The sequence below is a fragment of the Amorphus coralli DSM 19760 genome (genome assembly GCF_000374525.1).
GTDB lineage: Bacteria > Pseudomonadota > Alphaproteobacteria > Rhizobiales > Amorphaceae > Amorphus > Amorphus coralli.
This window is the reverse complement of sequence record NZ_KB894576.1, coordinates 112259-226177: the sequence shown is the minus strand read 5'-3', so window position 1 is coordinate 226177 and position 113919 is coordinate 112259. Positions and strand designations below refer to the sequence as shown.

Genomic DNA, 113919 nt, shown 5'->3' with positions numbered 1-113919 from the left:
GATTCATGCTGCATCGCTCAACCCCTCCCGTTGGGCCGGAATGATCATGCGAACCAGCGCGCCGCCCAGATCGCTGCGCTCGATCTCGATGCGGCCGCCGAGGCCGTCGATGTGGCGGCGGACGATCCACAGTCCGAGGCCGCCGCCCGTGCCGGCGCCCGGGCTGCCCACCAGCTGCTCGCGGGCCTCGGCGGGCATGCCGGGGCCCGAATCGCCCACCTCGATCATCAGGTTGCCGGCCTCGACCCAGGCCGCCGCCTCGATCCGGCCGGTCTCGCCGGCCGCGTTGCAGGCGTTGATCAGCACGTTCAGCACCAGTTGCCGCACCGGGGCGCCGGGCACGGCGAAGGCACCACCGACCGTGTTCGTCCAGTGGAAGTCGAGTCGCTTGCGGCGCACCTCCGGTCGGATCAGGAGGGCGAGGTCCTCCAGGTCGCCGGGGGCGAGCGGCCGCGTCGTCAGGCCGGGCCGATAGGTCGCCAGCGCAGCGCGCACCACGTCGCGGATGCCCACCAGTCCGCGCTCGACGATGGAGATGGCGGTGGTCCGCGCCGATGGCGTGTCGCCGTGCTGCTTGAGCGTGTCGAGCGCATTGAACAGGCCGCCGAGCGGGTTGTTGATCTCGTGGGCCATGCCGGAGGCCAGCCGCCCCAGCGCGGCGAGCCGCTCTTCCTCGGCCATGTGCATGGCCAGGGACCGGCGTTCGGTCTCCGCCTCGACCAGCGAGTTGTAGCTCTCGAAGAGCTGCCGGAAGTCGTTGCCCTGGGAAGGAAACCGCGAGCGCGGGATCGGCCGGACCTCGCCGGCACTGCCTTCCCTGAGATGATCGGAGAGGATGCGCACCGGACGCACCATCCGCCGCACCAGGAGATAGCCGGCCCCGGCGAGGATCAGCGTCAGCAGGGCATTCGACAGGATCAGCGTCGCGGTCACGTCCCGGCGCTCGGCGAGCAGGTGCGAGATGTCGAGCTTGGCGGTGATCGAACCGATCGTGCGGCCTTGATAGGTCAGCGTCCGGCGGACCAGCGCCCTGCCGCTGTCGGCCGCGATCGCCATGTCGCCGGGGGTGAGGCCGGCAAACTCGTCGGGCAGCGGCTTGCGCGAGGGCGCCGACCTCGGGTCGCTCGCCGCCAGCACGAGATCGTCGGCATCGCCGACCACGGTCAACAGCGGATGAAGCGCATCGTAGCGGTCGCGGGCGCGGTCGAGAACATCGAAGACCTCCCAGATGTCGCCGCGCAGCACGTGCGGCAGCAGCGAGGACGACAGACCGTCGAGATAGGCAGCCGCCAGCGAGCGCAGGTGGCGCTCCTGGGTGTCGATGAGCCGGGTAACGACCCGTTCCGAGGTGACCACGCTGACGGCGATCATCAGCAGCACGACCAGCGCCGGGACGCGCAGGGTGATCGGGATTCGCGACATGCGCTGCCAGATCATCATCCCTGCCGCTCCAGGGTTTCGACCTTGGCCAGGATCGAGGCGAACAGGGCGGGGCTGCCCTCGGTGAAGCCGTCGAGGCGAAGCAGGCGCAGCACCTCCCGGCCGGTCGGATCGGCGGCCATGTCGGCGAACGTCTGCCGCAGGACCGTCAGCCGCTCCGGCGTCATGCCGCGCAGCGGTGCGGCGATCGGCGGAAAGCCGAGCCATTCCGACCGGCGGACCACCTTGGTCTGGGCGGCCAGCTCCGGCTCGACCTCGCGCACCACCTCCCAAACATAGCCGTCGACGCTGCCGCTGTCGGCGAGGCCGGACCCCACCGCCCGGATCACGTTGCGGTGCCCGTAGGTGAAGAAGCTCTCGCGGAAAAAGCTGGCGGGCGTTTCGCCCCACTCCGCGAGCAGGGCGGACGTGACCAGGAAGCCGGAGTTGGAATCCGGGTCGGAGAAGGCATGGACCTCGTTGCGCAGCGCTCGCGCTTCGGTGACCGGCCGACCTGCGCCGACGATCAGATAGGACTGATAGAGCGGGCGGCCGCGCCAGAGCGGCACGCTGACGAGGCGCAGCTGGTCGGCAAACTTCACGAACGGGTAGCCGCAGATCCACGCCGCATCGAGCTGGCCGGAAATCAGCAGCGCCGTGATCTCCTGGTAGGTCCGCCGGGTGACCAGATCGACCGGCCGGCCCGTCGCCTTCCGCAGGTAGGCGCCGAGATGATCGCGCAGTTCCAGGTCGTTGTTGAGAAAGACCGGGGTCAGCCCGAAGCGCAGCGGCGGCGCGGCCACGGCGCGCGCGCGCCCGCTCAGCGCCAATGACGCTGCACCGGCCAGCACGTCCCGGCGGGAAGGCCGCCAGGCCTGCCGTCTCGGCGGCTTCTTTCGACCGCGCTCCAGCATTTCACTCCCCTTGGGGGGCCATACTAGGAGCACTCAGCGGTCCAGGAAAGAACCGTTCTAAACCTGTGGAGGCAACCGGCTCGCCGGTTGGTCCGACGCGTCAGAACCGCACCGACAGGCCGTAGGCAAAGAACGCGTAGAAGGCCGACACCGTGACCACCGAAACGAGGGCGTGGATGCCGAGCTCGCGCAGCGTCCAGGGCGTGTGACGGGCCAGGGCGCCTGCCGCCAGGAAGCCGAACACGCTCGCCGGATAGAAGCCGGCAAATCGGACCAGCAGCATCCAGCAGGCGACGACGGCGATCAGCCCGGCCGTGCGCCAGTTGGCCCGCGTCAGCGAGCGGATCGCGCTTGCCGGCACCTTCCGGATTGCCGTGCGCACGAGCAGCGCGGCGGCCAGGGCCAGCATGGCGAACGCGACCGCCCGCGGAAACACCGATCCGAAGAGGGAGAAGCCTGCGCTTTCCCGCAGAACGTAGAGGGCGAGCAGCGCGGAGGCGACGGCTACCAGCGCGCCTGGCCAGTCGTAGCGTTGGATCGGCGCTTCAGAGGGCTGCATTGGAGACGCTCCGGCTGGTGTTCGGCTTGCGCTTCTTGAAGGACAGGTAGACCGGCCAGAGGAGCCCCAGAACGATCAGCACGATGATGCCGATGGAGATCGGCCGGCCGAAGAAGACGGCGGGAATGTTGCCGGCCGCGTTGCCGATCAGCCAGGACTGGACGAAGCCCTGTTCGGCGATGGGGCCCAGAACCACGCCGAGCACGATCGGCGCGATGGCGAAGCCGGCCTTGGTCAGCACCCAGGCGACGAAGCCGAGCGACAGCATCATCAGCACGTCGGCGAAGCTGGCGTGGATCGCGTAGGTGCCGAGGATGGTCATCAGCAGGATGCCGGGGATCAGCGCGGTCTTCTGGATGTTGGCGATCAGGCGGAACGCGTAGCGCCCGACCAGAAGGCCGACCGGCAGCATGAGGATGGTGGCGATCAGCAGGCCGAAGATGAAGGTGTAGACGATGTCGCCGTGCTCGGCGAACAGGTTGGGTCCGATGCGCACGCCGTGGACCATCAGGGCCCCCAGGATGATCGCATCCGGCGGCGTGCCGGGAATGCCCAGCACGAGGGTCGGGATGAAGCCGCCACCGACGGTGCCGTTATTGGCGGCTTCGGAAGCCACGATGCCGCCCGGCTCGCCCTTGCCGTAGTCTTCCGGGTTCCGGGCGTTGCGCCGTGCCTCGGAATAGGCGAGCAGCGAACCGATGGCGCCTCCGGCGGCCGGCAGCGCACCGACCAGCGTCCCGATGCTGGCGCTGCGCACCAGGTTGACCTTCTGGCTGGCGAGGATCCCCACCGCCGCGCCGAGCTCCTCGCGGGCGCTCGCCGGCTCTTCGGGGACGTGCAGGTGATGGTCGCGCCGGGTGATCAGGTCCAGCACGACGGGAATGCAGAACAGGCCGATCAGCGCCACCACGACGTTGACGCCGCCGACCAGGGCCGGCTGGTCGAAGGTGAAGCGCATGTCGCCGCCGATCACTGCCGAGCCGACGAACGCGACAAGCAGTCCGAGGCAGGCGCCCAGCAGCCCCTTCAGCAACTGCCCCTCCGACAGCGAGGCGACGAGCGCCAGCCCGAGCACTGCCAGCCAGAAATATTCAGGCGGACCGAAGGCCAGCGCCACGCGCGCCAGCGGCGGCGACAGCAGCAGGAGGACGATGACGGAGAACACCCCGCCGAACACCGAGGCCAGGGTGGCGATGTTGACGGCCAACTGCCCCTGGCCGCGCTTGGCCATTGGAAAGCCGTCGAACGTGGTCGCGATGGACGACGGCGTGCCGGGGGTGTTGACCAGGATGGCCGCGAAGCAGCCGCCGTAGATGGCGCCCATGTAGATGCCGGCCAGCGTGATGAGCGCCGCCTCGGGAGCCATGGTGAAGGTGAAGGGCGTGAGGACCGCGATGGCCATGGTCGCGGTCAGCCCGGGGATGGCGCCGATGACGACACCGGCCACCACGCTCACGATCGCCAGGAAGAGATTCAGCGGCGTGAGCGCACTGAGAACGAAATCCAACATCTGCAGCGTTTCCCCGGGCCATTCCCCTTCTTGTTGTCGGCTGAGCCTACTGGTTCAGACCCAGCAGTTCGGCCACGTGCTCGTAGTTCTCCGACAGGCCGGCCAGATAAGCGTCCATCTCGGAATAGGGCACGTTGAGAAGGACATAGCCGGCCTCCTCCATCATCTTCTGCATCTCCGGATCGCGGTTGATCTCCGCAAACACGTCGGACATCTGCTGACGGGTCTCTTCCGGCGTGTCGGCCGGAACGATCACGCCGCGGCGGGCGCCGTCGACCAGATCGATGCCCTTTTCCTTGAAGGTCGGCACGTCGGGGAACAGCGGGTGGCGCTCGTCCATCGCGACGGCCAGCATCCGCACCTCGTCGCCCTGGTTCACGCCCACCGTGGTGAAGCCCCACTGGGCCTGGACCTGGTTGCCGAGAAGCGCCGCGCTCACCGCCGAGGTGCCGGAGAAGGGGATGTAGGTGGTGGTGATGCCGGCGGCGGCGTCGAACGCCACCTGGGCGACGTTGGGGGCGGAGTTGGTACCGGTGCCGCCCACGGTGATGGCGCCCGGCTGAGCCTTCGCCTTGGCGATGTAGTCCTCGAGGGTTTCGATCGGGCTGTCGGCCGGCACGATAAGCGCGAACGGCGTGATCTGGTAGATGTAGACAACGTTGATGTCGTCGGTCTCGTAGCCGACATTGCCGCCCTGCGGCTGCAGGAAGATGTGCGGCGTGTTCACGCCCATGATCGTCGAGCCGTCAGCCGGCAACGAATTGATCTGGGACCAGCCAGCGGCGCCGCCGGCGCCGACGATGTAGTCGAACATGAACTTCTTGCCGGTGATCTTGGCGAAGAAGGGTTCCTGCATGCGTGCCGTGACATCCGATTCGCCGCCCGGATTGAACGGAATGATGTAGGTCACGTCCTGGTCGGGCCAGTCGGCCGCCATGGCGGGCCCGGAAAAGGCAGCCGCCAGACCGAAGGCTGCAGCGCACGTCATTTTCGTCAGCGTTTTCATGAAGTTCCTCCCTTGCGTCTTGACGCGGTTTACTTGGTTTTCTGCGCCAGAAGATCGAAATCGAGCTTGATGTAGTCGCCCCGGTAGACGATCTCGGCGAAGTAGATTGCGCGGCCGCTGTCATCGGCCATCACGCGTTTGACCACGGCCACGGGCGCACCGATCTCGATGCCCAGATGATCGGCGTTCTCGATGTCGCAGCGGGTGATCACGAGGCTCTGGCGAGCCGACCCGACGGACGTCTTTCCCTCGTCCCAGAGACGCGGAATCACCTGCATGGCCAGCTTGGTGTCGAAGTCCTCCGGCGCGGCGGCGTAGAGGTCGTCGGCGATGTGCAGGCTGATGACGCAGAACGGCCGGTCGCTGTGGGAATGCACCCGCTTCAAATGGCGATAGCGCCCGGCCAGCCGGCCGTCGCTTTCGGCGACCGCGGGCGGGCTCCTCACATATCCCTTCTCCAGGATCTCGATCGTTGTCCCTTCAAGGGTGGACATCAGGCTCGCCCAGTCGGTTCCGACGCGCAGCCAGCGCTGGTCGGGCACCGTGGTCGCCACGAACGTTCCTTTCCCCTGTTTGCCCCAGACCAGGCCCTCGTCCTTCAAGAGCGCGATGGCCTGGCGCGCGGTCACCCGGGCGATACCAAACTCGGCCTGCAGCGCTTCGAGATTGGGCAGGCGGTCTCCGGGGCCCCATTCGCCGGACGAGATCCGCTCCTTCAGGAGCGACGCCACCTGAGCGTAGATCGGCGCCTTGCTGCGGGAGAACGTGGTGAGGGGATCCATGCTCGCGGCCTGCGATCGGTTGCCATTGTCTAACTAAGGTCCTAATGTTAGGACGTTATGAAGTTAGGGTCAACACGAGGAAGAAATCAAACCGATGTCCAGCTTCATGGAGGACGGACTGGTCGCGAGCGATCCCTTGCTTCCGCATGCGGAAGGCCCCGGTCCAGGCACGCCGCTGGCGATTGCGCGCGTCGAAACCTTCGTCTTCCGCTATCCGCTCGCTTCACCAGTGGTCACGTCGTTCGGCATCATGCGCGATCGGCCCGCCGTCCTCGTCAGGGTGGAAGACCGCGACGGGGCCTTCGGATGGGGCGAGGTCTGGTGCAATTTCCCGTCCTGCGGCGCCGAGCATCGCGCTCGGCTCGTTGAATCGGAAATCGCACCGCGACTCCTGGCGCAATCGTTCGACGGGCCGGCTGCCGCCAGCCGCGCGCTGGAAGCCGGACTCCGGGTCCTGACGCTGCAGACGGGTGAGTGGGGCAGCTTCGCGCAGTGCCTGGCCGGCATCGACATCGCGCTGTGGGATCTGGCGGCGCGGAAGCAGGGCGTGGTCCTGGCCGACCTGCTGGCCGGCGGCCGCGCCGCCCGATCGGTCCCCGCCTACGCCAGCGGCATCAACCGGAAGGATGCCGACAGCCTCGTTCCGGCCATGCGCGAGAAGGGCTACGGGGCGTTCAAGGTCAAGATCGGACTGGGCGTCGACGGTGACGTGGCGGTGCTCGCCTCCGTGGCCGACGGCCTTCGGGCCGGCGAGGCGATGATGGCCGATGCGAACCAGGCCTGGGACCTGGCCTCGGCACTCGCGTTTGCCGAGCGCGCCGCGGGGCTGCCGCTGACATGGCTGGAAGAGCCGCTCGCCGCAGACAGGCCCGTTGGCGAGTGGGCCAGGCTGGCGGAGGCCGCATCCGTCCCGATTGCTGCCGGCGAGAATCTTCGCGGGCTCGAGGCCTTCGAGGCCGCGGCCGGATGCGGCGCCTTTGCCGTGCTGCAGCCGGACCTGTGCAAGTGGGGCGGCTTTTCGGGGACCCTGCCGGTGGCTCGGGCCATCCTGGCTGCGGGCCGCCGCTACTGCCCCCACTTCCTCGGCGCCGGGCTCGGCCTGATGGCCTCCGCTCACCTGCTGGCCGCCGTCGGCGGCGACGGCATGCTGGAAATCGACGTCAACGCCAATCCCCTGCGTGACCGCCTCGCGGAACCGCTTCCCGCCGTGGGCGCGGATGGCACATTCGCCCTCTCAGACGCGCCCGGGCTGCAGGTCGTTCCGAACCTGGCGGAAACCGGCACCTGGCTGGTGGCGCATAGCGACAGCCGGTAGGCGGCGGGGCTCCAACCTTTGTGGCGCGCACCACCGGGCTCATGGCGCGGCGGCGGGGAACAGGCCTGAGAAGAGGCCGCCAAACACGACCAGGATAAGACCGGCCGCTGGCCAGACCTCGCCCAAAGCGGCCAACCTGTCGCCCCAGCCGTGACGTGCGCCCCCCGGCATCCGGTCGGGCGCGCTTATCCAGGCGGCCATGACAACTGCCCGCTACGACGGCCGCGCCAGCACGAAGTCGTGCTCGACCTCCCAGAACCAGCCCTCGTCGAAACCGTAGCCGGCGGCGCGGTCCGCATCCTCGACCCGCTTGAACTCGGCCAGCAGGCTTTCCTTCACGCCGAACACGGCGTCGGATTCGATGTAGCGGTCGTCCGGATCGAAGATGTGGGTGGTCAGCGTCTCGAAGCCGGACGCGGAGATGATGTAGTGCAGGTGTGCCGGCCGGTAGGGATGGCGACCCAGCGCTGCGAGAAGCTGGCCGACCGGCCCGTCATCCGGGATCGGGTAGAATTTCGGCTTCACCGCCTTGAACCAGTAGCTGCCATCACCGCCCGTGCGGAACACGCCGCGCAGGTTGAAGTCGGGCTGCAATCCCTTCTGCTGCACGTCATAGAAGCCCTCGTCGTTGGCCTGCCAGACATCGATCTTGGCATCGGCGATGGGCCTGCCCTCGGTATCGAGGATCCGGCCGGAGACGACCATGTCCTCGCCCTTGGCGTCGAGGCAGATGTTGGCGCCCATCTCGAGTTCCGGCGCGCCGTCCACGTGGAAGGGCCCGAGAACGGTGCTTTCCGACGCGCCCGACGGTTTCCGGTTGTTGATGGCGTCCACCAGCATGGACACGCCCAGCACGTCGGACAGGAGGATGAACTCCTGGCGCCATTCGTTGCAGGTGTGGCCGGTGCGGGTGAGAAACTGGATCGCCTCGAACCACTCCTGCTGGGTCGGCTCGATCTCCTTCACAGCCTCGTGCAGCTTGCGAGTGACGACCTCCATGATCTCCTTGAGCCGCTCGTCGGCGGCCGTCCTGTTGCGGCCGGTGACGACGTCCACCGAATTCTCCTCGGTGAAGAAGCCCTTCTCGTGCGCTTCCATCGGTGGTCTCCTCACTTGTCCAGAACGGCGCGAAGCACGCGCTCGAGTGCGCCGGCGGGATCGTCGGCCAGACGCTCCGAGCGCCAGGCTACATGGTGGTCGGGCCTGACCAGGAGGACGCCGCTGTCGGAAATCTCGCGGGCGCGGGCCCAGTCGCCGTAGTGATCCTGCCAGGCGCAGCGCGGGCCGATGACGTGGCAGACGATCTCGATGCCGAGCGCGCGACCGACCCGCTCGGCCGCCTCGCACCACGCCTCGCCACCGATGCCGGTGAGCAGCGTCAGCCTCCCGTGCCCGCAGAGATCGAGGGTCGAGGCCTTGGCCCCGGCCTCGTCGAAGACCCAGGCATGGGGAAGCCGCGCGCCGGGCCAGGTGGTCTGCTCGAAATGGAGCTCTGGATCGCCCGAGAAGGCCGGCTCCTCCTGACCGTCGGTGACGGCGGCGGTTGAGCGGTAGCGGTGGTTCATCTCCACGCCGTGGGCGTCGAACTCGTAGACCTTGGCGGCGATCGCCTCGCGCAGAGCGCGGCGCTGATCCTCCGCCTCCGGAGAGCCCTCGCAGCGCCGGTCCATGTTCTCCTGCATTTTCACCGGGTCGACGGAATCCAGCAGACCGAGCGACTGGAAGATCGGACCGAACTCGTCGATGGACTTGTTGGCCCGGGTGACGATCTGCTTCGCGATCGGTGCGCGCTCGGCGTCGTAGCTCTCGAGAAGACCGGGCCCGGCCCAGCCCTTCAGGACGAAGGCGAGCTTCCAGGCAAGATTGAAGCCGTCCTGGATGGAAGTGTTGGAGCCCAGACCGTTGGAGGGCGGATGCCGGTGGGTGGCGTCCCCCATGCAGAAGACACGGCCCTTCGACATCTCGGTGGCGTACATGTTGTTGACGGTCCAGGTGCTGGCATCGACCAGTTCGATCTCAAGCTCGGGATCGCCGACCAGGCTGCGCGCCACCTGGGTGGCGAAGGCCTCGTCCACCACCGGCGGCGGCTGCGTGATGTCGTAGCCCCAGTTGATCAGCCACTGGCTCCACGGCCGGATCATCCGCACCAGTCCCATGCCGATGCCGCCGACTTCGGCGCCCGGCTGCAGCACCCAGTAGAGCACCGAGGGACGGTGGGCGACATAGCGCGACAGGTCGGCGTTGAAGATGATGTTCATCGAGCCGGCGACGCCCATCCGGCCTTCCATCTTCAGGCCGAGATCCTCGGCGACCTTGGAGTTGCCGCCGTCGGCGCCGACCAGATATTTCGAGCGGACGGTGAACTCCCGACCGCTGAGCCGGTCGCGACAGGTGGTCGTGACCCCCTCTTCATCCTGCTCGTGAGAGAGATATTCCGTCGACATGCGCGCCTGGGTGCCGCGCGAGCAGGCGGTCTTGAACAGGACCGGCTCCATGAAGGTCTGCGGGCAGTCGTTCATGTGCGCCGGAGAGGTCAACGTGTGCTCGGCGCGGGAGGTCGGGTGCGTGCCCCAGGTCCTGAGCCGGCCAAGTTCCTCGCCGACAAGCGATTCACAGAAGACGTTCTCGCCCATCAGGTCCTGCTCGGTGGCGAACAGATAGGCCTCGGCCTCCACCTCGCGGCCGAGATCGCGCAGCACTTCCATGGTGCGCTGATTGGTAATGTGGGCGCGCGGCGTGTTGGCGAGCCAGCGGTAGCGGTTGATCGCCATGTTCTCCACGCCGTAGCTCGACAGGAGCGCGGCGGTGGCCGATCCGGCGGGTCCGGTGCCAACGATCAGGACGTCGGTGGTGATGTCAGCCATCGGGGCCTCCTCCTTCTTGTACGCGCGGGCGGTCGAGCCACCCGCTTGATGGGGTCCGGCCTGGCAGCCGGATCAGTCCGTGTCCGGCGTTTGCGGATCGTCGTCGATCACCAGGCGGCGACGGATCGGGAACAGTTCGATCCCAGTCCGGTCGCTGATGAACCCCCAGATGCCGCGCGGCGCGAACAGCATCACGACGATGCCGATCAGCCCGAGGACGAGCAGGTACCAGCTGCCGTAGTCGGCCAGCGCGTTCTGCAACAGGAAGAACACCAGGACCCCGATGATGGGCCCTTCCAGGGTGCCGATGCCGCCGATGACGACGATGAAAATGACGTAGGCCGTCCAGTCGATGACGGAGAAGGCGGCGTCGGGCGAGATGCGGGCCGTCTGAACGTAGATGAGCGCGCCGCACAGCCCGGTGCCAAAGGCCGCGACCAGGTAGACAAGGTGCTTCATGCGGTTGCCGTCGACACCCACCGCCCCCGCGGCGGAGGCATCGTCGCGCACGGCCGCCAGCCCAAGACCGCGCCGCGAGCGCAGCAGGCGGTAAATGAAGGCGATGGTCGCGACCGCCAGCGCAAGCGCAAGCCAGTAGGTTACCACGTCGCCGGCGGCAGACGACTTGAGCCCGAGCCAGTCCTTCAGTTGCTCCACGCCGATCATGTCGCGGGTGGCGCTGCGCGGCAGCGAGGTGCCGGTCCCCCCGCCGAGCGTCTGCCACTGGGCAACCACCAGGCGGACCACCTCGGCGATGACCCAGGTGCCGATGGCGAAATAGGCCCCCTCCAGGCGGAACACGAAGAAGGCGGTGGGGATGGCGAGCAGCACCGCCGCGATGCCGCCGACGAGGATCGCCACCACCGGATCCAGCCCGGCCAGCGAAACGGCAGCGAACATGGCGTAGGCACCGAAGCCCACGAACGCCTGCTGACCGACGGAGACGAGGCCGGCATAGCCGGCGAGCAGGTTCCAGAACTGCGCGAGCACCAGCATCGTCAGGATGAAGAAGAGATCCTGCACCGTGCCGCGAGAGACGAACAACGGCGCGGCGGCGGCGGCAACGACGAGCAAAAGGGCGATGACGAGCGAGACGCGCGAGGCAGTGGTCTGGGTGGTTACCCGGTAGCGCGGTGAGACCGGCATTTTCGACGTCTCCCGGCTTTAGCCGACGGTCCGCGGGAACAGGCCCCGCGGCCGCACGAGCAGCACGATGAGAAAGGCGATATGGCCGGCGAGGATCTGCCATTCCGGATTGATGGCGGCGCCCACTGCCTGGCTCACACCGATGATGATGCCGCCGATCAGGGTGCCCCAGAACGAGCCGAGCCCGCCGATGATCACCGCCTCGAAGGCATAGATCAGCCGGGCCGGGCCGATGGTCGGGTCGAAGTTGGCGCGGGTGCCCAGATAGAGGGCGGCGATGGTGACGACGACCATGGCAATGCCCGTGGCCTTGGCGAAGAGGCGCTCGGCGCGGATCCCCATCAGGCCGGCCGTCACCGGATCGTCGGACGTGGCGCGAAAGGCCCGGCCCAGCGCCGTGCGATAGAAGAGCTGGTTGAGGGCGACGATGACGGCGATCGCCGACACGAAGGTCAGCACCGGCATGACGCCGACATTGATGCCGCCGAGCGCGATCGACTGAGTCTCCAGCGCGCCGGCGGGGATCTTGCGGCTGTCGGCGGAGAAGCCTTCCAGAAGCGCGTTCTGGATGACGATCGACAGGCCGAAGGTAACAAGCAGTGGCGGCAGGATGTCGTCACCGAGCGTCCGGTTCAGAACGACATACTGCAGCGCCCAGCCAACGGCGAACATCACCGGGGCGGCGATCAGCGCGGCGGTGAAGGGATCGATGCCGAGTGCGGAGACCAGGATCAGGATTAGATAAGCCGCCAGCACGATGAGGTCGCCGTGGGCGAGGTTCACCAGCCGCATGATGCCGAAAACCAGGCTGAGGCCCGTTGCGAACAGGGCGTAGAGTCCCCCCAGCAGGAGCCCCTGGAGGATGGTGTCGATCCACTGCATCAGGCGACCCCGAAATAGGCATCGTGAATGGCGTCGCGCGACAGCTCGGCGGGAGTGCCGGAGAGAGTGATGCGGCCCTCCATCATGCAGTAGACCCGGTCGGCCACCTTGAGCGCCTGCTCGATGTCCTGCTCGACCAGCACGATGGCGGCACCCGAGGCCCGCAGTCTCGGCATGACGGCATAGATGTCGCGGATGGTGACGGGCGCGAGGCCGAGGCTGAGCTCGTCGCACAACAGCACCCGGGGATTGGACATGAGCGCGCGGCCGATGGCGACCATCTGCTGCTGGCCGCCGGAGAGCGCGGTGCTGGGGTTGTTGCGGCGCTCCTTGAGGATCGGGAAAAGCGCATGCACGCTTTCCAGCGACCACGGTCCGTCGGCCTTGCGGCCGTAGGTGCCGATCTGCAGGTTCTCCTGCACGGACAGCGAGGGAAACAGCTTGCGCCCCTCCGGCACCATGGCGATGCCGCGGGCCATCACGTCGGGCGCGGGCAGGCTGCCGATGGCGGCCCCGTCGAACCGGATCGCGTCGGCCTCGTTGGCGAGCACCCCGGAAAGCGAACGCAGGAGCGTTGTCTTGCCGGCGCCGTTGGCGCCGATGATGGCGATGATCTCGCCTTCATCCACGACGACGTCGACGCCGAAGAGCGCCTGGAAGTCACCGTAGAAAGCGGTGAGGCCTCGGGTTTCCAGAAGCGCCATCAGACCTCGATCCCCAGATAGATCTCGCGAACCTCGCGCGAGGCCATGACGGCATCGGGCTTCCCGTCGGCGATGATGCGACCGAAATCGAGCACCACGAGCCGGTCGACCACCGAGGTCAGGGCATGCAGCACATGCTCGATCCAGACGATCGTGGTGCCGCCGGCGTGGATGGCGCGGATCGTCTCGACCAGCGAACGGCACTCGCTTTCGGTCAGGCCGCCGGCGATCTCGTCGAGAAGCAGAAGCTTCGGATCGGTGGCCAGCGCCCGGGCCAGCTCCAACCGCTTGCGCTGAAGCAGCGGCAACTGGCCGGCCGGCGTGTTGGCCCGCTCCAGAAGACCGGTCTGGCGCAGGATCTCCGCACAGCGCCCGGTGACGTCGCTTTCGCTGCGGCCGGCCCCGAAAGCGGCGCCGACGACCAGGTTCTCGAACACGGTCAGCCGGCCGAACGGGCGCGGGATCTGAAAGGACCGGCCGAGCCCCATGCGGCAGCGCTCGGTGGCCGGGCGCGTGGTCACGTCGGCCCCCGCGAAGGCGATGGTGCCCGAGCCGACGGCGACGCGACCTGTGATGAGGTCGAACAGGGTCGACTTGCCGGCACCGTTGGGGCCGATGATGCCGAGCGCCTCGCCCTCGGCCACCTCAAGCGTCACGTGATCGGTGACCTTCAGGGTGCCGTAGGACTTGCACACATCGTCGAGACGCAGAAGCGACACAGGCGTCATCCTTGAGGCCATCGGGGCACGGGTGAACGGCGCGCCGGCACATGTCTGTCGCCGGCGCGCAGTTCAGAGGATCAGCCGATCAGCTGATCGGCTCCATCTTGCCGGCGGTCGGGATTTCCGGCGCGGTCTGGTTGTCGACGATGACCAGATCGTAGCCGCCGCCGTCCTGCAGCCGCCACTGGCCGCCGACAAGCGGCGTCTTGGCGACGTTCTTGGCCGCGAAGGGCGGCACGCCCTCGCCGTTCCAGGCGATGGGTCCGACCAGCGTGGTCATGTCGGTGGCGGCAATCGCGTCGGCCACCGCATCGGCGTCGGAGGGATCGTCGACGCGCTTCATGGTATCGAGCGCGATCTCGAACAGGGCATGGACAAAGCCGATCGGCTGGGTCCAGGGCCGGCCGGATGCCGCCTCGTAGTCGTCGGCGAGTTGGCGCGAGGTCTCGCCGGTGAGCGACGACTTGAACGGGTGGTTCGGCGACCACCAGACTTCCGAGGACAGGTTGTTGCCCTGGTCGCCGAGCGCCTCGACGGCCTGCGGGAACAGGATCGCCTTGCCGATGGACGCCACCTTCGGCGTGAAGCCTTGCTGCTTGGCCTGGTTCCAGAAGGTGGTGAAGTCCGGCGGGATCATCACGCCGGTGACGATCCCCACCTGATCGCCCTTGAAGGCGTTGATCTGGGCGGAGAAATCGTCGTTCAGGTTCTGGTAGCGGCCAGGGTCGACGAGGCTGTAGCCCTTTTCTTTCAGAACTGGCGGAAAGCCGACATTCGCGTCACCCCAGGCGTTGCCGTCGGCGTCGTTGGGAAACAGGCCGCCGACCTTCTTGTTGGTGTCGAGCTGTCCCCACATGTTGGTGAAGACGGCGATGACATCCTCCAGCCCCCAGAAGAAGTGGTAGGCGTAGCGGAACGGCTCCCAGGAGCTCGGATCGGTCGGGTTCGCCTGCTGGCCGATGAACCAGGGCTGCCACGGCGCGACGGTGGAGAGGCAGGGAATTTCCTCCATTTCGCAGGTGGTGGTGACCGGGTTGGTGGTTTCCGGCGTCGAGGCGACCAGCATCAGGCTGATCTCGTCGTCGACGATCAATTCGTTGGCCACCTCCGCCGCCCGGTTCGGATTGGACTGGCTGTCCTTGACGATGACCTCATAGTCGAGGCCGGCGTCCTTAACCTGCTGCATGAAGCGGTCGATGATGAAGCCATCGGCTTCCGCAAAGGCGGCGAGCGGCCCGGTCTGCGGGCTCACATAGCCGAGTCTGATCTTGCGGCCCTGGGCGATGGCCGGCATCGGGAATCCGGCGGTGCCGGCGACCGCAGCGGCAGCCGCGGCGGTCCCCATAAAGCGGCGGCGGGAAATCGACTTGGAATGCATTCTGTCCTCCCGGTCTTGTCTTGTCGTGTTTCAGCGCGCGGGGCGCCGTCCCTCCCAGGCGTCCTGCAGGAGCGCGCGGATGCCGGCGTGCTCGATGGGGCGCGGGTTCCAGTAGGCGTTCTGCGTTGAGAGCTCGGCGGCGCGGTCGAGGTCGGCCTCGGAGAGGCCGAGATCCTTCAGGGCGCGCGAGGCGCCGACATGGCCAGCGAAGTCGAACAGGCCGGTGCCCGGCGTGCCGCCGAAGATGTCGGCGACGGGCTGGAGCAGCTCCGGCACGGCCTCGGCGTTGAAGCCGATCGTGTGCGGCAACATGATCGCGTGGGTTTCGGCGTGCGGCGTATCGAAGGAGCCGCCGAGCGTGTGGCAAATCTTGTGGTGAAGCGCCATGCCGACCGTGCCGAGCACCATGCCGCAGAGCCAGGCGCCGTAGAGCGCCTCGCCGCGCGCGGCGCGGTCGTCGGGGGCGTCCACGATCACCGGCAGCGCCGACCGCATGGCCCGCAGGCCCTCCGCGGCCATGATCGAGACGATCGGATTGCGATCCTGGGCGTAAAGCCCCTCGGCGGCGTGAGCCATGGCATTGAGGGCGCTGGTCACGCTCATGGAAACCGGCAGGCCGAGCGTGAGCGCGGGATCGTAGATCACCACCTCCGGAAGCACCTTCGGGTCCTTCAGGGTGGTCTTCCTGCCGTGCTCCGTCTGCCCGAGAATGGGGGTCACCTCCGACCCGGCATAGGTGGTGGGAACGACGATCTGCGGCAGGTCGGTGCGGTAGGCGATGGCCTTGCCGAGCCCGGTGGTGGAGCCACCGCCGAGCGCCACCAGGCAGTCGGCGCCGGTTTCGGCAACGTGCTCCATGGCCTGCTCGGTGACCGAGACCGGGGTGTGCATGGCGGCTTCGGAGAACAGGCCGGCAGAGCGGTCGCCGAGGGTTCGGGCAAGGGCCCACCCGTCATCGGCCTGGTGCGGCGTGGTCAGCACGAGGGCACGGCTGCAGCCAAGTGCGTCGATGCGCTCGCCGATACCGGCGCTGGCCCCGTCGCCGAAAACGACCTCGTGCGGCATGCCGCGATAGGTGAAGCTGCGCGTCACGGTCTCTCTCTCCCGGGCCTGGCGCGGGCCAGCACGAAGGTCACAACCAGCGTCCAGGCCCGGCCACCTGCCACATCGCACACCGGCACGAAGTCGCCGATCAGCTCCGGCCGCACCCCGAACAGGGCATCGCCGGCAAGATCGGGATCGCCACCGTCGAAGACATGGGTGGACAGCGTCTCGAAGGCCTCGGCCCGGACGATGAAGTGCAGGTGGGCGGGCCGACGCATCGGGCAGCCGATCTGGCGAAACAGGGCGCCGACCGGGCCGTCGCCCGGCAGCGCGTAGCCGGCCGGCTTGACGCTTCGATAGTGGAAGCCGCCGTCCGCTCCCGTGGTGAAGACGCCGCGGAGATTGTGCTCGGGCTGGGCTTCCGGCACCTGGTTCTCGTAGAGCCCGGCGGCGTTGGCCTGCCAGGTCTCCACCGTCGCGCCGGCCACCGGATGGCCGTCGAGATCGGTGACCCGGCCGTGCACGGTCAGCGGCTCGCCCTTGCCGTCGAGACAGATGTCGGCGCCCAGCGGATAGCGCGGCGCGTCTGGCCGATAGAAGACACCGCGCACGGTATTGGGCGTGGCGCCCTCCGGCCGCGGCGTGTTGAGCGCCTCCACCAGCGCCGAGACGCCCAGTACGTCGGAGAGCAGGACCCACTCCTGGCGCTTGTCGTCGCAGGCGTGGCCGGTGGCTGTCAGGAAATCGATCGCGGCGCGCCAGTCGGCAGGGCTCGGACGGGTCTCGCGAACGAAGGCATGGAGATGGCGCACCGCGGCCGCGAGAACGGGCGCGAGCGGCGCGTCGGCCTGCCCGAAGCGGTCTGCGGCGGCCTTGGACGCGGCCTCGGCGCGAACTGTCGGCATCGTTGATGCCGGCATGGCGATCCTCCCGGTGGATCCTGTTTCTTTGTTGGGAGAAAGAGTAACAGTCTGCGCCTGCAGGTTGATGATTTCTGAAGCGTTTAATATAACAGTTTGTTATGAAGCTCGACGAGCGCCACCTGATCCAACTCGCGGCCGTGGTCCAGGCCGGCGGCGTGACCGAAGGCGCCGCCCTGCTCGGCCTGTCGCAGCCGGCGGTTTCGCGAACCCTGACGATGTTGGAGAAGCGCCTCGGCGAGCCGCTGTTCGTACGGGGAAGGCGCCCGCTGCAGCCGACGCCGTTCGGGCGGGCGCTCGCCACGCACGGCCAGACGATGCTGACGGCGTCGCGCAAGGCGTCCGAGTTGCTGGACACCTTCCGCGAAGGCGGATCGGGCGTGGTGCGGGTCGGCGGCACGCAGTTCTTCACCGACGGGCTGGTCACAGCGATGGTGGCAGAATTCCAGAACGCCCATCCTGATGTTCGGGTGGACCAGAGCTATGGCTATTTCGCGGACCTGAGAGCGGCGCTCACCACCGACCGGATCGATCTCGCGATCTGCCCCATCGACCTCCTCGATGAAGGATCGGAGCTCGCCTTCGAGGAGTTGCTTCCAGGCCGCAACGTGGTGGCCTGCGCGCCGACCCATCCGCTGCTGCTGCAGCGTCGGCCGCCGATCGGGGCTCTGCTCGACTATCCCTGGGTCGCGCCGCCGCCGAACAGCCCGCTGATGGCCGACCTGAGGAGCCTGCTCCTGTCGCTGGGAGAGATGGAGCCGAAGATCCGCTATGCCGGCGGCTCGCTGATCAGTACCCTCACCTACGTGCAGGCGACCAACGCCCTGACAATCCTGCCGCACGGCGTGGTGTTCGGGCTTCGTCACGTCGGCACCATCGCCGCGCTGCCGTTCAAGGTCCCGCACCCAGAACGGGCGCTCGGCCTCCTGCGCGTCAAGGGCTCCAGCCTGTCGCCGGCGGTGGAAGCCTTCGCCCGGCACGTGACGGAAAGCTTCGCGGCGCTGCGCCACCTCATCAAGCGCCACGAAGAGCGCGTCGTCTGGGGAGTGTGAGGCCTGTTTCCGGCTGGATTGGTGGTCTTACGGCAGGCCGGACTGCGCCAGGAGAATGGTGCCGGACAGGAGCAGAAGCACCAGGACGATCTTCTCGAACACCGCGGGCGACAACCCGATATAAGCGCGCGCGCCGATCCAGGCGGACGCGATGGCAACCGGTATGCAGACCAACGCGGTGCGCAGGATCTCCGCATTGATCTGGCCGCCCACGGCCATCGCCGTGCTGGCAAGGGCCAGCACCACGAGATTGAAGGGCTGGTAGACGGCGCGCTGCGCGTCGACCGGCAGGCCCTTGAGTTGAACCCAGATCAACGGAAGCGGGCCGGAGAGCCCGGAGAACCCTCCGAGGAAGCCGCCGCCGACGCCGATCAGGCCATCGCTCGCCCGTCCCCGGCGGGCCACCCAGGGCGCCGGTCGCGACCGCCACAGCCGAAACAGCGCATAGGCCACAAGGAAGGCGCCGATGGAGGTGCGCAGCAGGGCGGGAGAGGCCATGGAAAGCGCCCAGACCCCAAGCGGCACGCCGACCGCACCGCCCACCAGATAGGGCCAGGCGGGCCGCCAGTCGATCGACCGACGCAGCGTCAGTAGCCCGACGACATGGCCGGCGATCGCCACCAACGCGACCAGCGGCGGCACATATCCCGCAGGCAGCGCATAGAACCAGAGCCCGCACGCGACGAGCCCCGTTCCGAATCCTGCGAAGCCTGTCGTAAAGCCGGCAAGAACCGCTCCGACCAGAACGATGGCGAGCGACAGATCCATGAACAGCGACACTTTCCTGGAATGATCTTTACAGAGAGCGCCCGATCGCGCCGACGAAAGCAACCCGCCGGGCGCTCAACCCTGCTCTGCAGGACCGGCCGGGACGGCGGCAATATCACGCGTTTGCGGCGAACAATGACCGCCGGTTCGACGTCTCGGTCGGCGCGTCGGAAATCGGCCAAGCGAGAGGCACTCCAAAGTTTCACAGTGTAACAATTGTGTCGCACACCGTCGGTAGCAGAGCACGTGAGCCTCTACCCACGGAGACGACCATGAAAGCCCTTGCAGCCCTCGCCACCCTGACGGCGCTTGCCGTCGCCGTTCCCGCCCATGCCGAATTCCAGCTTGGCTCCCGCTACCAGGACAATGACGGTGACCTCGTCGCCGATATCCCGTCCGATGCGGCCGAGCAGATCGATCCCGACACCCTGATCTTCGCCTACACCCCGGTCGAGGACCCGGCGGTCTACCGCGAGGTCTGGTCGGAATTCCTCGATCACATGGCCGAGACCACCGGCAAGACGGTCCAGTTCTTCCCGGTCCAGTCGAACGCCGCCCAGATCGAAGCGATGCGCGCCGGCCGCCTGCACGTCGCCGGCTTCAACACCGGCTCCAACCCGATCGCGGTTGCCTGCGCCGGCTTCCGGCCCTTCGCCATGATGGCCGGCAAGGATGGCTCCTTCGGCTACGAGATGGAGATCATCACCTATCCCGACTCCGGCATCGACGAAGTCGCCGACATCAAGGGCAAGACCCTGACCCACACCTCGCAGACCTCCAACTCGGGCTTCAAGGCGCCGACCGCGCTGATGAAGGCGGAGTTCGGCATGATCTCCGGCGAGGACTACGACACGCAGTTCTCCGGCAAGCACGACAACTCGATCCTCGGCGTCGCCAACAAGGACTACGAGGTCGCCACGGTGGCCAACTCGGTCAAGAAGCGGATGATCGAGCGCGGCGTCGTGTCCGACGACCAGTTCAACGTGCTCTACACCTCGCAGACCTTCCCCACGACCGGTTACGGCACCGTCTACAACCTGACGCCGGAGCTGCAGGAGAAGATCCACGACGCGTTCTTCAGCTTCGACTGGGCCGGCAGCGGCCTGGAAGAGGAGTTCGGCAAGAACGGCGAGGCGCAGTTCATCGAGATCACGTTCAAGAAGGACTGGGACGTGATCCGCAAGATCGACGACGCCAACGGCGTCACCTACGACTGCCAGTAGGCCGTCGTTTACAATCCGGGCGCGGGCCACACGGTCCGCGCCCTTTTTCCGTCCGGGATGCAGCCGCGCATGCTCACCGTCGAGAACCTGACCAAGACCTACCGCTCTGGCGACAAGGCGCTGCACGGCGTCAGCTTCTCGCTGCCGAAGGGCCAGGTTGTCGGCCTGATCGGTCCCTCCGGCGCGGGCAAGTCGACGCTGATCCGCTGCGTAAACCGGCTGGTGGAGCCGACTTCGGGCCGGGTGCTTCTGAACGACATCGACCTGACGACGCTGAACAGGCCGGCGCTGCGCCGCGCCCGCCGACGCATCGGCATGATCTTTCAGGAATACGCGCTGGTGGAGCGCCTGACGGTGATGGAAAATGTCCTGTCCGGCCGGCTCGGCTACGTGTCCTTCTGGCGCAGCTGGATGCGCCGCTTCCCCGGCACCGACATCGCCAACGCCTTCCGGCTGCTCGACAGGGTCGGCCTGGAGGGGCGCGCCGACAGCCGCGCCGACGAGCTCTCCGGCGGCCAGCGCCAGCGCGTCGGCATCGCCCGGGCGCTGGCCCAGGAGCCGGAACTGCTTCTGGTCGACGAACCCACCGCCTCGCTGGATCCGAAGACCTCGCGGCAGATCCTGCGTCTGCTGACCGAGGTCTGCGCGGAACGCGGGCTGCCGGCGATCATCAACATCCACGACGTGGTTCTGGCCCAGCAGTTCAGCCAGCGCATCATCGGCCTGCGCGCCGGCGAGGTGGTGTTCGACGGACCGCCGTCGGACCTCGACAACGCCGCGCTGACGCGGATCTACGGCGAGGAGGACTGGTCGGCCATGCGCAAGTCCGCGGCCGAGGACGCCGAGGCCGAGCTCGAGCAGAGCCACCGGATGGCCGGGCTTGCATGAGCGACTATCCCACCCACTGGCGCCGGCCGCCGCAGATCCTGAAGCACCCGGTCTGGCGACCGATTATCCAGATTGGCATCGTCGCCTACCTGATCCTTGCGCTCAGCACACTGGAGGTCGACTGGTTGCGCGTCTGGGACGGGCTCGATCGCGGCTGGCGCTTCGTCGAAGGCTTTCTCACGCCTGACTTCACGTCGCGCTGGCGCGACATCAGCGAGGGGCTGGTGGAGAGCCTGACCATGACGGTCACCTCGACCGTCGTCGGCATTGCCCTGTCGATCCCGTTCGGCGTCGGAGCCGCCGGCAACATCGCGCCGGCGCCGGTCTACTTCGTGTGCCGCGCGGTGATCGCCGTGAGCCGTTCGCTGCAGGAGGTGATCATCGCGATCTTCTTCGTGGCGATGTTCGGCTTCGGCCCGTTCGCCGGCTTCGTGACGTTGGCCTTCGCCACCATCGGTTTCCTGGCAAAGCTCCTGGCGGAAGCCATCGAGGAAATCGACATGGCCCAGGTGGAGGCCGTGCGGGCGTCCGGCGGGTCATGGCTGCAGGTGGTAAACTACGCGGTGGAGCCGCAGGTGACCCCCCGCCTGATCGGGCTGTCGCTCTATCGCCTCGACATCAATTTCCGCGAAAGCGCGGTGATCGGCATCGTAGGAGCCGGCGGGATCGGCGCGACGCTGAACACCGCCATCGACCGCTACGAGCATGACAGCGCCGGAGCGATCCTGCTGATCATCATCGCCATCGTCATGCTGGCGGAATATCTGTCCGGCCACGTTCGCAAGTGGGTGCAGTGATGGCGGTCCGGCAAACCCCGTCCGGCCCGGATTGGCGCGCACGCACGCCGCGCGGAGCGCTCCTGCTATGGCTCGGCTGGCTGGCAGCGGTGGCGCTGACGGCCTGGTGCTGGTTCGTCATGACCGAAACCACCATCTGGGCGTTCGTCTACGACGCGCCGCGCCAGGCGGCCGACATCGGCTCCCGCATGGTGCCGCCGCGCCTCGACTACCTGCCCGAGCTGTGGCGTCCTCTGTGGGACACGATCAACATCGCCACGCTCGGCACGGCGGCCGGTGTCGTGATCGCCACACCGATCGCCTTCCTGGCCGCGCGCAACACGACCCCCAGCCTGCTCGTCCTGCGGCCGATCGCGCTGTTCATCATCGTGGCTTCGCGCTCGATCAACTCGCTCATCTGGGCCCTGCTGCTGGTCTCCATCGTGGGGCCGGGGCTGCTGGCCGGCGTCATTGCCATCGCGCTGCGCTCCATCGGCTTCGTCGGCAAGCTGCTCTACGAGGCCATCGAGGAAACCGACGTCTCGCAGGTCGAGGCGATCGAAGCGACGGGCGCGAGCAGCCGCCAGGTGCTGGCGTTCGGCATCTGGCCGCAGGTGGCGCCCGCCTTCTGGGCCATCTCCGTGTTCCGCTGGGACATCAACATCCGCGAGAGCACGGTGCTCGGACTGGTCGGGGCCGGCGGCATCGGGCTGCAGCTGCAGAACTCGCTCAACACGCTGGCCTGGCCGCAGGTCACGGTGATCCTGCTCCTGATCCTCGCCACCGTGCTGGTGAGCGAGTGGATCTCCGCCAAGGTCCGCCGCGCCATCATCTAAGGCCCAGGGCCGGCTCACCGGCTCCGTCCGGGCCGACCGCGCTTGACAAGCCCGATGGGGAAGTCGAGCATGATTGCCATGTTCAAGATGAAGCAAGATCTCCTTTTCCGGCCCTTTCCCATCGCGGAATAGTGGCCCCGGTCCCGGCAACAGGGGCCGGGGAGCCGTTTGCTTCAACCCTTCCCAGCATGAACGCCCGTCGCGCCCGATCAGTGGCGCCGGTTGCCCGTTCGGGCCGCCGGCGTTCGGCTCGCCCGGGCGAGCGGTCTTGAACAGAAGTTGCCTGACATCATGGAACCGTCCGTCACTGTCCTGAAAGAGGATCACGAGCGGCTTGTGCGTATGGCAAGCGGGCTGCTTTCCAAGAACCCCGACCTTGCCGAGGACCTTCTCGGCGAACTCGAACGCGCCCGCATCGTCGCCACCAGCGAAGAGGCCGGTGTGACCGTGCAGATGGGCTCCACCGTCACCTTCAGCACCGAGGACGGGGGCTCGCGCGTGGTGAGGCTGGTCTATCCGGACGAGGCGGACATTGCCCGCGGCTGCATCTCGATCCTGACGCCGATCGGAACCGCCCTGCTCGGACTGCCGATCGGCGGCCAGATCGACTTCGTCGCCAACGACGGACGCCTGCGGAAGCTCACCGTTACCTTGGTCGAGCAGTCCCGCGAGCCTGTCTGACCATGAGCCAGGCGGGGTCGCCGTCGCCCCCGTGGCCGTTCTCAATGACAGGCACGTTCGGACGACCTGCGCAGGCGCGGCCCGGGCACTCGTCCGCATGGTTCAAGGAAGGGTCTGCCATGTCAGGTTTCAGCGTCGGTTTCGCCACCAGAACCAGAACTTCCGGCTGCAGAATGAGCGAAGACGACCACGCGGTCCTGCAACGCCTGGCCAGCGGCGGAAGAGCCTTCTCGGAGGGCTACAGGGACATGCTGGGCGAAAAGCTGCGAAGCTGCATCGTCTACCCGTCGGGGGGGCTTCCGGGCGACGTCGTGCGGCTCAACGCGTGCTTCACCTATGCCGTCGACGGCTCCCTGAAGGACGCGGCGATCCTGGTTCCCTATCCGCCGAGCGACCTGCCGCCCTTCGCACTGTCGCTTCACACCATCCGGGGGCTGGCCCTGATTGGGCTTGCCGCTGGGGAAACGGTAACGACGCCGGCGGCCGGCGGCCGGACCGAGACGGTCGAGGTCGTGCGGGTACTGCCCTAGCCCGCCGCGCCGGACGCCCGCTAGGCCCTGGGCCTCCGGTGGGGAGGGCTGCCGACTGGATGGCGGCGCTGGCGTGCCCTACCCGTCGGGAAAGCAGTGGGGATAGGTGGCGTGCAGCGACGCCAGCATCATCATGTGCAGGCTGGAATTGAAGTAGTTGTCCATCTTGAGGTCCACCGATTCCCAGGGGACCTTCCGACCGGCGGTCTCGCAGATCATGATGTCGTGCATCAGCTCGTAGGAGTTGCCCCAGAACCGGTCGTCCGCCTCGCCGGTGTAGACGTCGAACGGGAAGGTATAGCCGCTGCCGTCCTGCCCCCAGATCGAAAGGATGACCTGCGTCACTCTTGCGTGGTCCACGTCGGCCTGCAGGAGATAGAGCGGGATGCGGACCGCGTCGTAGCTGAACTTCGGCTCCCATCCGCGGGCGGGATTGGGCTCTCCGTGCTTGTTCACGTCTGTCCAGTCGGAGGGCGGATGGATCAGTTCATTCATGAGCCGCATGTTGTCGGCGTAGACGCCTTCCCAGTCATGGCGCGGCGCCAGCACCTGCATCACCCGCAGCGTGAGCGGAATGAAGTAGCTGAGATTCACCGTCATCGACCGCTTGCGGCCGCCGGGTTCGGCCCAGTTGCCCGGCATCAGCAGGGTGTAGCCGCCAAAGCGCCGGATCATGTGCTGGCCGGTCGCCTCGGCGATGGCGACGGCCTCGGCGATGTAGCTCCTGTCGCCCCAGCGCTCGCCGGCCAACGCGAGCGCGGTGGCGATCAGCAGTTCGCCATCGGTGGCGTTGTTCCAGTCGGTCACGCCCTTGCCCGGCACATATTTCCAGCCGAACAGCTTGTCGGGCTTCTGCATGGTGTTGCGGGCAAACAGCCAGATCCGGTCGAACGTGGCCCGGTCGTTGCCGAGCAGGGCCAGCATCATGCCGTAACCCTGGCTCTCGGAATGGGTGATGCCGCCGTTCTGCGGATCGAAGACGCGGCCGTCCGGCTTGATGAAGGCCTGCTTGTACTGGGCGAGCATGGCGCTGTACCAGCGCTGCAGGTCCTCGTCGAACTCGCCGAGATAGGGAGCAAAGGCCGACTGCGCCGCCGTTGCCGGCACGACCGTGGACGCGCAGAAGAGCACTATGAAAATGAACCTGCGGATCATGGGCGAAGCGTTCCCGGAGACGCTGCGTAATGAAACGTAAGACGAAAGCGACACATCGTTGCGCTCTTAAGGCTGCGACGCGTTCGAGAGGATCTGCTTGATGCGCATCTCGGCCTCAGCCATGGCGCTTGCCGCATCCTGGTCCCCGCTGAGCACCGAATGGACGGCCTCCCGGAAGAGGTCGGCACTTTCGGCGTAGCCCCGGCCCACAAGACGGGAAGGCCGCATCCTGATGTTCGCCTCGATCAGCTCGTAGGTATCGACCATGGGAAAATGATCAGACACTTCCAAGTCGGAGAAGAGCACGACCTGGCTCGGAAAGAAGTCTGCTTCCAGCGCGCGCGACCGCTGTTGCGCAACCGACGTCAGAAAGTCGGCGAGGAAGGACGCTTCCACCGGATGCTGGCTCCGGTCTGCGACCGCGAGGGCCCAGCCGTCCAGAAGCGAGACCGGCGGGTTGCCATATGCCCCCGGCATGAAGGTCGCACCCACCTTGCCGCTGACGGCGCTGATCGGCGATTCCAGAAGCGGGTAGACATAGGGCAGGTTGCGCATGAAGGCAGCGTTGCCCTGCTGAAACACGCCTCTTGCATCTTCCTCGTCGAACGAGAGCACCTCAGGAGGCGAGATCGTGCCGACCCATCCGGCCGCCATCTCCAGCGCCTCGACGTAGCGCGGGTGATTGAGAACGACCCCGTCCTCGCCCACGATCGGCTTGCCCCGGTGGCTCACCATCCATTCCGTGGCATTCGCCCCCAGTTCTTCGCCAATCTCTCCCTGGAAGAGGTAACCCCAGAAGCGCGGGTTTCCTTCGGCCCGCTCCCCGTCCTGGATGGTTCGGGCCGCGTCCTCGAGCGCCGCCCAGGTTTCCGGAACCTCGATGCCGTACTTCTCCAAGAGATCCGAGCGGTAATAGAGGCCGCCCATCTCCTGGTAGAAGGGAAGCCCCTTGAGCGCTCCATCGACCGTGAGCTGCCGGATCATCGCCTCGCTCTGGCCGTAGGCAGCATATGGCAGGTAGCTGTCGAGGGAGAGGAGCTCGTCGGCCAGCGCAGTGGCCCATGTCACCTGGACATTGATGACATCGAATTTCGGCGCGTCTGCCGCCAGCACGGCAGTGAACAGATCCAGCCGCTCCGTCATATCATCCGGCACCGGGTAGGTGAGGACGGTGTTGCCGGTCCTTCTTGCCCAGAGGTCAGCAGCCTGCTTGCACAGTTCGTGGTCCCGCCCTTCGAAGCCACAGGCAAGGCCCAGAACCACGGCATTGGCCGCAGCGGTCTGCGCCACCAGGGCGATGGCACATGTCCCGGCCAGGGCAAGTCCTTTGCCGACGCTCGACGTCCAAACACTCTGCACCTGGGGGGCTCCTCGCAATACGGGTCTAACGGGACCGAAGTGTCGTCTATTAGCAGGTTAGGCTGGCCCGGAGCTTGACAAAAGCCGTCAGTTTCACGGGGAGCGGAGAGACGCAGGCGGCGCGATCGAGCCACCGGAGATTGAGCCGGATCAAGGCTGCGATCGCGACACTGGGATTATCTGCCTCCATCCGGAAGGAGGGTGGCAATGACCCAGCAGACGCACCAGGACACCGTCCGCGAGGCTGTCGGCGTGTTCGAGACGATCGATACGCTTCAGGCAGTCATCGACGATCTTCTCAGTGCAGGCTTTGACCGAGCGGCGCTGAGCCTTTTGGCCACCGACAGCGCGGTGGAGGAGAAGCTCGGCCACAAATATGAGCGCATCCGTGCATTCGAGGACGATCCCAGCGTTCCGCGCTGCTGCTACATCTCCACGGAATCGCTTGGCGACGCCGAGGGCGGCCTGATTGCCGGGCTGATGTATGTCGGGGCCGTCGCGACTGCCGGAGCGGTGGTCGCAAGCGGCGGCGCCCTTGCGCTGGTTCTTGCCTCGGCCGCCATCGCCGGAGGGGCCGGCGGCCTGTTCGGGGCGCTGCTGGCCGAACGCCTGGGCGCTCACTGGGCGCGCCATCTCCAGGAGCAGCTCGACCAGGGCGGATTGCTTCTCTGGGTCCGGACCTGGACACCGGACGAGGAAAGACGCGCCACGGAGATCCTGCAGCGCCATTCAGGCACGGACGTGCACACCCATTCGCTTCCAGTCCCGGCATAGCGGGTCCTTCGGACAGGCAGACAGGAGAGAGTGCAATGACCACCTGGCGGATCCGGGCCACCTGGCGGGAGGACGAGACCGAGGCGACGGAGGAGTGGCAGGTCGAGGCCGCAAGCGTTCAGGACGCGGTCGCCAGCGTGTGCGGGCACGTGCGGTTTCCGCCGCATCACGTGGAAGCGCGGCAGCTGGACGGCGAGCCCTCCGGCGCGGCGGCGGAGGAGGTCCGGCACGTTCCGCAGACCTAGACTTCACCCGCCACACGTCGATCAGGGGAAATGCGAGAATGAGCAAGGACTTTCGGCAGATCGCGTCAGACGTGGACGCCAGCCTTGGGCTGCTGGCGGACGCCGCTCCTGAGGCCATGGCGGGCTTCATGGCGCTCGGTTCGGCCGCCCATGAAGCGGGGGCGCTATCGCCGATGACCAAGGAGCTCATCGCGCTCGGCATTGCCATCGCCGTGCATTGCGACGGCTGCATCGGCTACCACGCGAAGGCCGTGCACGAAGCCGGCGCCAGCCGCGCCGAGGTGGCCGAAATGATCGCCGTTGCCATCCAGATGGGCGGCGGCCCGTCGGTGGTCTACGGAGGCGAGGCGCTGAAGGCGTTCGATGCCTTTTCCGGCGGCTGAAGCCGGCGGAAGTCTGGCCCCCCGGAACCGACCGGCACGCACCGGGGCTAGCCGCCGTTCGCCCTCGATGACGAGGCCGGCGAACCGCCCGTCTCCTCGATTGACTTTATCAGGATTCCTGTTATCGAACGATCCATGACCGTTTCAGGGAGACTGATATATGTCCAGCGTCGATAGCACCCCGAAAGATGCCCCTGCCTGGGGCGAAAACGCGCTTCTGGAAATCGTCGACGGCATCGCCTGGGTGACCCTGAACCGTCCCGACAAGCGCAACGCGATCAGCCCCGGAATCGTCTGGGAGATGAACGCGATCATGGACGAGGTCGAGGCCAACGACGCGGCCAAGGTGATGATCGTCACCGGCGCCGGCGAGGCGTTCTGCGCAGGTCAGGACCTGAAGGAATATTTCCGCATTCCCGACACCTGGCCGGCGATCGAGCGCGAGCGGCTCTACCGCGCCAACTCGCAGTGGCAGTGGCGGCGGATGATGTATTTCCCGAAGCCCACGATCGCCATGGTCAACGGCTGGTGCTTCGGCGGCGCCTTCCAGTTCATGATCGCCTGCGACATCGCGCTTGCCGCCGATGACGCGACCTTCGGCCTGTCGGAGATCAACTGGGGCATCATCCCGGCCGGCATCGTCACCAAGTCGGTGTCCATGGTGATGAACCAGCGCGACAGCCTCTACTACATCATGACCGGCGACCCCTTCGACGGCGCCAAGGCTGCCGAGATGGGCCTGGTGAACTTCTCCGTTCCCCGGGAAGAGCTGCGCGAGCGCACCATGGCCATCGCGGCCAAGCTGATGGAAAAGAACCCGACCGTCCTGCGCTCCGCCAAGGCGGCCTACCACCATGTCCGCTCGATGAACTGGGATACGGCGAACGAGTACCTGATGGCCAAGCACGCCCAGACCAACGCCAACGACCCGGAGCGCGGTTCGCAGAAGGGCATGAGCCAGTTCCTCGACGAGAAGAGCTACCGGCCGGGCCTCGGCGCCTACCGTCGGGAGGACTGAGGTTCATGGCAGACAGTCCCGCCCGGACATCCGGGGTCGCGCGGCTTCTCAATCCGGGCTCGGTGGCGATCGTGGGAGCGTCGCCGAAACCGTTCTCGCTCGGCGGCAACCTGCTGCAGAATTTCCTGACCTTCGGGTTCGAGGGCGATCTGCACCTGGTGAACCCGTCGCACAGGGAGATTTCGGGGCACCCGTGCGTCGCCACCATCGACGAACTTCCGGAAGGCATCGACCTGGTGTGCCTGATCGTGCCGGCGGTACACGTTCCCGATGCCGTGGAGGCGTGCGCGCGCCGCAAGGTCGGCGCGGTGATCCTCTACTCGGCCGGCTTCGCGGAAACCGGCGAGGAGGGGCGCGCCATCCAGGACCGCGTGGCGCGGACCGCGCGCGAGGCGGGCATCGCCATGCTCGGCCCGAACTGCATGGGCTACGCGAACTTCCTGCGCAACGTGCCGGCCACCTTCGAGCAGTTGCCGCACACGCCCGCCGATGGTCCCGGAACGGCCGTGGTCACCCAGAGCGGCGCGATGATGGGCAACTTGCGCATCGCGCTCCTGGCGCGCGGCGTGCCTGTCAGCTACGCGGTGTCGGCGGGCAACGAGGCGGTGACCTCGGTCGAGGAAATCATCGGCTACCTGGTCGAGGATCCGCAGGTCTCGCAGCTCGCGGTCTTCGTGGAGCAGCTGAAAAAGCCCGCCCTCTTCCTCAAGGCCGCACTGAGGGCCCGGGAACTGGGCAAGCCCATCGTCATGGCCCATCCCGGCCGCAGCGAGCGCTCGCGCGAGGCGGCCCTGTCGCACACCGGCGCTATCGCCGGCGACCATGCGGTGATGGAGCTGTTCGTTCGCCAGGCCGGCGTCGTGCTGGCGAACGGCTTCGACGAACTGTTCGACATCGCCGCCATCACCGACCGTTTCCCGACGGCGCCGGTCTCCAACGTGGCGCTGATGACCAACTCGGGGGCCGTTCGGGGCTTCGCCCTGGACTTCTGTGAAGAGGTCGGTCTGCCGGTGGCGCCGCTGCAGCCGGAGACCCTGGACGGGCTCGCGGCGATCCTCCCGAGCTTCGCAACCATCGACAACCCGCTCGACATCACCGCGCAGGGGATGAAGGAGCCGAACCTGTTTGGCGACACGACGGAGATCCTTCTTGCCGATCCCGGCGTGGACGCCGTGGTTGTCGCCGTCATGGGCGGCTCGCCCGCCCAGATCATGAACAAGTGGAATTCCCTGCGGCCGCGTTTCGAGAGCTCGGACAAGCCGGCGGTCTACGTGGTGCTCGGCGACGGACATCCGATGCCGCAGAATTTTCTCGACGAGCTCTCGGACAGCCGCACGCCTTTCTTCCGGTCGCCGGAACGCGCGCTTCGGGCCTTCGCCAGGCTGGCCGAGACGCGGGCTGCCTCGGAGCCGGACGTCGTCATCGCCGAGCCCGGCGCCACGCGTCCGACCCGCACGATCTCCGAGGCGAAGGGAAAGGCGATCCTGCGCGAGGCCGGCATTGCCGTTGCCGATTTCGCGCTGGCCGAAAACTGCGACGCCGCGCTCAAGGCCGCGGAAAGCATCGGCTATCCGGTGGTTCTGAAGGCCCAAGCCGATGCGCTCGCCCACAAGAGCGACGTCGGCGGCGTTCGGATCGGCATCGACGGACCCGAGGCGCTCGCTGCGGCCTGGGACGAGATGCAGTCTGCGCTTGCCACCAAGGCCCCGGGACTCGCGCTCGACGGGTTGCTTGTGGAACGCCAGGCAACGCGGCCGGAGGCAGAGCTCATCATCGCCAGCCGTCGCGATCCGCACTGGGGCATCGTGCACGTCGTCGGCATGGGCGGCGTCTGGGCCGAAACGCTGAAGGACGTCCGGCTCATTCCGGGCAACGCCACGGCGGTGCGGATCGAGGCAGAAATGCGCCGCCTGCGCTCGGCCGGCATGCTGACTGGCGGTCGCAACCAGCCACCGCTGGACATCGCAGCCGCGGCAGCCTTCGTGGCCCGGCTCGGCGACCTGATGCAGGCGCGGCCCGATATCACCGAGATCGAGGTGAACCCGCTGGCACTCTATCGCGACGGGATCGGCGTTCTCGACTGCCTGATCACCGTCGACAGCTGACGGGCGCTGGCGGCGCACGCCACGCCGCCACCTCTTGAGAACGACGAAGGGCCGGCTGTTCAGGACAGCCGGCCCTTTTCGTTTCGCAGACGTCGGAGCGAAGCGTGTCCCGTCAGGCGGGGCTCTTCACCGCATCCTGCCGCATCTCCGGGGCGTGGCGCGCCGGGATCAGCCAGCAAGCCGCGATGGCCACCAGCCCCGCCGCCCCGGCGTACCAGGACTCCGGCCCCAGCCAGATCGGGCTTGAGCCGAATGCGAAGGCCAGCGCCACCAGGCCGAGGCCGATGGCGACCTCCTTGCGATCTTCGGGCTCCTGCAGCGTCACGAAACCTCGGGAGATGAGGAAGATCGCCGCCGTGGTGGTCGCAATGACCACGCCGATGGCGATCGGCGTGCCGTCGAGCAGAAGGGCGGGATCGAAGGCCCAGACGAAGGGAAGCAGCATGGCGATGGATGACAGCCGCATGCCGATCCAGCCCGTGCGCCACATGCTGGCCTTGGCCAGGCCTGCGGCGACGTAGCTGGAGACCGCCACCGGCGGCGTGAGGAACGACATGACGCCGAAATAGAAGATGAAGAGATGGGCCGCCATCTGCGTCATGCCCATCTTGGTGAGCGCCGGCGCCAGAACCGTGGCCAGGATCACGTAGATGGCGGTGGTCGGCATGCCCATGCCGAGAATGATGCAGAGCACCGCGGTGATGGCCAGCATCGGCAGAAGGCCCCAGGAGCCGCCCGCATCCACCAGAATGAAGGACAGGGACTGGCCCAGGCCGCTGGCATTCATCACGCCGACGACCACGCCGGCAGCCGCGCCGATCATCACCAGCGGGATCATGCCCGAGCCGCCACCGAAGACGAACCGGGCCCACTCGTCCCGGGTCCGCATCTTGCCGCCCACCAGGGCGAAGACGAGCAGGACGAGGGCCGCCGAGAGCGCTGCAAAGGCCGGCGTCGAATTCTGCCAGAACAGGAGGTAGATCAGCACGGCCAGCGGCAGGATGAAGGCCCAGCCAGAGCGCAGCACCGGCCAGAAACGCGGGAGTTCCGACTTGGGCACCCCTTTGAGGCCTTCGCGCACGGCCACCGCGTCCACCTGCATGAACAGGCAGAGATAATAGAAGAGCGCCGGCAGGACGGCCGCAACGACGACGTCGAAATAGTCGATCTGCAGGAACTCGGCCATCAGGAAGGCCGTGGCGCCCATCACCGGCGGCGCGATCTGGCCGCCCGTGGAGGCCACCGCCTCGATGGCCGCCGCATAGTGCGGCTTGAAGCCGGTGCGCTTCATCAGCGGAATGGTGACGACGCCGGTGGACATGATGTTGCCGACCGGGGAGGAGCTGATCGATCCGAACAGGCTGGAGCCGACGACCGCGACCTTGGCCGGCCCGCCCCGCTTGTGTCCCATGAAGGACATGGCGAGCTCGGTGAAGAAGTTGGTCGCGCCGCTCACCTCCATCAGCTTGCCGAAGACGATGAAGGCGAGAACCATCCCGGCGATGATCACCAGCACCAGGCCCGGCACCGCGTTGGTGTCGGAGTAGATGTACATGAGGAAGTCGACCGGGCGCTGGTAGTGCGCCTGGAGCGGCCCGGGGATCATGTGGCCGAACAGGCCGTACAGGATGAGGACCCAGACCAGGATGGCGATCGGCAGGCCGCTCGCCTTCCGGAGGCCCTCCATCATCAACAGGATGGCGATGCCGGCCGGCACGAACTTGGCCGGCGTCGCACCCTCGAAATCGACCAGCCAGTCCTGGAAGTTGAAGGCCATCCAGCCCCAGCACGCCATGGCGACGAAGCCGAGGAGTATGTCGATTGCCCCCGCCTTCTCGCCATAGGGACCGTGCAGGAAGGCGCCGGCGACGGCGACCCCGAGATAGATGCCGAGCCACTCGGCATCTATCAGCTGGACATCGAGCCACAGCATCAGATCGGAAGCCCAGACCACGCCTCCCACCAACAGGAAGCCGGTATAGAGTCGGTACAGGAACGAGGTCAGGGCCAACATGATCGGTCGCGCTCGAGGAACAGGGGGTCGGCAGGGGATCCGGAAATCCCCTACTGCTGGGCTCCGCTGAGAAGCTCAGCCTGGCGCTCGGCATGCTCGGGTGTCCAGAGCCCGACCTCCTCGAAGTAGCGCACCGCGCCATCGTGGTAGGGATGACCGAAGTTCAGGGGCACGAGCTGGTCGGCCTTCACCGACTTCAGAGCGCGCACCTGCTCGCCCATTCCGTCCCAGTTCGAGTGGACCGCCTTGACGATGGCGTAGACGTCGTCGTCGCTCATGTTGGAGCTGGTGTTCAGGAACACGCTGAACCGCGGCGCGCGCATGGGCTCCTTGACGCCCACGAAGGCCGGTCCCGGCTTGATTTCCGCCACGTCGAAGCCCGGCAGATCGTTGATCGGCTGCTCGTTTTCGCCGAGCTTGAGCACAAGCAGGCCACCGGAGACCGAGGCATCGGCCTCGCGCAGAGCCGGGAAACCGGTGATGGTGCCGCCAGCGACCGAGCGTCCATCGACAATGTCGCGCACGGTCTCGGGAATGCCGGTCACGGTCTGCGCCTTGACGTCATCCACGGTGAGGCCGGCCGTCGCGATGACCGCCTCGTTGACCTTGTCGAAGGAGGCCACCGCCCGGTAGGCCATGACCACAGGCTTGTCACGCAGCTCCGCGACCGTGGTCAGGCCCGAGCTCGCCTTCGCGTACATGCCGTAATAGGCATAGAAGACCATGATGGCGCCGCGCACCTTGTCGTGCGGCTGCTTGTACTCGTCCTTGCCGGCGAACGCCGTGGCGGAGTCGAGACCGGAGTTCAGGCCGAGCTCCACCTCGCCGCGCTGCAGCTTCGGCAAGTAGACCGAGGTGCCGGCAAAGGGCTGGGCCGCGGCCGACACGCCCAGCTCGTCCTGCAGCGTCTTGGCGACCGCGGTTCCGATCTGGTTGTAGAGCGTGCCGGTGGCGTTGGTGCCAACGGTCACCCGATCCATGTCGGCAAGGGCGGGGCTCGCGATCCCCGCCATGGCGGTGGCCGCGATCAGCATACCGGCCAGACGGGCGCGGCTCGTGCGAAGATTGGTGACGCTCACGTTGTCCTCCCTGGTGAGGTCGATGTCATTTTTCTGGTTTTCGACAGTCCGCCCTTCTGCGGGGCATTTGGATGCGAAGACCTTTCGCACCGGTGGTCAGGTGTCCGGGGAAGGCTCCCCCCGAAACGCAGCAGCGACGTCGCGTCAGGCGAAGGCCGGCACGAGCGGCACCCGCATCGCGTCATATTCGAACAGCCAGTCGTAGCGGCTTCGCACCTTATCCGGCTGCCATTCCCGCTCGACATAGTCGACCGCGCCCACCGGATCGGCCAGCGCCGCGTTGTGAAAGCGGTCGAGATTGGCGGTCGAACCATTGACGATGGCTGTTGTGCGCTCGATCCGCATGGACTGGTAGGTCTGGAGCGCCCCTGCCGGATCGTCCGGGGTCGCCTCCAGGCACCGCGCCAGAACGACCCCGTCCTCGATCGCCATGATCGCGCCCTGGGCAAGGAAGGGCAGCGTGGGGTGACACGCGTCACCCAAAAGCGTCACCCGGTCGATGGTCCAGTTGGGCAGCGGATCGCGCCCGACCAAAGCCCAGCGATAGGGCTGGTCGAGATTGGCGATGGTTTCCAGCACCAGCGGATGCCAGCCCTGGAAATCGGCAAGACACTCCTCCACCGAGCCGACCGTGGACCAACTTTCGTCGGTCCAGTCGACATTCTCCACCAGGCCGACGAGGTTCAGATACGCGCCGTTGCAGATCGGGTAGGTGATGACGTGGCCGCCCGGGCCGACCCAGTTGGTGCCAACCGGCCGCCGCAGCTCTTCGGAGAGGCTGGCCATCGGCGCCAGGCCCCGCCAGGCCATCAGGCCGGTGAAGGTGGCCTTCGGACTGGCGAACATGCGATTGCGCAACGTGGAGTGAACGCCGTCGGCGCCGATCAGGACATCGCCGCGCACCGAGCCTCCGCCGGCCAGCTTGAGCGTCGCGCCGCTGGCATCCTGCTCGTAACCCTCGGCAGTGGCTCCGAGATGGATCGCATCGGGCTTCAGCGCGCGGACCGCCTCGATCAGCACCGTGTGAAGCTGGCCGCGGTGTACAAGCCAGTAGGGCGCTCCGAAGCGCTCGATGGAGTCCTGGCCGAGATCGAAAAGCTTCCAGGTCTGCCCCGTGTTCCAGATCCTGACTTCCTTGCCGGCGGCCTCGCAGACCACGTCGCGCAGCCGCTCCTCAAGGCCGAGCTCGATCATCAAGCGTGTGCCGTTCGCCGCCATCTGGATGCCGGCACCGAGCTCGGCAAGCTCCGGCGCCTGCTCGTAAACGTCGACGTCAAAGCCCTTCTGCAGCAAGGCAAGAGCAGCCGTCAGGCCACCGATCCCGCCTCCTGCGATCACCACATGCGGCTTCAAGTCGTCCTCCCGTTGGCCGACCGCGGTCGCGGCCTGTCCGGTCCATTGCAGCACCGGTTGTTTTGTTCAATATTTAAGAATTATATTCAGCACTGTCAAACGCCATATAAGCGATCCTGCGATCGGCGCGCGCGTGCCCGGACAACCGTGAAAGGCTGTAAGGCACTTTCAGCAATATACAATTTTCGACGAACATGCTAAACAAGACGCTTGCGGAGGTTGTGACTTGGCGGACCGTGCACCACTGGACATCAGCTCGCTGGGCTACGTCGCCGTCGGCACCGATCGGCTTGCCGAGTGGACCGACTACGCCACCGGCCTGATCGGCCTTCAGCGCGTCGACGGCTCGCGCGTTCAGACCGCGTTCCGGATGGACGACCGAAAGCAGCGCCTGGTCGTCAGTACAGAGGTGTCCGACGACATCGCCTTCATCGGCTGGGAAGTCCCCTCGCCGGATGCACTGGAGCGTGTTGCGGCCCGGCTGGATGACGCCGGTATCGCCGTGCATGCCGCGCCGAGAGCGGTGTGCGGGCAGCGCTTCGTGGGTCGGATGATCTGGTGCCACGACCCCGAGGGCAACCGGCTGGAATTTTTCTGCGAGCCGGAGATCACGGACGATCCCTTCGTTCCCGGCCGTGCGATCTCGGGGTTCAAGACGGGCCCGTTCGGGATGGGCCACGCCGTCCTCAAGACGCCGAACGTCGAGGCGCTGGTCCCCTTCTACCGCGACATTCTCGGCTTTCGCGTCTCCGACTACGCGCTGTCACCGATCCCGCTGTTCTTCTTTCACGTGAACGAGCGACACCATTCGTTCGCCATGGTCGGAACCGACGTGCGCGGCCTGCATCACCTGATGCTGGAATATTGCTCGCTCGACGACGTGGGCCAGGGTTACGACCTCGCCCAGCTCGAGGAGGGGCGGATTTCCCAGACACTCGGCCGGCACACCAACGACTACATGACGTCCTACTACACCCATACGCCGTCCGGCTTCTTCATCGAGTCGGGTCACGGCGGGCGGCTGATCGACATGGACGCCTGGGAACCGCACGAGACCGATTGCGGTCCGAGCTTCTGGGGCCACGAGCGCCTCTACCTGACCGACGAGCAGCGCGACGCCTTCCGGGACATGCGGCTGGCGCTGGCCCGCGACGGCAAGCGGGCGCCGGACTGTCCGTGGCTGCGCTCCGTGACCGGATCGCGCTGACGGCGCCCGATCAGCACGCAACGATCCAGAGGGAGCAACCACATGACGACCAAGCCGGCCCTGCCCACCATCAAGGGCCTCTACCATTATTCCTTCCCCTGCCGTGACGGCGAGGAGACACGCCACTTCTACGAGGACATCCTCGGCCTGCCGCTGGTCGCCTGCATGCAGGCCGACCGGGTGCCGAGCACCGGAGAATACGGCCCCTACTCGCACTTCTTCTTCGAGATGGGAGACGGGTCGTACTTCGCCTTCTTCGATCTCGGCCGAAACGAGATGCCGCTGCCGTCGCCCAACACGCCCGACTGGGTCATGCATTTCGCGGTGGAGGTGGACACGGTAGACGATGTGCTCGTCTACAAGGCGCGCCTCAACGAAGCCGGGGTGGAGACCACCGATATCGTCGACCACGGCTTCATCCATTCCATCTACTTCTTCGACCCGAACGGGCTCCGCCTGGAAATCACCGCCCGGGTCGACGAACCCGGCGAGCTGAAGGCCATGGCCGAGGAGGCTCATGCCGGCCTGAAGGCGTGGACGTCTAAGAAGGCCGCCCTGCTGGCCAAGGCCTGACACGGTCGGGTCACAGGCCGGCAACGCCGGTCGGTCCCGCAATCGGCCGTGCGGATCAGCCGGTGCGGGCGCCGAGGTCACGACTGATCAGGCCCGCGGTCTCCCGGACAACCGTCGCCACTCGTCCGGTCTCGCTGAGATCGGTCGCCTGGCTGAGACCGAGCGCGGTGACCACCGCGCAGATCGTGTTGTCGCTGTCGAAGATCGGACCGGCCGCGCCGAAGAAGCCCGAATGGGTCATGTTCTGGGTGATGGCGATGCCGGCCTCGCGAATATGGGCCAGCTGCCCGCGGGTCTGTTCCAGGAGATCGGGACGCGAGCGCGCCTCGGCCTCCGCCAGGTCGCTCCACTCCCGCTCCTGCAGGTGCGCCATGAACATGCGCCCCGTGCCGGTGGTCATCAGAGGCTGCACGTACCCGACCCGCACGGACAGCGGCACCGGAAGCTCGCTATCGAGCCGGAAAACGATCGTCGGCCCCCGGTTGCCCCAGACAGAGAGGCTGGCGGAGGCTTCGGTCTGCTCCAGGATGCGCGGCATGTGATCGCGCGCCACGTCCAGCACGTCGAGCTGATCGATGGCCGAAATGCCGAGATGCAGCGCGGCCGGACCCAGCCCATAGCGCGACGTAACGGGATCCTGGGCGACGATTCCGAGCCGCTGGAAGCTGACGAGATAAAGGTGTGCCTTGCTCGGGCTCATGCCGGCGCGGTCGGCCAGCGTCTTCAGCGGAAGCTTGCCCCGCGCGGCCGCGAGAGCATTGACCAGCTGAAATCCGATCTCGACGGACTGGATCCCGCGGCGCGCATCTTTCCGGGGGGCTGCAGCATCCTCGTCAGCCATTTCGCCACCTTCGGGAGTTCTTGACTCGGCCATCCTGTTTTATCATCCTACAATTCAATTTTATAAAAGTGAATGGCCGGGGCGAATCCCGGGGAGGAACCATGCCATACGCCGGTCCAGCAGGAGAACGCTCCGTCGGGTCTCATGCCGATCTGCGCCGTTTTCCCCCCGGGATGCAAACGCCCGGCGATCAGGCGCCGCGTCCGGAGGCCTCCGCACGGGTCCTTCTCTTCACCGAACACGCCATGCGACGCAGCCGGAAGGGCGACAACGCCAGTCACTGGATGCTGACGCCTGAGAGGATCGACGCCTGACATGAAGCGCGAGAACAGCGCGGAAGGAGAGTCGAGAACTCCCTTCATCGGCCGCGCCCTGCCCCGGTTCGAGGACCTCCGGCTGGTGGTCGGCAAGGGACGTTACACCGACGATTTCCGCCTCGAGCGCGAAGCGGCCGCCGCCTTCGTCCGCTCGCCGTATGCAGCCGCGCGCATCGTTGGCATCGACGTCGGCCCGGCCCTGGATATGCCTGGCGTCCTGGCCGTCATAACCGGACAGGATTATGTCGAGGCCGGTGGACAGCCGCTGCGCCATATCGCCGATCCGGCCGACAATTGCGACCACACCATCCGCGCCTTCGCCGGTTACGCGCGCAACACCTCCATCGATATCGACCGCCTGCCCATGCCGCTTGAGGCGGTCCGCTATGTCGGCGAGCCGGTTGCCATGGTCGTCGCCGAAACGGCGAACCTCGCCAACGATGCCGCGGAAGCCGTGCTGGTGGACTACGAGGAGACCGGCTTCGTCATCACCGCCGAGGAAGCGCTGGCCGATGGTGCGCCGCAGGTCGATCCGGATATTCCGGGGAACCGGGCGGTGGAGGCCGTCTTCGGGGAGCCGGAGGCGGCGGAGGCCGCCATCGCGGCCGCCCCGTGCGTCATCGAACAGCGATTCGTGAACCAGCGTACCGCCAACGCGCAGATGGAGCCGCGCTCGGTCATCGTCGAGTATGATCCGGAAACCGGCCGATACCACATGATCGCCGGCAGCCAGGGCGCCGTGCGCCAGCGTGACACCATGGCCGAGGCGCTCGGTATCGACCGCGACGCCATCGACGTCACATGCCCGGATACCGGCGGCGCGTTCGGTGCGCGCACCAACGTCTCTCCGGAGCAGCCGATCCTCGCGGTGGCGGCGAAGCGCCTCGGGCGGCCGGTCCGCTGGACCTCGACGCGCTCGGAAGCCTTCCTCACCGATTACCAGGGCCGCGACATTGTCTACCGCGCCCGAATGGGGCTCGACGCGGACGGCCGCATTCTCGGCTACGCCTGCGAGATGTTCGGCAATGTCGGCGCCTACACGGTGTCGTTCGTGCCCATGGCCAACTCCTACCGAGTGATGACCAACGCCTACGCCATCCCGGCTGCCTCGGTGCACATTCTCGGCGCCATGACCAACACCGTACCCACCGCGCCCTATCGCGGCGCCGGACGGCCCGAGGCCACCTACACGATCGAGCGGATGCTCGACATCGCCGCCCGCAGGCTCGGCCTCGACCGGCGCGAGATCCGACGCCGCAATCTCGTCCCGCACGATGCGCTGCCGTTCACCTCGCCAATGGGGCTGACCTACGACAGCGGCGATTTCGCGGGGAACATGCAGCGGGTTCTGGACTTCGCCGACTGGGACGGTTTCGATAAGCGACGGAAGGCCGCTGAAGCGCGTGGCAAACTTGCCGGCATTTCGCTGGCTAACTATGTCGAGAGCCCGGTCGGCATCCCGCACGAGCGCATCGACGTGACCGTCGACCCGGCCGGGCGCATCGAGGTGGTCACCGGCACCCAGTCCAGCGGTCAGGGACACGAGACGAGCTTCGCCCAGGTCATGGCCGACCGGCTCGGCGTGACGCCGGACGAGGTCGACCTGGTGTCCGGCGACACCCGCCGTGTGGTCTCCGGCGGCGGCTCGCACTCAGATCGCTCGATGCGCCTCGGCGGCGCGCTGATGGTCGAAGCCTCGACCAAGATCGTGGCGTCCGCCCGCGCCGCACTCGCCGCGCATCTCGGGATCGCGGTGGACGCCATCACCTACGCTGACGGACTGTTCGGCTCGGGCGCCACGAACCGGACCTTCAGCCTCTACGACGTGGCCGGACTGATGCAGGGCGACGGCCTGCCCGAAGCGCATCGCGGTTCCCTGACCGCCACGGCGAGCTTCCGCGGCCGCATCCCCGCCTTTCCCACCGGCGCGGCCGTCTGCGAGCTGGAGGTGGATCCGGACACGGGGCAGATCGCGATCACCCGCTACACGTCCATCGACGACGTCGGCCAGCCGATCAATCCGCTGATCCTGCACGGCCAGGTGCATGGCGGCATCGTCCAGGGCGTCGGCCAGGCGTTGGGCGAGGCGATGACCACCGAGGCCAGCTCCGGCCAGATCCAGACCGGCAGCTTCATGGACTACGCCATGGTCCGCGCCGGCGACATGCCGAGCTTCGACGTCGATCTTGTCGAAGACCCGACCCAAGGTAACCTTCTGCGGGTAAAGGGCGGTGGCGAAAGCGGCATTACCCCGGCTCTCGCGACGGTCATGAACGCTCTCTTGGATGCGCTTGCCCCGTTCGGCATCGAACACATGGACATGCCGGCAACTCCGGGCCGGGTCTGGACCGCCATTCACGAAGCGAGGAAGGACGCCCGATGAGCGACGACGGCAGCATCGCAACGCGGCTGGCCGATGACGGCTGCTTCGAGGTCACCCTCGACCGGCCGGACGAGGGCAATATCCTTACCCACGCCATGACCGATGCCCTGGCGGCTGCCTTCGCCGCACCACCGGCGAGTGCCCGCTTCGTGCTCCTCACCGGCGCGGGCGACGATTTCTGTGCCGGGCGCGTGTCGCCGATGCCTAAGCCCGGCGCAACCATGACGCCGGAGGGGCTGCGCGCCCGCGTCGCCGATCCGGTGCTCTCCTTCTACGAGACGCTCCGGCGGACGCCGCTCCCCGTCATCGTTGCCGTGCGCGGCCGGGCGCACGGCGTCGGCTGCGCGCTCGCCGGGCTTGGCGACGTCATTCTTGCCGATGCCACGGCCGACTTCCGGATTCCGGAGATGAACCGGGACATCCCGCCGCTGCTGGTCGGCACGGCGCTTGCCGACCGGGTCAGCCGGGCCGGGCTCGCCCGGATGATCCTCGGGCGTGAAACCGTCGACGCGGCCGGGGCAGTCGCCATCGGCCTTGCCTCGGAAGCCTGCCCGGCCGGCGAACTGGAGGGCCGCATCGGCGTCTATCGGGAAGCCCTGGCGCAGAACAGCGCCACGGTACTTGCGACGGTGAAGCGGTTCCTCACCATGGCACCGGATGCCGGGTTCGCCACGCTTCGCGAATACGCGGCCACGGCCAATTCAGCCGCTTCCGCCGAACGCTTTATCCCGAAGCCGGATCCCGAAGAGTCATGACCGGGGCCGCCCGCGCGGCGCTGTGGCGGCGGCAGCCGCAGATCGTCTCCTTTCCCGACGGCGCGAGAGCGACCGAGGTCTACGGCTTCGCAGGCAATTCCGGCCGCGTGAACCTGGAGGGCCAACTCCTCGCAGGCGAGGGGGAGAGCGAAACGGTCTTCCTCTTCATGCACCCGACCTCGACCCTGCAGCTTCTGCCGATGCCCATGGCGCTGGCCGATGCCGGGTTTCACGTGCTGTGCGCGGCGAGCCGCTACGCAAAGAACGACGTGGCGCTTATCATGGAAAAGGTCGCAATCGACCTTGGCCAGTGGGTGCGCCACGCGCGGGACACCCTGGGCTATAGGAAGGTGGTGCTGGTCGGCTGGTCGGGCGGCGGCTCGCTGTCGCTCTTCTACCAGGCCCAGGCGGAAGCCCCGACCATCACCCGGACGCCAGCCGGCGACCCGGTTGACCTGGTGGCAGCCGGCTTGAGCCCGGCAGATGCCGTGATCTTCATCGCCGCGCATCTCAGCCGCGCGGAAACGCTGACGGAATGGCTCGACCCGTCGGTCCTCGACGAAACCAACCCTGACGCCCGCGACCCCGCCGTCGACATCTACAGCCCGGATTGCCCGCACACCCCTCCCTTCGACGCCGGCTTCGTGGCGGCGTTCCGCGAGGCGCAGCGCGCCCGCAACCGCCGCATCACCGCGTGGTGCCAGGAGATGCTCGCAGAGCTCTCCAGTCGCGACGGACCGGAAATCGAGCGCGGCTTCGTCACCCATCGCACCATGTGCGACGTGCGCTGGCTGGATCCGTCGATCGATCCGAACGGCCGCAAACCCGGCTGGTGTTACATGGGAGACCCCCGCACGGTGAACGTGGGGCCCGTCGGGCTGGCGCGCTTCTCCACCCTGCGTTCCTGGCTCAGCCAGTGGAGCCTGGACCTGTCCAACGCGAAGGGGCCGATGAACGCCGCCAGGATCCGGCGCACCCCGGTCTTGCAGATCGTCAACGGTGCGGACGATGCCGTTCCCGCGACCCACAACCCGGCCATCCGTGCCGCGCTTGCCACGCCTGACGTCCGGTACCACGAGATTTCTGGTGCAACGCATTATTATCTCGGCCAGCCGGACCTTCTCGCCGAGTGCATCGCCACCATCGACGCCTGGGCCCGGGAGCGGCGCTTGCTGACCTGACGCATCCGTCGACAGATCAGGCTCCGGAAGCCGAATAAGACTTGGGCAACCGCGTCTCTCCACCCATATGGCTCGTGAGCAAAGAGCAGACGGGTAGAGGTGGATCGATGTTCGACACGCGCAAGCTGCTGGACCAGTTTCTCGGAGCAGGCGGCCTTCAGGGCATGGCCGGCTCGAACCAGCTTCCGCAGTCAGGCCACGGTGGCCAGACGCCCGCCCGGCAGGGTTCCCCATCGCTGGAGGGAGTGCCTGGCGGCGACATGCTCGGGCGCGTGTTGAATTCCGGTGCTTTCGGCGGTGCCGCGGCCGGCGGCCTCGTCACCCTGCTCCTCACCAACAAGAAAAGCCGCAAGATGGCGGGCAGCCTGGTCAAGTACGGCGCCCTGGCGGCCGTGGGCGGGCTTGCCTACAAGGCCTATTCCGACTGGCAGTCCGGCAAGAGCGCCGGCCAGACCCAGGCGGAGGCCGCCGCCGGCACACTTCCGCCGCCCCAGAACACCGGGTTCGAGGGTGGCGCCACGCCCGAAGCCCAGAGCGAACTGAGCCTTGCCCTGCTGCGCGCGATGATCGCCGCGGCCAAGGCCGACGGGCACATCGATGCCGATGAACAGCAGCGGATCTTCGGCTTCCTCGATCAGGTCGACCTCGACGCCGAGGCCAAGGCATTCGTCATGGACGAACTGCGGGCGCCGCTTGACGTAGACGCCGTGGCCAAGGCCGCGACCAGTCCCGAGATCGCCGCGGAACTCTACGCGGCCTCGCTCCTCGTCATCGACGAGCAAAACCAGGCCGAGAAGGGCTATCTGGCCATGCTGGCCGCCCGGCTGAATCTGCCGGAGGACCTGGTCGCCCATCTCCACGCCTCAGTGGCAGGCGCAACGGGGCCGGCCGGCGCGGACGCCTGACCCGAGCCTGTCCGGCCCTTAGTCGAAATAGTCGACGGGCAGCTTCAGGTAGGCGCGCCCGTCGCTCTCCGCCTCCGGCAGGCGGCCACCGCGCAGGTTGACCTGAAGCGCGGCCAGCATCCGGTCGGGCAAGGGCAGCGTGTCGTCGCGCGCCTCGCGGGTGGCGATCCACTCCTCGCGCACCGTGCCGTCCTTGACGTGGACGTTTGACGCCTTGTGCTCGGCCACCGTCGATTCCCACATGGGTTCGACGCGGTCGCCCTTGCCGTAGTCGTGGCCGACGAACAGGCGCGTCTCGTCCGGCAGCGACAGGATCGCCTGGATTGAATCCCAGAGTTCCGCCGCTGATCCGCCTGGGAAGTCGCAGCGCGAGGTGCCGGAGTCGGGATACATCAGCGTGTCGTGCACGAAGGCCGCATCGCCGACCACATAGGTGATGGAGCCGAGCGTGTGCCCGGTGGACAGCATCACCCGGACGTCCAACTCTCCGATAGTGAAGGTGTCGCCATCCGCGAACAGCCGGTCGAAGTCACGGTCGGCATCGAACGCGCCCTCCACGTGATAGATTTCCGACCAGAGCCCGGCGATGGTGCGTACACGCTCGCCGATGGCGTTTGGCGCGCCGGTACGCTCCTTCAGATGGGCCGACGCTATCCAGTGATCGGCATGGGGATGGGTATCGAGGACCCATTCCACGCTCAGCCCTTCCCGCGCCACCAGGTCCATCACCTGGTCCATGCTGACGGTGTCGGTGGCATAGGATTTCGGCGAGAAGTTCCAGACCACGTCGATCAGTGCCGCCTTCTTCGTGGCCGGATCCGCCACAACGTACTGGACCGAGCCGGTGTCCGGCTCGTAGACGCCCCAGACATCGGGGCTACCGGCACCCTGTGAAGGGGAATGGCGAACGACGCGTTCGTTGAGTTTGTCGGACAAGGACCGCCTCCAATCGTGTGCGAATGCGCGGGGTCGGGCGGGCAACGCCCGCGCCGGACCGGTTCTACCTATATATTAGGGATTACTAATATCCATCAAGCCGGTTGCTGCCCGTGGCTCCCATCCCTGTCGGGAACCCAGTTCAAGACCAGGCGTTCCTCCCCCAGACGACCATTGCGGCCGAGACAGGACACGATGCAGGCGAAGACCCAAATTGCCATTCTGATCGGGCTCATGGCGAACGCGGTGATCTTCGGGTTCGGCGCCATCGTGGTGCTGTCGGTGCCGCCGCTCGCCGCCAACGCGATGGTGGCGTTGCCGGTCGTCGTGGCGGTCAGCTTTGCGCTCTCGCCACTTGTCGGCTGGTATCTCGCGCCGCGAGCCATGGCTCGCAACTGGCGGGAGGGAGCCTACCGTCCCATCCGAACGCGTCGCTGACCGAACGTCGCACGCATTTTTCGATCCAACCTCCCCCCTTGAAGCGCCCGGCTCATCGCCGGGCGCCTTTTTTTTCGGGAAACCGGCCTCAGACGAACTGGACCGCGACGGCCCCCAGCGGGCCGAAATCAGCGTGGAGGGTGTCGCCCTTCTCAGCCCAGACGGGCCGGGTGAACGAACCGGAAAGCATCAGATGACCGGGCTCGAGCGTCACGTCGAACGGGGCGAGCTTGTTGGCCAGCCACGCCACCGCCATCGCCGGATGACCGAGCACGCCGGCGGCGATGCCCGTCTCCTCGATCTCGGAATTGCGATAGAAAATCGCGCCCACCCAGCGCAGATCAACCTCGTCGACCTTGACCGGGCGGCCACCCAGCACGATGCCGGCACCCGCGCCGTTGTCGGACACGGTGTCGAAGATCTTGCGCGGGTTCTGGACGCGTGCATCGATGATCTCGATGGAGGGCACCACATACTCGGTGGCCCGCAGCACGTCGACCAGACCGATCCCGGGGCCCTTCAGCGGCTTGTCGAGAATGAAGGTCAGCTCGGGCTCGACGCGCGGCACGCAGAAGTCCTCAAAGCGAACCTTGGCACCATCGCTCATCACCTGGTCGGAGAAGATGTAGCCGTAGTCCGGCTCATCGATCTGCGAGGACGCCTGCATCGCTTTCGACGTCAGACCGATCTTGTGACCGACGATGGTGGAGCCCTGCTTGACCTTGTCATCGGCCAGGGCGGACGAGATCGAGTAGGCGTCATCGATGGTGATGTGCGGGAACATCACCGACGGCTGCGTGGCCTGCTTCTTGGTGCGATGAGCCTCGCGGATGGCATCGATCGCCTGTTGGCGCTCACTGTCGGTCAGCATGTCGGGCGTATCCATTCTTGTGTTGGTAAAGGTCCAGCACGAGACATTGCGCAAAATATCGAGAATTTCTACCCACTCGAGCTTCGATGCGCGATCTGAAGCCTTCGCATGCCCGATCGGCGGCGCTTTTGCGCGATACCAGCCCCAGATTGCACAAAAAGTCGGCTGCCCGCTCGATGGGCACTCGGCGGACTCACTCAGTCTCCCCTGAAAAACTGCTGGTTGAGCCGGGGCGGTACCGGCTTGGCATTCCAGTTGCAATGCCCCTCCTGCTTCGCCGCGGCGAGCCAACCCAATCGCACACCTCAGGAGGGATCATGATCGGCATTCTACGCAGAACCGCAAAACCGATCGCACTGGCTGCCTGCATCGCGGGGGCGTCCATCGGCAACGCCTTCGCGCAGGACGACAGCGACACCATCAAGGTCGGCATCCTGCATTCGCTCTCGGGCACGATGGCCATTTCCGAGACGACGCTCAAAGACGTCATGCTGATGCTGATCGAGGAGCAGAACGAGAAGGGCGGACTTCTGGGCAAGAAGCTCGAGGCCGTCGTGGTCGACCCGGCCTCCGACTGGCCGCTGTTCGCGGAGAAGGCGCGCCAGCTCATCTCTCAGGACAAGGTGGCCGCGGTCTTCGGCTGCTGGACCTCGGTGTCGCGCAAGTCCGTGCTGCCGGTGTTCGAGGAACTCAATGGCCTCCTCTTCTACCCGGTCCAGTATGAGGGCGAGGAGTCTTCCAAAAACATCTTCTATACCGGTGCCGCGCCGAACCAGCAGGCCATCCCGGCCGTGGACTACCTGGCCGATCAGGGTGTCGAGCGCTGGGTGCTGGCCGGCACCGACTACGTCTACCCGCGCACGACCAACAAGATCCTTGAGCAGTACCTCAAGGACAACGGCGTCGCCGAAGAAGACATCATGATCAACTACACGCCGTTCGGTCACTCCGACTGGCAGTCGATCGTGTCCGAGATCAAGGCGTTCGGCTCGGCCGGCAAGAAGACGGCGGTGGTCTCCACCATCAACGGTGACGCCAACGTGCCGTTCTACAAGGAGCTCGCGAACCAGGGCATCGAGGCCACCGACATCCCGGTGGTGGCGTTCTCCGTGGGTGAGGAGGAACTCGCCGGCATCGATACCGCACCGCTGGTCGGCCACCTCGCCGCATGGAACTACTTCATGTCGCTGGACACGCCGGAGAACGACGACTTCATCGATTCCTGGCTGGAGTTCATCGGCGACGACGACCGCGTCTCCAACGACCCGATGGAAGCCCACTATATCGGCTTCAACATGTGGGTTAAGGCGGTCGAGAAGGCCGGCACGACCGACCCGGACGCGGTCATCGACGCGATGATCGGCGTGGCTGTCCCGAACCTCTCGGGCGGCTATTCGGCAATGATGCCGAACCACCACATCACCAAGCCCGTGCTGATCGGCGAGATCCAGGACGACGGCCAGTTCGGCATCGTGTGGGAAACGCCGGGCCTGGTGCCGGGCGATGCATGGTCCGACTACCTGCCGGACTCCAAGCCGCTGATCTCCGACTGGCGCGAGCCGCTGGGCTGCGGAAACTTCAACACCGAGACCGGTCAGTGCGGCGGCGCCTCCTGATCGCGATCTGACGCAAGGGCGGCGCGGGGAGCTCTTTCCCGCGCCGTCTTCGCCGCGGCCCCGCACAGCCGCCCGCCGGCGCCGCTTCCGGCCAACAGCAACCCAGCCCACGGAAACGCCATGTCGGTCCGCCCGCCGGATGCACCCAACCGGTCGCGAGCCTTTCTCGCAGCGCTCGCGTGTCTCGCGCTCGTCCTATTCCTTCTCGCTCCCGCCGCGGTTCACGCCCAATCGGAGCATGGCGCCGAGGACCTCCGGCCCCTCCTGTCTGGCCTCAACAATGGCCGCGACTTCGACAAGACCGCCGAAGGCATCCGTGCCATCGCAGCCACCGGCAACCCGGCCGCCGCGGCCCTGCTTCAGTCGTTTCGGGCAGGCAACCTCGAAGTCCGGAAGTCCGACGACCGGATCGTGCGCGTTGAAAAACGCGGCGGCGAGACCGTCGCCATCGACCCGCTGACCGGCGAAGTGCTCGGCGAGCTCCGCCGGCGCGACACCCGGCGCATCTCGATCAACAACAATCTGCGCAACCTGGTGGACGAGGTCGTTGCGGGAATGACCTTGCGCGCCGACGACCCGGCCATCCGGCAGACGGCCGCACGCGAGATGCTGGCCGCGGCCTCCGCCGACAACATCGAGCCGCTGCGCGCGGCCCTCGCCGAAGAGACCGACGCCAGCGTGCGGCAGACCATGGAGCGCGCGCTCGCCGCCTCCCTCCTGCGCTCCGACGCCTCCCTCGAAGACAAGCGCGCAGCCATGGAAACGGTGGCCGCGCTGGGAGATCGGCAAGCGCTTCAGCTGCTCACCCTGGCCGCATCCGATCCGGAGCTTTCCGAGCGCGCCAACCGGCTGATCGCCGGTGTCGAGCGCCAGCTCGCCTTCTGGGAAGTGGCCCAGAATGTCTGGTTCGGCATCTCGCTGGGCTCTGTGCTGCTGCTCGCGGCAATCGGGCTCGCCATCACCTTCGGCGTGATGGGCGTCATCAACATGGCCCACGGCGAGATGGTGATGCTGGGCGCCTACACGACCTTCGTCGTGCAGGAGACGATCCGCATCCACTATCCCGGGTTGTTCGAGGCCTCACTGGCCATCGCCCTGCCACTGGCCTTCTGCGTCTCCGGCCTGATCGGCATCCTGATCGAGCGTTCGGTGATCCGCTGGCTCTACGGACGGCCGCTGGAGACGCTCTTGGCCACCTGGGGCATTTCGCTGATTCTGCAGCAGGCGGTCCGCGTCCTCTTCGGCGCCTCCAACCGCGAGGTCGGCAATCCGGACTGGATGTCCGGCGCCTTCCAGCTGGGCGGCATGTCGATCACCTACTCGCGGCTGTCGATCGTGATCTTCTCGCTGATCGTCTTCGGCCTGCTGGTGCTGCTCCTGCAGCGCACCGCTTTCGGCCTGCAGATCCGGGCTGTCACCCAGAACCGGCGGATGGCCTCGACCATGGGCATCCGCACGCCATGGACCGACGCGCTGACCTTCGGGCTGGGCTCCGGCGTGGCCGGCATCGCCGGTGTCGCGCTATCCCAGATCGACAACGTCTCCCCGAACCTCGGCCAGGGCTACATCATCGACTCGTTCCTGGTCGTGGTGTTCGGCGGTGTCGGCAATCTGTGGGGCACCTTTGTCGGGGCGCTGTCGCTCGGCATCCTCAACAAGTTCCTGGAGCCCTATGCCGGCGCCGTGCTCGGCAAGATCCTGGTTCTCGTCCTGATCATCCTGTTCATCCAGAAACGGCCGCGCGGGCTCTTCCCGCAAAAGGGCCGCGCGGCGGAGGGTTGATGACCACAATCTCCCCCACACTCCTGACGCGCTTCGCCGTCGGCGCGATCGCCATCCTGCTGGTCGGCTCGCTCGTGGTGATCTACCTGAACCTGGGCCTGCCGGCCGACCACGCCTGGCATGTCCCCACCTACGTCATGAGCCTGATGGGGAAGTACCTGGCGTTCGCGCTTCTGGCGCTGTCCATCGACCTCGTCTGGGGTTTCGGCGGGATCCTCACGCTCGGCCACGGCGCCTTCTTCGCGCTCGGCGGCTACGCCATGGGCATGTACCTGATGCGCCAGATCGGCGACCGCGGCGTCTACGCCAACCCGCTGCTGCCCGACTTCATGGTGTTCCTGAACTGGGACAGCCTGCCCTGGTACTGGCTGGGCTTCGACAGTTTCTGGTTCGCCGCGGCGATGGTGATCCTGGTTCCCGGCCTGCTCGCCTTCGTGTTCGGCTGGCTCGCATTCCGGTCCCGGGTCACCGGCGTCTATCTCTCCATCATCACCCAGGCGATGACCTTCGCGCTGATGCTGGCCTTCTTCCGCAACGAGATGGGCTTCGGCGGCAACAACGGCCTGACCGACTTCAAGGACATCCTCGGCTTCAATATCCAGAGTGCGGAGACGCGGGCCGCGTTGTTCTTCGCCACTGCGCTGGCCGTTTCGCTGGGGCTTCTCCTGTGCATCTGGATGGTGCGCTCGCGCTTCGGACAGGCGCTGGTGGCGGTACGCGACGCGGAAGCACGCGCCCGCTTCATCGGCTACCGGGTGGAGCACTACAAGCTCATCGTCTGGACGGTGTCGGCGGCGATGGCCGGCGTGGCGGGCGCGCTCTACGTGCCGCAGGTCGGCATCATCAATCCCAGCGAGTTCGCGCCGGGCAACTCCATCGAGGCGGTGATCTGGGTGGCCGTCGGCGGCCGCGGCACGCTGGTGGGATCCATCGTCGGCGCGGTTCTGGTCAATTTCGGCAAGACCTATTTCACCGGCGCGTTTCCGGAGCTCTGGCTGTTTGTCCTTGGCGCGCTCTTCGTCGTCGTCACCATCTTCCTGCCGCGGGGCATCATGGGCCCCTTCTTCGGGATGATCGACCGCCGGCGGCAGCGTCGTCTCGCGGCGGAGCAGAGCGAGAGCGCGGCGCGCGCGTCCGCCAGGCGGGAAGCCGGCATCGAGCCGGACGATGCGGCAACCGCCGGCCAGGGAGCCGCGCAATGAGCATGACCTCCTCGCTTCTCTATCTCGACGGCGTCAGCGTTTCGTTCGATGGCTTCAAGGCCCTCAACAATCTGTCCATGGTTCTGGAGCAGGGCGAGATGCGGGCCATCATCGGACCGAACGGAGCCGGCAAGACCACGATGATGGACTGCATCACCGGCAAGACCCGGCCCGATGAAGGCACCATCCTGTTCGACGGCTCCGTCGACCTGACCGAGCTCGACGAGGCGGCCATCGCCAACCGGGGCATCGGTCGCAAATTTCAGAAGCCCACCGTGTTCGAGAAACACACCGTGCGCACCAACATCGCGCTGGCGCTCAAGGAAAGCCGATCACCTTTCCACCTTTTGCTGGCCCGGCTCGATCGCGAGCAGAACGCCCGCATCGACGAGGTGCTGGACACCATCCGGCTCGGTCACCTGCAGAAGGAGACCGCGGCCAACCTCTCGCACGGCCAGAAGCAGTGGCTGGAGATCGGCATGCTGCTGGCCCAGGACCCGCGCCTGCTGCTGGTGGACGAACCGGTGGCGGGCATGACGGATTCGGAAACCGCCGAGACAGCCAAGCTCCTTGTCGATATCGCGAAGAGCCACACTGTCATCGTCGTCGAGCACGACATGGCGTTCGTCCGCGATCTCGACGTGAAGGTGACGGTGCTGCACGAGGGCTCGGTGCTGGCCGAGGGCGCCCTCGACCACGTCAGCGCCGACAAGCGCGTCATCGACGTCTATCTGGGGCGCTGATCATGCTGGAAGTTCAGGACGTTCACCTCCACTACGGCGCCGCCCACGCGCTCCGCGGCGTCAGCCTCGCCTGCCAGCCGGGCCAGGTCACCTGCCTGATGGGCCGCAACGGCGTCGGCAAGACCTCGCTGTTGCGCGCCATCATGGGACAGCACGCCATCTCCGGCGGCGCCATCGTCTGGGACGGCAAGCCGCTCGGCTCCAGCCCGCCTTACGACCGCGCCCGCAAGGGCCTCGCCATGGTGCCCCAGGGCCGCGAGATCTTTCCGCTGCTGACCGTCGGCGAAAACCTGCAGACTGGGTTCGCCGGCCTGCCGTCCTCGGAACGCACCATTCCCGACGACGTGTTCGAGCTGTTCCCGATCCTGAAGCAGATGCTGGGCCGGCGCGGCGGCGACCTCTCCGGCGGCCAGCAGCAGCAGCTCGCCATCGGCCGCGCCATGGTGCGCCGGCCGAAACTTCTCCTCCTCGACGAGCCGACGGAAGGCATCCAGCCCTCGATCATCATCCAGATCGGCCACGCCATCGAGTATCTCAGGAAGCGCGGCGACATGGCGATCCTGCTGGTGGAACAGTATTTCGAGTTCGCCCGCGACCTCGCCGACACCTTCGCGGTGATGGAGCGCGGCGAGATCGTCATGGCCGGCAACCGCGCCGACATGGACGAGGACCGCATCCGCGCCAACATGAGCGTGTGAACAGGGCGCCCACCTGGGCCTTCGCGATCGAGGTGCAGCCAACCCGAGCGCGCAGTCTCTGCGACTGCATGCCGCATCAAAACCGTCATAACTGATGTTTGAAACATCACTCTAGCTAGATAGAGTAGCCTTTCAGATATGTGAGAGGCTGCCCTCCGTGATCACATCAGCCCAGCTTCGCGCCGCCCGGGCCCTGCTCGGCATCGACCAGAAGGCCCTGGCCGAGAAGGCTGGCGTGTCGCTTCCGACCATCCAGCGCATGGAAGCGAGCCAGGGCAACGTGCGCGGCGTGGTGGAAAGCCTGACCCGGGTCGTGGAAGCGCTGGACGCGCTCGGCATCGACCTGATCGGCGACAACGCGACCAGCTCCGCCGGTGGACGCGGCGTCCGCCTCAAGGAGCCGGCTCCACCGCGCCAGGGGTGATCATGGCCACCATCACCGCACAGCCGGCAGGACCAAGTTTCGCCGAGCTGTTCACCCCAAAGCTCGTGACCGTCCTGCGGGAAGGCTACGGCCTTCCCCAGCTGCGGGCCGACGCGGTCGCCGGGCTGACGGTTGCCATCGTCGCCCTGCCGCTGTCCATGGCGATCGCCATCGCCTCGGGCGCCACGCCCGCCCAGGGCCTCTACACGGCCATTGTCGGCGGCTTCTTCGTCTCGCTGCTCGGCGGCAGCCGCTTCCAGATCGGCGGGCCGGCCGGAGCGTTCATCGTGCTGGTGGCGGCGACCGTGCAAGCGCACGGCATCGAGGGCCTGTTCCTCGCGACGATCCTGTCGGGGCTCATCCTGGCGACCATCGGCCTCCTGCGCCTCGGCACCTACATCAAGTTCATTCCCTATCCGGTCACCGTCGGCTTCACCGCCGGCATCGCCGTGATCATCTTCGCCAGCCAGCTCAAAGACCTGTTCGGGCTGACGCTCGCCGGCGCCGAACCCGGCCCGCTCCTCGACAAGATCCCCGTCCTGTGGGCTGCCGCACCAACAGCCGATCCAGCCACCGTCGGGCTCGCGCTGGCCACGATCGCCGTGATCGTCGTCCTCAAACGGCTGCGGCCCCACTGGCCCGGCCTGCTGATCGCGGTGACGGGAGCCACGTTGGCGGCTGCACTGGCGGGCCTTCCTGTCGCGACGGTCGGCACCGAGTTCGGTGGCATCCCGAGCGCGCTGCCGGCACCGTCGCTGCCGGACGTCACGGCAGAAAAAATGGCTGCCGTTCTGCCCAGCGCCATCGCCTTCGCCCTTCTCGGTTCCATCGAATCGCTGCTGTCGGCGGTTGTTGCCGATGGCATGACCGGCCGGCGCCACCGCTCCAATTGCGAGCTCGTCGCCCAGGGCATCGCCAACGTCGCGTCTGGTCTGTTCGGCGGCATCTGCGTCACCGGCACCATCGCGCGCACCGCCACCAACGTGCGCTCCGGGGCGCACGGACCGATGGCCGGCATCCTGCACTCAGCATTCCTGCTCCTGTTCATTCTCGTCGCAGCGCCGCTGGCGAGCTACATCCCGCTGGCCAGCCTCGCCGGCGTGCTCGCCGTGGTCGCCTGGAACATGATCGAGAAGCACGCCTTTGCGACGCTTCTGCGCGTTTCGCGCGGCGACGCCGTGGTGCTCCTGGCAACCTTCCTGCTGACCATCTTCCGCGATCTGACGGAGGGCATCGTGGTCGGTTTCGCCATCGGCTCGGTGCTGTTCATCCACCGCATGTCGAAGACCACGGCCATCGAGACCGCGCAGCCCTTCGTTGCGGAAGACCAGGCCGACGAGAGCGGCGAACGGATGGCCTATGCGGAAGGCGGCGCCGATCCCGAAGTGGTGGTGTACCGGATCAACGGGGCGTTCTTCTTCGGGGCGGCCGCGTCCATCGGTTCGGTGCTGGATCGGATCGCCGACACCCACCGCGCCCTGGTCATCGACTTTTCCGCCGTCCCGTTCCTCGATTCCACCGCCGCAAACACCATCGCCGGCATGGTCGCCAAGGCGCGCCGCCGCGGCGTACGGGTCTGCCTTGCCGGCACCCGGCGGGAGGCGCGTCGCATGCTGTTCGGCCACGGGATCAGACCGCCCGACGTCACCTACGAGCCGTCCGTGCCCATGGCCGTGTCGAAGGCACGAAGCGCGATAGCGGGTTCCTGACCAAGGCAGCCGGACGGCTCTGTGTGAGGCGCAAGTCGGTCTGGACGGCTTCCGCCCTCATCGGCCACACTCGCGGGACCGGTCCGACGAGACCCGCCCTCCCCGGAGATGACCCGCAGATGTCAGAAGAGGCCACCGACAAGCCCAGGCCTGGGCCAGGGCACCGCGGTGACTACCGGGCGTTCCGCACCATCGGGACCCGGTGGATGGACAACGACGTCTACGGACACATGAACAACGTGGTCCACTATTCGCTGTTCGACACAGCCGTGAACGGCTGGCTGATCGAGGCCGGCGTCCTGGACATCCGCTCCGGAACGCAGGTGGGACTGGTGGTGGAGACGGGCTGTCGCTACTTCGCTGAGATGGCGTTTCCCGACGTGGTCACCGCCGGCCTGCGCGTGGCGCGGCTCGGCAAATCGTCGGTGCGTTACGACGTGGGGCTCTTCCGCAACGACGAGGAGCGCGCCGCCGCGGAAGGCTTCTTCGTTCACGTCTATGTGGACCGGGAGACGCGACGGCCGATGCCGCTGGCCCCGGCGCTGCGCGCCGCACTGGCGGCTCTGACCACCGGCTGATCTATCCGCCGACCGGCGCGGCCGACGTGTCGAACTTCGGCACGGCCTTTTCCGAGGCCGCTTCGTTCTCGATGCCGCTCCAGTTCGTATCCGCCGTCTGGATGTTGCCGGGGATGTCTTCCTCCCAGAAGGTCACGACATTCGGCGTGATGTTCAGATAGAGGGTGCCGTCAACGATGCGCCAGAGATCGGGATTGCCCGGCACCTTGCCGCCCTTGGCGACACCGTAGGCGCAGTGTCCGTCGAAGGCCGGCGCATACTTCGCCGGATCGGCCTCGAACCTCTCCCGGTTGGCCTCGCTGGAAAAGGCGAAGGTGGCGCCGTTGTAGGTCGCCGTAATGTCCTTGCGGCCGGGCACAGCCGCCGGCTGCCTTTCGCCCACGGGCGCCTGCTCCAGATCAAAATAGGCCACCACGTCATAGCCCGACGCCGCGAATCCGGTCTTGTCGACATATTGCTCGCCAGCCCAGGCGGCCGTTGACAGCCCGATGGCAAAGGCGGCCACAGCGGCCAAGCGCAAAGGTCTCATGGTTCAGTCTCCCCGTTTCGGCCCCGTCTGCCGGGCCGCGGGCAGAGTGCCGCCGGAGCCCTCGTCGGGGAAATGAAGTCCGCTCAACAGCCCGTGTCGCGGCCGCGATCCGAAGTGAACGCGCGTGCCCCGCGCTTGCAGCCCGGATGGATCGACGCTACCTCCGGGGATGACGGCCACGCTGGCAGGGATCGCGAAGCCGTTCTCGACGTTTCCTTCAGGATGGCTCGGTTCCTGCACCGGCCCTTTTTGACGGGGCCATCGCCTTCCTTACGGCCGGCGCGCCCAGACGCAAGGACGACCCCTTATGCTCAAGGCCATCCGCGAGTGGCTCCAGTTCGACGACGCCGACCACGATGATCGCGCGTTTGGCCCCGACGACCACCGCGTGGCCGTGGCCGCACTCCTGGTGCATCTCGTCGCCATCGACGGCGAGATCACGGAGGACGAGCGCCGCGTGTTGCGCGAAGTCCTGACCAACCACTATGATCTGACGCCGGACGACACCGAAGCTCTCGTCAAGCTGGCAAAGCAGCGCGACGAAGAAGCTGTCGACCTGTACGGCTTCACCTCCGTCCTGAAACGTGTCCTTGACGAGGACGGGCGCAAGCAGGTCGTCGAGATGATGTGGGAAATGGGTTTTGCCGACGGCCGGATCTCGGAATTCGAGGACAACACCGTCTGGCGCGTCGCCGAGCTTCTCGGCGTCACGTCCCGTGAGCGCATCGAAATCAAGAAGCGCGTCGAAGCCCGCATGGACAGGAATGCCGACTGAGGCTGGTGCTGCGGGTTCGGTCCCCTGCGGGACCGACCTGGGACGCCGGCTGGCTGGAGATCGATGACCCGATGACGATACCGCTGCCGAGGATGGCCGAACCGTCCGGTGAGATCCTCATCGTGCTGCATCAGGAACGCTCCTCTCCGGGCCGCGTCGGCCTGATGCTGCGCGAGCGCGGATACCGGCTGGACATCCGCCGTCCGCCGCTCGGCGACACGCTGCCCGACACGCTCGAGGGCTATTCCGGCTGCGTGATCTTCGGCGGCCCGATGAGCAGCAACGACACCGATGCCTTCGTGAAGCAGGAGATCGACTTCATCGAAGTGCCGCTCAAGGAAAACGTGCCATTCCTCGGAATCTGTCTGGGTGCGCAGATGCTGTGCCGAAAGATCGGCGGCCAGGTCGGTTTCCATCCAAACGAGCTCGTCGAGATCGGCTATTACGACCTTCACCCGACCCCGGAAGGCGAAGGCCTGATGGACTGGCCGGGCAAGGTCTATCAGTGGCACCGCGAAGGAATGGCCATCCCCGACAGCGGCGCGACGCTTCTGGCCCGCGGTGAGCACTTCGAGCACCAGGCCTTCCGCGTCGGCGAGACTGCCTACGGCATCCAGTTTCACCCTGAACTGACGCTTGCCATGATGCACCGCTGGACCACCAAGGCCTCCGCGCGCATGCAGTTGCCCGGGGCGCGCCAGCGGCGCGACCATTTCGCCGGGCGGGCCGTATTCGATCCTCCGGTGCGCGCGTGGCTTTGCAACTTCCTTGATGTCTGGCTGGCGGGCGCGCCCTCCACCGCCGGGACCTCGCGAACCACCGTCCCGCTCTGACACCGTTGCCGCTTCGGACGCGGTTGGCCCGCCATCCGGGCAACCTGCCAGACTCAGGCGCTGGTCCGCGATGCTCCGCGGAAGCCGTCCAGCGCGGCGCGCTCGCGATCGCGCAGATCACCGATGGCCATCCGGGCGGCGTCCTGCGGCAGGCCGAGACCGCGCAGCATCACCTCGCCGAGATGCAACGATGCCTCGACGGTTTCCGGGATCACCTCGTCGGCGCCGAGCGCGAACAGCCGTTCGGCGTGCGCCCGGTCCCGCGCCCGCGCAATGATCGGCACCTTGTGGCCGTCGCGACGCACCGCGCGCACGATGTTCTCTGCCGCTTTGGGGTCGTCCATGGTGACCACCACCGCCGACGCGTTCTCTATGCCGGCGCGTTTCAGCACGTCCACCCGGCTCGTGTCGCCGAAATAGACCGGTAGTCCGGACCGCCGCAGCGAGGCCACCGCGGGGCCGTTCACGTCGAGGGCGACATAGGGGGCCTTCTGGTGGTCGAGGACCTCGCCGAGAAGCTGGCCGACCCGCCCGAAGCCGGCAATGATGACGTGGTCCTCGATCTCGGCACCCTCGTCCAGGCGGCCGAGCTGACCCTTGAGACTGCGCGCATCGAGCCGCTTGCCGAGATCTTCGGCGAAGGGCACGAGCATCGGCGTGACCGCCATGCTGGCACCCGCAACCACGACAAGAAGGGCCGAGATGTCGCGTGGAATGACGCCCAGCACGGTCGCCGCGCCGAGCCCGACGAGGGCGAACTCGCCCACCTGTCCCAGAAGCAGGCCGGTCTCCACCGCGATCGGAACCGGCTGGCGGGTCGCCAGACCGATACCGATGAGCAACACGGCCTTGAGCACGAAGATTCCAACGGTGAGCGCAAGGATCGTCAGCGGGTTCGCCGCGACGAAGGCCGGATCGATCGTCATGCCGACCGAAACGAAAAAGAGGCCGAGAAACAGACCCTTGAAGGGTTCGATGTCCGCTTCGATCTGATGCCGGAATTCCGTATCGGAAAAGACCAGGCCGGCCAGGAAGGCACCCAGCGCCATGGACAGTCCGGCAAAGGAGGTGGCGGTGGCCGTGCCGAGGATGATCAGCAGCGCGGCTGCAGTGAAGACCTCCCGGTTGCGGCTGGCGCCGACGAAGCGCAGGAAGGGCCGCACCACGATCCGTCCCGCGCCGAGGATCACCGCGATGGCGGCGGCAGCCTCCAGCATGGCAATCAGAAGGTCGAGCAGCAGGCCGTCCTGATCGCGCGCGCCGAGCGCACCGATCACGAACAAGATTGGCACCACGGCCAGATCCTGAAATAGAAGCACGGAGAAGGCGGCGCGCCCAGGCGGCGATGCGAGCCGCCGCCGCTCCACGAGCAGTTCGGTGACAATGGCTGTGGAGGACAACGCCAGGCAGGCACCGATGGCAATCGAGGCCGGACCGCCCAGACCGATGGCGCGGGAGAGCGCCCAGACCACCGCGCCCGTGACGACGACCTGAAGCGCGCCGAAGCCGAATACCATGCGCCGCATCGCCCACAGCCGCTGCAGCGACAGCTCGAGGCCGATCATGAAGAGCAGGAAAACGACGCCGAGTTCGGCGAGATGGGCTACCCCTTCCACGTCCGGGATCGTCGCGTACTGCAGCCAGGGCACGGCGTCGGCGAAGCGGCCGATGCCGAACGGCCCGATAAGGATGCCGGCAACCAGGAAGCCGAGGATCGGGCTGATCTTGAGCCGCTGGAAGAGCGGAACCACCACGCCCGCGGTCACGAGGAAAACGACCACTTCCCGCAGGAACGGGACCTCGCTTCCATGCTCCATCGCTTCTCGCCCTCCTTCATTCGCCACCCAACCTAGCAATACGCGCGCCATGCCGTCAGGGGCAGAGGCCCACTCCTCGCACATCTTCGCGACGCCTGCGCGGCGAACCTGCGGGTCCATCGCGGCGGTTGTCCCTTACCCGGCGATCCGCTAATGCTGGCGGCGACGAATGCCGCAGCGCCGCAATCAGCGATCCGGCGGCGTCCGCCGGCCGCGCGCGGCCAGATCCCGCCTGGCCCGGACCCGTGTCCGGGCGGGCCTCAGTGACGGCCGAGGGCCGATGCAGGCGCTCCAGTACCTTCGTCCCAGTCTCTATATCGCGAGCTTTTTCGCCCTTCACGTCGCCGTGGCGATGTTGATACCGGCGTTCGTCGACATCGCGGATGGCAACGACGACTGGGTCGTGTTCATGGGATCTAGCATCGGCGTGTTCGCCGTGTCGCTGTTGGGCATCGTGTCGATGCGCCAGCCACTGCCGACCTTCTCCCCGCGTTTCGGCTTCCTGCTCACCACAATTCTCTGGTCGGTGACGGCGGTCGTCGCCGCATTGCCTTTCTGGCTCTCGCCACTGCAGATCACGCCGGCGGAAGGCTTCTTCGAGGCCATGTCTGGCCTGACCAGTACCGGTTCGACCGTGCTGACAGGCCTGGACACCATGCCGCGCGGGATCCTGATCTGGCGCTCCATGCTGCAATGGCTCGGCGGCATCGGTATCGTCGCGATCGGACTGTTCCTCTTTCCGTTCCTGCGGGTCGGCGGGATGCAGTTCTTCCGTACCGAATCCTCAGACCGCTCCGACAAGGCGGTGCCCCGGATGGTCAATCTCACGGCTGCTCTGGTGGCCTTTTATGCGGTGCTGACCGCCGCCTGCGCGCTGGTCTACGCGGCCCTGGGCATGGATCCGTTCGACGCCGTCAACCACGCGATGACCACCGTCGCAACGGGCGGCTTCTCCACTCACGATTCGTCGTTCGGCTACTACGGGGACAATCTCGGGCTGATCTGGGCGGCGATCGTCTTCATGCTCGCGGGCGCCCTGCCCTTCGTCCTCTACGTGGAATTCGTGCTGCGTGGCCGACTGTCGCTGCTGCGCGACGTCCAGGTCCGCTACTACACCATGGGCATCGCCGTCGTTTCGATGCTCCTGGCCGTCTGGGTCTTCGCGAACTCCGAACTCAGCTTCCTGCAGTCGCTGTCGCGAGCCACCTTCAACGTGGTCTCCATCATCACCACGACGGGCTTCGCTTCGGAAGACTACAGCCTGTGGGGCACGTTCGCCGTTGGCCTCTTCTTCCTGCTCACCTTCATCGGAGGCTGCTCCGGCTCCACCTCGGGCGGCATCAAGGTCTATCGCCTTGTCATTATCTGGCACGCCTTCCGACGCGCGCTGTCCCGCCTGGTCTATCCCAACGCCGTCATTCCGCTGCGCTACGGCGAACGCCACGTGGATCCGGACGTGTTCGATTCCGTCGTTACCTTCCTGGTGGCCTTCTTCGGCATTCTCGCGGTGATGACGCTGGTTCTCTGCGCGCTCGGTCTCGACTTCATGACCTCGCTGACCGGCGTCGTCACGGCGCTGTCCAATGTCGGCCCGGGGCTCGGCCAGATCATCGGCCCTGCCGGCACGTTCGAGACCCTGAACGAGGCGGCAACCTGGATCCTGGCGTTCTTGATGCTGATCGGCCGCCTGGAGATCATGACGGCGATCGTGCTCATCTCGCCGGCGTTCTGGCGCGACTGACCATGGCCACGGCGCGGAGGGAAAAGCCTCCGCGCACAGCCGGTCAGTTCGCCTGGATGATCTTCTCGATCTCGTCGATCGGGTGGTTCGTCAGGTCCTTGGCCAGGTCTGCGATCACGCTCGCTTCCACCTCCTTGTGAAGGGCCGAGCGGATCTCGCCGAGAACCTTTGGCGCCGCGACGATCACCAGCTTCGCGTGCGGCTTGTTGTGTACCAGCTTCTGCAGTCGCTCCGCGAGATGGTGGGCGAAGCGTTCCTTTTCCAGCTCATGCCAATCGGTATCCGCCACCGCGCTGCGCCCGGGCCCGGCATCGTTGAAGCGGCCGGGCTTGTCGGTTCCCTGCTCGCGCGTCGGTGGATTGTCGATCTCCTCGTGATCGACCACGCGCAGATCGATCAACTCCTCGTCGCCGCCGTTGCGCAGGAACAGGGCGCGCTCACCATCGGCAACCACGATCTTGGCGTCGTTCGGGACCTTCATCTCACTCTCCTCGGTTGATCGCGGCATTGGGAGATGCCGCCACCCCAATCACTCGTCCAGACCTCGCCGCACCCGGCGGCGAGCGGCAAGGGCTTTGCGTTATCGCCTGCCACCGCTCGAAGTTCCTTGCCTTGGATCATCTTTTTCCTTCGACAGGCGCGGTGGAGGGCTGCTTGTCCGGCACCGAGCACGCCGGCGCGAGGGAGGCGGGCCGGCAGCGCCGGATCAGCGAACAGGATCACGGCCGATTCAAAGCCTTCTCTTTTTAATTATTCCAGTAACAGACTGTGGCGTTTGGCTTTTCAGCGCCACGCTACCCGGCTATGAAGCGCTTTCGGCTGGCGTCCGGATTTCTGGCGGGCCGACCCGAAGGGCCTCTTCCTCGTTGCCGAGGTCCAGTCCGGCTCCCGTGCGCCTGCGGAGAGCGCGCGCCCGATCGGTATCCGCAGTGTCCAATTCCCTGTTCCCAATCCCGTCGACCGCATCCCATGGCCCCGCCCTCAGAGGCCCGCGATGACCGACGTGGCGGACCCCAATCCGGCTGCCATCGCCTGGCCGGAGCCGGTTGCCGTGCCACGCCGAAAGGCCGGCTGGCTCGCGTGGGTGGCGCTGAGCGTCTCGCTGGTCCTGCTGTCGCCGATCATTGCCGTGGTGGCAGCAGCGTTCGGGGCGGGAAGCGGAACCTGGGCCCATCTGGCCGCGACGGTCCTGCCCCTCTACGTCATCAACACGGTGGTGCTGGTTGTTGCGGTGACGGTCGGCGTATTCGTCATCGGAACCGGAACGGCGTGGCTCGTGACCATGTGCCGATTTCCCGGCAAGCGCGTGCTGGAATGGGCCCTGATCCTGCCCTTCGCCGCACCGGCCTACGTAATCGCCTACGCCTACACTGACTTCCTTCAGCATCCCGGTCCGGTGCAGACCTGGCTGCGCGCCCTTACCGGCTGGGGGCCGCGGGACTACTGGTTCCCGGAAATCCGATCCCTTGAAGGCGCCGCCGTGGTGTTCACGCTGGTGCTCTACCCCTACGTCTACCTGCTGGCACGCGCCGCCTTCCTGCAGCAGTCGGCCTGCACCCTCGAGGTCGCACGAACGCTCGGCCGGACTCCTTGGACGGCGTTCTTCAGGGTGGCGTTGCCGATGGCACGGCCCGCAATTGCCGTCGGCGTGTCGCTGGCCCTGATGGAGACGCTCGCCGACTTCGGAACCGTTGCCCACTTCGGGGTGCAGACCTTCACCACCGGTATCTACCGGGCCTGGTTCTCGATGGGGGACCGGGTGGCCGCCGCGCAGCTGTCGCTGTCACTCGTCGGCGTGGTGCTCGTCATCCTGCTCACGGAACGCATGCAGCGTGGGGGACGGGGCTTCGACAGCGGCCGCCGCTTCGACACCCTGCCTGAATATCGGCTGGAAGGGACCCGCGCTTGGCTGGCGACGGCTGCGTGTTTCCTGCCGATTGCGCTCGGCTTTCTGCTGCCGCTGATCATCCTCGGGCGCCTGAGCTACCTCAACGCCCATGCGTTGTTCGGCGAGCGCTATCTGACGCTGATCCTGAACTCGTTCACGCTTGCCGGATGCGGAGCGTTCGCGACCGTTCTCGTCGGCCTCGTCCTGGCTTACGCGGCGCGCAGCCGCCCGGGGATCCAGTCGACCATCGCCAACCGACTGGTATCGCTCGGCTACGCCATGCCGGGCTCGATCATCGCGGTTGGCCTCCTGATCCCGCTCACCACCTTCGACAACGCGCTGGATGCATGGATGCGCGCAACGCTCGGCATATCCACCGGCCTGCTCCTTACAGGCACCATCGCAGCGCTTGTGTTCGCCTATATGGTCCGCTTCATGGCTGTGGCGCTGAACACGCTCGAAGCCAGTCTCGGGAAGATCACCCTGTCCATCGACGAGGCCGCCCGGACGCTGGGAGCAGGCACGGGCCGGCTCCTGTTCCGTGTGCACTTGCCGCTGATATCCGGAGGCGTTCTGACGGCCGCGCTGATCGTCTTCGTCGACATTCTCAAGGAGCTGCCGGCCACGCTGATCATGCGGCCGTTCAACTTCGACACGCTGGCGATCCAGGCCTACCGGCTGGCGTCAGACGAGCGCCTCGCCGAAGCCTCGACCCCATCCTTGGTCATTATGGCGGTCGGGCTGCTGCCGGTCTTGCTGCTCAGTCGCCAGATTGCCAGGACCCGCCCCGGCTCCGGCAGCTGACCGGCTGCAAAGGCGGGGTCGGCCGGAAAGGCCTTACTTGTAGCCGACCCGGTCGTAGATTTCCTGGGCGAGCGCCTGGTTTTCGCCGAGCCTGGCCAGGTTCATGGTGTCTTCCCTAAAGCGGCCGAGATCGGCGACCGGGCCCGCTTCCTCCACATCGCCCACGACGGGGAACTCGAAATTGCCGGCGGCGAAATAGCGCTGCGCGTCGGGCGTCGCGAGATAGTCCAGGAACTTGATCGCGGTGTCGGGGTGAGGGGCGTTCACCGCCATGCCCGCACCGGAGATGTTGACGTGGGTGCCGGTGGTGTCCTGGTTCGGGAACACCCAGCCGATCTGATCAGTCTGTCCGGTAAGGCCCGGAACGTCCTCGGCCACGCCCCGCACGAAATAGTAGTGGTTGGACAGCACAACGTCGCATTCGCCGGAGACGATCGCGCGCAGCTGGTCGGTGTCCCCACCCTGGGGATCCCGGGCGCGGTTGTCCCACACGGACTGCGCCCAGGCCTCGGCGGCGTCCTCGCCTTCGTTCTCGATGATCGAGGCCAGCAGCGACAGCATGTAGATGTTGGAGCTGGACCGGGTGCAGACCCGATCTTTGAACCGCGGATCGGCCAGGTCGGCATAGGTCTGCGGCGGTTCGCTGACATCCGCCTTATCGTAGAAGATGATCCGGGCGCGCTTGGAGTAGCCGGTCCATTGGCCGTCGGGATGGCGGACGTGCTCCGGCACCCGCGAGACCACATATTCAGAGGCCGCCGGCTGCAGCAGTCCCGCCTCCTCGGCGCGCCACAGTCGGCCGGCATCGGTGGCGATGAAGACGTCGGCCGGGCTGTTCCGCCCCTCGCTCTTCATGCGCGCAATGAGAACGTCGGCGCTGTCCTCGATCCGGTTCACCTTGATGCCGGTGGCCTTCTCGAAGCCCGCATAGAGCTGCTCGTCGTTGTCATAGTGGCGTGAGGAATAGATGTTGACCACGTCGGTGGCGAGGGCGGATCCGCCCAGGCCAACCGCGACGGCTGCAGCGAGGACAAGGGTGCGCGGATTGGGCGACATAGCCAGGCTCCTACTCAAACCGGTTCAGCCTCCCGGCCTCTTGCTAAGCGGGAAGCACATTCATCGATGCGATTGATGTCTGTGAGCATGACTGCCCGGGCGGCAGACGGCCGCACCCGGGATCGGTCGATCAGGCCGCGACGACGTCGGCCCCCGGCTTCGCCTCAGCGTGATGGCAGGACCAACACTGCGAACCGGGGCACTGACAGCACTGGCCATCGCCGGCGGTGTCGTGCCGCTTCGCGTGTTCGGTCGCGTGACAGAGGCACGTCCCGCATTTGGGACGAACGCCCAGCGCCCGATAAAGCTCACCAACCGTGATCGGCCCGTAGGGACGCACGGCGCGCACCCGGTCCACCGCTTCGCGGATGTCACCGTCCGACAGGGCATTGCACGAGCAAACGATCATCGACGCCTCAGAGACAAGGACGGACCGCCCTGAAGGCAGGCCGCTCAACTCAGCGACAAAAAACACACTCTGGGGCTGACCCGTCAAGAAAAAAGAAGCAACGTCAATTTAGAACAACTCGGAACTACAGAAGCCGAAACCCTCAGACCTTAAATTATACTTATTCCAAAGAAGCCGGTCCTATGCGGGTCCATCGCCTCCAATGCTAGGGAGATGGGCCCGCCGCCCGTCGAAGGCAAGCCAAGGGGCATCGCCGGCTCCAGCCCATCCAGGCTTGCCCCGCGATCCGGAAACTTGATCTCGCGCCCCCGACCGGAGCAGGATCGAGCGCGGCCGAAATGGCAGCATTGGGTGGGGAGACGCCGAGCATGGCCGGAACACGGACTGCGCTGCGCTTGCGGCGCCTCATCGCGGAAATCCTGCTGCCAGCGGCGGCCTTGGTTGCCTGCCTCACGCTCGCAGCGCCCGGCGCCGCCCAGACCCTTCCCGACAATCCGCTGGCGGAACGCGAGTCGGTCGTCCTGTCTGCCGACCGCAACGACATGCAGTTCCTTGCCGGCAAAGCCGTAACCATCACGGCGACCGTGCCCGACGACGTCTTCGCGGCCGGTCGGAGCGTCACGTTCACGCAAGCGCAAGTCGGGACAGCCATCGTCGCCGGAGGCGAAATCACGGTGAACGGCGGCAGCATCGCCGACCTCATCGCCGCAGCCGCCTCGCTGACTATCGACGGGCGCATCGAGGACGACGTGATGGCGGCTGGCCGCGACGTCCTTATTGCGCCAGACGGTCTCGTCGAGGGCGACGCACGGCTGGCTGCCGAGCGGATCACCGTACGCGGCCAGGTCAGTAGAAGCCTGCGCGCGGCGGCGCGAACATTTACCCTCGAAGGATCGGTCGACGGCAAGGTGGATCTGGTGGCGGAAAGCATCGTCATCGGCCCGAATGCCCGCATCGGTGGCGACCTGGTCTACCGCAGCGGCCAGGAACCCCAGATCGCCGAGGGCGCCGTCATCGAGGGCGAGGTCCGACGACTGGAACTGCATCTGCCGAACTTGCGGCGGATCGTGTTCGCGCTGATCGGCATCGGCATCTTCCTCGCGCTGTCCTGGCTGACCGCGATCATCGTCCTGCTTTTGGCCGTGCAGATCGCCTTTCCTGGCTTCGGGATTTCCGCGGCTACGCGTGCGGTGGCCAAGCCACTCTCCAACTTCGCCCGTGGCCTGGCGCAGCTGCTTGTCGCCAGCGTCCTGGCGGTTGCGGCGATCGTATCCGTCGTGGGCATGCCCATCGGCTTTGCTGTCCTGACGGTTCTAGCCCTTGGAAAGCTGTTCGCGCTCGCGGCCGGCTCTCTCGCCATCGGGCTTGGCGTCCGCCGGCTGATGCGCAGCGGCGATCCCGGCGGCGCCAGCCAGGTCGGGTGGCTGATCGCCGGCTTCTTCGTACTTCTTGCCGTCTTCTTCGTGCCATGGATCGGCGGTCTAGCCGTTGCCCTGGTCCTCACCACGGCTTTCGGAGCCGTTTCGGCAGAAGTCTGGGACCGCCTGCGCCGGGAGCCCTGAGAGGGCAGCGATCAACCCAGCGATTCGTTTCAGCTTCGCAATCGTCCAAGCCTGGAGTTTGAACAAAACCAGCCTTCATCCGGAACCTTCGCTTCGTCCTCCGTGTTCCAGCGAGACCCGGGTCCGCGCCGACGAGCGGCTGCCGACACCGGCTTGCAATCCGACAGGCACGACGCAGACGAGGCGAGGTTCTCCCATGGCCGGACACCGCAACAGCGAACGAACCGAGGCAACCTTCTCCGACGAGAAGGTTCTCGTGGGCACCGGTGGCGAGGTCCACCAGGTCGCCGGCGGCGACGTCCCGCCGCTGACCACGCAGCAGGGCACTCCCGTGTCCGACGACCAGAATTCCCTCAGGGCCGGCACGCGTGGTCCGACCCTGATGGAGGATCAGCACTTCCGCGAGAAGATCTTCCATTTCGACCACGAGCGCATTCCCGAGCGGGTGGTGCACGCTCGGGGCTTCGGTGCCCATGGCTTCTTCGAGACTTACGAATCGCTGTCCGACATCACCAGCGCCGACATCTTCCAGCGCGCCGGCGAGAAGACCGAGGCCTTCGTCCGCTTCTCCACGGTCGCCGGCAACAAGGGCTCGGCCGACCTGGCCCGCGACGTGCGCGGCTTCGCGGTGAAGCTCTACACCAAGGAAGGCAACTGGGACATCGTCGGCAACAACATCCCGGTCTTCTTCATCCAGGATGCGATCAAGTTCCCGGACCTGATTCATGCAGCCAAGCAGGAGCCCGATCGCGGCTTCCCGCAAGCCCAGACCGCGCATGACAATTTCTGGGACTTCATGTCCCTCATGCCGGAGGCCATGAACATGGTCATGTGGATCATGTCCGACCGGACGATCCCGCGATCGTTCCGCTTCATGGAGGGCTTCGGCGTCCACACCTTCCGGATGGTCAATGCCGAGGGCAAGTCGACTTTCGTCAAGTTTCACTGGAAGCCCAAGCAGGGCCTGCAGTCGGTCGTCTGGAACGAGGCGCTCAAGCTGAACGGTGCCGATCCCGACTTCCACCGCCGCGATCTCTGGGACGCCATCCAGATGGGCGACTATCCCGAATGGGAACTCGGCCTGCAGCTCTTCGACGAGGAGTTCGCGGACAATTTCGATTTCGACGTGCTCGATGCGACCAAGATCATTCCGGAAGAGATCGTGCCGATCCGCGTGGTCGGCCGCCTCGTTCTCGATCGCTGCGTCGACAACTTCTTCGCCGAGACCGAGCAGGTCGCCTTCATGACCGGCAACATCGTGCCCGGCATCGACTTTACGAACGATCCGCTCTTGCAGGGGCGCAACTTCTCCTATCTCGACACCCAGCTGAAGCGTCTCGGCGGCCCGAACTTCACCCACCTGCCCATCAACGCGCCGCGGTGCCCGTTCCACCACTTCCAGCAGGACGGCCACATGGCGATGACCAACCCGAAGGGACGGGCCAACTACGAGCCCAATTCCTGGGGTGGCGAGGCCGGTGGCCCGCGCGAGACGGCAAAGGGCCTGTCAGCCCATCCCGAGGCCATCGACGGCGAAAAGGGACGGGTAAGGTCCGAGCGGTTTTCCGACCATTACAGCCAGGCGCGCCAGTTCTACATCTCCCAGACGGAGATCGAGCAGACCCATATCGCGGCGGCGCTCACCTTCGAGCTGTCGAAGGTCGAAACGCCGGCGATCCGAGCTCGCGTGGTGTCGCACCTTCTCAACATCGACGAGGAACTCGCGCACAAGGTGGCCAAGGGTCTCCGGCTGAAGGACATGCCGAAGCCGGCCGACGCCGCACGGCCCGCCAAGACGGACCTGGAAGCCTCGCCGAAGCTGTCCATCATCCTCAACGGGCCGGAGAGCTTCGCCGGCCGGAAGGTCGGCTGCCTGGTCACCGACGGGACCGATATCGCCACGGTGAAAGCGCTCAAGTCGGCGCTGGAGGCAGAAGGCGCGCTCATCGAGTTCGTCGCTCCGATGGTCGGAGGTGTCGAGGCCAGCGACGGGACCTGGATCGAGGCAAAGCAGAAGATCAACGGCGGGCCGTCGGTGCTCTATGACGCCGTCGCGATCCTCCCGGGGGCCGACGGCGTCGACACGCTGGCCAACGAGGCGACCGCCAAGGACTTCGTCAACGACGCGTTCGCCCATGCGAAGTTTATCGCCTATTCCGAGCCTGCGATGACGCTGTTCGAGAAGGCCGGCGTAACGGCCGACATGGACGATGGCTTCGTGGCGCTGAAGACAGAAGCGGACGCGAAATCGTTCGTGGAGGCGTGCCGCGCGCTGCGCTTCTGGGAGCGCGAACCGAAGGTGCATGCCGCCTGGGCCTGAGCCCCTTCCCGCATGGTCGACAAGCAGGCCCGTGTCCCACACGGGCCTGTTTTCGTTCCCCTAGGTGCTGGTCCTCCCCGGTGATGTATTGGCGGGACTACCTCATCTGATGGCCGCTCCATCTACATCTGCCTTTTGCTCCGGTGTATGTCACAAGTCCCGATCTTGCCATCAACTCGCCGCTTTCCGGACCAACGGGAACGAAAGCACGGGAATCATGTTGTCTTTGCTGAGACAGCATGAAATGAGCAAGGCAAGACGGTGCAGCGGCACCGGATCGATGGATGGATACTTTAAGGGAAGAGACCTTCACTGCGGTTCACAGGACGCAGGAAACAAGAGCGTGCTTTGCGGCGGCCGGCACGCCGCTGTTCAGGGAAGGAGCCCCTGCGTTCGGGCCACTGATCGTGCTGGAAGGTTGGGCCTTTCGCTACAAGTCGCTGGCCGATGGGCGGCGACAGATCCTCGGCTACTTTCTCCCCGGCGATATCATCGGGTTTCAGAGCGTCCTCTTTCCCGTGCTTGATCACGGCGTCGAGGCACTGACGGCCGTTCGCTACAGCGCCGTATCACTCGGTCGTCTGCTCTCCGAGGGCTTCTTCGGCGACTCCCACAATCCGGTCACCGCGCTGGCTAGATTTGCCGCCGCCCAGGAGCGCGATCACGACGAACAGATGTTGACCCTCGGGCGCCGTTCGGCGTTGGAGCGCCTGGCCTTTGTCGTTTTGACTCTCAGTCAGCGTGTGCGCGCCCTGGGCCTTGCCCGCGACAACAGGATCGAGTTCCCGCTTACCCAGCAGCATCTGGCCGATACGCTTGGTCTCTCGCTCGTGCACACCAACAAGACACTTAGGCGCCTTACGGATAGTGATTGCATCGCCTGGAAGGGGCGAATTCTCTCGGTTCGCGACAGCGCCCGGCTGGCCGAGATCGCCGGCCTGTCGGCAGCCTGACCGACCTCATCACTGTCGAACGGTGTCGGGCACAAGCGGCGTCAGATGGGCGAGCTTGTCCGGATTGCGCGTGACATAGATTGCGGTGATCCGCCCCGCGTCCATTTCCAGCGCGAAGGTCTGCATCGTTCCGTCGGCTTCCACGCTGAGGAGGGCCGGCAGACCGTTGAGTTCCAGCCTGTGTGCAAAACGTGGCAGGTCCGCCCCGGCCTTCTGCCGGATTCCCACCAGAAAGCGAACGATCTTCTCGCCGCCGGTAACCACATTCAACGCGGCAACCTTTCGGCCGCCGCCGTCCGTGTGAAGCATTGCGGTCTCGGCCAGCAGACGACCAAGAGCGGCGCTGTCGCCCGACCGCGCGGCAGCGAAGAACGCATCGGCAATCGCGTCATGCTCGCGCGGCTCCACGGCAAACCGCTGGTCGTTGCCACGCACATGCGCCCGCGCACGGCTGGCCAGTTGCCGGCAGGCAGCTGGCGATCGATCGAGGATGATCGCCACCTCATCGAACTGGACGTCGAACACGTCGTGCAGGAGGAATGCGGCCCGCTCAAGCGGCGAAAGGCGTTCCAGGGCAAGCAACAGCGCGTAGGAGATGTCGGCCGCCACATCGTCCCTGGCCCAGTCCACCGCATCTGCACCCGTGATCACCGGCTCGGGAAGCCACGGCCCCACATAGGTCTCCCGCCTGCGACGGGCCTCCTTGAGCCGGTCGAGACAGAGCCGCGTAACGATCCGGGCAAGGTAGGCACCCGGATCGTCAACGTCTGTACGCGCCGCCCCGTGCCAACGCAGATAGGCATCCTGGACGACATCCTCCGCCTCGGCCACGGAGCCGAGCATGCGATAGGCGATCGCCGCAAGCCGGCGACGATGCGGTTCAAATCCATCGGCGGTGCCGTCCATCGCCCCTCTCAACTCGCGAGAGCCGTGTCGTTCGCGCCCACCGGATGCACGGCCCGGAAGCCAATGGCAATCCGGTTCCAGACATTGATCACTCCGATCAGCAAGGTGAGGTTGGCGCGCTCCGCTGGCGAGAAGGCAGCGACCACGAGATCGTAGTCGGCGTCGGGCGCGCCTGTCTCCGAGACAAGGGTCAGTGCCTCCGTCCACGCCAGGGCGGCGCGTTCCCGGTCGCTGTAGAGCGGCGACTCGCGCCATGCCGACAGCAGGTACAGTCGCGCCTCGGTTTCCCCGGCGGCTCGCGCATCAGCGGTATGCATGTGAATGCAGTAAGCACAGCCGTTGATCTGGGACGCTCGGGTCTTCACCAGTTCAATCAGGCTCTTTTCCAGCCCGCACCCCTGGAGGAAGCGTTCAAGGCCCAGCATGGCCTTCAGGCCCTCCGGGGAGGCGGACGCATAGTCGAGACGACTTTCCATCGTTGAGTCTCCAATGGTCATTCGGTTCGGTCGATGCCATCAAGACGAGACAGGGTCCGCCAATGTGACATGGCGGACAAAAGAAATGGACGGGGAGTGGAGCGATGAGCGGGAACGGATCGGGTGCCGCGGGGCCGGTGACCATAGCGGTCGCGCCGAATGGCGGCCGAAAGACCAAGGCCGACCATCCAGCCGTGCCGCTGAGCGCTGCGGAGATCGCCGAAACGGCTGCCGCCTGCCGGGAGGCAGGGGCGGCGATGATCCACGTTCACGTTCGGGATCAAGAGGGGGGACACCTTCTGGATGCGGACGCCTATGGCGCGGTCACCAAGGCCATCCGGGCATCCGTCGGCACCGAGATGGTCGTCCAGATCACCACGGAAGCCGTCGGGCTCTACGGACCCGAGGAGCAGATGGCCGTCGTCCGCGCCGTACGTCCCGAGGCCGTCTCCCTGGCCCTGCGCGAACTGGTCCCCGACGCGGCGAGCGAAGCCGCCTTCTCCCGGTTTCTCGGCTTTCTCAAAAAGGAAGCCATCATGCCGCAAATCATCCTGTACGCCCCGGACGAGGCGGACCGGCTGGCGGATCTGATGGCCCGGGGCGTCATCCCCGCGAGCGAGGTACCGGTACTCTACGTTCTGGGTCGCTACACCGCTGGTCAGCGATCCGACCCCGCAGACCTGTTGCCGTTCCTCGCACCGCAACGGGCGCACTACGCGCACTGGAGCGTCTGTGCCTTCGGGCCGCGCGAGACGGCCTGTGCCGCAGCGGCCGCCTATCTCGGCGGCCATGTCCGGGTTGGCTTCGAGAACAACACGTCGCTGCCGGACGGATCCGCTGCTCCGGATAACGCGGCACTCGTTGCCGCGACGCGCACCGCGCTCATGGCCGGCGGGCTTCACCCTTCGTCAGCGGATGATCTGCGCTCCAGCTGGCAGTTTGCCTGAAACAGACGTTGTTTGGCGCCTAATAAAGGTGGAGGCCTGACATTTAGGCGGCAACGAAACCGGCGTGCCTAGTCGGCTTCCAGCCGCCGGATCACCTCGTCGAGCTGCTCCAGCGTCCGATAGCGGACCTTCAGCTCGCCGGCGCCCGATGCCCGGTGCGTGATGGTCACCGTCAGCCCAAGGGCGGACGAGAGGCGTCGTTCCAGAGCCCTGGTGTCGGCATCCTTGGCGGTCTCGCGTGCGGCCGCCGAGACCGCGGCACGCACCTTTTCCGAGGCCAGCCGCTCCGCATCGCGAACCGACAGCCCCTGCTTCACGATCCGGTCGGCAAGCCCCTCCGGATCATCGGCCGTGAGGAGGGCCCGGGCATGCCCAGCCGAGAGCGCCCCTTCGACCACGTAGCTGCGGACCTTCGGAGAAAGCTTCAACAGCCGGAGCGTATTGGCAACGTGGCTTCGGCTTTTACCGATCACAGAACCGAGTTGTGACTGGTTGTAGGAAAAATCACCCATCAACCTTTCGTAGCCCTCGGCCTCTTCGATCGCGTTCAGATCGGAGCGCTGGACGTTTTCGATGATGGCGAGTTCGAGCGCCTCCCGGTCGTCGGCGTCGCGCACCACCACCGGGACCTCGTGCAGCCCCGCCTTCTGGGAGGCCCGCCAGCGCCGCTCGCCGGCGATGATTTCGTAGACTTCGTCGGACCCGGGCTGGCGCCGCACCAGGATGGGCTGGACCACACCCCGATCCTTGATCGAAGCGGCAAGATCGGTGAGATCGGCCTCGTCGAAGGTCTTGCGCGGATTGCGCGGGTTGCGAACGATCAGGTCGATGGGCACACGGCGCAGGCCGCGCGTGTCTTCCTCGGTGACCCGCTCGGGCTCCACATCGCCGAGCAGCGCGGCCAGGCCGCGTCCAAGACGCTTCTTCTGGGGATCGTCAACCATATCCGTCACTCCGAGCGGCGGGAAAGCCGCGCCTACGCCGGGGCCCGCGCACCGGCCCGGATCTGCTTCTCGCGCTGGATCACTTCCGAAGCGAGGCGCAGATAGGCCTGGCTGCCCGCACACTTCAGATCATAGAGGAGCGCCGGCTTGCCGTGCGAGGGGGCTTCCGACAGGCGCACATTGCGCGGGATGACCGTCTCGTAGACCACGTCGCCCATGGTATCGCGCACGTCCTGCACCACCTGGTTGGCCAGGTTGTTGCGCGCGTCGTACATGGTCAGAACGATGCCGTGGATCGACAGCTCAGTGTTCAGCCCCGCCTTGACCTGCTCGACGGTGCGCAGCAGCTGACTCAGGCCTTCCAGAGCGAAAAATTCGCACTGGAGCGGCACGACGACGGCATGCGAGGCCGCCATGGCGTTGATGGTCAGAAGCGTCAGCGACGGAGGACAGTCGGCCAGCACATAGGTGAACGGGCCGGCCCGCTCGTCGCCGGCGTCGACCGCGTCGGCCAGCCCGAAGATTGCCGTCCTGAGCCGCTGCGCGCGGTCCGCCTCGGTGCCGATCTCCAGATCGAGACCGAGAAGGTCCATGGTCGACGGTGCGATGGAAAGGCGTGGCACCGCCGTCCGCGTAATGACCTCCGGCAGTTCGGCCTCGCCCACCAGCACGTCGTAGACCGATTTCGCGCGGGCCTTGCGGTCGATCCCCAGGCCGGTCGAGGCGTTGCCCTGCGGATCGAGATCGACGATGAGGACATCTTCGCCGATGGCCGCCAGCGCGGTGCCGAGATTGATTGCCGTCGTCGTCTTGCCGACGCCGCCTTTCTGGTTGGCAACCGACAGCACGCGCGGAGTTCTCGGGAGTGCACTCATGAGCGGTTCCGGTCTGCCGACAAGGGGACGATACCGCCGATCTGGAGAATCCGGGCGGCGGGATCGGACAGGCTTTCGTGTTCTACCAGATCGAAAGCGAAACCGGTACGCGCTTCGGCGACCTCCGCCTCGAAATCCGCACCCTTGTGGAGAAGCGCCTGGGTGTGGGGCCGCATCAGCGGCTGCATGAGGGCCAGAAGCTTGGGCAGGCTGGCGAGGGCACGCGCGGTAACCACATCGAAAGCGGGTTCCAGACGCCCGGCCACATCCTCGATGCGCGCAGGATGCACCGTAACTGGAAGCCCAAGTTCCCGCGCCGCGGTGCGCAGGAAGGCCGATTTCCGGCCGTTCGCCTCCACCAGATGGATTGCTGCGCCGTCGGCTTCGGCAAGCGAGGTGGCCACCACAATGCCGGGAAAGCCCGCACCGCTTCCCAGATCGATCCACCGCCGGGCCTTTGGTGCCAACCGCACGATCTGCAGGCTGTCGAGAACATGCCGCTGCCAGACCGTGTCCAGCGTCGAGGGCGCGACTAGGTTCTTGATCCGCTGCCAGCGCACGAGGAGCGCGACCAGCGCCTCCAGCCGGGCCAGTGTTTCACGTGAAACATCGGGGAGGGCTTGCGTGACGATATCCGGCCCGTCGGGGCGCGCGCCACCCATCATGCCGCGCTGCGCCGGCCTGTGCGCCTGCTGTAGGCAGCAAGCAATGTCAGGGCTGCCGGCGTCATTCCATCGATCCGACCGGCCTGGCCAAGTGTCTCCGGCCGCACGCGCTCAAGCTTATCGCGCAGTTCAGCCGAAAGCCCGGGCAACGAGCCGAAATCGATGTCATCCGGGATCGTCCGGCTGTCGCTGTCCTTGAGGGCTTGGATATCGGCCGTCTGGCGATCGAGATAGGCGGCATAGGTGGCGTCCACCTCGAGGGATGCCAGGACCGGTGGTGTGATCTCCCGGATTTCGGGCCAAATCTCCGACAGGCGATCGATCGTGACGTCGGGAAACCGCAGCAGTTCGAACGCCGACCGGCGTCGGCCATCCTGGTTGACGCGGAAACCCGCAGACGCCGCCGCCGAAGAGGTGAGGGTGAGGCGGTCCAGCAGCGCCCGACCCGAAGCAAGCGAATCCCGGCGTGACTTATAGACAGCTGCACGCCGACTTCCGACTAGACCCAACGCCATCCCTTGCTCGGTGAGACGCAGATCGGCGTTGTCCGCGCGCAGGGAAAGACGGTACTCCGCACGCGAGGTAAACATCCGATAGGGCTCGCTGACCCCGCGAGTAACGAGGTCATCGATCATCACACCGAGATAGGCTTCCTCGCGTCCGATCACGGCACCATCCGTCCCGTCCGCCCGCCGTGCGGCATTGACGCCGGCCATCAGCCCCTGTGCCCCGGCTTCCTCATAACCCGTGGTGCCGTTGATCTGACCGGCGAGAAAAAGTCCCGTGACCCGCTTCGTCTCAAGCGTCGGGCGAAGTTCGGTCGGGTCGACATGGTCGTACTCGATCGCATAGCCGGGTTTCAGTACTTCGACGCTTTCCAGCCCCGGAATGGTTCGCAGAAAGGCGTGCTGAACATCTTCCGGCAGCGACGTCGAGATGCCGTTCGGATAGACGGTCGCATCCTCAAGCCCTTCCGGCTCCAGAAAGATCTGGTGGCCGTCGCGCTCGCCAAACCGGACGATCTTGTCCTCGATGGAGGGGCAGTAGCGCGGGCCGACGCTGTCGATGGAGCCCGAATACATCGCCGATTTCGCGAGATTGTCGCGAATGATGGCATGGGTCTCCGGCGTCGTCCGTGTGATATGGCAGCAGATCTGCGGCGTGGTTATCACGTCCGTCAGCGCTGAAAAGGGGACCGGCGGATCGTCGCCCGCCTGTTCCGCAAGCCTGTCCCAGCCGATCGTGCGGCCGTCAAGACGCGGCGGCGTACCGGTCTTGAGCCGGCCGAGGCGAAATCCGTGAGCAGCGAGGGCATGCGACAAGCCGGTGGACGGTACTTCTCCCAGCCGCCCGGCCGGGATCCGGCGGTCGCCGATATGGATCAGCCCGTTGAGAAAGGTTCCGGTCGTCAATACCACCGCGCCCGCGCCGAGCCGTCGCCCGTCGGCCAGAACGACAGCCGCGACCCGGCCGTCCACAATCTCGAGGTCGTGGGCTTCGCCCTCTACCACCGACAGACCGGACTGGTCGGCCAGAAGCGCACCCACCGCCTTGCGATAGAGCGCACGATCGGCCTGGGCCCGTGGCCCTTGGACGGCCGGGCCCTTGCGCCGGTTCAGAACCCGGAACTGGATGCCGGCAGCATCTGCCGCCCGACCCATGATGCCATCGAGCGCATCGATCTCGCGGACGAGGTGGCCCTTGCCAAGTCCGCCGATGGCGGGATTGCACGACATGGTGCCGACGGTGTCCACCGACAGCGTCAGCAACACCGTTCGCGCGCCCGCACGCGCGGCAGCCGCCGCGGCCTCGCAGCCGGCGTGCCCGCCCCCGATCACGATGACGTCGTAGGTGTCCGCCACGGCGGTCTTATCCCTGTCTTCCGAATGGCGGCTGATCTAGCGCAGCCGCGATCCATGGTCAAAGGCCTTACTTGCCGATGCAGAAGGTCGAGAAGATGGCGCCCAGCACCTCCTCTGCATCGATCCGGCCGGTCAGGCGACCAAATGCGACGGCCGCCCTGCGCAGGTGTTCCGCGCGTGCCTCCGTCGGCAGACCGTCCGCAAGCGCACTCCACAGCTCGCGTTCGGCGTCCATGAGCGCCACCCGGTGGCGTTCGCGGGTGATCAGGACATCCTCGCCACCACCCAGCTGGTCGGCCGCCAACTGCTCAAGCCTGATAAGAAGGGGAGAAAGGCCGTTGTCGGCGAGAACCGACACCATCATCTCCGGCGCCTCGTTGGCGTAGGGCGTACCAAGGTCCGATTTCGTGCCAACGACGATCAGCTCGGGATGGCCGGCAAATGTTTCACGTGAAACACACGCATCCCCTGGCGGCACGAGAAGCAGCACCACATCGGCGGCCGCAGCCCGCGCATGGGCGCGCCTGATCCCTTCGCTTTCAACCGGATCGTCGGTCTCCCGCAAGCCCGCAGTATCGAGCAGCCGCACCGGATAGCCACCAAGATCGAGATCGACCTCGAGAACGTCCCGGGTCGTGCCCGGGATTGAGGTGACGATGGCCACGTCCCTACGGGCGAGGGCGTTCAGGAGGCTCGACTTGCCGGCATTCGGCGGGCCGAGGATCGCCACCTCCAGGCCCCGCCGCAATCGCTCGCCACGATCGCCCCGTACCAGTTCGACGGCAATCTCGTCTGCTATACCCCCGATTTCCTCAAGCGCCGCGCGGTCTGCATCGTCCGGCACATCCTCCTCGTCGGAGAAGTCGAGCGTACTTTCCAGCCCGGCCTGCGCCCTGACCAGCCGTCCGCGCCATCGTTCCACCCGACCGCCGATGAACCCCCCCGATTGCCGCAGGGCCTGCCGCCGCTGCGCCTCCGTCTCCGCCGAGATCAGATCTCCAAGGCCTTCGACGGCCGCCAGATCCAGCCGACCGTTCAGAAAACCGCGCCTGGTAAACTCCCCCGGTTCAGCGAGGCGCGCATTCGGCCGTTTGGTCAGTACGCGCAGCAGCGCCCGCACCACCGCCGGGCCGCCATGGCAATGAAACTCGACGAGATCCTCTCCGGTCACCGTGTTCGGGCCCCGGAAACCGAGCAGCAAGCCGCGATCGATGGTCTCGCCCGACCCCGGGTCGCGGAACGGCCGCAGGCTCGCGCGCCGTGCCGGATCAGGCTCACCCGCCACTGCCCGGGCCAGATCCCACGCCACGGGGCCACTCGCCCGGACCACGGCAATACCCGCGGGAAGGGCCCCGGACGACAGCGCGACGACGGTGTCCATCGACCCGTTCATTTGGTTTCGCCTCTCCGAACACCTAGGTAGGGACCAAGGCCGCCCCGACGGTCCACCGCCGACAGACCCGCGAGGCGAGGATGAACGACAACCAGCTCAAACACGAGACCAGTCCCTATCTTCTGCAACATGCAGATAACCCCGTCGACTGGCGACCCTGGTCCGCGGCAGCCCTTGCGGAAGCCCAGCAAACCGGCAAACCGATCCTGCTCTCCGTCGGCTACGCCGCATGCCACTGGTGCCATGTCATGGCCCACGAAAGCTTCGAGGATTCCGACGTTGCCGCCGTGATGAACCGCAACTTCATCAACATCAAGGTCGATCGGGAGGAGCGGCCGGACATCGATCAGATCTACATGTCGGCGCTGCATGCAATCGGGGAGCAGGGCGGCTGGCCGCTCACCATGTTCCTGACGCCGGAAGGTGACCCCATTTGGGGCGGGACTTACTTCCCGAAAGAAGCAAAGTACGGCCGACCCGGCTTCATCCAGGTGCTGGAGGCCGTTGCCGAAACCTTCCGGACCGACCAGGCCACCATCACCGCCAACAGGGACGCGCTGCGCCAGCGTCTCGAGAGGCGCGCCGGGACCGGGCCGGCGTTGGTCCCCGAACTGCTGGACGAAGCCGTCAACCAGTTGTTTACCATCCTGGATCCCGTCAACGGCGGGACCCAGGGTGCCCCGAAGTTCCCGAACGCCATGCTGTTCGACATGCTCTGGCGCGGCTGGTGCCGGTCGGGCCGCACGGAGGTGCGCGATGCTGTCCTTCTCGCCCTGCGGCGCATTTCACAGGGCGGGATATACGACCACCTCGGTGGCGGCTATGCGCGCTACGCCGTCGACGACCGCTGGCTTGTCCCGCACTTCGAGAAGATGCTCTACGACAACGCGCTGCTGCTCGATCTCCTGGCGCGGGTCTATACGGCCACCGGCGACAGGCTGTTCGCCGATCGCGCCACAGAAACGGTCGGCTTCCTCCAGCGCGAGATGACCACGGACGAAGGCGCATTCGCCTCCAGCCTGGATGCGGATTCCGAAGGCGAGGAAGGCCGCTTCTATGTCTGGTCCAGCGAGGAGATCGCCGACATCCTGGGCGAGGATGCGGATGCGTTCGGCTCAATCTACGGCGTATCGCCGGGCGGCAACTGGGAAGGCCGGACGATCCTCAACCGTCTCGCCAGTCCGCAGCTGCTGGATAAAGCCACAGAAAGCAGGCTCGCCGACAATCGTGCCCGGCTTCTCCGCGCCCGCGCAGCACGGATACGCCCGGGTCGGGACGACAAGGTCCTCGCCGACTGGAACGGGCTCGCCATCACGGCCCTTGTCCGCGCGTCCATTGCCTTTGATCGCCCGGACTGGCTCGAACAAGCTCAGCAGACCTACCGATCCGTCTTGCATTCCATGGAGCGCAACGGCCGGCTTGGGCATTCCTACCGCGCCGGCCGTCTTGTTTTCCCCGGCCTGGCGACAGACCATGCCGCCCTCTCGCGCGCAGCGTTGGCGCTTCATGCCGCGACCGGCGACCCGGACTTCCTCGCCGATGCAGAGCGTTTCCTTGCGGCGCTCGACGCCCATCACTGGAACGAGCAGGAGGGCGGATACTTCTGGACCGCCGATGACGCCGAGGCCCTGATCCTGCGACCGACGAGCCCGGCGGACGAGGCCGTTCCGAACGCGAACGGCCTCGCCGTGGATGCCCTTGTCGAACTGTGGATGCGAACCGGCAAGACCAGCTACCGGGACCGGGCCGACGCGGTCCTCAAAGCCCACTCGGGCGCCATGGTGCAGAACGTTTTCGCCACTGCCAGCCTCTTTAACGGCTTCGACTCCCGCATCCGACCCCGAACGGTCGTCATCGTCGCCCCCGAGGGGACCGACCCGTCCGATCTGGCTAACGCGGCCCGGTCAACCGCCGACCCGGCGGTATTCGTCTCCGTTCTGTCCACCACCGCCGACCTTGCAAGCGATCATCCCGCGTCGGGCAAGCAGGCGCAGTCCGGTAAACCCACGGCCTTCGTCTGCACGGCCACCGAATGCTCGTTGCCCGTGACCGATCCTGCCGCGCTCACCGACAAGCTCCTGTAACCGTACGGGTCTGTTTCCGGTCCCCGGACTGCACCGCAAACGAAAACGCCCGCCGAGCGATCGGCGGGCGTTTTCTCTTTTCGATCAGTCGCTTGCGGACGATCAAGTATTCATGGAATCGAAGAAGTCGCTGTTGCTCTTGGTCTGGCGCAGCTTGTCCAGGAGGAACTCCATCGCGTCGACCGTGCCCATCGGGTTGAGGATACGGCGCAGCACGAAGGTCTTCTTGAGCTTGTCGGCCGGAACCAGCAGCTCTTCCTTGCGGGTGCCGGAGCGCGTGACGTCCAGCGCCGGGAAGACGCGCTTGTCAGAGATCTTGCGATCCAGGATGATCTCGGAGTTACCCGTGCCCTTGAATTCCTCGAAGATCACCTCGTCCATGCGGCTGCCGGTGTCGATCAGCGCCGTGGCGATGATGGTCAGCGAGCCGCCTTCCTCGATGTTTCGCGCCGCGCCGAAGAAGCGCTTGGGGCGCTGCAGGGCGTTGGCGTCGACACCGCCGGTCAGAACCTTGCCGGAAGACGGCACCACGGTGTTGTAGGCGCGGCCCAAGCGGGTGATGGAATCCAGAAGGATCACCACGTCGCGGCCATGCTCGACCAGGCGCTTCGCCTTCTCGATGACCATTTCCGCGACCTGGACATGGCGCGCTGCCGGTTCGTCGAAGGTGGACGACACCACCTCGCCGTTCACCGAGCGCTGCATATCGGTCACTTCTTCCGGGCGCTCATCGATCAGGAGGACGATCAGGTAACACTCTGGGTGATTGGACGTGATCGAGTGGGCGATATTCTGCAGAAGAACCGTCTTGCCGGTGCGCGGCGGCGCCACGATCAGTGCGCGCTGACCCTTGCCAAGCGGCGCCACCAGGTCGATCACCCGCGACGACATGTCCTTCGAGGTCGGCACCTCGAGCTCCATGTTGAAGCGCTGGTCCGGGTAGAGCGGCGTCAGGTTGTCGAAATGGATCTTGTGCCGGGCCTGTTCGGGCTCGGCGAAGTTGATCGTGTTGACCTTCAGGAGCGCAAAATAGCGCTCGCCTTCCTTCGGGCTGCGGATCTGACCTTCGACGGTGTCGCCGGTGCGCAGCGAGAAGCGGCGGATCTGGGACGGCGACACATAGATGTCGTCCGGTCCCGGCAGGTAATTGGCGTCCGGGGAGCGCAGAAAGCCGAAGCCATCCTGCAGCACTTCAACCACGCCTTCGCCGATGATGTCGACTTCGCTCGCCGCAAGCTGCTTGAGAATGGCGAACATAAGTTCCTGTTTGCGAAGTGTGCTGGCGTTCTCGACTTCCAGCTCTTCAGCAAACGCAATGAGATCTGGCGGAGATTTAGACTTGAGCTCTTGAAGCTTCATCTCCCGCATGGGGCATTCCTTAAAGTTCAGCCGCCCGGGGCAGCCGAGTGAACATGAGATGGAGGGTGAGTGCAGATTTGGCGAGCGGGGGATTGCTTAGAAGCGAGTCCGCTGACGCAGCCGAGCCGATGCCCGGATGCAGGTCTGCATGTTCGGAGACACCTACTAATAGTCCCTTCGGACCCGCGCTTCAAGGGCACAGGCGCCGGTTCCGGCGCTAAAACGGCTTCAGCACCACCAAGATCACGATCAGGATCAGGGCGACGGCCGGGATCTCGTTGACTATGCGGAAGAAGCGGCCAGACCGTGTGTTGCGATCTTCCGCGAAGGCTCTGACCCAACCGGCGTTCATTCCGTGCATCGCGGACAGTCCGAGAACCAGCAGCAGCTTGGCGTGCAGCCAGCCGGAAACCCAGGCATCCGCAACCGTCGCGAGCGCGATCCCGAACACCCAGGTGGCGATCATCGCGGGCGTCATGATCCCGCGCAGGAGCCGCCGCTCCATGACCTTGAAGGTCTCCGACTTGTCGGAACCGGGTGCTGCATCGGCGTGGTAGACCATCAGCCGCGGCAAGTAGAGGAAAGCAGCCATCCAGGAAATGACCGCCAGGATGTGCCCGACCTTCAGCCAGAGATATGCGCTTGCCATGTGCGTCCGACCGCCTTCCTGCCGCTAGATCGCGCCGCCGCGCACCCGTGCCACCATGCGTTCGACATGCGCGATCGGCGTTTCCGGCACGATACCGTGGCCCAGGTTGAATACGAAGGGTCCGCCTCCGAACCCGGACAGGATCGCATCCACACCCTCGTCGAGGGCCGCTCCACCCGCCACCAGCCGCATCGGATCGAGATTTCCCTGGATGCAGATCCGCTGTTGGATGGCGCGCGCGGCGTCCCCGTCCACCGACCAGTCCAACGAGACGGCATCGGGCCGCACCGCATCAACGAACCCGGACAGCCGGCTGCCCGCATTGCGCGGAAAGGCGATGATCGGCACGCCCGGCCGGGCTGCGCGGACATTGGCGACGATGCGGGCGTTGGGATCAACCGACCAGCGGGGAAAGGCAAGCCCGTCAAGGGTTCCCGCCCAGCTGTCGAAGATCTGCACCGCGTCGCACCCGGCGTCGATCTGGGCCACGAGGTGGGCGGACACGGCCTCCACGAGGCAGTCGACGAGCTTCCCGAACCCGTCCGGATCCCCGAAAGAGGCGCGTCGGGCGGGCGCCTGGTCGGGCGTCGTCCGGCCCGCGACCATGTAGGTCGCCAGCGTCCAGGGCGCGCCGGCAAAGCCGATCAGCGACGTTTCGTCAGGGAGCGCGGCCCGGGTCAGCCGGATCGCCTCGTAGACGGGTGCAAGATGATCCTCGAGCCTGGAACGGTCGAGGTCTCCGACCGCTTCCAACGGCAGCGGATCCAGTCGCGGCCCCACCCCTTCCTCAAAGCGAACGGCCTGGCCGAGGGCATCGGGGATCATGAGGATGTCGGAGAAGATGATGGCCGCATCGAACCCGAAGCGCCGGATCGGCTGCAGGGTTGCCTCACAGGCGAGCTTCGGCGAATAGCAGAAATCGAGGAAGCTCGGGGCGGTGCTGCGGATCTCCTTGTATTCAGGGAGATAGCGCCCCGCCTGCCGCATCATCCAGATGGGAGGATGGTCCTGCCGCTCGCCCTTCAGCGTACGCTGAAAGCGGGTGGGCAGTCGGTCGGTCGGCTCGTCCACCACAGGCTCCCTCTCTAAATAGAGAATTCTAGAATCTAGATTTGATGATTCTATTAGTCGGTCGAACAACCGTGGATTCACCGGTCGTCCAAGTGTCCGGGTTGGCCTACTGGATCGTACGGCCGGCGGGAAGCCCGGGATCCACGATTGGGGATATTAAACGCTTGACGCGGCAATCGGTCCCGGCAATCCGCCACCCACGGCGGTCGCACAGGGACCGGGTCTGGGGTCGGAGCCGGTGGATAAGCATCGGAGCGTGCCGGAAGAAAAGGATTCCGTACCCACTCTTGCACGGGCGGGGAGCGCTCCGGCCACATGGGGACAAAGCGGTGGACGAATCCGTGGGCTTCCGCGACCATGCGCGGCCATGAGCAGGCTGACCCATCCAAACGGGGGAGTCCCGCACACGCTTCCACAGCATCCGGGACAAGCCCGTGGATAACCCGACCTACTTTCACCTCCACCTGGTCTCCGATTCCACCGGTGAGACGTTGATGACGGTCTCGCGGGCGGCGATTGCCCGCTACGAGAATGTGGAGGCGATCGAGCATGTCTATCCGCTGGTGCGGACCGATCGCCAGGTGAACCGGGTGCTGTCGGAGGTGGAGGCCAACCCCGGCATCGTCATGTTCACTCTGGTGGACCAGACCATCTCGGAGCGGCTGACGCGCCGTTGCCGGGAGATGAGCATTCCGTGCGTGGACGTTCTCGATCCGCTGGTTCACGTGCTGCAATCCTATCTGAACATCCCGACTATCTCGCGCATCGGTGCCCAGCATTCCCTGGACGCGGACTATTTCCGCCGCATCGAGGCGCTCAATTTTGTAATGGTCCACGATGACGGTGCCGTTCCCGACGACATCGAGGAAGCCGACGTCGTGATCATCGGCGTCAGCCGGACGTCCAAGACCCCGACTTCCATCTATCTCGCCAATCGCGGCGTGAAGGCCACCAACATCCCCATCGTGCAGGACATGCCCATTCCGCCGGCCGTTTTCACGGCCGAGCGGCCGCTCGTGGTCGGCCTGGTTGCGACGGCCGAGCGGATCGTTCAGCTCCGCGAGAACCGCTTGCTCTCTCTCAATGCGGTGCGCACCGGGCGGGGCGATTATGTGGACCGGCAGGCTGTCGCGCGGGAGATTGCCTACACTCGACGATTGTGCGCAGAGAACCAGTGGCCGATCATCGATGTCAGCCGCCGCTCGATCGAAGAGACCGCCGCGGCCATTCTCGCCCTCCTGAGCGATCGGAAATATGCTGCGAGCATCACAGACGGAGACATGTGAGGTGACCGCTCTCGTGCTGGCTTCCCGCAGTGCCGCGCGCTCGCGCATGATGGCGGCAGCCGGGCTGAGTTTCTCCACTGCGTCGGCCGATATCGACGAAAGACAGCACGAACTGCAGCTTCCCGAGGCCGAACGGACACCCGATCGCATCGCCGCCTTCCTCGCGCGGGCGAAGGCTCAGGCCGTCTGTCGGCAATTCCCCGACGCCGTGGTGGTTGGGGCGGATCAGACCCTTGATCTCGATGGCGAATCCTTCGTGAAGCCGAACGACCTCGCCGAGGCGCGGCACCAGCTGCAGCGACTGCGCGGCCAGAGCCATGTCCTGCATTCCTCTGTCGCCTGCGTTCGGGATGGCGAGGTAGCCTGGGAGTGGGTGGAGACAGCGCGGCTGACCATGCGCGATTTCTCTGATGCGTTTCTCGACGACTATCTCGCCGTTGCCGGCTCCCGGGCCATTTCCAGCGTCGGCGCCTATCATCTGGAGGGGGTTGGCGTTCAGCTCTTTGAGAGGGTGGAGGGCGACTTCTTCACCATTCTCGGCCTGCCGCTGCTGCCCCTCCTGACCTATCTGCGTTCCGTCGGGATTGCCGCTTCGTGACGGATGCCGCTCCCAAAGCTGCCGTCATCGGCTGGCCGGTCACGCATTCGCGCTCCCCGGTGATCCACGGCCACTGGCTGCAAACCCACGGCCTCGCCGGTTCGTACGGGCGCCTCGCCATTGCACCGGAGGAAGCCGACGCCTTCTTCTTCGGATTTCGCGACAGCGAGCTCGCAGGGGCCAACGTGACGCTGCCGCACAAGCTCACGGCGCTTTCCGCCTGCGACGTGCTTTCCGACAGCGCACGCGCCATCGGCGCGGTGAACACGCTCTGGCGCGAGGGTGAACGGGTGCTGGGTGACAACACGGACGGGTATGGGTTCCTCGCCAATCTCGACCAGCAGCTGCCTGGCTGGGACGCCGATCGGGGCCTGGCGCTGGTCCTTGGGGCTGGTGGCGCCGCCCGGGCCATCATCCATGCCCTTCTGGAGCGCGGTTTCGATCGAGTGGCGATCGCCAACCGCACGCGGGACAAGGCCGAAGCGTTGGCAACGTCCTTGCCCGGGAGCGAGGCTGTGGACTGGGACAGCGCGAGGGATCCCGATCCCGCCGTGGCGATTGTCGTCAACACGACGAGCCTCGGCATGGGCGGCGGTCCCGGCCCCGCCATCGACCTGGCCCGGCTGGGACCCGATGCGGTGGTGACGGACATCGTCTACACGCCCATCCGGACGGAGCTGCTTGTCCGCGCCACGGCGGTCGGCCTGCGGACGGTGGATGGGCTGGGCATGTTGCTGCATCAGGCGGTGCCGGGGTTCGAGCGCTGGTTCGGCGTCCGGCCATCGGTGACGGACGAGCTCAGACGAATCGTGCTCGACGACATCGCGGAGGCGTCATGATCGTCCTCGGCCTCACCGGTTCCATCGGGATGGGCAAGTCCACGACCGCCGCCATGTTCGCGGAAGAGGGCGTGCCGGTCTACGATGCCGACAAGGCCGTTCACCTGCTCTATCGGGGCCGGGCGGTGGCGCCGGTCGAGGCCGCCTTTCCCGGTGTCGTCATAAACGGTGTGGTAGATCGGGCGATCCTGGGCGAGCGTGTCGTTGGAGACGGCGATGCCATGAAACGCCTCGAGGCCATCGTTCATCCGCTGGTGCGGGAAGAGGAAGAGGCCTTTCTGGACCGCGCCCGTACGTCTCTCGCCCACTGCGCCGTGCTCGACGTACCGCTCCTCTTCGAGACCGGCCGGGAAAATCGCGCCGATGCGGTGGTCGTCGTGACCGCCGACGCAACCGTACAGCGGGCTCGGGTGCTTGACCGCGACGGGATGACGGAAGCCCGCTACGAGGGCATTCTGGCAAGGCAGATGCCTGATTCGGAGAAGCGCCGCCGCGCGCATTTCCTCGTCGATACCGGTCATGGCATGGACTCGGCCCGCCGTTCGGTGCGGGCGATCCTCGCGGCGACCGCCTTCATGTCGGGGAAAACGGGCCGCGCGCCGTTGTGAGCCGCCGGCCCGGCGTGCGACACGGGACGGACGGGACGCACACGGGGAAGTCATGCGCGAGATCGTTCTCGATACCGAAACGACGGGCCTGAACCCGAAGACCGGCGATCGGCTGGTGGAAATCGGCGCGGTCGAGCTGATCAACCACATTCCCTCCGGCAACCACTATCACGTGTACATCAATCCCGAGCGCGACGTGCCCAACGAGGCGTTTCGCGTCCACGGCCTGTCGACCGAGTTTCTGCGCGACAAGCCGGTCTTCAAGGCCGTGGTGGACGGCTTCCTGGACTTCATCGGCGAGGATCCGCTCGTCATCCACAATGCCGACTTCGACATGGGCTTCATCAACTGGGAGCTTGGGCTGCTGCAAAGAGCGGCTATCGGCAATCACCGGGTGATCGACAGCCTGGCGCTGGCACGCCGCAAGCATCCCGGCGGCGGCAACAGCCTCGACGCGCTCTGTTCCCGTTACGGCATCGACAACTCACGGCGCGAGAAGCACGGCGCACTTCTGGACTCCGAGCTTCTCGCCGAGGTCTATCTCGAGCTCATCGGCGGCCGGCAGTCGATGCTGTCGCTGGTGTCCTCGGGAGCTCAGGAATCGTCCGGTCACTCGGCGCGGCGCGGTGTCCGCGTGCCGGTCAGACCGCGCCCGCAGCCGTTGGCGCCTCGCCTAACGGAAGCCGACATGGCGGCTCATGCGGCCTTTGTCGAAGGGTTCGGTGAGGAGACGGTCTGGCAGGACTACTGGGGCTCATCGTCCGCAACGGCCACCGGCTGATCTTATCCGCACCCGTGATCCCTGAACGAAAAAGGCCGGGCGCTGAGCCCGGCCTCTTTGAACGCTTGGTGTCCGACGCGCCTCAGTTCGGCGTGGCGGAGCTGTTCTGCGCCTGCGCCAGATTGCGACGGTACAGGGCCGCGAAGTCCACCGGATCGATCATCAGCGGCGGGAAGCCACCGTTGCGGGTCGCATCGGCGATGATCTGGCGGGCGAACGGGAAGAGGAGCCGCGGCCCTTCGATCAGCAGGAACGGATGCAGATGCTCTTTCGGCACGTTGTGGAGCCGGAAAATGCCCGCATAGTCGAGTTCCGCATGGAACAGGCGGTTCTCATCGGCGCCAGCGGTGGCTTCGAGCTTGAGCGTCACTTCGAAATCGGCGTCCGCGATCTGCTTGGCGGAGACGTTGACATCGATGTTGATCTTCGGACCCTCGGCCTGCTGCTGCAGCGAGTGCGGCGCGCGCGGGTTCTCGAAGGAAAGGTCCTTGGCGTACTGGGCGAGCACGCGGATGCCCGGCTGTTCGGCGGAGGCTCCCTCCGGTGCGCCGGTCGCGGTCTCGTCGGAGGACGGGGGAATGTCGCTCATGAAGCTGATCCGTTGAAAGGCCGCACAGGCGGCAAGGAAGAAGGGCTCGGGTCAGGCCGTACGCCAATTCCGCCGCAGCCTCAAGGGTGTGCCGCCGGGGAAACGCCGGTTCGTCGTCAGGCGTCGCGCCTTGGACTGTCGGGATCGGAGAGCCGGCTGCCTGGCCTGCCGTCCGACCACGGTGAGTTTGGATCGGCCGGTCCGTAATCGTTGGCGTCGAGATCGACCACCGGGCCGCGGCCACGCGGCCCGGCTGCGCCGCCGCCTGCTGGTCCGCCGGTGGTGGCCCCGCCCGGGCGGGCGACCGTGACGGCGATGCGGCCCCGGATGCGGTTCCAGATCGTCTCGCGAACCGGCGGCACGAACAGCAGGAAACCGATCGTATCCGTCACGAAGCCCGGCGTCAGCAGGAGCACGCCGGCCGCGAGGATCATCGCGCCGTGGCCGAGTTCCGCCCCGGGCACCCGGCCCGCATCCATCTCCGTGCGCACGCGGTTCAGGATCGACAGACCCTGGTGGCGCAACAACATGCTGCCGATCACCGCAGTGAGAAACACCATGCCGATGGTTGGCAGGACGCCGATCTGGCTCCCGACCAGGATGAACACGGCGATCTCCAGCGCGGGTATCGCGAGCAGTGACAGGAACAGGATCAGTCCAAGGGGCATCAGAATGCTCTCGCCATCCGTGTGGCAGTCGGTCTAGAGGAACGCGGCGGCTACCGTAAGCCCGCCTCGCTTCACCATATGGTTGCCCTCCTGGCGAGTGCGAGAGGCGATCGGCGATAGACCCGCCCGGATTGCTTCGGTAGGGTGCCGATAACGGCAGTTTTGCCCCGACGCCTTTATCGGCGCGGATCGGGCATTACATAATCGAAGCGGAACGAACAGGTAGGGGTGCGCGCCCCGGCGCTAGGGCCGCGAGTGCGAGCCGGACGGTAATCGGTGATGAGCGAGTTCTTCGACATTTACAATGTCATCTTCCTGGCGCTTGCGGTGGCGATCTTCCTTCGTCTGCGCAGTGTGCTCGGCCGACGCACCGGCAACGAGGGCAGGCCTTTCGATCCCTATTCGGCGCGCGAGCGTAGCGAACCGGCGAGCGAGGCCGGGACGGACAACGTGGTGACGCTGCCGCGCCCGTCCGGCGAGGGCGCTGCGCCCTCCCCGGCGACGGTCGACGAGCGCATCTCCAAGACCGCCGCGCCGGGCACGCCGCTCTACGACAAGCTGTCCGCCATCGCGGAGGCCGATCCGTCCTTCGAGCCGAAATCCTTCCTGCAGGGTGCCCGCACCGCCTACGAGATGATCGTGACGGCGTTTGCCGAGGGCGACCGCCAGGCGCTCGGCCCGCTCCTGTCCAGGGATGTCCTCGATGGCTTCGTTGGCGCCATCGACGAGCGCGAGCAGCGTCAGGAAACGGTCACCTCCACCCTCATCGGGATCGAGAAGGCCGACATCGTCGACGCGGCGCTGAAGGACACGATCGAGCAGGTGACCGTGCGCTTCCAGAGCCAGATGATCTCTGCGACCACCGACGCATCCGGGGCTGTCGTCGACGGCGATCCGAACAAGGTCGTCGAGGTCACGGACATCTGGACATTCGCGCGCGACGTCACCGATGCCGACCCGAACTGGAAGCTGGTCGCCACCGAATCCGCCTGATGCTGCGGCAGCGGGTCGTTCGGCGCGCCGCGCTCGCGGTGGCGATCATGGCCGCAGGCACGCTCCCGGCCACATCGATGTCCGACGCTACTCTGTCCTTCACCGATCTTTCCGGATGGGCCGACGCGCCCGTGGCGGCAAGCCTGTCGGTCTTCAGGCGGCACTGCGAGCGGCTCGCGTCCCGGGCACCGGAATTCCGCCGCGTCTGCGAGGCCCAGGCGGCCCTGCCGGATGACCTCGACGACGGTGCCGCCCGTGCCTTCTTCGAGACCTGGTTCCGGCCAGAGCGGATCGGCGCGCCGGGCAGCGGCTTTCTGACCGGCTACTTCGAGCCTGAGCTTGCCGCGTCGCACACCCGCAGCGACGCCTACCCGGTGCCGGTCCTGGCCCGCCCCGACGATCTCGTTGCCATCGACGCCGCCAGCCGACCCGAACATCTCCCGGACGGCATGGCCTTCGCGCGCCAGACGCCGGAGGGCCTGAAGCCCTATGCCGACCGCGCTGCCATCGAGGCCGGCGCGCTCGACGGGCGGGGACTGGAGATCGCCTGGCTCGCCGATCCGGTCGATGCCTTCTTCATGCACGTCCAGGGATCGGCGCGCCTGCGCTTTGACGACGGCTCGACCCTGCGGGTGAATTTTGCCGCCAAATCCGGTCATCCCTATACCGCCATCGGCCGCATCGTGGTGGAGGAAGGCCACGTGGCCCGGGAAAACCTCGATTACGAGACGCTGCGCGCCTGGCTGAAGGCCAACCCGGACGAGGCGCGGCGGATCATGGCGCAGAACCGCTCCTACATCTTCTTCCGTCCGGTGGAAGGCCTGTCGGAGGACGATGGGCCGGTGGGCGCCGCCGGCGTGCCGCTGACGCCGGAGGTCAGCCTCGCCATCGACCGCGCCCATCATGAATTCGGTGTGCCGCTCTGGATCGATGCCCGGCTTCCCATCGGCGAGGCCGGCGCGGAGGAGCCGTTCCGCCGGCTGATGGTCGGCGAGGATCGCGGGTCCGCCATCGTTGGCGAGGCGCGGGGCGACGTCTTCCTGGGCTCCGGCGATGCGGCCGGTGACCGGGCTGGCCGGATCCAGCACACAGCGACGCTCTATCGTCTGGTCCCGGTGGAGCTGGACGGGAGTGGCGACCGATGAGCGCGCGCCGGCGCGGTCCGCGTCGCCTCAGCGAGGAGGAGCGCAAGCTCTGGCAGATGGTGTCGGACACCGTGGCGCCGCTGAAACCCGTGCGTCGCGTCAGCGTGAAGCCCGCCGCCCCGAAACAGCTTTCGGATCCCGAGCCGGCGAAGGATACGCTTCCCCCGAAACCGGAGAAGGCGCGCCGGACGACCGTGAAGCCCTCGCCGCCGCTGGTGGCGCGTACGCAGCCAATCCCGAACCGGCCAGCCATCGCGCCGGTGGAGCGACGGACCGAGCGCAAGCTCGCTCGTGGCCGGATGGAGATCGATTCCCGGCTCGACCTGCACGGCATGCGCCAGGACGCGGCCCATCGCGCGCTCAGGAGCTTCCTGCTCGGCGCCCAAGCGCGCGGTGACCGGATCGTGCTCGTGATCACCGGCAAGGGTCACGTTTCTGGCCAGGGCGACGATGCCGGCGTGCTCAGGCGCTCTGTGCCGCGCTGGCTTGAGGCGGCCGATCTCAGGCCGCTGGTGGTCGGGATGTCGGTGGCGCACCGCAGCCACGGCGGCGGCGGTGCGCTTTACGTCCAGATCCGCCGGCGCGGCGCTGGCAAGTAGGGCGTCGGGCCGGCGCCGGATCAGCTGCGGCGGCTGGAGACGAAGCCCACGATGTCCCTGACGCCATCGATGACCGGCGCGGCGATCTCGGCCGCCTGGTCGGCACCGCGGGCAAGCACCGCATCAAGATGTCCGGGATCGGCCAGCAGGCGGCGCATCTCGCCGTTCATCGGGGCGAGCTTCTCCACCGCCAGCTCGGCGAGCGCCGGCTTGAAGGTGGCGAACGGCGCGCCGCCGAACTCCGCCAGCACCGCGTCGCGGCTCTTCTCCGACAGCGCCGCGTAGATGCCCACGAGGTTGTCGGCCTCGGCGCGGCCTTCCAGCCCCTTCGCTTCGCTCGGCAGCGGCTCCGGATCGGTCTTCGCCTTGCGGATCTTGGTGGCGATTGTGTCGCGGTCATCCGTCAGGTTGATGCGCGAATAGTCCGAGGCGTCGGACTTCGACATCTTCTTGGACCCGTCACGCAGGCTCATCACCCGGGTTGCAGGGCCCTGGATGATCGGCTCGGTGACGGGGAAATACTCCTCGCCGTGACCCAGCTCCGCGATCCGGCCGGCGAAGTCGTGGTTGAACTTCTGCGCGATGTTTCGCGTCAGCTCCAGATGCTGCTTCTGGTCCTCGCCGACGGGAACGTGCGTGGCCTTGTAGGCCAGGATGTCGGCCGCCATCAGGGTCGGATAGGCGAAAAGGCCGACGGAAGCGTTCTCCTTGTCCTTGCCCGCCTTCTCCTTGAACTGGGTCATGCGGTTGAGCCAGCCCATCCGCGCCACGCAGTTGAAGACCCAGGCCAGCTCGGCGTGCTGGTGCACCTGGCTCTGGTTGAAGATGACGTGCTTGTCCGGGTCGATACCGGCGGCGATGAAGGCCGCGGTCACGCTGCGGATCGCGTTGGTCAGCTCCGTTGGCTCCTGCCAGACGGTGATCGCGTGCATGTCCACGACGCAGTAGACGCACGGATACTCGTCCTGCAGCGCCACGAAACGTGTGATGGCGCCGAGATAGTTTCCGAGGTGGAGATTTCCGGTCGGCTGCACGCCGGAAAAGACACGAGGTTCGAAGGCCGTCATCCGGTCTGACCAATCCTGCCGCAGGGGTGGAAGCGATGGGGTTATGGCGAAGCGCCGCCGCCTTCGCAACCCGCTCGCGCGGATTGCAGGCGAAGCTACCCGCCGAAAGGCGGCTCGAAGGCGCCCGTTAGGACCCTTCCGCCGGTCTCTTGCTGCCGCGGATCTGGCCGAGCGAACGCTTCAGGTCGATGGCGCCGGTCAACTGGCAAAGGGCGAAGAAGGTCAGCATGCCGATACCGACCATCCCGGCGAGCGCGCCGCCGCGCACCAGCAGCGAGGTGGAGCCGAACGCCGGCGCCAGTGCGATCGCCAGCCCCCAGACCACGCCGCCCATCAGCACGCTGGACACCAGGATCCTGGGCAGCCGTTTGCGGACCAGCGGATCGGCGCGGTAGTCGCCCCGGCGCACCAGCGTGATCCAGAGGAGCGCCGTGTTGACCCATCCCGCGAGCGAGGTCGCGAGTGCGATCCCGATATGGCCGAGGATCGGGAACAGCGCCAGCGCGACGCCAACGTTCACCACCATGCCGGCCCCGGCGAACCACATCGGCGTTGCCGTGTCCTCGCGGGCGAAATAGGCCGGCGACAGCACCTTGATGAGGACGAACGCGGGAAGGCCGAGGCCGTAGGCGGCCAACGCGCCGGCCGTCGCGGCGGTATCGGCGGCATCGAACGCGCCGCGCTGGAAGAGCACGGAGATGATTTCCGCCGGAACCAGCACCAGGGCCACCGCCGCCGGCAGCGTCAGGACCAGCGCGAATTCCAGCGCCCGGTTCTGCGTGTGATGCGCTCCGTCACCGTCGCCGCCACGAAGACGGCGCGAGAGATCCGGCAGCAGGGCGACGCCGATGGCGATCCCGACCACGCCCAGCGGCAGCTGGTAGATCCGATCAGCGTAGTAGAGGAACGACACCGCGCCCGGCAGGAACGAGGCGATGATGGTGCCGACCATGATGTTGATTTGGGTGATGCCACCGGCCAGCACGCCCGGCACGCCGAGCCGCAAGAGCCGCTTCACCCGGGGCGTCCAGCGCGGCCGCTTGAGGGCGAACGAAAAGCCGCCCCGGCGGACGGCGACGAACAGCATGCCCGCCTGCAGGATACCGGCGGCGAACACGCCCCAGGACAGCACCCATCCGGCGCTTTCCGTCTGCGCCAGGCCGGACAGGCCGATCCCGGCCAGGACCGCGATCAGCACGATGTTCAGGAGCACGGGCGCGAAGGCGGCGGCGGCGAACCGGTCGAAGGTGTTCAGAATGCCGGAGAGAAAGGCCACCAGCGACATGGCCACCAGGTAGGGGAAGCAGATCCGGGTCAGCGCCACCGTGATGGCGAACTTGTCGGCATCCTCGCCGGCGAAGCCCGGCGCGATGGCCCACACCAGCGCCGGCGTGAAAATCTCCGCCAGCAGCGTGGTGATGATCAGAACCACCAGCAGCGCCGAGAGAATTTCCTCCGCGAAGCGCCGCGCGTCCTCGCGCCCGCCCTCTTCGACGGCGCGCGCGAACAGCGGCACGAAGGCGGAGTTGAAGGCCCCTTCCGCGAACAGGCGGCGGAACAGGTTCGGCAACTTGAAGGCGACGAAGAAGGCGTCGGCGACGACGCCTGTACCCAGGAACGCCGCGATCAGGATGTCCCGGACGAAGCCGAGGACGCGACTCATCATCGTGAACGAGCCGACTGTGGCGAAGTTGCGCAGGAGATTCACGTCAGGGAACCGAAGCGGCGTCGATGCGGGAAAGGCGGACCGGACCCTATATCACGCTGCCGCCTGGTCGCGTGACTTTGGTCCCGTGCGCTTGTCGTCTCCATCGAAGGCGGCAGTAAGGCGCTTCTTGATGCGGCTTTCACGCGTGCCGCTGGAGACTTTGTGGCCGATCAGGTCGGTCACGTAGAAGACGTCGACCACCCGCTCGCCGAAGGTGGCCACGTGGGCCGAGGCGATGTTGAGGTTCAGGTCGGAAATCGCCCGCGTCAGGTCGTAGAGCAGGCCCGGCCGGTCGAGGCCGGAGATTTCCAGCACCGTGTGCCGGTCCGACCAGGTGTTGTGCAGCAGCACTTCGGTTGCCAGCCGGAAGGGCTTCGGGCCGGCCTTCTTGCGAATCCGTTGCTCCACCTTGGCGGGAAGCTTTTCCTTGCCGGTCAGCGAGCGCTCGATCAGGTCGAAGATCCGCTCGGCGCGCCGACGCTCGTCGTCGGTGCTGTCGAACTCGCGCGAGATGGCGATGGTGTCGAGGGCGAACCCGTCGGTCGTGGTGAAGATCTGCGCATCGACGATGTTTGCGCCGCCGACCGAACACGAGCCGAAGATGGCCGACAGGAGCCGCGGGTGATCGGGGGCGAGGACCGTGAGCCGGGTCACGGCAGTCTGCTCGTCCACCTGAAGGTCGGTGGCGAAGCGCCGTCCGTCACGTGCCGCCTCGTGGATCAGGCTGGCATGGGCGATCTTCTCCGGCAGGTCGACGCGCAGCCAGTAGGGATCGTAGTGGCGCTCCACATAGGCATCGAGGTCTGACTGGTCCCAGTCGGCGAGCGCCTCGCGCAACTGGTCCTGCGCTGCCGCCACGCGCTGGGCCCGCGACAGGCGCGAGTGCCCGCCGGCAAGCCGCGGCTCGGTCTCGTCGTAGAGCACGCGCAGGAGCTGCGCCTTCCAGCCGTTCCAGACCCCGGGACCGACGGCCGCGATGTCGGCCTCGGTCAGGATCTCCAGCAGCTTCAGCCGTTCCGGGCTCTGCACGATCTCCGCGAAGTCGGCGATGGTCTTCGGATCGCCGAGATCGCGCGACTGGGCGGTGACGCTCATGGAGAGATGATACTGGATCAACCAGGCAATGGTTTCGGTCTCCGAGGGCGAAAAGCCGAATCGGGGGCAAAGCTTGCGGGCGATCTTCATGCCCAGGATCGAATGGTCTTCCGGCCGCCCCTTCGCGATGTCGTGGAGGAACATCGCGGCATAGAGGATCCGCCGGTTCTGGATCGTCGGGAACAGGGCGGTCGCCAGCGGATGCTCGCCTTCCAGCGCGCCGCGCTCGATGTCGGCCAGGATCCCGATGGTGCGGATCAGGTGCTCGTCGACGGTGTAGTGGTGATACATGTTGAACTGCATCATCGCGACGACCTTTCCGAACTCGGTCACGAACTTGCCGAGGACGCCCGCCTCGTTCATGCGGCGGAGCACCGTTTCCGGGTCGTTCCGCGAGGTCAGCACCTCCATGAACCAGCGGTTCGCGTCCGGATTGTCGCGCACCGACGCATCGATGAGCTTCAGCGAGCGCCGGATCAGCGTCATCGCGTCGGGGTGGAAGGCCAGCCCGTGCTTGTCGGCGACGTGGAAGATCCGGATCAGGTTCACGGGATCGCGCTTGAACACCTCATCGTCGGCAACGCTGATGCGTTCGTGGTCGACGACGAAATCCTCGTGGCCGCGAATGGCCCGCTGCTTGCCGCGGCGCATGGTGCGCAGGAAGCGGTTCAGGCTCGGCGCCTGCTTGACCTGTTCCTCTTCCAGCGCCGAGCACAGAATGCGGGTCAGGTCGCCCACGTCCTTCGCCACGAGGAAGTAGTGCTTCATGAAGCGTTCGACGTCGCGCAGGCCGGGATGCGAGGTGTAGCTGAGGCGGACCGCGATCTCGCGCTGGACGTCGAAGGAGAGCCGCTCCTCGTGTCGCCCGGTCAGGAAGTGCAGGTGGCAACGCACCGCCCACAGGAAGTCGTCGCACTTGCGAAACAGGCGATAGTCGGCGCGTGTGAACACGCCGAGCTGCACCAGCTCCTCCCCGGTGCGGACCCGGAAGAAGTATTTGGCGATCCAGAACAGCGTGTGCAGGTCGCGCAGCCCGCCCTTGCCCTCCTTCACGTTGGGCTCGACGAGATAGCGCGACCGGCCCTGGCGACGATGGCGCTCGTCGCGCTCGGCCAGCTTGGCGGAAATGAACTCTGCCGCGGAGCCGCGCACGACGGCGGTGTCGAAGCGGCTGATGAGCTCCTCGGCCAGCTCCGCGTCGCCCCACAGCGGCCGCGCCTCCAGGATGGCGGTGCGCACCGTCATGTCGGACTTGCTCATCCGGATGCAGTCGTCGATGGACCGGGTCGCGTGTCCGACCGTCAGGCCGAGATCCCAGAGCATGTAGAGGATCGCCTCCACCACGCTCTCGATCCAGCCCGTCTGCTTGTAGGGAAACAGGAACAGGAGATCGATGTCGGAGCCGGGCGCCAGCGTGCCGCGTCCGTATCCGCCGACGGCGATGATGGAGATCCTCTCCGCGGAGGACGGATTGTCGGCGGGATAGGCGTAGGACGTCACGATCTGGGCGATGGCCGCGATGATGTCGTCGTGCAGCCGCGCGATCCGGCGCGCGCAGAGAATGCCGCCGCCGTCTTCTCCAAGCAGCCGCTCGATCTCCGCCATCGCCACGTCGCGCTCCTCCTTGAGGATCGCGAGCACGTCCGGGCGCGCCTTGTTCCAGTTGCCCCGGTCTTCGCGCAGCCGTTCGACGAGTCGCTCCGTCAGGGCGTCCCGGTCGAGGATGGTTTCGCGACCCTGCGGGACGCGCTTGGTGCCCGGCGTCTCGGCAAGCGTCACTCGGTTGGCTCCAGTGCGTTCGGGCGGGCGGATCCCGGCCCGTCGGGGAGACGACCATAACCGACAGGCTCGGGGGCGGCGAGGCTTGCGCGGCTGGCGATCTCGCCAATGAGCGCGTTCAGCACCAGCGTGCCACGGTCGGTAGGGACGAGACAGTCAGGTGCGGAGAACCCTACCAGTCCGGCTTCGACCAGGTCGGCGACCGCAGCAGGCTCGATCGTCAGGCCGCTGCGCGCCCGGTACGTCGCAAGATCGATGCCTTCCGCCAGCCGCAGGCCCATGACGAGGAATTCCTCGCCGCTTTCTTCGCGTGACAGCGGCGTATCCTCCGCGTAGCCGTGGCCGTCCGCAAGCACGCCAGCCAACCAGCTTTCCGGGTGACGGGTCGCGATGGTGGCGTGGCGCACGCCGTCAACGGTCAGCCGCCCGTGCGCCCCCGGACCGATGCCGACATAGTCGCCGCCCCGCCAGTAGGCCAGATTGTGCCGGCATTCCGCACCCGGCCTGGCGTGGTTGGAGACCTCATAGGCCGGCAGGCCGGCGTCGGCGCACATGGCCCGCGTCGCCTCGAACAGGTCGGCGCCGGTGTCGTCATCGGGAATGGTCAGCTTGCCCGTCTCGTGGAGTCGAAAGAACGGCGTCTCGGGCTCGATGGTCAGCTGGTAGAGCGAGAGGTGATCGGGCGCGTAGCCCAGCATCTCGCCGAGTTCGGCCTCCCACTGGGCGAGCGTCTGGCCCGGGCGGGCATAGATCAGGTCGCAGGAAATCCGAGAAAAGGTCGAGCGCGCGATCTCGATGGCCCGCTTCGCCGCGGCCACGTCGTGCAGGCGTCCCAGGAAACGCAAGTCCGCGTCGCGCAGAGACTGGACGCCGAGCGAGACCCGGTCGACGCCGGCGAGCCGGTAGCCGGCGAAGCGATCCGCCTCGACGCTCGACGGATTGGCCTCCAGCGTGATCTCGCAGTCGTTGGAGATACGCCAGGTTGCCGATATCGCGTCGATGATCCGGCCGACGGTCTCTGGCGTCATCAACGATGGCGTGCCGCCGCCGAAGAAGACGCTCGTCACCGTCCGTTCGGGCACGCGCGCCGCCGCGAACCCAAGCTCGCGCACCAGCGCGTCGGCGAACGCCTGCTGGTCGACGCCTCCGTGGCGGACATGGCTGTTGAAATCGCAGTAAGGGCATTTGGCCGCACAGAACGGCCAGTGGACGTAGACGGCGAGGCTGTCCTCGCTGCCCGCGGTCGGGTCGGCGATGGTCAGCGTCTCAGGCACGTTTCCGCCAGGGACTTGAACGCCCGTGCGCGGTGCGAAAGCGCGCTCGCGGCGCCCGGCCGCCATCCGTGTTTCTCGTCTGCCGTCATCTCTCCGAAGGTCCGCTCGTGTCCCTCGGGACGGAATATAGGGTCGTAGCCGAAGCCTTTCTCCCCCCGGGGCGGCCAGACCAGGGTGCCCTCGATCTCGCCGGGGAAGACCTCCACGTGACCGTCCGGCCAGGCGAGCGCCAAAACGGCGACGAAACGGCCGGTCCGGGCTTCGGGACCGGTGGCCCCGGCCTCCTGCAGCTTCTCCTCCACGTTGCGCATGGCCTGCGCGAAATCCTTGTCCGGGCCGGCCCAGCGGGCCGAGTAGATGCCCGGATCGCCGCCGAGCGCGTCGACGGCCAGCCCGGAATCGTCGGCCAGCGCCGGTTTGCCCGATGCCGCCACCGCCGCCTTCGCCTTCAGGACCGCATTCTCGGTGAAGGTCGTGCCGGTCTCTTCCGGCTCTGGCAGTCCGAGATCGGAAGCGGCCAGCACGTCGATCGGGAAGCTCGCGAGCAGCTCCCGGATCTCGCGGACCTTGCCGGCGTTGTGGCTGGCGACGACGAGTTCGGTCTCGGTGAAGGTGCGCACGCTCATGGGATCAGCCGATCGCCAGCTTCTGCAGCTCCACGAGCTGGCCCACCCCGACCTCGGCGAGATCGACCAGCTGGCCGAACTCGTCCCGCGAGAACGGCGTCTTTTCCGCCGTCCCCTGGATCTCGATGATCCCCTTGGAGCCGGTGAGGACGAAGTTGGCGTCCGTCTCCGCCTCCGAGTCCTCGGCATAGTCGAGGTCGAGCACCGGGGTGCCGCGATAGATGCCGCACGACACCGCGGCCACGTGATCGCGCAGAACCTGGCCGCCGCGCAGCATGTTGCGCTGGGCCATCCAGTTCAGACAGTCCGAAAGCGCGACCCAGGCACCGGTGATCGCGGCGGTCCGGGTGCCGCCGTCGGCCTGGATGACGTCGCAGTCGACGGTGATCTGGCGCTCGCCCAGTGCGCGGCGGTCGACGACGGCGCGCAGCGAGCGGCCGATGAGGCGCTGGATTTCCTGGGTCCGGCCGGAGGGCTGGCCGGCCTTCACCTCGCGCTTCATGCGCGTGTTGGTGGCGCGCGGCAGCATGCCGTACTCGGCGGTCACCCACCCTTCCCCGCTGCCGCGCAACCACGGCGGAACCCGCTCTTCCAGGCTCGCGGTGCACAGGACATGGGTGTGGCCGAAGCGCACGGTGCAGGACCCCTCGGCGTGACGCGAGACGCCGCGCTCGAGCGACACGCGTCGCATTTCGTCGGCTGCGCGGTTGGACGGGCGCATGCGGCAGTCTCCCAGTCGGATGTCTCAAGGGCGGCCGCCGGGCGGCCGGCGGGCTCCGGCCCGCGATGCGGCCCTAGTAATCAGCTTTGCCGGGAACCGTAAAGGCGCGCCCGGCGTCTTCGCCCTTGACGGACGCGGTACCGTCTCCAGCATAGGCAGGACAGCCATTACCGGATGACCGGCCCCGAACGGCCGGGCATCCCCCGCAACAGTCGGAGTGAAGCGAAAGTGGCTTCTGATCGTCGGATCGAACCGCCGCAGTCGAACCTCGTGGATCTCGACGCCCGTTCGCGCGAGATCTTCAAGCAGATCGTCGAGTCCTACCTGGATACGGGCGAGCCCATCGGCTCGCGCAACATCTCGCGTCAGCTGGCCACCGCGCTGTCGCCGGCCTCTGTCCGCAACGTCATGTCGGATCTCGAGGCGCTCGGCCTCATCTATGCCCCGCACACCAGCGCCGGCCGGCTGCCGACCGAGCAGGGCCTGCGTTTCTTCGTCGACGCGCTGCTGGAGATCGGCGACCTGTCGGACCAGGACCGGGCCGGCATCGAGTCCCAGGTCCGGGCCGGCGGCTCCGACCGGGGCACCGACGCCCTCCTCCACGATGCGAGCCAGCTTCTGTCCGGCTTGTCGCGCGGCGCCGGCGTCGTGGTGGTGTCCAAGGCCGATCTGCGCGTCAAGCACGTCGAGTTCGTCCGCCTCGACGCGGCCACCGCGCTGGTGGTCATGGTCGGCGAGAACGGCTCGGTGGAGAACCGCATCGTGGACCTGCCGCCGGGCCTGCCACCGTCGGCGCTGGCGGAGGCGACGAACTACCTGAACGCCCACATCCGCGGCAAGACGCTGGTCGAGGCGATGACCGCGCTGCAGGGCCTCAAGGACCAGCAGCAGGCGGAGCTCGACGAGCTCACCCGTCGTCTGGTGGAGATGGGCATCGTCACCTGGGCCGGCAGCGGGACTCAGGAGGACGGCGGCACGCTCATCGTCCATGGCCGCGCCAACCTGCTGGAAGATCTCACCGCCCAGGAGGATCTGGAGCGCATTCGCCGCCTGTTCGACGATCTGGAGAGCAACCGCGAACTCCTGCAGCTCCTGTCGCGGGCCGAAGATGCCGACGGGGTGCGCATCTTCATCGGCTCGGAGAACAAGCTTTTCTCCATGTCCGGCTCGTCGTTGGTGGTGTCCCCCTACCGCGACGAGGAGAATCGGGTGGTCGGCGCGCTGGGTGTCATCGGCCCGACGCGGCTGAACTACGGCCGGATCATTCCCATGGTCGATTACACGGCGCGCCTGGTCGGTCGGTTGGTGCGCTGACACTCCGCGCCGCGCGAGCGCGGCGAATTGCGGCAACGATGCGACACCCATGGCGAAAATTGGCCCGTTTGGCCATCAGCGGGCGTGCTTCGCAGCGGTTTGGGGGTTATATGTTCCTCCAGAAGCGTTTGAGCGTCGTTCCGGGGACTGGGGTGTCTGCGGGGCCGGCTGCAGGGAGACATGAGTATGATGAGGAGCTTCACCGCCACCGCAGTGGTGCTGCTGGTCACCGCGCCGGGCTTTACCGCCACGGCACAGAATGCTCCGGAGATCACGGTCACGCCGGGCGGATACGCCTATCCCGGGCCGTATGGTCCGAGCCTCCCCGGCGTGTACATGCTGACGAATTCGGGCTTGCCCATCAGCCCCGGGATCAACAGCGGCAAACTCAAAACGCCGAATCTCGACATCCCGGTGAACGACTACACCTACGACCAGCCCCACGGCACCGTTGACGGCTGGAACGGGGCGATCGGTCCGGGCATCCCGTTCTAAGGGTCCCGCGACCGGGCCGCTGCTGCCTGGCGGATTGCAGGCCCGGCCTTCGTCACCGCATGTCGATCCGTCGTTGAGGGTGCGTCGCTGACGCGCCCTTTCAGTGCTTTTGCCGACCTTTCCGCAACCTCCGCAGACCAAGGAAGATGAACAATGGGTCTCCTCGCCGACTCCCTCAGCCGCGTTAAGCCGTCCGCGACCATCGCGGTGACGAACAAGGCGGCCGAACTCAAGCGCGCGGGCCGCGACGTGATCGGCCTGGGAGCGGGCGAGCCGGACTTCGACACGCCCGAGAACATCAAGGAAGCGGCCATTGCCGCCATTCGGTCCGGCAAGACCAAGTACACCGCGGTCGACGGCATTCCGGAGCTGAAGGACGCCATCGTCGAGAAGTTCCGCCGCGAGAACGAGCTCGACTACAAGACCTCGCAGATCTCGGTTGGCACCGGCGGCAAGCAGATCCTCTACAACGCCCTGGTCGCGACGCTGAACCCCGGCGACGAGGTGATCGTGCCGGCGCCCTACTGGGTCAGCTACCCGGACATGGTGCTCCTCGGTGGCGGCGAGCCGGTGGCGGTCGAGACCACCGGCGAGACCGGCTACAAGATGACCGCGGCGGCGCTCGAGGCCGCCATCACGCCGCGCACAAAGTGGCTGGTTCTGAACTCGCCCTCGAACCCGTCGGGCGCCGCCTACACGCGCTCCGAACTCGCCGAGATCGGTGCGGTGCTGGCGAAGCACCCGCACGTCTGGGTGATGACCGACGACATGTACGAGCATCTCGTCTACGACGACTTCGAGTTCACCACGATCGCCCAGGTGTGCCCCGAGCTTTACGACCGCACCCTCACGGTGAACGGCGTCTCCAAGGCCTATGCCATGACCGGCTGGCGTATCGGCTATGCCGGCGGCCCGGAACAGCTGATCAAGGCGATGGCCAAGATCCAGTCGCAGTCGACCTCCAATCCCTGCTCCATTTCGCAGTGGGCTGCCGTGGAGGCGCTGACGGGCCCGCAGGGCTTCATCGCGGAGAACAACATCGTCTTCAAGCAGCGGCGCGATCTGGTCGTGTCGATGCTCAACCAGGCCTCGGGCATCCAGTGCCCGAACCCGGAAGGCGCGTTCTACGTGTTCCCGTCCTGCGCCGGCACCATCGGCCGGACGGCACCGTCGGGCAAGACGCTGGCCACCGACGAGGACTTCGTCACGGAACTCCTGGAGCAGGAAGGCGTTGCTGTCGTCCAGGGCAGCGCGTTCGGAACCGGTCCGAATTTCCGCATCTCCTACGCCACGGCCACCGAGGCGCTGGAGACGGCCTGCGAGCGGATCCAGCGGTTCTGCGGCAGCCTCAAGTAGGCCGGCGCAGAGCCGCCCGTCTCTCGCGGCGAGGACCGAACAGACCCTTCGCGCACGGCCTGTGTCCCTGATGGGGCGCGGCCGTGCGCGACGCTGCACGGAACACCCTCGGGGAGGGCGAGGCGATGGTCGCAGCGCCGCCCCGCAACACGGGAGACAACCATGATCAAGACCGCTGTAGCCGCCGCCGCCATGACCGTTGCGATCGGCGCGGCCGCGCCCGCCGTCGCTCAGGAGCGCGCCAAGGTCGGCGTTCTGGAGTGCACCATCGCCGGCGGATCCGGCTTCGTCTTCGGGTCCACGAAGCAGCTGACCTGCGTCTACACGCCGGTGGGCAGCGGGGCGACCCAGACATACACCGGCACGATCAACAAGTACGGCATCGATATCGGAAAGACCCAGCAGAGCGAGGTCGTCTGGGGCGTTCTGGCCGCCGGAGAGAAATTCGACCCGAACATGCTGGAAGGCAAGTATGTGGGCGCCACGGCGGAAGCCACCGCCGGTGTCGGCCTCGGCGCCAACGCCCTTGTCGGCGGTTTCGAACGCTCCGTCGCGCTCAACCCGATCAGCGTCCAGGCTCAGACCGGCGTCAACATTGCGGCCGGAGTTGCCGAGCTGACCCTCGCCGGCACCAACTGACCCACCTGCGCGGCATGTCTGCGCGCCATTGTATGGACGGGCGCCGGAGAGAAATCTTCGGCGCCCGTCCTGCGTTCTGACCCTCATCTCTTCCCGCAAGGCTTGACGCGTCCTGTCGCGATCCTCTCCCTTGGTGGGGAGCGGGAGCACGGCTAGAAGATCCGCTTCGGATCGCCGCCAGCCCGGCAGGCGCGACAGAAGGACGAGACGGCATGAGCGCGGGACAGTGGAGCTTCTGGATCGACCGGGGCGGCACGTTCACCGATATCGTTGCGCGAACGCCGGACGGCGACTTCCAGGCCCGCAAGGTGCTGTCCGAGAACCCCGAAGCCTACGAAGACGCTGCCCTGCATGGCATTCGCGGCCTCATGGGGATCGAACCGGAGGCGGCGATCCCGTCCGGGCGCATCGCGGCGATCAAGATGGGTACGACGGTGGCCACCAACGCGCTCCTGGAGCGCAAGGGCGACCGCACCCTGCTCCTGGTCACGAAGGGTTTCCGCGACGCCCTCAAGATCGGGCATCAGGCCCGGCCCGACATCTTCGCCAAGATCATCCGCAAACCCGACATGCTCTATGAGCGTGTCGCCGAGGTCGAGGAGCGTGTCCGGGCCGATGGCACGGTCGAGGCGTCGCCCGATCTCGACGCGGTTCGCGCGATCCTCAAGCAGGCAAAGGCCGACGGCATCGACGCGGTCGCCGTCGCCTTCATGCATGCCTACGCCTATCCCGAGCACGAACGTCTCGTGGCGGCGCTCGCCCGCTCCCTCGGCTTCTCGCAGGTTTCCGCCAGCCACGCGGTCTCGCCGCTGATGAAGCTGGTTCCGCGCGGCGACACCACCGTGGTCGACGCCTATCTCTCCCCGATCCTGCGCCGCTACGTGGATCGGGTTGCCTCCGCCTTCACCGACAAGTGGGCTGACGATGGTCCCGGCACGGCCGCCACTCGCGGCATCGGCCTGATGTTCATGATGTCGTCCGGCGGTCTCACCGCCGCCAACCTCTTCCAGGGCAAGGACGCGATTCTGTCTGGCCCTGCCGGTGGCGTGGTCGGGGCAGTGGAGACGGCGAAGCTTGCCGGTTTCGAGCAGGTCATCGGCTTCGACATGGGCGGCACCTCCACCGATGTCTCCCACTACGCGGGCGACCTGGAGCGCACGCTGGAGACCGAGGTTGCCGGGGTTCGCATCCGCGCGCCGATGATGCAGATCCACACGGTGGCCGCCGGTGGCGGATCGATCCTCCATTATGACGGCGCCCGCTTCCGGGTGGGGCCGGATTCCGCCGGCGCCAACCCCGGTCCCGCCTGCTACCGGCGCGGCGGCCCGCTGGCCGTGACGGACGCGAATGTCATGGTCGGCAAGCTTCTGCCCGACGAGTTTCCGCAAATCTTCGGCTCGGACCAGGACCAGCCCATCGACGTCGATCTCGTCCGTTCTCGCTTCGAGGCGATGGCCGCGGAAATCGGTGACGGGCGGGGTGCGGCGGAGGTGGCCGACGGCTTTCTCACCATCGCCGTTGAGAACATGGCGAACGCCATCAAGAAGATCTCCGTGGAGCGCGGACACGACGTCACCGGCTACACGCTGGTCTGCTTCGGCGGCGCCGGCGGCCAGCACGCCTGCAAGGTTGCCGACGCCCTCGGCATGAAGACGGTGATGATGCACCCTTATTCCGGGGTGCTGTCGGCCTACGGGATGGGTCTCGCCGATGTGCGCGCCAACCGGACCCGTTCGGTGGCGAAGACGCTCGCTCCGGCGCTCGTCCGGGAGCTCCAGGCCCTGTCCAACGCGTTGTCCGGCGACGCACGCGGAGAACTCGTCCGCCAGGGCGTCGCGGAGGAGGACGTCAGCGTCGATGTCCGATGCCATCTGCGCTACGATGGCACAGACACCGCGCTCGCCGTTCCGTTCGCCGGCGCAGAAGAGATGGCGGCTGCCTTCGAGACGGTGCACCGGCGCCAGTTCGGCTTCGCGTTCGACAACCGCCCGGTGGTGGTCGAGGCGATCGAGGTGGAAGCGCTCGGCGGTGGCGTCGATCTGGCTGAGACGGAGCAGGCGGTTTCGCCGCACGAACCGGAGGCGGCCGCGACCACGCGGATCTTCAGCGATGGCGAGTGGCGTGAGGCGAAGGTCGTTCGGCGTGCCGCCACCGGCCCCGGCGGTCGGCTGGCCGGTCCGGCCCTGCTCATCGAGGATCACCAGACCATCGTTATCGAGCCCGGCTGGGAAGCGGAGATCACGGCCAGGGACCACGTCGTCCTGAAGCGCGTGGTGGCGCTGCCGGCGCGGGTGGCGATCGGCACCGATGCCGACCCGGTGATGCTTGAGGTGTTCAACAACCTGTTCATGTCCATCGCCGAGCAGATGGGCGTGACGCTCCAGAACACGGCGTCGTCGGTGAACATCAAGGAGCGGCTGGACTTCTCCTGCGCTGTGTTCGACCGCAACGCCGCGCTCGTCGCCAATGCCCCCCACATGCCGGTGCACCTGGGCTCCATGGACCGCTCGGTGGAGAGCATCATCGAGCAGAACGAGGGGCGGATGCGGCCGGGCGACGTGTTCGCGCTGAACGCGCCCTACAATGGCGGTACCCATCTGCCGGACATCACGGTGGTGACGCCGGTGTTCGACGAGGCCGGCGAGACCATCCTCTTCTACGTGGCCAGCCGCGGCCACCACGCCGACGTGGGCGGCAGCGCGCCGGGCTCCATGACGCCCCGGGCCAGCACGGTCGACGAGGAAGGCGTCCTGATCGACAATTTCGTGCTCGTCGACCGGGGCCGCTTCTGCGAGGACGAACTGGTCGAGCTCCTCACCGATCATCCTTGGCCGTGCCGCAACCCGGCGCAGAATATCGCCGACCTGAAGGCGCAGATCGCCGCGAACGAGCGTGGCGTCCAGGAACTGCGCAAGATGGTCGGTCATTTCGGGCTCGACGTGGTCGAGGCCTACATGGGCCACGTCCAGGACAACGCGGCGGAAAGCGTGCGGCGGGTGATCGACGCCCTGCACGATTCCAGCTTCGAGGTGGAGACCGACCAGGGCGCGGCGATCCGCGTGGCCATCTCCGTCGACAAGGAGAAGCGCGAGGCGACCGTCGATTTCACCGGCACGTCGGAGGAGCAATACTCCAACTTCAATGCCCCTGAGCCGGTGACGCGGGCCGCCGTCCTCTACTGTTTCCGGGTGATGGTGGATGGCGACATCCCGATGAACGCCGGCTGCCTGCGGCCGATCAACATCATCATCCCGGAAGGCTCGATGCTGTCGCCGCGCTACCCGGCGCCTGTGGTGGCGGGCAACGTGGAGACCAGCCAGCAGGTGACGAACTGCCTGTTCGGGGCGCTCGATGCGATGGCCTCGGCCCAGGGAACGATGAACAACCTGACCTTCGGCAACGACCGCTACCAGTATTACGAGACCATCTGCTCCGGTTCGCCGGCCGGTCCCGGCTTCGACGGCACCGACGGCGTGCACGTCCACATGACCAACTCGCGGCTCACCGATCCGGAGGTGCTGGAGTTCCGCTTCCCGGTTCTGCTGGAGGATTTTCACATCCGCGAAGGCTCGGGCGGTCGTGGCCGGTGGACCTCCGGCTCCGGCACCCGGCGTACCCTGCGGTTCCTGGAGACGATGGACTGCGCCATTCTCGGATCGCACCGCAAGGTTCACCCGCACGGCCTGGCCGGCGGCGAGCCGGGTGCGCTCGGTCGCACCGAGGTGCGTCGGGCGGACGGGCGGATCGAGGTGCTGGACGGTACCGACCAGACGGTGCTGGAGCCGGGCGAGGCGATCATCGTCACCACCCCCACCGGTGGCGGCTACGGCACGCCCGAGGACTGACCGGGCGGCTCTTCGCAAGCGGTTGGCCTGCGGGATCCAGGGCTATCGGAGACGCTTTCGACGGATCAGTTCGCTGCGCGGAAAAGGGCTGCGCAGATGTGCGCAGATGTGCGCAGAACTGCGCGGGGCCGGGTGCGCGGTCGGCGGCGCGGTGATCTGCGCGGCTTTCTCGACGGAGAACGATGTCATCCCCGGTTCGGGGCATGAAAAAACCCGGGGGCGAGAAGCCCCCGGGCCAGTCACGACCTCAAGCGATCGTGTTGGGAGGAAACTTACATCCGCTGTCCGCCAACCCCGAACTCGGGGTAGGCCTCGATGCCGACTTCGACGGCATCCATGCCCAGCGACTCTTCCTCGGCGGTCGGACGGACACCGACAATCGCCTTCAGGATCAGCCAGAGAACCAGGCTGACGACGAAGGTGAAGATGCCGACGGCCACGATGCCGATGATCTGCGTGCTGAAGCTCGCGTCGGAGTTGGTCAGCGGAACCGCCAGGGTGCCCCAGATGCCGGCCACCAGGTGGACCGGGATGGCGCCCACGACGTCGTCGATCTTCACCTTGTCGAGCAGCGGCACCACGATGACCACGATCGCGCCGCCGATGCCGCCGATGATGGCGGACATGAGGAGCGAGGGAGCCAGCGGCTCGGCCGTGATGGACACGAGACCGGCCAGGGCACCGTTGAGGGCCATGGTGACATCGACCTTCCGGTAGAAGATCTGGGTGAGGATCATCACGACCACCACGCCGGCACCGGCCGCCATGTTGGTGTTGACGAAGATCCGGGCCACCGAGGAGGCATCTTCCATGGAACCGAGCGCGAGCTGGGAACCGCCGTTGAAGCCGAACCAGCCGAGCCAGAGGATGAACATGCCGAGCGTGGCAAGCGGGATCGACGAACCCGGGAAGGCGTGAACGACGCCGCCGGTGCCGAACTTGCCGATACGCGGGCCGATGACCAGCGCGCCGGCGAGAGCCGCCCAGCCGCCCACCGAGTGCACGATCGTGGAACCGGCGAAGTCGGAGAAGCCCATCTCCGCGAGCCAGCCGCCACCCCACTGCCAGGCGCCCGTGATCGGGTAGAACACGCCGGTCAGGAAGACGACGAAGATCATGAACGGCCACAGCTTGACGCGTTCGGCGATGGTGCCGGACACGATCGACGCCGTGGTGGCGCAGAAGACCATCTGGAAGAACCAGTCCGAAGCGGCGGCGTAGTCGCCGGTATCGGAGGCCGGATCCGGGATGACCGTCCAGGTGAACGAGCCGAAGTAGCCGCCGTCCACGCCGTCATACATGACGTTGTAGCCGATCAGCCAGAACATGATGCCGGCGATGGAGTAGATGCCGACATTCTTCAGGCACTGCATCGAGACGTTCTTGGTCCGGACCAGGCCGGCCTCGAGCATCGCGAAGCCGGCGGCCATGAACATGACCAGGAAGCCGGCGATCAGGAACAGCAGCGTGTTGAAGATGAAGGGCACGCCCGGAGCTGCCGCGGCCTCGGCGGCTTCCGCCGCCGCGTCCTGGGCGAATGCACCGTGGGAGGCGAGCACGAGGCCGGCGCCCACGACGGAAGCCCCGGTTAGGAGGGTGGAGAGCTTTTTCATTGGCATTCTCTTGGTCAGACCCCTGTTCGGTTCGTCAGCCCAGGACATCACAGCGCTTCCGAGTCGGTTTCGCCGGTACGGATGCGGACCACCTGGTCGATGGAATAGGTGAAGATCTTGCCGTCACCGATCTGGCCGGTCTTGGCGGCGGCGGCGATCGCCTCGACCACCCGGTCGGCGGTTTCAGCCGGAACGGCGACCTCGATCTTGAGCTTCGGCAGGAAGCTCACGGCGTATTCCGTACCCCGGTAGATCTCGGTGTGGCCCTTCTGGCGGCCGTATCCCTTGACCTCGGTGACGGTCAGCCCCTGGACGCCGATCCCCGTGAGGGCGTCGCGCACCTCGTCGAGCTTGAACGGCTTGATAATGGCCATCACGATTTTCATGCGTGGTTCCCGTTTTCCCTTCTCTTCAGACCAACGCGGCGAATGCGGCCGTCCGAAACCGGCGCGGCCAGGCCGACACACCCGCCGTCGGGCGGTGGGGAGCGACTGATCAGCAGGGAATCAAATGCCGTGCCAAACGGCATCGAATGCGCGCAAAGCAGCGCACATCGGGAATTCCAACGGGCGAAATGCCGGATTCTGAGGACGAAAAGGTCAGATTGCCTAAAAATTAGGCTCTACGACAGGGACTCCGGAGGGCGGTTCACCCTCGCCGCGGCGCGGCCGGATCAGCCCTTCCTGCGAGACCGAGCAAACCAGGGCGCCCTTGCGATCGTAAATGAGACCGCGGGTGAATCCCCGCGCCCCGATCGTCGTCGGTGCGTCCTGGGCATAGAGCAGCCAGTCGTCGGCGCGGAACGGGCGGTGAAACCACATGGCGTGGTCGAGGCTCGCCACCTGCAGGGCCCGGTCGAAGACCGAAGTTCCGTGCGGGAACAGCGCGGTGTCGAGCAGCGTCATGTCGGATGCATAGGCGAGGACGCACTTGTGAATGCCGGGATCGTCGGGCAGCGCGCCGGTGGCGCGGACCCAGACATATTGACGGGGCTCCAGCTTCTCGCGGCTGACATAGTGGCGCAGGTCGACGGGCCTGAGCTCGATGGGCCGCTCGCGCTCCCAGTAGCGGCGCACGTTTTCCGGCGCCCGCTCGATGACGCCCTGCTTGAACTCCTGCTCGCTCGGCAGGTCTTCGGGCATGGGAATGCCCTCGGGCAGCGCGAACTGGTGTTCCGGCCCGTCTTCCTCGATGTGGAAGGAGGCGGACATGGAGAAGATCGCCTTGCCGTGCTGGATGGCGACGACCCGGCGGGTGGTGAAGCTGCGGCCGTCGCGAATCCGGTCGACCTGGTAGATGATCGGCACCGACGGGTCGCCGGGACGCATGAAATAGCCGTGCAGCGAATGAACCGGGCGGTCCCCGACGGTCCGCGTCGCGGCCACGAGCGACTGGCCGATGACCTGGCCTCCGAACACCCGCTGCCATCCCACCTGCGGGCTGCGGCCGCGGAACAGGTCCTGCTCGAGAGGCTCCAGGTCGAGGGTCGCGAGAAGGTCCGCAACGGCAGTGCTCATGGGAGATCCTTCAGCAGCGCGGCCCGATCGCCGCAGGGGCAAGCCGCGCACTTGCCCCCGGGCGCAAACGACTGTCAAGGTGGCCGCCGCCGGCGGAACGGCCCGGCACCGGTGGCCGTTGCGGTCCGGACAGTGAGAGTGTGAGGCGCAGGACAATGAGCCGGGTTTCCGATCCCATCGACGTGGCAATCGCGGGCGCAGGCTCTGTCGGCCTGACCCTGGCCCTGGCCCTGAAGAAGGCGGATCCTTCACTGTCCGTGGCGGTGATCGATCCCCGCCCGATCGCCTCGGTGAAGGGCGACGACCGCGCCTCCGCCATCGCCGCCTCGGCCCGGCGCATGCTGGTGCGCCTCGGCGTCTGGTCGGCGGTGGCCGCCGACGCCCAGCCCATCACCGAGATGGTGATCACCGACAGCAAGCTGCGCGACGCGGTGCGGCCGGTGTTCCTGAGCTTCGTCGGCGACGTGGAGCCGGGCGAGCCCTACGCGCACATGATCCCCAACGAGACGCTTTTCCCGGCGATCGCCCAGGCCGCGCTGGCGGCCGGCGTGCGGGAGATCTCGGGAGAGACGGTGCGGATCTTCGATGCCGACGACGGCGGTGTGGACATCCGGCTCGACTCCGGCGGCACCCTGCGGGCCAGCCTGCTGGTCGCTTGTGACGGGGTCCGGTCGCGACTTCGGGGACTGGCAGGCATCGGCACCGTGGGCGAGGCCTACGACCAGAGCGGCATCGTCACCACGGTCCGTCACGAGCTGCCGCATGAGGGCCGCGCGGTGGAGCATTTCCTGCCGGCCGGGCCGTTCGCCATCCTGCCGCTGAAGGGCAATCGGTCCTCTATCGTCTGGACCGAGCGCAGCATCGAGGCGAAGCGGCTCGTCGGCCTCGACGACTTCTCCTTCGAGATCGAGCTCGCCCGCCGGTTCGGCCCGGAACTGGGCGAAATCCGCCTCGACGGTTCGCGCTCGGCCTACCCGTTGTCCGTCCAGATCGCGCGCGCCTTCGCGGCGCCGCGCTTTGTCCTGGCCGGCGACGCCGCCCATGCGATCCACCCGATCGCCGGACAGGGCCTGAACATGGGCTTCCGCGATGCCGCCGCGCTGGCGGAGGTGGTGGTGGAGGCCCGCCGCATCGGCCTCGACATCGGCGCCATCGACGTGCTGGAGCGCTACGAGCGCTGGCGTCGCTTCGACACGCTGGAAATGGCGGCCACCACCGACATCCTGAACCGGCTGTTCTCCAACGACCTTGCGCCGGTGCGGCTGGCGCGGACCGTCGGGCTCGGCCTCGTCGACCGGCTGCCCGGCCTGAAGCGCGTCTTCATGCGCCAGGCCGCAGGCTTCGACCCCAACGAGCCGCGTCTCTTGCGCGGCGAAGCCATCTGATCCACATCGCGAAACTCGAAACGGCAGCTCGTCCGGGCTGACCCGAAAGGCCCGACCCGATGGAAGTCATTCTCTACAATCTCATCCCGATCGCGATCGGCGCCGTGGCCATCGTGCTGGTGCTCGGGCTGATCAACCTCGTGCGGGGCGGCAGCTCCAGCCGGTCGCAGACGCTGATGCGCTGGCGCGTCGGGCTGCAGTTCCTGGCCATCATCCTCATCATGGCCACGCTCTATCTCATCGGGCGCTGACGCCTCTCTCATCAAGCAGGCGCGCCCGCGCTCGCGCGCGAAGAACCCGGAGACGCCCTCATGGTGGTCCTGAACAAGATCTACACCCGCACCGGCGACGACGGCTCGACGGCACTGTCCACCGGCGAGCGGCGGCCCAAGTCGGACCTCAGGATCGAGGCCTACGGCACCGTGGACGAGACCAACGCGACGGTGGGTCTCGCGCGGCTGCACTCCGACCGGGCGCCGGAGATCGACGCCATGCTGGCGCGCATCCAGAACGAGCTGTTCGATCTCGGCGCCGACCTGGCGACCCCGCCCAACGGGCCCTACGAGGACAAGGCGCTGCGGATCGTGCCGAGCCAGGTGGAGCGGCTGGAGGGTGACATCGACCGGCTGAACGCCGGGCTCGATCCTCTGCGCTCCTTCGTGCTGCCCGGCGGAACGCCGCTTGCCGCCCATCTGCACCACTGCCGCACCGTGTCGCGGAGGGCCGAGCGCCTTGCCGTCGATCTCGCCGCGCGCGAGCCGGTGGGCGAGGCGGCGATGCAGTATCTGAACCGGCTGTCCGACTTCTTCTTCGTGGCCAGCCGGGCCGCGAACGAAGGCGGTTCGCGCGACGTTCTATGGGTGCCGGGGGCAACCCGCTGAGCGCGGTTGTGGCGGCGCAGCAGGGCGCGCTGCATTGCAGCGGGCAGCGTCCGGGTCTCTGCGTTGACACCCTTTTCGGCCGCAAGTACGGTCCCGCCACTCTCCGGCAACGTGGGCTTTTTCGGCGCCGGACGACGCAGTGTCGAAGGTCCGGAACCGGCGTGTCCAGCGCCTGGCGCGGAGAGATTACGGGAGTGGTTTCATGAAGATCGTTGTGCCGGTTAAGCGCGTCGTCGACTACAACGTGAAGGTCCGCGTCAAGCCGGACGGGTCCGGCGTCGAGCTGGCCAACGTGAAGATGTCGATGAACCCGTTCGACGAGATCGCCGTCGAAGAGGCGATCCGGCTGAAGGAAGCCGGCACGGCCACGGAGATCGTCGTGGTCTCCATCGGCCCGCAACAGGCGCAGGAGACGCTGCGGACCGGCCTCGCCATGGGCGCCGACCGCGGCATCCTGGTGAAGACCGACGCCGTGCTGGAGCCGCTGGCCGTGGCCAAGGTGCTGAAGGGCGTGGTCGAGGCCGAGGAGCCGGGCCTGGTGATCCTCGGCAAGCAGGCCATCGACGACGACAGCAACCAGACCGGACAGATGCTCTCCGCCCTTCTCGGCTGGGCGCAGGCGACCTTCGCCTCGAAGCTGGAGATCTCCGGCGACAGCGCCGAGGTCACCCGCGAGGTTGATGGCGGCCTGCAGACGGTGAAGGTGACGATGCCGGCGGTGGTGACCACCGACCTGCGCCTCAACGAGCCGCGCTATGCCTCGCTGCCGAACATCATGAAGGCGAAGAAGAAGCCCATCGACGAGAAGACCGTCGAGGACTACGGCGTCGATCCCGCACCGCGGCTGGAGATCCTCAAGACCGAGGAGCCGGCGGTGCGCCAGGCGGGCGTCAAGGTGGCGGATGCCGCCGAGCTGGTGTCCAAGCTCCGCAACGAGGCGGGCGTCCTCTAGGGCCCGTCCGGCACCGACGACTGATGCATGCCGGCGGGCGATGCCGGCCAAGGCAACGAAGAGAAGAGCAAGACCATGACGACCCTTCTGGTTGCGGCCCACGACAATGCGAGCCTGAGCGAACAGACCGCAAAGGCGCTGACGGCGGCGAAGGAGCTGGGCGGCGACGTCCACGTGCTCGTGGCGGGCAAGGACTGCCGCGCGGTCGCCGACCAGGCGGCCAAGCTCGACGGCGTGGCCAAGGTGCTCGTGGCCGAGGCCGACGGGTATGCCGCACCGCTGGCCGAACCGCTCGCGGCGCTGATCGTGTCGCTTGCCGACGGCTATGACGCGCTGGTGGCTCCGGCCACCACGTCGGGCAAGAACGTCATGCCGCGCGTCGCCGCGCTTCTCGACGTCATGCAGATCTCCGAGGTGATGGCGGTCGAGGCGCCGGACACCTTCAAGCGGCCGATCTATGCCGGCAACGCCGTGCAGACGGTGAAGTCCACCGACGCCAAGAAGGTGATGACGATCCGCACCGCCTCCTTCCAGGCCACCGGCGAGGGCGGCTCGGCCCCAGTGGAGGACGCGGCGGCGGCCGCCGATCCGGGCCTGTCGTCCTTCGTCGGCGAGAGCCTGTCGGAATCCGACCGGCCCGAGCTGACCTCGGCCAAGATCATCGTCTCCGGCGGCCGGGCGCTCGGCTCGGCGGAGAAGTTCGAGGAGGTCATCACCCCGATCGCGGAGAAGCTGGGCGCGGCCATCGGCGCCTCGCGCGCCGCTGTCGACGCCGGCTACGCCCCGAACGACCTGCAGGTGGGCCAGACCGGCAAGGTCGTGGCGCCGGACCTCTACATTGCCTGCGGCATCTCCGGCGCGATCCAGCATCTCGCCGGCATGAAGGATTCCCGCGTGATCGTGGCGATCAACAAGGACGAGGACGCGCCGATCTTCCAGGTCGCCGACTACGGCCTCGTGGGCGACCTGTTCCAGGTTCTGCCGGAGCTCGAGGCGGAGCTCGACAAGAAGTAGGCCTGCGCCGGATCGGCAACAGCGGGCCGGCAAAGTGGAGCGGCCGGACCG

At 66.7% G+C, this 113919-nt stretch carries 106 protein-coding genes (1 of these 106 running past the window's edge); 55 read left to right on the top strand and 51 right to left on the bottom strand.

What is annotated here, in order from left to right; translation table 11 throughout:
- The 7 genes from C507_RS0117905 to C507_RS0117875 all read right to left on the bottom strand — a co-directional run.
- On the bottom strand, positions 1-14 hold the 5' end (the start) of the coding sequence (locus C507_RS0117905; protein WP_018701102.1) for a sigma-54-dependent transcriptional regulator. Its footprint begins 1318 nt before the window's first position; only the first 14 of its 1332 coding nucleotides appear in the window; it begins with the start codon at positions 12-14; the stop codon falls past the left edge of the window.
- Positions 4-1440 (bottom strand): sensor histidine kinase, encoded by a 1437-nt coding sequence (locus C507_RS0117900; RefSeq protein ID WP_018701101.1) that lies wholly within the window; start codon positions 1438-1440, stop codon positions 4-6. Before C507_RS0117900 ends, C507_RS0117905 begins: the two co-directional genes overlap by 11 nt.
- The gene (locus C507_RS0117895) at positions 1437-2333 is read right to left on the bottom strand and encodes a substrate-binding domain-containing protein (RefSeq protein ID WP_018701100.1); all 897 of its coding nucleotides are present in this window, start codon (positions 2331-2333) and stop codon (positions 1437-1439) included. The genes C507_RS0117900 and C507_RS0117895 overlap by 4 nt, the downstream gene beginning before the upstream one ends.
- A 100-nt stretch (positions 2334-2433) precedes the next feature.
- Positions 2434-2892 (bottom strand): tripartite tricarboxylate transporter TctB family protein, encoded by a 459-nt coding sequence (locus C507_RS0117890; RefSeq protein WP_018701099.1) that lies wholly within the window; start codon positions 2890-2892, stop codon positions 2434-2436.
- Positions 2879-4402: a tripartite tricarboxylate transporter permease gene (locus C507_RS0117885; protein WP_018701098.1), complete on the bottom strand. Its 1524-nt coding sequence runs from the start codon at positions 4400-4402 to the stop codon at positions 2879-2881. The genes C507_RS0117890 and C507_RS0117885 overlap by 14 nt, the downstream gene beginning before the upstream one ends.
- Before the next feature lie 46 nt (positions 4403-4448).
- Positions 4449-5408, bottom strand: a complete 960-nt coding sequence (locus tag C507_RS0117880; RefSeq protein ID WP_018701097.1) for a tripartite tricarboxylate transporter substrate binding protein — start codon at positions 5406-5408, stop codon at positions 4449-4451.
- Positions 5409-5437: 29 nt separating this feature from the next.
- Positions 5438-6190 carry a GntR family transcriptional regulator gene (locus C507_RS0117875; protein WP_018701096.1) on the bottom strand — a complete coding sequence of 251 codons (753 nt, stop codon included), beginning with the start codon at positions 6188-6190 and terminating at the stop codon, positions 5438-5440.
- Positions 6191-6284: 94 nt separating this feature from the next.
- Here C507_RS0117875 and C507_RS0117870 point away from each other — a divergent pair, with 94 nt between their 5' ends.
- On the top strand, positions 6285-7505 hold the full coding sequence (locus C507_RS0117870) for a mandelate racemase/muconate lactonizing enzyme family protein (protein ID WP_018701095.1): 1221 nt from the start codon (positions 6285-6287) through the stop codon (positions 7503-7505).
- Between the two features lie 213 nt (positions 7506-7718).
- Here the strand turns inward: C507_RS0117870 and C507_RS0117865 are convergent, their stop codons facing one another.
- The 9 genes from C507_RS0117865 to C507_RS0117825 form a co-directional block, all read right to left on the bottom strand.
- Positions 7719-8603, bottom strand: coding sequence for an intradiol ring-cleavage dioxygenase (locus tag C507_RS0117865; protein ID WP_018701094.1), 885 nt, complete (start codon positions 8601-8603; stop codon positions 7719-7721).
- 11 nt (positions 8604-8614) lie between these two features.
- A complete protein-coding gene (locus C507_RS0117860) occupies positions 8615-10369 on the bottom strand; it encodes an FAD-dependent oxidoreductase (RefSeq protein WP_018701093.1) in 1755 nt (584 codons plus the stop codon).
- A 72-nt stretch (positions 10370-10441) separates the two neighbouring features.
- Positions 10442-11515 (bottom strand): branched-chain amino acid ABC transporter permease, encoded by a 1074-nt coding sequence (locus tag C507_RS0117855; protein ID WP_018701092.1) that lies wholly within the window; start codon positions 11513-11515, stop codon positions 10442-10444.
- Positions 11516-11533: 18 nt separating this feature from the next.
- Positions 11534-12397 (bottom strand): branched-chain amino acid ABC transporter permease, encoded by an 864-nt coding sequence (locus tag C507_RS0117850; RefSeq protein ID WP_018701091.1) that lies wholly within the window; start codon positions 12395-12397, stop codon positions 11534-11536.
- Positions 12397-13101 carry an ABC transporter ATP-binding protein gene (locus C507_RS0117845; RefSeq protein ID WP_018701090.1) on the bottom strand — a complete coding sequence of 235 codons (705 nt, stop codon included), beginning with the start codon at positions 13099-13101 and terminating at the stop codon, positions 12397-12399. The genes C507_RS0117850 and C507_RS0117845 overlap by 1 nt, the downstream gene beginning before the upstream one ends.
- On the bottom strand, positions 13101-13820 hold the full coding sequence (locus C507_RS0117840; protein ID WP_018701089.1) for an ABC transporter ATP-binding protein: 720 nt from the start codon (positions 13818-13820) through the stop codon (positions 13101-13103). Before C507_RS0117840 ends, C507_RS0117845 begins: the two co-directional genes overlap by 1 nt.
- 88 nt (positions 13821-13908) lie before the next feature.
- Positions 13909-15201 carry an ABC transporter substrate-binding protein gene (locus tag C507_RS0117835; RefSeq protein WP_018701088.1) on the bottom strand — a complete coding sequence of 431 codons (1293 nt, stop codon included), beginning with the start codon at positions 15199-15201 and terminating at the stop codon, positions 13909-13911.
- 30 nt (positions 15202-15231) lie between these two features.
- Positions 15232-16293, bottom strand: a complete 1062-nt coding sequence (locus tag C507_RS0117830; protein WP_018701087.1) for a maleylacetate reductase — start codon at positions 16291-16293, stop codon at positions 15232-15234.
- Positions 16290-17165, bottom strand: a complete 876-nt coding sequence (locus tag C507_RS0117825; RefSeq protein ID WP_018701086.1) for a dioxygenase family protein — start codon at positions 17163-17165, stop codon at positions 16290-16292. The genes C507_RS0117830 and C507_RS0117825 overlap by 4 nt, the downstream gene beginning before the upstream one ends.
- 101 nt (positions 17166-17266) lie before the next feature.
- On the opposite strand from C507_RS0117825, the gene C507_RS0117820 reads away from it, so the two are divergent.
- Positions 17267-18217 carry a LysR family transcriptional regulator gene (locus C507_RS0117820; RefSeq protein ID WP_018701085.1) on the top strand — a complete coding sequence of 317 codons (951 nt, stop codon included), beginning with the start codon at positions 17267-17269 and terminating at the stop codon, positions 18215-18217.
- A gap of 27 nt (positions 18218-18244) precedes the next feature.
- Here C507_RS0117820 and C507_RS0117815 read toward each other — a convergent pair whose 3' ends face one another.
- Positions 18245-18985: a sulfite exporter TauE/SafE family protein gene (locus C507_RS0117815; protein WP_040401396.1), complete on the bottom strand. Its 741-nt coding sequence runs from the start codon at positions 18983-18985 to the stop codon at positions 18245-18247.
- A gap of 272 nt (positions 18986-19257) precedes the next feature.
- On the opposite strand from C507_RS0117815, the gene phnD reads away from it, so the two are divergent.
- The 6 genes from phnD (at position 19258) to C507_RS0117785 (ending at position 23919) form a co-directional block, all read left to right on the top strand.
- The gene (gene phnD, locus C507_RS0117810; protein ID WP_018701083.1) at positions 19258-20208 is read left to right on the top strand and encodes a phosphate/phosphite/phosphonate ABC transporter substrate-binding protein; all 951 of its coding nucleotides are present in this window, start codon (positions 19258-19260) and stop codon (positions 20206-20208) included.
- A gap of 69 nt (positions 20209-20277) precedes the next feature.
- On the top strand, positions 20278-21096 hold the full coding sequence (gene phnC, locus C507_RS0117805) for a phosphonate ABC transporter ATP-binding protein (protein ID WP_018701082.1): 819 nt from the start codon (positions 20278-20280) through the stop codon (positions 21094-21096).
- A complete protein-coding gene (phnE, locus tag C507_RS0117800; protein WP_018701081.1) occupies positions 21093-21893 on the top strand; it encodes a phosphonate ABC transporter, permease protein PhnE in 801 nt (266 codons plus the stop codon). The genes phnC and phnE (C507_RS0117800) overlap by 4 nt, the downstream gene beginning before the upstream one ends.
- Positions 21893-22708, top strand: coding sequence for a phosphonate ABC transporter, permease protein PhnE (gene phnE / locus C507_RS0117795; RefSeq protein WP_026319219.1), 816 nt, complete (start codon positions 21893-21895; stop codon positions 22706-22708). Before phnE (C507_RS0117800) ends, phnE (C507_RS0117795) begins: the two co-directional genes overlap by 1 nt.
- Positions 22709-22999: 291 nt before the next feature.
- Positions 23000-23389, top strand: coding sequence for a nucleoside diphosphate kinase regulator (rnk, locus tag C507_RS0117790; protein WP_018701079.1), 390 nt, complete (start codon positions 23000-23002; stop codon positions 23387-23389).
- Between the two features lie 173 nt (positions 23390-23562).
- Positions 23563-23919, top strand: coding sequence for a GreA/GreB family elongation factor (locus tag C507_RS0117785; protein WP_018701078.1), 357 nt, complete (start codon positions 23563-23565; stop codon positions 23917-23919).
- Between the two features lie 78 nt (positions 23920-23997).
- Here C507_RS0117785 and C507_RS0117780 read toward each other — a convergent pair whose 3' ends face one another.
- Positions 23998-25074: a family 8 glycosyl hydrolase gene (locus tag C507_RS0117780; protein WP_018701077.1), complete on the bottom strand. Its 1077-nt coding sequence runs from the start codon at positions 25072-25074 to the stop codon at positions 23998-24000.
- Between the two features lie 66 nt (positions 25075-25140).
- Positions 25141-26433 carry an extracellular solute-binding protein gene (locus C507_RS0117775; RefSeq protein WP_156829372.1) on the bottom strand — a complete coding sequence of 431 codons (1293 nt, stop codon included), beginning with the start codon at positions 26431-26433 and terminating at the stop codon, positions 25141-25143.
- A gap of 207 nt (positions 26434-26640) precedes the next feature.
- On the opposite strand from C507_RS0117775, the gene C507_RS0117770 reads away from it, so the two are divergent.
- The 5 genes from C507_RS0117770 (at position 26641) to C507_RS0117750 (ending at position 30958) form a co-directional block, all read left to right on the top strand.
- Complete coding sequence (locus C507_RS0117770) at positions 26641-27207, top strand: hypothetical protein (RefSeq protein ID WP_018701075.1); 567 nt, start codon at positions 26641-26643, stop codon at positions 27205-27207.
- 35 nt (positions 27208-27242) lie between these two features.
- Complete coding sequence (locus C507_RS0117765; RefSeq protein WP_018701074.1) at positions 27243-27452, top strand: hypothetical protein; 210 nt, start codon at positions 27243-27245, stop codon at positions 27450-27452.
- Between the two features lie 38 nt (positions 27453-27490).
- A complete protein-coding gene (locus tag C507_RS0117760) occupies positions 27491-27835 on the top strand; it encodes a carboxymuconolactone decarboxylase family protein (RefSeq protein WP_018701073.1) in 345 nt (114 codons plus the stop codon).
- A gap of 160 nt (positions 27836-27995) precedes the next feature.
- A complete protein-coding gene (locus tag C507_RS0117755) occupies positions 27996-28853 on the top strand; it encodes a p-hydroxycinnamoyl CoA hydratase/lyase (RefSeq protein WP_018701072.1) in 858 nt (285 codons plus the stop codon).
- A 5-nt stretch (positions 28854-28858) separates the two neighbouring features.
- Positions 28859-30958 carry an acetate--CoA ligase family protein gene (locus C507_RS0117750; protein ID WP_018701071.1) on the top strand — a complete coding sequence of 700 codons (2100 nt, stop codon included), beginning with the start codon at positions 28859-28861 and terminating at the stop codon, positions 30956-30958.
- A gap of 112 nt (positions 30959-31070) precedes the next feature.
- Here the strand turns inward: C507_RS0117750 and C507_RS21910 are convergent, their stop codons facing one another.
- From C507_RS21910 to C507_RS0117735, 3 genes are all read right to left on the bottom strand, one after another.
- Entirely contained in the window at positions 31071-32972 is a 1902-nt protein-coding gene (locus C507_RS21910) for a TRAP transporter permease (RefSeq protein WP_018701070.1), read from the bottom strand.
- Positions 32973-33022: 50 nt separating this feature from the next.
- Positions 33023-34051: a TAXI family TRAP transporter solute-binding subunit gene (locus C507_RS0117740; protein WP_018701069.1), complete on the bottom strand. Its 1029-nt coding sequence runs from the start codon at positions 34049-34051 to the stop codon at positions 33023-33025.
- A 144-nt stretch (positions 34052-34195) separates the two neighbouring features.
- Positions 34196-35404: an FAD-dependent monooxygenase gene (locus tag C507_RS0117735; protein ID WP_051089807.1), complete on the bottom strand. Its 1209-nt coding sequence runs from the start codon at positions 35402-35404 to the stop codon at positions 34196-34198.
- Positions 35405-35648: 244 nt separating this feature from the next.
- On the opposite strand from C507_RS0117735, the gene C507_RS0117730 reads away from it, so the two are divergent.
- Positions 35649-36611, top strand: coding sequence for a VOC family protein (locus tag C507_RS0117730; RefSeq protein WP_026319217.1), 963 nt, complete (start codon positions 35649-35651; stop codon positions 36609-36611).
- Positions 36612-36653: 42 nt separating this feature from the next.
- Positions 36654-37184 carry a VOC family protein gene (locus tag C507_RS0117725; protein WP_018701066.1) on the top strand — a complete coding sequence of 177 codons (531 nt, stop codon included), beginning with the start codon at positions 36654-36656 and terminating at the stop codon, positions 37182-37184.
- 55 nt (positions 37185-37239) lie between these two features.
- Here the strand turns inward: C507_RS0117725 and C507_RS0117720 are convergent, their stop codons facing one another.
- Positions 37240-38025, bottom strand: a complete 786-nt coding sequence (locus tag C507_RS0117720) for an IclR family transcriptional regulator (RefSeq protein ID WP_018701065.1) — start codon at positions 38023-38025, stop codon at positions 37240-37242.
- Positions 38026-38340: 315 nt separating this feature from the next.
- Between C507_RS0117720 and C507_RS0117710 the strand changes: the two genes are divergently transcribed.
- The 4 genes from C507_RS0117710 (at position 38341) to C507_RS21905 (ending at position 43566) form a co-directional block, all read left to right on the top strand.
- A complete protein-coding gene (locus tag C507_RS0117710; protein WP_018701063.1) occupies positions 38341-40725 on the top strand; it encodes a xanthine dehydrogenase family protein molybdopterin-binding subunit in 2385 nt (794 codons plus the stop codon).
- Entirely contained in the window at positions 40722-41480 is a 759-nt protein-coding gene (locus C507_RS0117705; RefSeq protein WP_018701062.1) for an enoyl-CoA hydratase/isomerase family protein, read from the top strand. The genes C507_RS0117710 and C507_RS0117705 overlap by 4 nt, the downstream gene beginning before the upstream one ends.
- Positions 41477-42661 (top strand): alpha/beta hydrolase family protein, encoded by a 1185-nt coding sequence (locus tag C507_RS0117700; protein ID WP_018701061.1) that lies wholly within the window; start codon positions 41477-41479, stop codon positions 42659-42661. Before C507_RS0117705 ends, C507_RS0117700 begins: the two co-directional genes overlap by 4 nt.
- Before the next feature lie 107 nt (positions 42662-42768).
- On the top strand, positions 42769-43566 hold the full coding sequence (locus C507_RS21905) for a tellurite resistance TerB family protein (RefSeq protein ID WP_018701060.1): 798 nt from the start codon (positions 42769-42771) through the stop codon (positions 43564-43566).
- Positions 43567-43584: 18 nt separating this feature from the next.
- Here the strand turns inward: C507_RS21905 and C507_RS0117690 are convergent, their stop codons facing one another.
- Positions 43585-44502, bottom strand: coding sequence for an MBL fold metallo-hydrolase (locus C507_RS0117690; protein ID WP_018701059.1), 918 nt, complete (start codon positions 44500-44502; stop codon positions 43585-43587).
- Positions 44503-44697: 195 nt separating this feature from the next.
- On the opposite strand from C507_RS0117690, the gene C507_RS0117685 reads away from it, so the two are divergent.
- On the top strand, positions 44698-44940 hold the full coding sequence (locus C507_RS0117685) for a hypothetical protein (RefSeq protein WP_018701058.1): 243 nt from the start codon (positions 44698-44700) through the stop codon (positions 44938-44940).
- Between the two features lie 88 nt (positions 44941-45028).
- Here the strand turns inward: C507_RS0117685 and hpaH are convergent, their stop codons facing one another.
- Positions 45029-45811 (bottom strand): 2-oxo-hept-4-ene-1,7-dioate hydratase, encoded by a 783-nt coding sequence (gene hpaH, locus C507_RS0117680; RefSeq protein WP_018701057.1) that lies wholly within the window; start codon positions 45809-45811, stop codon positions 45029-45031.
- 317 nt (positions 45812-46128) lie between these two features.
- Here hpaH and urtA point away from each other — a divergent pair, with 317 nt between their 5' ends.
- The 8 genes from urtA (at position 46129) to C507_RS0117640 (ending at position 54563) form a co-directional block, all read left to right on the top strand.
- Positions 46129-47427, top strand: coding sequence for an urea ABC transporter substrate-binding protein (gene urtA, locus C507_RS0117675; protein ID WP_018701056.1), 1299 nt, complete (start codon positions 46129-46131; stop codon positions 47425-47427).
- A gap of 120 nt (positions 47428-47547) precedes the next feature.
- Positions 47548-49209 (top strand): urea ABC transporter permease subunit UrtB, encoded by a 1662-nt coding sequence (urtB, locus tag C507_RS0117670; protein ID WP_018701055.1) that lies wholly within the window; start codon positions 47548-47550, stop codon positions 49207-49209.
- Positions 49209-50411, top strand: coding sequence for an urea ABC transporter permease subunit UrtC (gene urtC, locus C507_RS0117665; protein WP_018701054.1), 1203 nt, complete (start codon positions 49209-49211; stop codon positions 50409-50411). Before urtB ends, urtC begins: the two co-directional genes overlap by 1 nt.
- A complete protein-coding gene (urtD, locus tag C507_RS0117660) occupies positions 50408-51154 on the top strand; it encodes an urea ABC transporter ATP-binding protein UrtD (protein ID WP_018701053.1) in 747 nt (248 codons plus the stop codon). Before urtC ends, urtD begins: the two co-directional genes overlap by 4 nt.
- A 2-nt stretch (positions 51155-51156) precedes the next feature.
- Positions 51157-51852 (top strand): urea ABC transporter ATP-binding subunit UrtE, encoded by a 696-nt coding sequence (gene urtE, locus C507_RS0117655; RefSeq protein WP_018701052.1) that lies wholly within the window; start codon positions 51157-51159, stop codon positions 51850-51852.
- Between the two features lie 157 nt (positions 51853-52009).
- Positions 52010-52276, top strand: a complete 267-nt coding sequence (locus tag C507_RS0117650; protein ID WP_018701051.1) for a helix-turn-helix domain-containing protein — start codon at positions 52010-52012, stop codon at positions 52274-52276.
- Between the two features lie 2 nt (positions 52277-52278).
- On the top strand, positions 52279-53985 hold the full coding sequence (locus C507_RS0117645; protein ID WP_026319214.1) for a SulP family inorganic anion transporter: 1707 nt from the start codon (positions 52279-52281) through the stop codon (positions 53983-53985).
- A 206-nt stretch (positions 53986-54191) separates the two neighbouring features.
- Positions 54192-54563: an acyl-CoA thioesterase gene (locus C507_RS0117640; RefSeq protein WP_018701049.1), complete on the top strand. Its 372-nt coding sequence runs from the start codon at positions 54192-54194 to the stop codon at positions 54561-54563.
- 1 nt (position 54564) lies between these two features.
- On the opposite strand, the gene C507_RS0117635 is transcribed toward C507_RS0117640, so the two are convergent.
- Complete coding sequence (locus C507_RS0117635) at positions 54565-55092, bottom strand: YHS domain-containing (seleno)protein (RefSeq protein ID WP_026319212.1); 528 nt, start codon at positions 55090-55092, stop codon at positions 54565-54567.
- 307 nt (positions 55093-55399) lie between these two features.
- On the opposite strand from C507_RS0117635, the gene C507_RS0117630 reads away from it, so the two are divergent.
- Together C507_RS0117630 and C507_RS0117625 are read left to right on the top strand one after the other, a co-directional pair.
- Positions 55400-55867: a tellurite resistance TerB family protein gene (locus C507_RS0117630; protein WP_018701047.1), complete on the top strand. Its 468-nt coding sequence runs from the start codon at positions 55400-55402 to the stop codon at positions 55865-55867.
- 71 nt (positions 55868-55938) lie between these two features.
- Complete coding sequence (locus C507_RS0117625) at positions 55939-56700, top strand: glutamine amidotransferase (protein ID WP_245559711.1); 762 nt, start codon at positions 55939-55941, stop codon at positions 56698-56700.
- 53 nt (positions 56701-56753) lie between these two features.
- Here the strand turns inward: C507_RS0117625 and C507_RS21900 are convergent, their stop codons facing one another.
- Positions 56754-58517, bottom strand: coding sequence for a monovalent cation:proton antiporter-2 (CPA2) family protein (locus C507_RS21900; RefSeq protein WP_018701045.1), 1764 nt, complete (start codon positions 58515-58517; stop codon positions 56754-56756).
- A 280-nt stretch (positions 58518-58797) separates the two neighbouring features.
- Between C507_RS21900 and C507_RS0117615 the strand changes: the two genes are divergently transcribed.
- Positions 58798-60258 (top strand): TrkH family potassium uptake protein, encoded by a 1461-nt coding sequence (locus tag C507_RS0117615; RefSeq protein WP_018701044.1) that lies wholly within the window; start codon positions 58798-58800, stop codon positions 60256-60258.
- A gap of 43 nt (positions 60259-60301) precedes the next feature.
- Here the strand turns inward: C507_RS0117615 and C507_RS0117610 are convergent, their stop codons facing one another.
- Positions 60302-60739, bottom strand: a complete 438-nt coding sequence (locus C507_RS0117610; RefSeq protein ID WP_018701043.1) for a baeRF12 domain-containing protein — start codon at positions 60737-60739, stop codon at positions 60302-60304.
- A 513-nt stretch (positions 60740-61252) separates the two neighbouring features.
- Here C507_RS0117610 and C507_RS0117605 point away from each other — a divergent pair.
- Positions 61253-62950, top strand: a complete 1698-nt coding sequence (locus C507_RS0117605) for an ABC transporter permease (RefSeq protein WP_018701042.1) — start codon at positions 61253-61255, stop codon at positions 62948-62950.
- 33 nt (positions 62951-62983) lie between these two features.
- Here the strand turns inward: C507_RS0117605 and C507_RS0117600 are convergent, their stop codons facing one another.
- Both C507_RS0117600 and C507_RS22885 read right to left on the bottom strand, forming a co-directional pair.
- Positions 62984-64006 carry an extracellular solute-binding protein gene (locus C507_RS0117600; RefSeq protein WP_018701041.1) on the bottom strand — a complete coding sequence of 341 codons (1023 nt, stop codon included), beginning with the start codon at positions 64004-64006 and terminating at the stop codon, positions 62984-62986.
- Between the two features lie 130 nt (positions 64007-64136).
- Positions 64137-64415, bottom strand: coding sequence for a (2Fe-2S)-binding protein (locus C507_RS22885; RefSeq protein WP_083923655.1), 279 nt, complete (start codon positions 64413-64415; stop codon positions 64137-64139).
- 368 nt (positions 64416-64783) lie between these two features.
- On the opposite strand from C507_RS22885, the gene C507_RS0117595 reads away from it, so the two are divergent.
- The 3 genes from C507_RS0117595 to C507_RS21895 all read left to right on the top strand — a co-directional run bounded on the left by C507_RS0117595 (position 64784) and on the right by C507_RS21895 (position 69250).
- Positions 64784-65977 (top strand): bactofilin family protein, encoded by a 1194-nt coding sequence (locus C507_RS0117595; protein WP_018701040.1) that lies wholly within the window; start codon positions 64784-64786, stop codon positions 65975-65977.
- A gap of 196 nt (positions 65978-66173) precedes the next feature.
- A complete protein-coding gene (gene katE / locus C507_RS0117590; RefSeq protein ID WP_018701039.1) occupies positions 66174-68297 on the top strand; it encodes a catalase in 2124 nt (707 codons plus the stop codon).
- 284 nt (positions 68298-68581) lie between these two features.
- A complete protein-coding gene (locus C507_RS21895) occupies positions 68582-69250 on the top strand; it encodes a Crp/Fnr family transcriptional regulator (RefSeq protein WP_018701038.1) in 669 nt (222 codons plus the stop codon).
- A gap of 9 nt (positions 69251-69259) precedes the next feature.
- Here C507_RS21895 and C507_RS0117580 read toward each other — a convergent pair whose 3' ends face one another.
- Positions 69260-70156, bottom strand: coding sequence for a sigma-70 family RNA polymerase sigma factor (locus C507_RS0117580; protein WP_018701037.1), 897 nt, complete (start codon positions 70154-70156; stop codon positions 69260-69262).
- Positions 70157-70164: 8 nt separating this feature from the next.
- Entirely contained in the window at positions 70165-70632 is a 468-nt protein-coding gene (locus C507_RS23510) for a carboxymuconolactone decarboxylase family protein (protein ID WP_018701036.1), read from the bottom strand.
- Positions 70633-70736: 104 nt separating this feature from the next.
- Between C507_RS23510 and C507_RS0117570 the strand changes: the two genes are divergently transcribed.
- Positions 70737-71579: a beta-keto acid cleavage family enzyme gene (locus C507_RS0117570; protein WP_018701035.1), complete on the top strand. Its 843-nt coding sequence runs from the start codon at positions 70737-70739 to the stop codon at positions 71577-71579.
- Between the two features lie 68 nt (positions 71580-71647).
- Here C507_RS0117570 and C507_RS0117565 read toward each other — a convergent pair whose 3' ends face one another.
- The 5 genes from C507_RS0117565 to mnmE form a co-directional block, all read right to left on the bottom strand.
- The gene (locus C507_RS0117565) at positions 71648-72523 is read right to left on the bottom strand and encodes a ParB/RepB/Spo0J family partition protein (protein WP_018701034.1); all 876 of its coding nucleotides are present in this window, start codon (positions 72521-72523) and stop codon (positions 71648-71650) included.
- 32 nt (positions 72524-72555) lie between these two features.
- The gene (locus C507_RS0117560; protein ID WP_026319210.1) at positions 72556-73398 is read right to left on the bottom strand and encodes a ParA family protein; all 843 of its coding nucleotides are present in this window, start codon (positions 73396-73398) and stop codon (positions 72556-72558) included.
- Positions 73395-74063: a 16S rRNA (guanine(527)-N(7))-methyltransferase RsmG gene (rsmG, locus tag C507_RS0117555; protein WP_018701032.1), complete on the bottom strand. Its 669-nt coding sequence runs from the start codon at positions 74061-74063 to the stop codon at positions 73395-73397. The genes C507_RS0117560 and rsmG overlap by 4 nt, the downstream gene beginning before the upstream one ends.
- The gene (gene mnmG / locus C507_RS0117550; RefSeq protein WP_018701031.1) at positions 74060-75925 is read right to left on the bottom strand and encodes a tRNA uridine-5-carboxymethylaminomethyl(34) synthesis enzyme MnmG; all 1866 of its coding nucleotides are present in this window, start codon (positions 75923-75925) and stop codon (positions 74060-74062) included. Before mnmG ends, rsmG begins: the two co-directional genes overlap by 4 nt.
- Positions 75926-75992: 67 nt before the next feature.
- Positions 75993-77306 (bottom strand): tRNA uridine-5-carboxymethylaminomethyl(34) synthesis GTPase MnmE, encoded by a 1314-nt coding sequence (gene mnmE / locus C507_RS0117545; protein ID WP_018701030.1) that lies wholly within the window; start codon positions 77304-77306, stop codon positions 75993-75995.
- 92 nt (positions 77307-77398) lie between these two features.
- Between mnmE and C507_RS0117540 the strand changes: the two genes are divergently transcribed.
- Positions 77399-79402, top strand: a complete 2004-nt coding sequence (locus tag C507_RS0117540) for a thioredoxin domain-containing protein (RefSeq protein WP_018701029.1) — start codon at positions 77399-77401, stop codon at positions 79400-79402.
- A gap of 102 nt (positions 79403-79504) precedes the next feature.
- Here C507_RS0117540 and rho read toward each other — a convergent pair whose 3' ends face one another.
- The 3 genes from rho to hemE all read right to left on the bottom strand — a co-directional run bounded on the left by rho (position 79505) and on the right by hemE (position 82481).
- Positions 79505-80770, bottom strand: a complete 1266-nt coding sequence (gene rho, locus C507_RS0117535) for a transcription termination factor Rho (RefSeq protein ID WP_018701028.1) — start codon at positions 80768-80770, stop codon at positions 79505-79507.
- A gap of 208 nt (positions 80771-80978) precedes the next feature.
- Positions 80979-81410, bottom strand: coding sequence for a protoporphyrinogen oxidase HemJ (hemJ, locus tag C507_RS0117530; protein WP_018701027.1), 432 nt, complete (start codon positions 81408-81410; stop codon positions 80979-80981).
- Between the two features lie 24 nt (positions 81411-81434).
- A complete protein-coding gene (hemE, locus tag C507_RS0117525; protein ID WP_018701026.1) occupies positions 81435-82481 on the bottom strand; it encodes a uroporphyrinogen decarboxylase in 1047 nt (348 codons plus the stop codon).
- Between the two features lie 434 nt (positions 82482-82915).
- On the opposite strand from hemE, the gene C507_RS0117520 reads away from it, so the two are divergent.
- The 5 genes from C507_RS0117520 to dnaQ are packed head-to-tail and all read left to right on the top strand — an operon-like array spanning position 82916 to position 86593.
- Positions 82916-83767: a pyruvate, water dikinase regulatory protein gene (locus tag C507_RS0117520; protein WP_018701025.1), complete on the top strand. Its 852-nt coding sequence runs from the start codon at positions 82916-82918 to the stop codon at positions 83765-83767.
- 1 nt (position 83768) lies between these two features.
- The gene (locus C507_RS0117515; RefSeq protein WP_018701024.1) at positions 83769-84365 is read left to right on the top strand and encodes a Maf family protein; all 597 of its coding nucleotides are present in this window, start codon (positions 83769-83771) and stop codon (positions 84363-84365) included.
- Entirely contained in the window at positions 84362-85204 is an 843-nt protein-coding gene (locus tag C507_RS0117510; protein ID WP_018701023.1) for a shikimate dehydrogenase, read from the top strand. Before C507_RS0117515 ends, C507_RS0117510 begins: the two co-directional genes overlap by 4 nt.
- Positions 85201-85812 (top strand): dephospho-CoA kinase, encoded by a 612-nt coding sequence (coaE, locus tag C507_RS0117505; RefSeq protein ID WP_018701022.1) that lies wholly within the window; start codon positions 85201-85203, stop codon positions 85810-85812. Before C507_RS0117510 ends, coaE begins: the two co-directional genes overlap by 4 nt.
- A gap of 52 nt (positions 85813-85864) precedes the next feature.
- The gene (dnaQ, locus tag C507_RS0117500) at positions 85865-86593 is read left to right on the top strand and encodes a DNA polymerase III subunit epsilon (RefSeq protein ID WP_018701021.1); all 729 of its coding nucleotides are present in this window, start codon (positions 85865-85867) and stop codon (positions 86591-86593) included.
- Between the two features lie 82 nt (positions 86594-86675).
- On the opposite strand, the gene secB is transcribed toward dnaQ, so the two are convergent.
- Together secB and C507_RS0117490 are read right to left on the bottom strand one after the other, a co-directional pair.
- The gene (secB, locus tag C507_RS0117495; protein ID WP_018701020.1) at positions 86676-87182 is read right to left on the bottom strand and encodes a protein-export chaperone SecB; all 507 of its coding nucleotides are present in this window, start codon (positions 87180-87182) and stop codon (positions 86676-86678) included.
- 116 nt (positions 87183-87298) lie between these two features.
- Positions 87299-87850, bottom strand: coding sequence for an FxsA family protein (locus C507_RS0117490; RefSeq protein WP_018701019.1), 552 nt, complete (start codon positions 87848-87850; stop codon positions 87299-87301).
- 279 nt (positions 87851-88129) lie between these two features.
- On the opposite strand from C507_RS0117490, the gene C507_RS0117485 reads away from it, so the two are divergent.
- From C507_RS0117485 to C507_RS0117475, 3 genes are read left to right on the top strand one after another with little or no spacing between them, the layout of a single operon-like run.
- The gene (locus C507_RS0117485) at positions 88130-88843 is read left to right on the top strand and encodes a Tim44/TimA family putative adaptor protein (protein ID WP_018701018.1); all 714 of its coding nucleotides are present in this window, start codon (positions 88130-88132) and stop codon (positions 88841-88843) included.
- Positions 88843-89988 carry a murein transglycosylase A gene (mltA, locus tag C507_RS0117480; RefSeq protein WP_018701017.1) on the top strand — a complete coding sequence of 382 codons (1146 nt, stop codon included), beginning with the start codon at positions 88843-88845 and terminating at the stop codon, positions 89986-89988. The genes C507_RS0117485 and mltA overlap by 1 nt, the downstream gene beginning before the upstream one ends.
- A complete protein-coding gene (locus tag C507_RS0117475; RefSeq protein ID WP_018701016.1) occupies positions 89985-90587 on the top strand; it encodes a Smr/MutS family protein in 603 nt (200 codons plus the stop codon). The genes mltA and C507_RS0117475 overlap by 4 nt, the downstream gene beginning before the upstream one ends.
- Positions 90588-90607: 20 nt before the next feature.
- On the opposite strand, the gene trpS is transcribed toward C507_RS0117475, so the two are convergent.
- The 6 genes from trpS to rph form a co-directional block, all read right to left on the bottom strand.
- A complete protein-coding gene (gene trpS, locus C507_RS0117470; RefSeq protein ID WP_018701015.1) occupies positions 90608-91654 on the bottom strand; it encodes a tryptophan--tRNA ligase in 1047 nt (348 codons plus the stop codon).
- Positions 91655-91781: 127 nt separating this feature from the next.
- The gene (gene murJ, locus C507_RS0117465; protein WP_018701014.1) at positions 91782-93362 is read right to left on the bottom strand and encodes a murein biosynthesis integral membrane protein MurJ; all 1581 of its coding nucleotides are present in this window, start codon (positions 93360-93362) and stop codon (positions 91782-91784) included.
- Positions 93363-93413: 51 nt separating this feature from the next.
- On the bottom strand, positions 93414-96236 hold the full coding sequence (locus C507_RS0117460) for a [protein-PII] uridylyltransferase (protein WP_018701013.1): 2823 nt from the start codon (positions 96234-96236) through the stop codon (positions 93414-93416).
- A complete protein-coding gene (hemW, locus tag C507_RS0117455) occupies positions 96233-97510 on the bottom strand; it encodes a radical SAM family heme chaperone HemW (RefSeq protein WP_018701012.1) in 1278 nt (425 codons plus the stop codon). Before hemW ends, C507_RS0117460 begins: the two co-directional genes overlap by 4 nt.
- On the bottom strand, positions 97495-98130 hold the full coding sequence (rdgB, locus tag C507_RS0117450; protein ID WP_425386860.1) for an RdgB/HAM1 family non-canonical purine NTP pyrophosphatase: 636 nt from the start codon (positions 98128-98130) through the stop codon (positions 97495-97497). The genes hemW and rdgB overlap by 16 nt, the downstream gene beginning before the upstream one ends.
- A 10-nt stretch (positions 98131-98140) precedes the next feature.
- The gene (gene rph / locus C507_RS0117445; RefSeq protein WP_018701010.1) at positions 98141-98857 is read right to left on the bottom strand and encodes a ribonuclease PH; all 717 of its coding nucleotides are present in this window, start codon (positions 98855-98857) and stop codon (positions 98141-98143) included.
- Positions 98858-99085: 228 nt separating this feature from the next.
- Here rph and hrcA point away from each other — a divergent pair, with 228 nt between their 5' ends.
- The 5 genes from hrcA (at position 99086) to C507_RS0117420 (ending at position 106506) form a co-directional block, all read left to right on the top strand.
- Positions 99086-100171 carry a heat-inducible transcriptional repressor HrcA gene (hrcA, locus tag C507_RS0117440; RefSeq protein WP_018701009.1) on the top strand — a complete coding sequence of 362 codons (1086 nt, stop codon included), beginning with the start codon at positions 99086-99088 and terminating at the stop codon, positions 100169-100171.
- 180 nt (positions 100172-100351) lie between these two features.
- Positions 100352-100666: a hypothetical protein gene (locus C507_RS0117435; protein ID WP_156829369.1), complete on the top strand. Its 315-nt coding sequence runs from the start codon at positions 100352-100354 to the stop codon at positions 100664-100666.
- Between the two features lie 153 nt (positions 100667-100819).
- Entirely contained in the window at positions 100820-102022 is a 1203-nt protein-coding gene (locus C507_RS0117430) for a pyridoxal phosphate-dependent aminotransferase (protein ID WP_018701007.1), read from the top strand.
- 162 nt (positions 102023-102184) lie between these two features.
- The gene (locus tag C507_RS0117425) at positions 102185-102661 is read left to right on the top strand and encodes a DUF992 domain-containing protein (protein ID WP_018701006.1); all 477 of its coding nucleotides are present in this window, start codon (positions 102185-102187) and stop codon (positions 102659-102661) included.
- Positions 102662-102873: 212 nt separating this feature from the next.
- Entirely contained in the window at positions 102874-106506 is a 3633-nt protein-coding gene (locus C507_RS0117420) for a hydantoinase B/oxoprolinase family protein (RefSeq protein ID WP_018701005.1), read from the top strand.
- A gap of 272 nt (positions 106507-106778) precedes the next feature.
- On the opposite strand, the gene C507_RS0117415 is transcribed toward C507_RS0117420, so the two are convergent.
- The 3 genes from C507_RS0117415 to tesB all read right to left on the bottom strand — a co-directional run bounded on the left by C507_RS0117415 (position 106779) and on the right by tesB (position 109636).
- A complete protein-coding gene (locus C507_RS0117415; protein WP_018701004.1) occupies positions 106779-108119 on the bottom strand; it encodes an ammonium transporter family protein in 1341 nt (446 codons plus the stop codon).
- A gap of 47 nt (positions 108120-108166) precedes the next feature.
- Complete coding sequence (locus tag C507_RS0117410) at positions 108167-108505, bottom strand: P-II family nitrogen regulator (RefSeq protein WP_018701003.1); 339 nt, start codon at positions 108503-108505, stop codon at positions 108167-108169.
- Between the two features lie 222 nt (positions 108506-108727).
- Positions 108728-109636, bottom strand: a complete 909-nt coding sequence (tesB, locus tag C507_RS21890) for an acyl-CoA thioesterase II (protein ID WP_018701002.1) — start codon at positions 109634-109636, stop codon at positions 108728-108730.
- A gap of 155 nt (positions 109637-109791) precedes the next feature.
- On the opposite strand from tesB, the gene C507_RS0117400 reads away from it, so the two are divergent.
- From C507_RS0117400 to C507_RS0117380, 5 genes are all read left to right on the top strand, one after another.
- Complete coding sequence (locus C507_RS0117400; protein ID WP_018701001.1) at positions 109792-111021, top strand: ubiquinone biosynthesis hydroxylase; 1230 nt, start codon at positions 109792-109794, stop codon at positions 111019-111021.
- Between the two features lie 59 nt (positions 111022-111080).
- Positions 111081-111272, top strand: coding sequence for a twin transmembrane helix small protein (locus C507_RS0117395; RefSeq protein WP_018701000.1), 192 nt, complete (start codon positions 111081-111083; stop codon positions 111270-111272).
- A gap of 60 nt (positions 111273-111332) precedes the next feature.
- The gene (locus C507_RS0117390) at positions 111333-111902 is read left to right on the top strand and encodes a cob(I)yrinic acid a,c-diamide adenosyltransferase (protein ID WP_018700999.1); all 570 of its coding nucleotides are present in this window, start codon (positions 111333-111335) and stop codon (positions 111900-111902) included.
- Between the two features lie 202 nt (positions 111903-112104).
- Positions 112105-112854 (top strand): electron transfer flavoprotein subunit beta/FixA family protein, encoded by a 750-nt coding sequence (locus tag C507_RS0117385; RefSeq protein WP_018700998.1) that lies wholly within the window; start codon positions 112105-112107, stop codon positions 112852-112854.
- A 75-nt stretch (positions 112855-112929) separates the two neighbouring features.
- The gene (locus tag C507_RS0117380; protein WP_026319205.1) at positions 112930-113868 is read left to right on the top strand and encodes an electron transfer flavoprotein subunit alpha/FixB family protein; all 939 of its coding nucleotides are present in this window, start codon (positions 112930-112932) and stop codon (positions 113866-113868) included.
- Positions 113869-113919: the final 51 nt, after the last annotated feature.

Bases quoted from the DNA above. Each gene is read 5' to 3' on its own strand.
- C507_RS0117900 (WP_018701101.1), bottom strand. From the start codon at position 1,440: ATGATGATCTGGCAGCGCATGTCGCGAATCCCGATCACCCTGCGCGTC.
- C507_RS0117895 (WP_018701100.1), bottom strand. From the start codon at position 2,333: ATGCTGGAGCGCGGTCGAAAGAAGCCGCCGAGACGGCAGGCCTGGCGG.
- C507_RS0117890 (WP_018701099.1), bottom strand. From the start codon at position 2,892: ATGCAGCCCTCTGAAGCGCCGATCCAACGCTACGACTGGCCAGGCGCG.
- C507_RS0117885 (WP_018701098.1), bottom strand. From the start codon at position 4,402: ATGTTGGATTTCGTTCTCAGTGCGCTCACGCCGCTGAATCTCTTCCTG.
- C507_RS0117880 (WP_018701097.1), bottom strand. From the start codon at position 5,408: ATGAAAACGCTGACGAAAATGACGTGCGCTGCAGCCTTCGGTCTGGCG.
- C507_RS0117875 (WP_018701096.1), bottom strand. From the start codon at position 6,190: ATGGATCCCCTCACCACGTTCTCCCGCAGCAAGGCGCCGATCTACGCT.
- C507_RS0117870 (WP_018701095.1), top strand. From the start codon at position 6,285: ATGTCCAGCTTCATGGAGGACGGACTGGTCGCGAGCGATCCCTTGCTT.
- C507_RS0117865 (WP_018701094.1), bottom strand. From the start codon at position 8,603: ATGGAAGCGCACGAGAAGGGCTTCTTCACCGAGGAGAATTCGGTGGAC.
- C507_RS0117860 (WP_018701093.1), bottom strand. From the start codon at position 10,369: ATGGCTGACATCACCACCGACGTCCTGATCGTTGGCACCGGACCCGCC.
- C507_RS0117855 (WP_018701092.1), bottom strand. From the start codon at position 11,515: ATGCCGGTCTCACCGCGCTACCGGGTAACCACCCAGACCACTGCCTCG.
- C507_RS0117850 (WP_018701091.1), bottom strand. From the start codon at position 12,397: ATGCAGTGGATCGACACCATCCTCCAGGGGCTCCTGCTGGGGGGACTC.
- C507_RS0117845 (WP_018701090.1), bottom strand. From the start codon at position 13,101: ATGGCGCTTCTGGAAACCCGAGGCCTCACCGCTTTCTACGGTGACTTC.
- C507_RS0117835 (WP_018701088.1), bottom strand. From the start codon at position 15,201: ATGCATTCCAAGTCGATTTCCCGCCGCCGCTTTATGGGGACCGCCGCG.
- C507_RS0117825 (WP_018701086.1), bottom strand. From the start codon at position 17,165: ATGCCGGCATCAACGATGCCGACAGTTCGCGCCGAGGCCGCGTCCAAG.
- C507_RS0117820 (WP_018701085.1), top strand. From the start codon at position 17,267: ATGAAGCTCGACGAGCGCCACCTGATCCAACTCGCGGCCGTGGTCCAG.
- C507_RS0117815 (WP_040401396.1), bottom strand. From the start codon at position 18,985: ATGGATCTGTCGCTCGCCATCGTTCTGGTCGGAGCGGTTCTTGCCGGC.
- phnD (WP_018701083.1), top strand. From the start codon at position 19,258: ATGAAAGCCCTTGCAGCCCTCGCCACCCTGACGGCGCTTGCCGTCGCC.
- phnC (WP_018701082.1), top strand. From the start codon at position 20,278: ATGCTCACCGTCGAGAACCTGACCAAGACCTACCGCTCTGGCGACAAG.
- phnE (WP_018701081.1), top strand. From the start codon at position 21,093: ATGAGCGACTATCCCACCCACTGGCGCCGGCCGCCGCAGATCCTGAAG.
- phnE (WP_026319219.1), top strand. From the start codon at position 21,893: ATGGCGGTCCGGCAAACCCCGTCCGGCCCGGATTGGCGCGCACGCACG.
- rnk (WP_018701079.1), top strand. From the start codon at position 23,000: ATGGAACCGTCCGTCACTGTCCTGAAAGAGGATCACGAGCGGCTTGTG.
- C507_RS0117785 (WP_018701078.1), top strand. From the start codon at position 23,563: ATGAGCGAAGACGACCACGCGGTCCTGCAACGCCTGGCCAGCGGCGGA.
- C507_RS0117780 (WP_018701077.1), bottom strand. From the start codon at position 25,074: ATGATCCGCAGGTTCATTTTCATAGTGCTCTTCTGCGCGTCCACGGTC.
- C507_RS0117770 (WP_018701075.1), top strand. From the start codon at position 26,641: ATGACCCAGCAGACGCACCAGGACACCGTCCGCGAGGCTGTCGGCGTG.
- C507_RS0117765 (WP_018701074.1), top strand. From the start codon at position 27,243: ATGACCACCTGGCGGATCCGGGCCACCTGGCGGGAGGACGAGACCGAG.
- C507_RS0117760 (WP_018701073.1), top strand. From the start codon at position 27,491: ATGAGCAAGGACTTTCGGCAGATCGCGTCAGACGTGGACGCCAGCCTT.
- C507_RS0117755 (WP_018701072.1), top strand. From the start codon at position 27,996: ATGTCCAGCGTCGATAGCACCCCGAAAGATGCCCCTGCCTGGGGCGAA.
- C507_RS0117750 (WP_018701071.1), top strand. From the start codon at position 28,859: ATGGCAGACAGTCCCGCCCGGACATCCGGGGTCGCGCGGCTTCTCAAT.
- C507_RS21910 (WP_018701070.1), bottom strand. From the start codon at position 32,972: ATGTTGGCCCTGACCTCGTTCCTGTACCGACTCTATACCGGCTTCCTG.
- C507_RS0117725 (WP_018701066.1), top strand. From the start codon at position 36,654: ATGACGACCAAGCCGGCCCTGCCCACCATCAAGGGCCTCTACCATTAT.
- C507_RS0117720 (WP_018701065.1), bottom strand. From the start codon at position 38,025: ATGGCTGACGAGGATGCTGCAGCCCCCCGGAAAGATGCGCGCCGCGGG.
- C507_RS0117710 (WP_018701063.1), top strand. From the start codon at position 38,341: ATGAAGCGCGAGAACAGCGCGGAAGGAGAGTCGAGAACTCCCTTCATC.
- C507_RS0117705 (WP_018701062.1), top strand. From the start codon at position 40,722: ATGAGCGACGACGGCAGCATCGCAACGCGGCTGGCCGATGACGGCTGC.
- C507_RS0117700 (WP_018701061.1), top strand. From the start codon at position 41,477: ATGACCGGGGCCGCCCGCGCGGCGCTGTGGCGGCGGCAGCCGCAGATC.
- C507_RS21905 (WP_018701060.1), top strand. From the start codon at position 42,769: ATGTTCGACACGCGCAAGCTGCTGGACCAGTTTCTCGGAGCAGGCGGC.
- C507_RS0117685 (WP_018701058.1), top strand. From the start codon at position 44,698: ATGCAGGCGAAGACCCAAATTGCCATTCTGATCGGGCTCATGGCGAAC.
- hpaH (WP_018701057.1), bottom strand. From the start codon at position 45,811: ATGCTGACCGACAGTGAGCGCCAACAGGCGATCGATGCCATCCGCGAG.
- urtA (WP_018701056.1), top strand. From the start codon at position 46,129: ATGATCGGCATTCTACGCAGAACCGCAAAACCGATCGCACTGGCTGCC.
- urtB (WP_018701055.1), top strand. From the start codon at position 47,548: ATGTCGGTCCGCCCGCCGGATGCACCCAACCGGTCGCGAGCCTTTCTC.
- urtC (WP_018701054.1), top strand. From the start codon at position 49,209: ATGACCACAATCTCCCCCACACTCCTGACGCGCTTCGCCGTCGGCGCG.
- urtD (WP_018701053.1), top strand. From the start codon at position 50,408: ATGAGCATGACCTCCTCGCTTCTCTATCTCGACGGCGTCAGCGTTTCG.
- urtE (WP_018701052.1), top strand. From the start codon at position 51,157: ATGCTGGAAGTTCAGGACGTTCACCTCCACTACGGCGCCGCCCACGCG.
- C507_RS0117645 (WP_026319214.1), top strand. From the start codon at position 52,279: ATGGCCACCATCACCGCACAGCCGGCAGGACCAAGTTTCGCCGAGCTG.
- C507_RS0117640 (WP_018701049.1), top strand. From the start codon at position 54,192: ATGGACAACGACGTCTACGGACACATGAACAACGTGGTCCACTATTCG.
- C507_RS0117635 (WP_026319212.1), bottom strand. From the start codon at position 55,092: ATGAGACCTTTGCGCTTGGCCGCTGTGGCCGCCTTTGCCATCGGGCTG.
- C507_RS0117630 (WP_018701047.1), top strand. From the start codon at position 55,400: ATGCTCAAGGCCATCCGCGAGTGGCTCCAGTTCGACGACGCCGACCAC.
- C507_RS0117625 (WP_245559711.1), top strand. From the start codon at position 55,939: ATGACGATACCGCTGCCGAGGATGGCCGAACCGTCCGGTGAGATCCTC.
- C507_RS21900 (WP_018701045.1), bottom strand. From the start codon at position 58,517: ATGGAGCATGGAAGCGAGGTCCCGTTCCTGCGGGAAGTGGTCGTTTTC.
- C507_RS0117615 (WP_018701044.1), top strand. From the start codon at position 58,798: ATGCAGGCGCTCCAGTACCTTCGTCCCAGTCTCTATATCGCGAGCTTT.
- C507_RS0117610 (WP_018701043.1), bottom strand. From the start codon at position 60,739: ATGAAGGTCCCGAACGACGCCAAGATCGTGGTTGCCGATGGTGAGCGC.
- C507_RS0117605 (WP_018701042.1), top strand. From the start codon at position 61,253: ATGACCGACGTGGCGGACCCCAATCCGGCTGCCATCGCCTGGCCGGAG.
- C507_RS0117600 (WP_018701041.1), bottom strand. From the start codon at position 64,006: ATGTCGCCCAATCCGCGCACCCTTGTCCTCGCTGCAGCCGTCGCGGTT.
- C507_RS22885 (WP_083923655.1), bottom strand. From the start codon at position 64,415: ATGATCGTTTGCTCGTGCAATGCCCTGTCGGACGGTGACATCCGCGAA.
- C507_RS0117595 (WP_018701040.1), top strand. From the start codon at position 64,784: ATGGCCGGAACACGGACTGCGCTGCGCTTGCGGCGCCTCATCGCGGAA.
- katE (WP_018701039.1), top strand. From the start codon at position 66,174: ATGGCCGGACACCGCAACAGCGAACGAACCGAGGCAACCTTCTCCGAC.
- C507_RS21895 (WP_018701038.1), top strand. From the start codon at position 68,582: ATGGATACTTTAAGGGAAGAGACCTTCACTGCGGTTCACAGGACGCAG.
- C507_RS0117580 (WP_018701037.1), bottom strand. From the start codon at position 70,156: ATGGACGGCACCGCCGATGGATTTGAACCGCATCGTCGCCGGCTTGCG.
- C507_RS23510 (WP_018701036.1), bottom strand. From the start codon at position 70,632: ATGGAAAGTCGTCTCGACTATGCGTCCGCCTCCCCGGAGGGCCTGAAG.
- C507_RS0117570 (WP_018701035.1), top strand. From the start codon at position 70,737: ATGAGCGGGAACGGATCGGGTGCCGCGGGGCCGGTGACCATAGCGGTC.
- C507_RS0117565 (WP_018701034.1), bottom strand. From the start codon at position 72,523: ATGGTTGACGATCCCCAGAAGAAGCGTCTTGGACGCGGCCTGGCCGCG.
- C507_RS0117560 (WP_026319210.1), bottom strand. From the start codon at position 73,398: ATGAGTGCACTCCCGAGAACTCCGCGCGTGCTGTCGGTTGCCAACCAG.
- rsmG (WP_018701032.1), bottom strand. From the start codon at position 74,063: ATGATGGGTGGCGCGCGCCCCGACGGGCCGGATATCGTCACGCAAGCC.
- mnmE (WP_018701030.1), bottom strand. From the start codon at position 77,306: ATGGACACCGTCGTCGCGCTGTCGTCCGGGGCCCTTCCCGCGGGTATT.
- C507_RS0117540 (WP_018701029.1), top strand. From the start codon at position 77,399: ATGAACGACAACCAGCTCAAACACGAGACCAGTCCCTATCTTCTGCAA.
- rho (WP_018701028.1), bottom strand. From the start codon at position 80,770: ATGCGGGAGATGAAGCTTCAAGAGCTCAAGTCTAAATCTCCGCCAGAT.
- hemJ (WP_018701027.1), bottom strand. From the start codon at position 81,410: ATGGCAAGCGCATATCTCTGGCTGAAGGTCGGGCACATCCTGGCGGTC.
- coaE (WP_018701022.1), top strand. From the start codon at position 85,201: ATGATCGTCCTCGGCCTCACCGGTTCCATCGGGATGGGCAAGTCCACG.
- dnaQ (WP_018701021.1), top strand. From the start codon at position 85,865: ATGCGCGAGATCGTTCTCGATACCGAAACGACGGGCCTGAACCCGAAG.
- secB (WP_018701020.1), bottom strand. From the start codon at position 87,182: ATGAGCGACATTCCCCCGTCCTCCGACGAGACCGCGACCGGCGCACCG.
- C507_RS0117490 (WP_018701019.1), bottom strand. From the start codon at position 87,850: ATGCCCCTTGGACTGATCCTGTTCCTGTCACTGCTCGCGATACCCGCG.
- C507_RS0117485 (WP_018701018.1), top strand. From the start codon at position 88,130: ATGAGCGAGTTCTTCGACATTTACAATGTCATCTTCCTGGCGCTTGCG.
- mltA (WP_018701017.1), top strand. From the start codon at position 88,843: ATGCTGCGGCAGCGGGTCGTTCGGCGCGCCGCGCTCGCGGTGGCGATC.
- C507_RS0117475 (WP_018701016.1), top strand. From the start codon at position 89,985: ATGAGCGCGCGCCGGCGCGGTCCGCGTCGCCTCAGCGAGGAGGAGCGC.
- trpS (WP_018701015.1), bottom strand. From the start codon at position 91,654: ATGACGGCCTTCGAACCTCGTGTCTTTTCCGGCGTGCAGCCGACCGGA.
- rph (WP_018701010.1), bottom strand. From the start codon at position 98,857: ATGCGCCCGTCCAACCGCGCAGCCGACGAAATGCGACGCGTGTCGCTC.
- C507_RS0117435 (WP_156829369.1), top strand. From the start codon at position 100,352: ATGAGTATGATGAGGAGCTTCACCGCCACCGCAGTGGTGCTGCTGGTC.
- C507_RS0117430 (WP_018701007.1), top strand. From the start codon at position 100,820: ATGGGTCTCCTCGCCGACTCCCTCAGCCGCGTTAAGCCGTCCGCGACC.
- C507_RS0117425 (WP_018701006.1), top strand. From the start codon at position 102,185: ATGATCAAGACCGCTGTAGCCGCCGCCGCCATGACCGTTGCGATCGGC.
- C507_RS0117420 (WP_018701005.1), top strand. From the start codon at position 102,874: ATGAGCGCGGGACAGTGGAGCTTCTGGATCGACCGGGGCGGCACGTTC.
- C507_RS0117415 (WP_018701004.1), bottom strand. From the start codon at position 108,119: ATGAAAAAGCTCTCCACCCTCCTAACCGGGGCTTCCGTCGTGGGCGCC.
- C507_RS0117410 (WP_018701003.1), bottom strand. From the start codon at position 108,505: ATGAAAATCGTGATGGCCATTATCAAGCCGTTCAAGCTCGACGAGGTG.
- tesB (WP_018701002.1), bottom strand. From the start codon at position 109,636: ATGAGCACTGCCGTTGCGGACCTTCTCGCGACCCTCGACCTGGAGCCT.
- C507_RS0117400 (WP_018701001.1), top strand. From the start codon at position 109,792: ATGAGCCGGGTTTCCGATCCCATCGACGTGGCAATCGCGGGCGCAGGC.
- C507_RS0117395 (WP_018701000.1), top strand. From the start codon at position 111,081: ATGGAAGTCATTCTCTACAATCTCATCCCGATCGCGATCGGCGCCGTG.
- C507_RS0117390 (WP_018700999.1), top strand. From the start codon at position 111,333: ATGGTGGTCCTGAACAAGATCTACACCCGCACCGGCGACGACGGCTCG.
- C507_RS0117385 (WP_018700998.1), top strand. From the start codon at position 112,105: ATGAAGATCGTTGTGCCGGTTAAGCGCGTCGTCGACTACAACGTGAAG.
- C507_RS0117380 (WP_026319205.1), top strand. From the start codon at position 112,930: ATGACGACCCTTCTGGTTGCGGCCCACGACAATGCGAGCCTGAGCGAA.